Consider the following 115,343-nt stretch of genomic DNA (forward strand, 5'->3'; position numbering starts at 1 on the left):
CTGATGCAATTAGCCACCACCGCTGCTACCGCATCTTCCCAAGAAATTCCCCTATCAATTCCTTCAACGATTCCTTCAACTGTATCGATCGATCCAGTTCCACAACCTACCAATCTAGTCGTTGCCCTCGATCAAGCGTTGGAATGGGCACGTCCTACTCCCGTTTCTCCATCTGTACCATCGAAAGCACCCAAACGGGAAGCGATGGTGAACACAACTCATTCAGCGATCGATTCATTGACAAAAGGGTTATTGCAATAATGGCAATGGACTAGTTTAGGTGCAGAGGTTAGGGATAATTGGAGCGCCGAAACAATTGAAGGGGTTTCAAAGTCCCTCTTGGGGTGAGAGTCATCAAGTTTTGTCAGTCAACTAGCCTTTCATCCTCAAAATCTCAATTTTGTCGGAATCCTTTAGGTGAGGATTCCGATTTGGCTATACGGGCGCTAACCCATTACGCATCACCCATTGCCATTTACCTTACCGATCGACATAGCGCTTGTAAATCCGCATAATCTCACCCGGCTCGCGAATGGTGGCTTGCTGAATTTGTGCGTAGGGCAAGGCCCGTGACCAGTTTTCCACCCGACAATAGCCACAGTGATACAGGTGGGCAATTTCTGCCTCTATGTCTTCGGGTTGTCCAATCATCAAGATTTTGACGGCGCGGCGCTTGCTTCTGATCGATCGCGCGTCTCCCGATGGAATATCAATGAAGTCAGCCATGATGTAAAACTCCTAGTTTCAGATGAGGAAACTAGAAGCCAAATTCGATTCACCATTGCAGCAGGATCTGTCAGCTAGATGAGATAATCTCTTCTAGCCTTAGACCGGTGACGCTCCGGTTTAAGGTTAGCTGGTTAGGGTCGGTGCCAACTTCCCTAATCAGCGCTCCTAGAATTTAGCTTCTAGGGTCGATGTTAGTGAGTGACTATCCTTTCGGAACAAAAAGATAGCCTTGGTAAACGAGGCTATCACTTTGCTGTGCAATAATCAAGTGACAAGACGCAACGCTAGGCTTCTACCACCACCCGATCAACTGGATAGCCCACGCACGCTAAGGCATAACCTGCCTGTTGATCTTTGTCAGAAAGAGCAGCCGGGGGCGCATCATATCGCACTTGACCTTGGCGCGTCACTACTTTGCAGGCTCCACAAGCCCCCACGCGGCAGGCGTTGGGAATAGCGATGCCTTCTTGCTCGGCTAACTCTAAAATTGATGAGCAATCATCGGCCACAACCTCTTTGTTGGACTTGGCAAAGCTAACCATTGGTGCAGATTTTGAGGTGACGCTGTTAGCCACGCGATGCCCATTGCCGTTGTTGAGGTTGCCGTTGCTGAGAATAACCGTGGCTTGGTCGGGGCGGGTTTCCACAGGTACAGTTGTCTTTGTGTTTGATACCGTTGGCTTTTTGCCACCAAAACTCTCTTGTTGATAATTTTGCATCGGAAAGCTCATGGCTTCGAGCATGGATTTAACACCTTGCATGAATCCATCTGGCCCACAGACAAAGACCGATCGTTCTAAAAGATCGGGAGCAACTAAGTGCAACAGTGATTTAGAAATGCGTCCTGTATAGCCCATCCAAGCGTGACCAGACAGTTGGCGCGTCACTGTGATGGCGAGGTGAAAGTTGGGCATTTGGGCTGCCATTGTTTCTAACTCGGTGCGAAAGACTAAATCGTTGGCGCTGCGGGCACTGTGCAGAAAAACAATATCGCAATCAGCCAAACTGTCTTGTACCCAACGAGACATAGACATCATGGGGGTGATGCCGCTTCCGGCAGAAATCAACAGTAGCTTGGAGGGTAAATTGGGTAAACAGGTGAAGTGACCAATCGGGCCACCAATGAAGTTAATGCGATCGCCTACCTGAAGATGATCATGTAACCAATTGGAAACTAATCCCGGTGGCGCATCAGGTTGATCCGGAGGGGAAGACACTCGCTTAACGGTAATGCTGAGATGATAGGGACGAGTGGGCGAAGAGGAAATGGAATAAGGGCGAATGACAGGTTTACCATCAATTTCCACTTGCACATTCACAAACTGCCCTGGTTGATAGGTGAATAAAACGGGTGGTTCAGCGACAAAGCAAAACGTCTTAACGTCGGCTGTTTCGTCAATGATGCGACAACAACGGCACTGCAAGTCTCCTTCTGTCCACAGTTGATCGGGTAACGGCAAGGTGGCGACAGGAGCAGGCACAAATGAAACAGGCGTTGGCGGGGAGAGTTCTTCGACATACAAAAACGTTTCGCCAATTTGTAGTAAATCGCCCGGACGGAGGGGACGGCGATCGTGCACAAGCACCGCTTCACCATTCAGCAGCGTTCCAGAGGTGCTGCCGACATCAACAAAATGATAGGTATCGTCGTTGTAAATAATTTGTCCGTGCACTCGACTCACTTCTGGACTGGGCAATACTAAGTCAGAGGTGGTATTACGACCAATCACCCATTCTGTTTGACCGGGATAGGACTGATCGAGGTGATGATTTTGAAATTGACGCTGCTCAAAATTTACTGATTTCAGTTTCAGCATGATCGGTTCTTGTGTAGGGAGTGGGGCAGAAGGAATAGAAGAGAAGGCAGGAGGGCGATCGCGGAATCGCCCTTACCTAAGGCTCGTATCCAGAGGCTCTAATTTCGATCGCGGTTGTGACCGAGTGAGGGATCAGAACCAGTCCTGGAACGATGACGCAGTTGTTTGGCGATGGTTTTTGCTAGGGTGACAGCATCGTGCATTTCGGGCGATTGCTGTGTTTCGCGTGGGGTTGTCAAGATGTCTGGGTTCATCGCCGCGATCGTTTCAATGGCAGCAAAGTGGTCGGCATCGCTTACCTGTAAATCTTGGCGTAATTTTCGACAGAAATCAAAGCTGCTGGTGGCATCGACTATGTTTTGTTCTAACAAGTCTTGAACAACGCCTGTATAACTCTGGAGCCGCAATTGCTGAGAGAATTCTGACAGCACTTTAACGAGTGTGTATACTTCATCCGAGGAAAGATCTTCAAGCTCGCGTCCCTCTAATAGGCTGGCATCGAGGTTGAGTTTGTGCAGTTGCTTTCGTAAGCTGGCAGCCATGCTTTCTCGTTCGTATTGAGACCGATCGCGACCGAAGGTGCGATAAAGCCACATAGAGCCAACTAAGACAATCAGCGCATTGAACGCTAATAACGGCATTGGTGGCATTCGGTTGAGAGATGGTCGTGCTCCGTAGGAGAAGAAGGTCCAAAATGATGCAGCGGTGAAAATAGTGAAGATGGCATGTTGAGCTTGGATGGCTGTTACAGCACGACCACGCCATCCGGTGTAGAGACGATAAAGCCGTTCAAGAAGTTGACCAAGCGTAAAGGTAATGGCAATGAGCACAAAAAAGGTAATGAATACAGCTATCAGTTTGGGAATGGGCAGGGAATGGCCGTAGATATAAAATCCCGTATCCAATACTTTGGAGACTTGATCTTCTTCATGTGTCCATGCACCTGTGAAGTAATAATCCCAGTTACCGGCATAGAGGAAATAATACAAATAAAATGCAATTACCATGCCCAAATAGCCATATTGCACTAGCCGCCGTCCCGGTTTGCTCAGTTCGGTCCAATAGTTCTTTTCAGCATCGATGTCAAAGCAAGGCATTTTACAACTGACACAGGCACTTCGTTCTTGCTTAGTGACGGGATCAACTATACGACACATTGATTGAGAAATGATTGGCTTTTGAGATAAGTGCGCTTGACTTCCCAATAACGATCGTGGCCCAGTATACACAAGCTGCACAGGAGCCATCGGACAGAAGTAATGACACCAGCTTTTTCCGGCATAGAGATATCCCACTAGAATGGCGCAGAGAATGCTGCCAATCAAGAAAAAGCCAAGCATATGACGATCGGAATTGGTAAACAAAATGCGCCCTCCCAACCCCAGCACAAACAAACCAAACTGAACATAGAGATGGTTGCGACCAAGCCAGGAATTTTCGCCAATGGTGACAACTTCCGATCGAATTTCACCCGTGAGGGGATCAATGACTTTACGCCGTCGCTGAATGCCAAGCGCCCGTGGAATTTGCGACAGAAATGATAATGGACAAATACGCCGCCAGAATTCATGTCCTAGAACTAACAAGATAAAAATTCCAGCCGGGACAATCATCGCCCACCACATCAGTGCTCCCATCGCAAAGGGTTGTTCGGGCATGCATGTTTCGCGAATTTTGACACACTTAATTGGATCTAAATAAATTTCCGGTCTTAGGCGAAAAGGACTCGCCAAATTATCCGGATGCGTGAACATGGGCGTGATTGGATCATAGAAAAATGAGAAGATAAGCAAAAGCCAACCAAGCGTTAGCACCCAACGAACAGAGTGCATTGTTTTTTCGGAAACATTATTCAGCATAGTGATGTCAGAATAGTTGTAGTTAATGACTTGGAACCAAATAATCTCAAGGCAGTGCTGCACTCATTTGCCAAACTTGCAATCGATGATCGGGGTTCCAACTGACCAAAAAACGATGATCGGGGCTGAGGGCCACATTCAAACTTTGTCCCAAATCACCCGTCTTTTCCTCTACCAAGCGTCCAGCCCGCGCTCCCCAAACTCGAATACTGCCATTGTTATTGACGGTAATCATCTGTTGGTCATTCAGCGATGCTGTCACGGTTTTTGCTGACTTCTCGGAACACACTTGCATCAATTCTTCGCGCTCAAGATTCCACACCAAGGCGCGATCGTCACCAACACTCACGAGCAACTGATCAACCCGTTGTAAACCGAGGATAGTTCCGGTATGTCCGGCAAATTGGCGATGAATTCTATCAGCCACCAAATCCCAAACGAGTAAGCGATTGCCGCTGGCACTGATCAATTGCTCTGGCTGTGCTCCATAGACTAGCGCGGTAATTGCAGTCTCAGATGCATCAATGGTCTTTAGCAATGCGCCAGTCGTCACATCCCACAGCCGAATGGTTCCAGTTTGGTCGCCACTAGCCAACGTGTTCGCATCGGCACTTAGGGCAACGGCTGTCACGGGTGCTGGAAGCCCCTCAAGGGTCTGCAACACTTGTCCGGACACCGCATCCCACAACCGCAGGGTTCGGTCGTCACTGCCACTTACCAACAACCGACTATCTTGACTCATCCCGATCGCATTAATTCTGCCCGTATGCCCGCTGAGCGACTGTTGGGCAGTTTCATTGCTTAATGACCACAAATATAAGACGTGATCCGAACCAGCCGCGACAATCGTTTGATTGTTGGGGGCAACCAAGAGACGATCGATCTCCACATCAACCGACCAGTCGCGCAAGATGCTTAAATCTACCGTCGCAGATCGGGTGAGCAGGGCTAATCTAGACAGTGTCAGGTTGGGATCTTCTTGACTATAGAAATAACCAGCACCTAACAGACTAGACAGTAAAACAGCCGTGATAGCGGGTTTCCACACTCGTTGCACCGATCGCTGCCAGTTTGGCACCACCCATTGACGAGTCGATCGACGATGAGGACGATCGAGAGGCAGGGCTTGCAAATCAGACAGCACATCAGCAGCAGACTGATAGCGATTGTGAGGATGGCTCCGCACCATTCGTTCTAGAATGGCGATGAACTCAGCCGAAAGCGTGGAATGCCCTGACGATTCGTGCAGATGCCGCTGCCAATTGAGTTCTCCTGAGATTAAATCTTGCTGAAATTGACGGGGTTGTATCCCCGTAAGCAATTGAATGGTCAACATGCCTAGAGCGTACAGATCGCTATTCATCTGCGACATTCCCAATTGCTGCTCGTCTGGCATATAACCGGGCGTACCAATGACGATCGGGGTATCGTCGCTATCGGGTTGTGTTTGAGTGTCAGTTTCGGCAAGAAAACAGGCGGCTCCAAAGTCAATCAAAACGACTTGACCATCTCGACGACGACGAATTAAATTGCTGGGTTTGATATCGCGGTGAATCACGCGATGGGAATGAATATATTCCAAGACAGGTAGTACGCTCTGCAATAGATCGATCGCCGCTTCTCCAATCAAGCGCCGTCCTTGTTTGATCCAATCTCGCAGGTTTTCACCATCGATGTATTCCTGAACTTGATAAATTTGTTCCTGTTCATGGCAATAAGCATACAGGGTTGGAATTTGCGCATGTTGTCGTCCTAGTTGATCAAGAATGCGTGCTTCTGTTTCAAATAATCGCTGTGCTGTTTCTGGAGAAATAGCGCTATCTGGCGATACATTCAAGTATTTAACAACGCAAACTGGATGTCGCGGCAGATATTTGTCGCGAGCCAAGTAGGTTTCGCTGAATCCACCCGCACCTAACTTTTTCAAGATCAAATAGCGTCCGGCTAATAGTTGTCCTATCATTCCGTTAACCCTTCAGCGCAACTATCCCGTTAGTAATCCATTTCTATTCTTCAACAAATGGCCATGGATTGGTTGATGGCCTTGTATTGTCCTGTCTTAAGACAGCACGATCGTACCCAGAATGATCCAACTTCTGTCTGCGCATCTAAATACACCGCATTAGATACGCCCCAGTTCTTTAGGGATTAACGCGCTCATAAATTACTCATTTGACGACTTACACAATTGCCCATAGGATCACCTACGCAACTTTGGCACAGTCACTCCTTGCTTCCACACCAACTTTCAGGCACACTATCAGGACTACAACTCTATGCCAGCAGACGAGGGATGTTTCGATCGGATTAACACTAAGTAATGCAATATCTGCACGGGTGTATTGGTAAATGGCAGAAGCGTATTAATTGACCCTAAATTCGAAAAACGGCGTGATATGCGATGCAGCCAAATTGTGCTTAATCTTAGCCAGCAATACCAGTCATGGGTGTGACTTGTCGCACAATCCAAAAACAATATTAAGCCACTGATCCATTCAGTACCGATTAATTAGAACTATGCTCGTAGAAGCGTTCCAATTAACTAAAGCAATCATATCTTAACAAGTTTGGCTGCTCAAGCAACAACTGTTTGGTAAAAATATGAATCGCCAGAATTGGTAAATGGCTCAAGCGCAGACATTGACTGCATTTAACCCGCCAGACAGATTGCACCTTAGAAATCACAAATCCCATACACCATCAAACCACTGACGCAATTGATTGTAAAGATATGTAAAAACGTTCAACATTTTGGTGGATAAGAAAGTAGATAGAAACAGCATTCACTGGCGAGAATACGGCAAGAACATCAGAAAACTGCCAATATCATCGTCAATTCCTAAAAAGATGCAGAATGCACCGATTTATAACTCACTAGTATCTTAGACATCAGCCAGGAGAGGATAGCAATGCGCGCACTCTTAGTTGCACACGAACGCGGTACAGCCCGATTTATTCAGCAAGGACTCGCTCGTGCTGGCTATGCAGTGGATGTTGCGGTGGATGGTCAGGCTGGCTTGAATGACGTGCTCGGTACTGATTACGATGTCATCATCTTAGATATTGTGTCACCGCTAATAGATGGGCTTCGCTGGTTGCGGGAATTTCGCACAAAACGCTTAAAGCCGCCTGTACTGTTTCTATTTTCCCGTGAAGGGATGGAGGAACGGCTCGAATTCAATCTAAGCACCTTGAATCTGGAAGCGAATGATTACTTAGTGAAGCCGTTTGTTTTTTCAGAATTATTGGTGCGTCTACGATCGTTATTACGGCGCCCCTCGGCTTTGACCGATACCCTATTGCAGGTTGGCGATCTAGAAATGGATACGGTTGCTCACCAAGTACGATGGCATAATCAGGAAATTCACTTGAGCGTTCGTGAATTCGCACTATTAGAATACTTGATGCGACATTCGGGGCAAGTGTTAACCCGTGCTCAAATTGCACAACAGGTGTGGAATTTTAAGTACACTAGCGACACGAAAGTGATTGACGTTTATATTGGGTATTTGAGACGAAAGTTGAATCAAGGTGCAGCGAAGGTTCCGATTCAGACCGTCCGTGGGGTGGGATACCGCTTGAGCTTGTAGAGAAAGTATGTAAAAACTAGTGTGTTGGGCCACATAGCTCGCAGCGATCGGCTAGAGTGGGTGATTTTGTATCACACCTTCAATTTGTGATCTGAGGTCAATCTCATGGTGATCTTGCACAATGACAAACGTCATGATCAAATCAATTACAAAATTCTTCCAGCGAATAGCTGATTTTTAGCCGATTATCATTCATCGATTAGGGATCATTGTATCCTTGCCGGTCAGTCTAACTGCGCTGAAATAGGTGGGAAAAGCAAGAAAAGTAAGGTTGTGAAAAATTCCTAGTCACTTCTTACTGAATTCTTACAAAATTCTCGTAATCTATTTTGTTGAGCTTCTCTGATAAAGTGATGAACGAGAAATAACGATTGTGGTGTAGCTACTTGCTGTTAATCCCACACACAGTGCTAGAGAAGGTACAAAATTAGTTTAGTGTAGCTTCATCGAATCTAGGCTACAGAGGTGCAAGGATAGCGTGGAAAAAATTGCGACTTTTTGGGATATCCCTGGGATGCAATCAAAGATCTCCCTGGAGTTTCTAGCCAAACTGCTAGATCCTATTTGTATATACGACGAACAGGGTCAAACGGTTTACGCCAGCCCCAAATTTCTAGAAGCTTTTGAGTCTAACGCAGAAGAGGTCAATTTTTTTCAGTACTTTCCATCTGACATCACCCCCATGTCAGCGTTAATTGACGGCTGGCAACGTGCCCTCCAGGGTGAAACCGTTTTGTTTGTACTCCGCTCTAAAACACAGGTCGAACTTGAATGTTCGCTGCAATTCAATCCGGATGCAAAGTTGATGTTTTTAAGTGCTAGAAGGTCTACCTTGGGGGCTTATGTAGATCAGCTAATCAGTGAATATGAACAGCTATTGTTGACCTTATTCAATCATCCCAACGTGGCAGCGATCGTCGTTGATTTTAATGGGCGGATTGTTCGTGCCAGTGCCAAACTGCATGAAATGTTGGGGACACAACCCGATGAAGAGATCTATCTTGAAACATTTGTACATCCGGAAGATAAATTCATTGATCTGAATTTACGACAGCGCTTACTTGATGGAGAGATTAAAACCTATACGATCGAAAAACGCTTGATCTCACGACGAGGAGATGTGACTTGGATCAATGCCAGCGTGTCACTGATTACTTTATCCAGCAGCATCAACTGTGCGCAGCGATATTTGGTGGCACTATTAGAAGACATCACAGAAAATAAAAAAATTTATGCTGCGTTGATTCACACTGAAGCAAAATGGAAGGCGTTTGTTCTCAATAGTTTGAGCTTATTTCTTCAAACTAGCCGTACTGGACAAATTATTTACGCTAGCCCAGCAGTAGAGCACATTTTAGGCTATACCGAGGAAGCCCTGTTGGGAGTTCATGTAACCAGCTTAATTCACCCAGAAGACATCGCAATTTTTGAAGAAGCTTTGCCAGTTTGGACAAGCAGTATATATTCCCAGCGGGCAGGCATTGAATGTCGTTGGAAAACTCAATCCTCAAACTCGGTATACCTTTATACACAAGGACGGCGATTTCCGTTGGCGTTGGGTATGGATGGTCTTATCATCAGCGGTCATGACATTACGGTGCGAAAGCAAGCTGAAGCCGAATTACGCCGGAGTGACGCTATCAACCGCATTATGATACAACTACTACCAAATTTAATGCGTTGTCTCAGTCAACTTGATGGACTACAGGAGCTAGCCTATGCTCGCAACCTTCAATTTCCTTAGTCCAATTACTTTGGTGAAAATAAAGACGATCGATTGATTGCCATCTAAACGGGTAGCAAGAGCGCAACCTGTCTAATTGATCAGGTTATTCCAAAAGATTTGTTTCAAAGGACATGACCATCACTGTAGGCTTCATTCTAGAACTCACGCGGGCTATCTAGATGGTCTTTGGTTCTAAGCGCCAACATCATGCCACAAACTGTGCTAACTCAAGCAACAGAGGGCAGGCGATCGACTGATGATTCGAGAGATATCTTGTTGAAAACAATTGAAATTGCTCATCTTGTTTAATTCTTGACCAAGAACTCATCTTCCTTCGCACAATCTTGCCCTGGCCGTTTAGTCAAGCCGGGAGCATTAGTATACAATATCCGTATTCTATGTGGCTTCGATTGAACCCAGCGGGGTCGCTCAATTTTTGTGAGTTTTATACCCATGTGCGCATGGAATCGTCAAAGTCGGAGCGCCATGTTCCTATCCCTGTTGTTGATGCGAGGCTTGTCACGCTATGCCAAGGCACGATGCTAAAGCAGGCACCCCGTTACTCCATCAAACCGAGCGTTTTCCTGCTGTTGCCAATAATGCAAGTTCAGATAGCGAATTGATGCAGTATACGGACATGCTTGCTCAAGTTAACCAACTCAAGTCCAATGCCAAGCTTGCATTGATATACGAACTAATTAGTGAGCTTGAGACTGAACAAATTCAGTCGTTATTGGAGTTTGCCCAGCGAGAAATCACTGAACGTCAACGTCTGCTGTCTCCGTCGTTACCGCCTTCCGATCGCAAAACACGGTTACTGCTGAAAAAAGACTACAGCTATCAAAATCGCGGTTTAAGTGAACCTAATCAATACTACGTTTATTTGCGACGCCGTAAACCTAAACTCGATCGCTATATTGGCACGCTGTTCTATATCCCGCAAGGTTGTACGCTCTCCTATTTTCCAGATGCGGAAGGACGAGTTCTGTTCAATCCTCCTCACAACACCTTTCAATTGAAGGATGCTAATAATCCTGACTTGATACGGTTGGTTCGGTTAATTGGTTTGGAACCCCCACCCTCAGACTATACCTTTACGAAACAGCAAAATGATGTCCCAGAAATTTATCTACGTCTAGAATATCTTGACCCGCATACTTACCAGTCGATCGGCGAAAAGATTTATCCATTTCCATTCTGTATGTATGAAGGTGGAGAACTCGATCGCTATCGTTGGGATGTTACAACAGTTGTCTTGCCGTCGGAAACAAAGGTTGAAACGAATACAAAAATAAACACAAACATATATTCAGAACTACACCAAGAACTACAAGCAATCGATTCACCATCTCATGCGAGATCGAGTTCATGCGTTCCATTCTCTTCTGAACCTTGTTCAACCGATTCAACTCAGGCGATCGAACATCCGTCTTCATCAGAGTTGTTGACAAACAATAGCTCAACAAAAGACAAATTATCTCATGAATCTTCTCGACGAGTAATTCAACTACCCCCGACTAAAGCAATCACCTTCTATTTAACCGATCGTCGCGATGCATCAACGGTCTTGGAGCGAATGCGCTTATGGGTGTCATGGAGTGATAGGGCCATGCCTCAATCTCGGTGGGAACTTGTGCAGAATAATAGTAGCTATACATTAATGAATGCCAACTTCAAGCGAACGATTTTGAGTTTCTCGATCGATGCAGCCTCTATGAGGCTTGAGAACTCGCTGCCTGTTCTTATGCAATGGTTTCATGATTTAGCATTGGCTGTGTCTCAGTCGCAAAGTCAACGCTGCTACAGCGCAGCACAACTCAAACTAGCACATAACTTGTTTGTTGAGATGAGCCTCCCGCAAGATAATCCGCTGGTGGTGCTTAAAACGTTGTTTGGAGTAGATTTTTCTGAACAGGAATGTCTTTGAGCAGTCCCGCATGAAACTATAGAACTTTCAGATGAGAATTTGCCTCAGACCTTGCTGTTGCTATCGAGGTTTTCAACCCATGGGCAGAAAAGTCATCGACCTGACAAAACAGGGATTCCAAACTGCCCATAGGACGGTTAGATGGGTTGAGCGTTGGGTGCTTTCTGGGCATGAAGGGCGATAAAGCAATCTGACTCCCTTTCTCCTTGCTTGGAAGCAGGGGATGGGGAATGAGGGTTCGACCAACCGTGACATGCCCTTATGCAATTGCACGGAACTAGGTACGTTAACGAGTCGAAACTGCCAACACAGGTGATGTAACCCGATCGTCCTGCTGAGATAATTGACTGAGAATGGCGTCTAGATTTTTCTTGGCATCGCCAAACAACATGCGCGTATTGTCTTTATAAAACAGTGGGTTTTCTACTCCGGCATAGCCACTGGCCATGCTGCGTTTCATCACAATCACGGTGTTAGCTTTCCACACTTCCAAAACAGGCATTCCGGCGATCGGGCTACTGGGGTCTTCTAGGGCGCTGGGGTTGACCGTGTCATTGGCTCCAATGACCAACACCACATCAGTTTTCGGAAAGTCATCGTTAATCTCGTCCATTTCTAAAACAATGTCATAGGGCACATTTGCCTCTGCTAGTAGCACATTCATATGCCCCGGCAAGCGACCTGCGACTGGATGAATGCCAAACCGCACCTCAACGCCTCGCTGACGCAACACTTTTGTAATTTCTGAGACTGAATGCTGGGCTTGTGCCACTGCCATGCCATAGCCCGGCGTAATAATCACGCTTTGCGCATTTAGCAGTAGATCGATCGTGTCTTCGACGGTCGTTGACGTTGCTTCACCCGTGGGACGACTACCCTGGTTTCCGGTTCCACTCCCCGCACCAAATCCACCTAAAATCACGCTGAGAAAATGACGATTCATGGCTCGACACATGATGTAGCTAAGAATGGCGCCACTGCTGCCTACTAGGGCACCCGTAATAATCAAGAGATCATTAGACAACATGAACCCGGCAGCGGCGGCGGACCACCCGGAATAGCTGTTGAGCATTGAGATTACAACAGGCATATCAGCCCCACCGATCGCCAAAATCAGATGAACACCCAATAGGGCCGCCAATCCCGTCATGATCAGGAGTGGCAACAGTCCATCTGAGTTTTCTGCCCCCATAAACAACACACCCAACCATACCGACACCGCCAATAGCCCTAAATTCAGCGCATGGCGAGCCGGTAGCAATAGTGGTTTACTGGGCAGAATCGTCCGCAGTTTTCCGAAGGCAATGAGCGACCCAGTAAAGGTCACTGCCCCAATGAAGACACCAATGAAAATTTCTAGTTTGTGGATGGTTTCTTCTGCCCCAACCAGAGGTTGCCCCGATTGGAGATGGTTCGCAATGCCCACCAGCACTGCTGCGGCTCCAACAAAACTATGCAAAACTGCCACTAGTTCCGGCATCGAGGTCATTGCCACGCGAGACGCGACAATCGCCCCAATCACGACACCCGGAATGACCGCCGCACCCAGGATGGCATAGCCTCCGCCCATAACGCTAGTCAAGGCCGTAGCCCCAACCGCAATTACCATGCCGAGAATGCCATATAGATTGCCTTTACGGGCTGTTTCTTGATCTGACAATCCGCCCAAGCTAAGGATGAACAAGGCGCTCGCCGCAATATAAGCGACGGTTAAAAGGTTGCTGGACATGTTTTCTGTTTAGGTTTAGAGGGTAATGGGTAATGGGTAATAGGTAATGGGTAGTGGGGGTGGGAAATAATAGGGGAATGGATTGGGTCGGTGTTGTCTACCATTCGAAGTTTTACTGAATCTCCAATCCCTAACCTCCAATCCGCTTATTTCTGAAACATTTTCAACATGCGCTGTGTCACCAGAAAACCGCCTGCAATGTTGATCGTGCCAATCAGAATGGCGATCGCACCCAAAATCGTTGTAGCAGAGGTAAGCGAGCCAGAAATTTGCAACATGCCACCAATAATAATGATGCCGCTGATGGCGTTGGTGACGCTCATTAGGGGGGTGTGCAGCGCTGGCTTCACGTTCCAAATCACCTGCCAACCAACGAAGCAAGCCAAGACAAACACGGTGAAATGGGACAAGAAGGACGGAGGAGCCGTGAGACCAATTCCCAACAACGCAGCCCCAATTAAAGCTGGCATTAATAGGGTGGTTACTGAATTCCTAGAAGGAGGTGTTTCGGGCGTGGGTGGTGCAGCGGTGGCAGGTTGGGAAGCGGATTTAGCTGGAGCAGCCGCAGGTTTGGGAGGGGGATAGGTAATTGCGCCATTATGGGAGACGAGCGCACCCCGCACAACTTCATCGGTGAGATCAACCTTGAAGTTTTCCGAGCCGCCCATATCTTTAAGCAAATGGCATAAGTTTGTGCCGTACAGTTGACTCGACTGGGTCGCCATCCGACTAGGCAAATCGGTGAATCCAATTACAGTGACGCCATGATAGCGATACACGTCGCCAGGACGGGTGACTTCACAGTTGCCACCTTGTTCAGCAGCCATGTCCACAATCACCGAACCTTCCTTCATAGTTTCCACCATCTGACGGGTGATGAGAATCGGGGCTTTTTTACCAGGAATCAGCGCTGTGGTAATGATGATGTCTACTTCTTTAGCTTGATCGGCAAACAATGCCATTTCTGCCTGAATAAATTCATCGCTCATGGTTTTGGCATAGCCGCCTTCCCCAGAACCATCTTCGGCGAACTGAAGCTCCAGGAATTCTGCTCCTAAACTCTGTACCTGCTCTTTGACGACTAGGCGAGTGTCAAATGCCCGCACGATCGCCCCCAGCCCTCTGGCCGCTCCAATCGCCGCCAAACCTGCCACTCCTGCACCAATCACCAGAACTTTAGCAGGTGGCACTTTCCCAGCCGCCGTAATTTGCCCGGTGAAGAATCGCCCAAACTGGTTGGCCGCCTCAATGACTGCACGATATCCCGCAATATTAGCCATCGAACTCAGCGCATCCATTTTCTGAGCGCGACTGATGCGGGGTACAGCATCCATTGCCAGCACCGTGACTTTGCGGGCCGCAAGCGTTTCCAACAGCTGCGGATTTTGCGCTGGATAGATAAAACTTATGAGGGTTTGCCCTTCATGCACCAGATCGACTTCAGACTTGTTGAGGTGAGGATGGAATTCGGGCGATCGTACCTTTAGCACAATATCGGCAGTGTGCCATAGTGCTTCCACATCATCCACGACTTCACACCCCGCTTGTTGATAAGCTTCATTGGGAAAATTGGCAGCGATTCCGGCATCTCGTTCAATGAGCACATGAAACCCCATCTTCTGCAACAGTTTAGCCGTGTCGGGCGTTGCTGCCACTCGACATTCACCTGGAATAATTTCCTTGGGAATTCCAACACTAAGGACTGTCTTAGATCCTGCTTCGGCAGACAGGTTACTGGTCTGTGGTTCAACCGTTGCTGTCATGAAAACTCCTATCGAAATTCACTAGAAACCTATCGTTTTGAAGAATCGTTCCTGAACCAATCTTCGTTCCAAAATACTGCAAGCTTCTATCGTTAAATCATGTCAATACACATGACAACTACTGTTATGTTACGCACGTCACCCTTGGCACATCCAGTTTCATCCAACTACTCAATGCAACATAATAATTGCTTGAATTGCTTGAATTGAAGCTTAACCAGTGATAATAGAACGCCCTGATTGATCGACAATCGTAACGTTCCACCGCTAAGGTTGCAAGTTCCTGCATCGTAAATGGCTTCAGCGTTGTCAAGACATATCTTTAGCTTGTTTTATGGATTGCTAATCCTCATTAACCTCATGAGCGAATGTATTTCGATCGTAGTAATTGCCGATTCATTTTGTTTCATTTCGTAGTGTTAATTCATAACAATTTATTCAAAAACGTTCATATAGTTTTATTGAATTATTCGATTCATTTACTTTGTGCAAACTGTTGGTTTTCACCACAAAGTGCAACGAAGTAAAACATAATAAAAAACCAGTCCTACTCAAGAACTGGCTTTTATAATCAATTTGAGCTATTCATTTAGTGAGCTAAACGGTCATTTATCAATGCGCTTTAATCCTTTAAATCTAGTTGCTCACTTCAACAACTTTCACTTCAACAACTGCAAGCACTCTTCTACCAACAAGGCCGCCACGGTTGCAAACGCTGTAATGCCAAGCGCCAACAGAGGATGTTGACCTTGGCTAACGGCAAAATAGGTTACGGCTCCTGCACCCAAAGCAGCAGTGATAACTGCACTGAGCCAGTCTCTTTTAGGACGTTTATCGTACATGGGTTACTGTATCGGCGCTTTTCGACAATCAGTGATTTCTATCGTTCCTCACCCTACCACCTGTTGCCTAGGCGATCGATACCCTCACCACTATCTTGTAATCAAGTTTTAGATTTGGTTATTCTTCTTAATTAAGAAAATTTAATCTAGAATATTAAATTAAGGTGAAGAAATCCTTACGTAGAGACCCACGGAGGTAATGAAACTTAAATGCTATAGGTGGCGGTATAAAGACTGAATTGCTTATTAGCACACTACTAGTTGAGTCTCCCATTGTATATTGGGGCAAACTAGTCATTACCCATTGATCAAGTTCCATCGATCGAGTTCCATTGATCGAGCCATCGCTGGTAAAGCTCAGGTTCATACCATCAATTTTTCTACGATCGGTGGGAATTTCAACTTGGGAAATCTCCCAAGGATTACTGTTTTAACAAGTTCTGCTGAATAAACTTTGTGCGTTTCGTAAATCTGTCCCCATGCCTAAGCCTTTGTTCCATTTTGTGTAGTATTTTTGAAAGTGCTCAGTTCTGAGCTTATGCTTCACCGACTGTCATTCCCATTCAGGCACAATCATTATCGCTGTACATGTTTGGTTTAATCGGTCATCTTACAAGTCTTGAACACGCCCAGTCCGTTGCTAGGGAGTTAGGTTATCCAGAATATGCTGATCAAGGACTAGATTTTTGGTGCAGTGCTCCACCACAAATCGTTGACACCATTAAAGTCACTAGCACCACTGGTCAACAGATTGAAGGTCGCTATGTTGAGTCGTGTTTTCTGCCTGAAATGCTGGCAAGTCGGCGCATTAAAGCGGCTACCCGCAAGATTGTCAATGCTATGGCCCATGCACAAAAGCACGGAATCAATATCACAGCATTGGGTGGTTTCTCGTCGATTATTTTTGAGAACTTTAACCTTCAGCAAATTCAACAAGTTCGCAACATTAAGCTAGAGTTTGAACGGTTTACCACTGGCAATACGCACACGGCTTATATTATCTGTCGGCAAGTGGAGCAGGTTTCTAAACAGCTTGGAATGAACCTCTCGGATGCAACGGTTGCTATCTGTGGAGCCACAGGCGATATTGGCAGCGCTATTTGTCGTTGGCTAAATGCTCGGACTGATGTGCAAGAACTGCTGTTGATTGCCCGTAACCAAGAGCGGCTCCAGTCCCTACAACAGGAGTTGGGGCGGGGGAAGGTGATGGCCCTGGAAGAGGCATTACCCCAGGCTGACATTATTGTTTGGGTAGCTAGTATGCCCAAGGGCGTCGAAATTGATCCAACTCGTTTGAAGCAGCCCTGTTTATTGATCGATGGTGGCTATCCCAAGAATTTGGCCAAGACGGTGAAGTATCCAGGTGTTTATGTGCTAAATGGTGGCATTGTTGAGCACTCGCTTGATATTGATTGGCGCATCATGAAGATTGTTAACATGGATGTGCCGGCTCGTCAGCTTTTCGCCTGTTTTGCTGAGTCGATGCTATTGGAGTTTGAAAAGCTATACACTAATTTTTCCTGGGGACGCAATCAAATTACCCTAGAAAAGATGGATTTGATTGGGCAGGTCTCACAAAAGCATGGTTTCAAGCCGTTGCAGCTTGAAGCATAGGAAGGGGAGTCCCCTGGGTCGGCTGAGTGAAAAGCTCATGATCGATCGCTTGTCGCATTGAGGTGAGCTTCGATCGCTTGCTGTAGCTCTTGACGGTAGGTGAGCCAGTTGTTAAGGACCTCTGGATTTGAGGGGGTTTTATCTTGTAACAATAAAACTCCATCGTTTAAGGCAATCAACCCATACTGCCGGTCCAGGATGCGATCGACCTGCTCAATCGCCACTACAAGGCTCTGCCGATAATCGGCAAAGGCAGGTTCATACTGCTGGAGATACCACAAGTCGGCGATCGCGTACTGCATTCGCACGGTCTTGTTTTGGTCATTGCGCAGCCGTAACCGAGGAAAGCGCAACACTTCCCGACGGTTAGACACATGCGCCACGATGTGATCGGTCGCGGTGACGCTGGCACCTGGGGGAATTTGAGCCAGGAGCGATCGAATTGCTTGGCTGTGCTGCCATTGACGCGGTGGCGACACGTACACCCAGGGTCGAAACGAATCGGGAATCAACCACGATAGGGTGCGGTTAGGGTTCGCTGTAATCGTAAAAAATAGCGACAGAATGATGCAAATAGCCCAAACCCGTCGAACGCGACGATCGAACCACTGAGTATGAGTTGACCACCAGAGAATTGCACCATAAAACAGACCAGGGACTAGGGTCATGGCGTAGCGTAGGTGCAGCGATAACGCTGTAATATCTTGCTGCTGAATCAAAATTTTCAGAGTAGGAAAGCCAGCTAGGGCCCAAGCGCTAGGGGAAATGACTGTGACAAATGCCAGCGGCACCCACTGTCCCAACAAGTAGCGCAGGGTGCGATCGAACGGCGTGACCACTTCTATGATTAATCGCCTCGGATTGGTGAGAATTCCGATTAGTACATCGAGTGTCGAGGCTTCGTCTCCGTCTACAAATTGGCCAAATTCTTCGATCATGAACCGCTGCGAAACATCGGTGGAAAACAACGGCATAATCAGGTTGGTAACAGCGAGCATGTATCCCAAGCTGAGGGCACATAGCCCCACCCCCAGCCAGGGGAAGCGCCGACTGACCAGGAGGTAGAATCCCACGCCAAATAGCACCACGCCACTGTCTTCGCGCACCAACAGTGTCAGTACCGCCAACACTCCTACTAGCCACCACTGCCGTTTCTCCAGCGCCAACAGTAACCCAAAAATATAGAGCGGAATTTGGCAAATGTCGTGAAAGTTAGCCAGGGTAGGACTGATGACAGCAATCGCGGCATAGTAACTGACGGCAATCCAGGCAGAAAGCTGAGGGGGGTGATAGTGCCGTGCCAAAGCATACAACACCAAGCCAGCGATCGCTACCAGCGTCACTTGCAACACAGACAACCCAGACGGGGATGGAAACAGTGCATACCAAGGCAACCACAGCAGCAGCGCAGGGGTGAAATGTTGACCCAGTCGATGATAAGCGACATCGGGAACGTCGCCCTGTATCACCGCCACCGATTCGGTAGAAGAGAGCGACCCTTCAAACCAGCGCCCGTGCAGATTGTTCCAAAACACTTGATTAAAAATGCCTTGATCAAACGAAACGTAGGTGGGGTAAAAGTTATAGTACCGTTGCAGCACCAGCACACAGCCAATCGCCCAAAACAGAATCGCAGCGACTAGCACCCGTCGTAGATAAGGCAGATCGAGGAGTTTTTGCCAGGAGGCTACTTTTTGCCCAAAAGTCATGCTGTCTGAGGCCCAAAACCAAGAGCAGGCTACCAGATCTTATGAAGCGATCGGCCAGAATGCAATGGGGTGTTTAGATGATCGCCAGATCATTGCCAGAGTCGATCGATTGGTAGCCCCCATCCCAGCCAGTAGCGCCCTCCCACCAACAGCACCACCAATCCCAGCAGCAGCAAGGTGGCCAGCAAATCTTGTCGGGTTGTGGTTAGCTGCTCGCGCCAAGCGCCATAGCCGATCGCGGCATAGAAAGGTAGGTCATTGAATGCAATAGTGAGAATTGCTCCAAACACACCCAATTGTGAAAAGGCAAGCGGAACTGCCAGGAGCATATAGATGAATTTCAAGCAGTAGCCAATGGCCCCATAAATGGGTTTACCAATCGCTAGCAGGGATGAGTTAATCGTCAGCGAAATGGCAGAGGGCCAATTCCCCAAGGCCAGAATTGCCAGCATCCAGGCAGCCGCATGGTAGCGCTCGTCATATAGATTCACGATTACCAGATCCCCAAAGCTCCCAAGTAGGGCAATGCCTACTGCCAGCGCTACCAACAGCAACCATCGCTTTTGCAGAATTTTTGCTCGCAGTTCTGGTCGGGGCAAATCGGCCCGTTTCGAAACCACCGGAAAAATCACTTTACTGTTGATGGCAACAATGACAGAGTTTGGAATGAACGAAAACGTAAATGCGATCGTGTAGACGCCAAGCATTTCCAACGAAAGCAACCGGCCCAAAATTAGGCGATCGGATTGTTGGGCCAGAAACGTCATTGCGGTCGATAAAAAGATCCAACGCCCAAAGGTTGTGAGATCATGAACGGCATCTTTGTCCCACGTGAACCGATGCGGCATCCTGGGTTCTAGACGGTGACTCCAAATTAATTTGCAAAAGCTTGAGATTAAATTGCCGCCCACCAATGCCCAAATGGTTTGTCGAAAGAAAGCCCACAAAGTCATCACGCCCAATGCCAGGCTTTGAATAGTAATCTCAAAAACCGTGAGCTTGGCAATCGCCACCTTACGACTGAGCAACGCCAGCGACGTAGAGTTAAAGCCATCGATGGCAACGGTTGTTCCTACGATCGGCACCAACCACAGCAGCCGCGAGTCGCCATAAAAGTTTGACACGGGCAGTGCAATCAAAAAGCAACCAACCCAAAGCAGCAAACCCCGCATCACCTGCATCGTCCAGGCAGTATTCAAAAATACGGGATCATCTCCTCGCTTGTTTTGAATGATGCTGGGACGAATACCAATATCGGAAAACAAATTCAATCCGGTGATGAATGTTTGCACCAGCGCCATCAAACCGAACATCTCTGGAACCAAGAGGCGAGTCAGGATCAAGTTTCCAATCAGTCGCAAAACCTGACCAGAGCCATATCCTACAAACGTCCAGAGTGCGCCTCGAACAGCAAGTTTTTGTAATGAAGACATTGTTCCCCCTCCACAGCAGCGATCGAATCGAATGAGTCACCAGAAGCTAGCTATTCAACGAAACTGGCCCAAAACGCAGAAGGGTCAAGGGGGAGAATGAATTGTAATCAGGCAATGGACAACAAGGGAGTAGCACAGTGGGTGATGCACGGAGGTCACATGGAATTACGCTGGACTGTCTTTAAGATTTTTAAATGGTTCCAGGGTGGTTGGGTAGCTGTAACCGGATGGTTTACTGAATCCTCATACGGAAATTCAAATTTGCAGGATGATTTGAAGGAAGCAACAACATCGAAATAGACTCGCGAACAAGCACTCATGAATGCATCGTCTAGACCAGCTACCTGGCAAATTTGGCTGATTTTAACTGCTGGAATTCTATCAGTTTCAACGGCGGCAATTTTTATTCGGCTAGCGTTTGCAGCAGTGGACAGTGCTGACGTTGGCTTTAGCTTGGTGTTAGCGGCCTCTCGCCTAACCTTGGCAGCCTTATTTTTGTTGCCAACTTGGCGAACCTTGCACGTTACGCCCTCGTCACGATCGGCCTTGATTTATTCAGCCATTGCCGGCGTATTTTTAGCCGTACACTTTGCCGCCTGGATTACGTCATTAGCTTACACCTCGATCGTGGCCTCAGCGACCCTTGTCACCACTAATCCAGTTTGGGTGGCGCTAATCTCTTGGATATGGTTTCGCGAAAAGCCAAGCTGGACAACCAGTAGTGGCATTGCTCTAGCGCTAGTGGGTAGTTTGCTGGTGGCGATCGGCGGTGGTAGTGATGACGTGGGCAGTAATCCCCTATTGGGAAACGGGCTAGCCCTGCTTGGTTCAATCGCCGTCAGTTTCTATTTCCTGATTGGACGAGAAGCCCAACAACGCGGATTGGGAATTGGCAACCATGTTGCCGTTGCCTATGCCACAGCGGCGATTGTGTTGTTACCGCTGCCATTCTTATTTAGCACTGGCTACACCGGATATTCCGTTCAGGTTTACCTAGCTATTTTACTGATGGCCCTGTTTCCGCAGCTAGTTGGTCACACCAGCTTCAATTGGGCCGTGCGTTGGATTTCACCCACCCTTGTTACCCTTACTATCCTGGCAGAACCGATCGGCGCCAGCATCTTGGGCATGATCATCTTTCGGGAAACTCCAGGCTGGACTGTCGTCCTTGGTGCACTGGTCATTCTCAGCGGTGTAGCCGTTGCTGCTGTCGGAACTCGATCGGAGGGAAAGGGAGAGTGATACCAATTCCTAGAATTAGCCTGACAGATTTCGTAGGGGTGTTTTGCGAAACGTCCTTTTCATCCTTAATCCTTTCCTTACCCGTGTCGTTGTTGATGCCAGTTCCAAGCGTGGGTAATGATTTGCCGCAGGTCGGCATATTGCGATTGCCAACCTAGCATGTCTTTGGCTTTGTCGCTGCTGCCCACCAGTGCAGGCGGATCTCCAGGACGCCGATCGCACTCGACAACTTTAATATCTCGTCCGGTGACTTCTTTGGCCATTTCAATCACTTCTCTGACCGAGAAGCCATTACCGTTGCCCAAATTAAAGACTTGACTATCGCCACCGCTGAATAGGTAGTTGAGTCCTAAAACATGGGCAGTAGCCAAGTCGTTGACGTGAATATAATCGCGGATGCAGGTCCCATCAGGCGTGGGATAGTCTGTACCAAACACCGAAATCGAATCACGCTTACCCAGTGCCGCTTGCAGCACTAACGGAATCAGGTGGGTTTCGGGGTTGTGATCTTCGCCCAAGCGCCCATCTGGATCGGCCCCAGCCGCATTGAAGTAGCGGAAACAAACCGACTTAAAATCGTAAGCGGTGTGAAAGTCTGCCAAAATCTGCTCCACCATTAGCTTAGACATACCGTAGGGGTTGATGGGTGCTTGGGGATGTTCTTCGGGAATGGGAACCGTTTTGGGAACACCGTAAGTGGCACAGGTAGAGGAGAACACAAATTTTTTAATATTAGCTGCCAGCATGGCTTCCAACAAAGTCAGTGTGCCTGTGACATTATTGCGGTAGTATTTGGCAGGATTGCCCACCGACTCGCCCACATAGGCATAGGCGGCAAAGTGCATGACGGCCGCAATTTCGTGCGTGGCAAAGAGATTGTCCAGCAAGGGTCGATCGTTCGTGTCACCCACAATTAGCTTAGTTTGCAGAACCTCTTCAACGAGTTCACGGTGACCATAAACCAAATTATCTAGCACCACAACGTCATAGCCTGCTTGTTGAAGGGACAGCACCGCATGAGAACCGATATATCCTGCACCGCCTGTGACTAGAATGGTTGATTGAGTTTGTGACACGAATAACTCCTTGTACCCTTAGCTGTTTTTTTAGAGAACCTAAAATAAATAGGGTTTTTGTGTAAAAGACTTTAAAAGGATCTCGACTGAGTTATAGCAACTCTTGTCACTCGCAGCCATCTCTGAAGGCAGCAATCGTGTTTAAACTTTATCTATTTCTCAAGTATTGATGAACGAATTGTGCTTTTACCTGTATTGTCTTTTCCATTTGTCGTGTTATGGCTGTAGTGATTGCAGGAGAACGGAGTGGCGCTGGCAAAACCACCGTTACGCTGTCGTTACTCGCCGCATTACAACGGCAGCAATTCACTGTTCAATCATTTAAGGTTGGGCCGGATTACATCGACCCCATGTTTCATCACTACATCACCCGTCGTGCCTGCCGCAATCTCGATCCGGTGCTGACCTCCGAAGCCTATGTATGTCAATGTTTTTACACCCATCAGCACAACGTAGACTATGCCCTGGTAGAAGGTGTAATGGGATTATTCGATGGTGCAGGAACCGACGATCGCGCCAGTACTGCTCACATAGCTCGGTTATTAAACTTACCGATTTTGCTCGTCCTCGATTGCAGCCGCCTATCTCGATCGATTGCCGCCCTAGTTCACGGATATTGCACCTTCGATCCGCGCCTTCAATTTGCCGGGCTAGTGCTCAATCGGGTGGGCAGCGATCGACACCTTGCCGTTCTTAAATCCGCCTTGGAACCACTTGGATTGCCTATTTTAGGTGTCTTGCGACGGCACGACGAAATCACCATTCCCGATCGCCACCTGGGTTTAGTTCCCACCGCCGAATTGCCTGACCTCGATGCCCTCATCGATCGCTTCGCCGACCTAGGAAAACAGTGCTTCAACTGGAACATCCTCCTGCCCCTCCTCAGACCCTCATTCAACCAAGCTCCCTACTTCTCACTCCCCATTCCCCACTCCCCACTCCCCACCCCTCAGTCCCCCAGAGTCGCCATTGCCTACGATCGCGCCTTTAACTTCTACTACGCCGACAATCTGGAACTTCTGCAACAATTCGGCGCAGCGCTTGTATGGTGGAGTCCACTGACAGAGCCATTTCCCCAACCCATTCATGGATTATATTTGGGCGGTGGATTTCCAGAAGTATTTGCACAACCATTGAGCGCTAATCGAGCCGCCCGGCTAGCCGTCAAAGCCGCCATTGAAGCTGGGATGCCCACCTACGCTGAATGTGGTGGCTTGATGTACTTGTCTAAGCAACTAGTGGATTTTGACAATCGCCCGTGGGACATGGTGGGGGTGCTGCCCACCATTGCTCGCATGGAAAAGCGCCTCACCTTGGGCTATCGCCGGGCTGTATCACTACCAAACAACCTCTTTGTTGCTCCAGAAACCGTGACATGGGGGCACGAATTTCACCGTTCTGTCGTACTTGGTCAATCAGATGCGCCGCTTTATCAAATTCAGGGTTATGATCCCCAGAGTTCATTCTCTCTAGAAGGATGGCGAATTCATCAAGTTCATGCCTCCTATGTTCATTTACACTGGGGAGCTAATCCAGAGATTCCAGATCGGTTTGTGCGATCGTGCCTTGAGTATGCCCAACTGAAGCAAGCCTAGCCCCCAAACCCCTCAAAACCCGACTCCCGACTCCCCCTATTTTCCCTACCAAACTCCGCCCTTTCCTTCTGTCACCATGTCCATTTGTGCTGCTTTCATCGGGTTCATCGCCGAGTTCGCCATCAGTTCAGACGGCGTACCGTTGGCTGCTGACAGCAGTATTGCGGACTTCGTACCCACTTGGATCATTTTGCTGTTGGTGGCAACGGCAGTGGCGTTACTATCCCGGCAGTTTCACATTCCCTACGTCACCGGATTAGTGCTGGCTGGGCTGGCGATCGCCAATTTTCTGCCCAATCGGATTGGCTTAAATTCAGCGCTGATTTTGAATTTATTTCTACCGATTTTGCTATTTGAAGCCGCCATCAATACGGATATCAGTCGATTGCGCAGTACAGTCAAGCCGATTTCGCTATTGGCTGGGCCAGGGGTGATCGTCGCCTCAGGGGTTTGTGCCGTGGGGTTAAAGTTTTTGATTGGACTAGATTGGACAACGGCGCTGGTGTTGGGCGCTATTTTGGCCATTACAGACACGGTTTCGGTGATTGCCGTGTTTAAAGACGTGATGCTTCCCTCCCGCCTGACGACGATCGTAGAAGGTGAAAGCTTGTTCAACGATGGGGTGGCGCTGGTGTTATTGTCGCTGATCCTGAATTTCCACACTACAGGGTCTTTTTCATTGCTGACAGCCACTCAACAACTGATCATTGTGATTGCAGGCGGCAGCTTTGTCGGGCTGGTATTGGGCTATTTGGGGGCTGGGTTATTTGCGCGACTAGACGATAACTTGAGCGGCATTCTGCTAACGGTGGCATTGGCATTAGGCGCTTATCAAGTCGGGGATTTTTTGGGCGTGTCAGGGGTAGTAGCGGTCGTGGTGGCAGGTCTCATGGTGGGAAATGTGGGACTGTCGCGGCAAGTTTCAGCGTCTAATCAGGTGACGCTCTACAGCTTTTGGGACTATGCCGGATTTGGCGTCAACACATTCATTTTTCTGCTGATTGGAGTGGAAGTAAACCCGACAATTTTGTGGCAAACCTTGCCGGCGGTGCTGTTGGCGATCGTCTGCTATCAAGTTGGGCGAATTTTGGCTGTGTATCCTTTGCTGGCAATCTTGCGTTGGTTCGATCGTCCCATTCCCCTCCGCTGGCAGCATGTGTTGTTTTTGGGCAATATCAAAGGCTCGTTGTCAATGGCCTTGGCACTGAGTCTACCGCTCACCTTGGTTAGCCGCAGCTACATCATTGCCGTTGTGTTTGGAGCCGTGTTGCTCTCGTTGGTGGTGCAGGGCTTAAGCTTGCCGTGGCTAGTCAAACGGCTTAACCTCACTACGCTATCGCCGGCCCGTCGGCAAACGGAAGTACTGCGGGCTCAATTGATTAGCGCCAAAGCCGCCCAAGAAGAACTTCATACTCTCTTAAGAACGGGCGTATTGCCAGAGTCAGTCTACGAAGAAATGCGATCGGCTTACCAAATTCAAATCACTCGCGCCGAAAAAGCCCTACGCGACATCTACGATCGCTGGGTGATTGAAGCTACCAGCGGTCAAGGCGACCCTTCTCGCATGAATGCCCTGCGCCGACAGTTGCTACTGGCCGAAAAAGGGGCTCTCAGCGATGCCCTACGCAAACGAATTTTATCCGAAACGGTGATTAGCGATCGGTTGAAGCAAATTGATGAAAAGCTGCTGCGTTTAGAGGATGATTGAGGACAGCGGAGATTGGGAGAACGACGAATCAATAAACATCAGAAGAGGGGTCTGAACCTTTTGCCTTGATACTTTTACCTTGAGTAAGGTCTAAATTTGTGAATATTGAGCCATTACAACTTTTTCTTGATATTGCCACCGAAGCGGCGCTGGCAGGTGGAGCCGTGTTGCAGTCTTATTGGGGCAAGCTAGAGTCAATTCAGGAGAAGGGACGACCGGGAGATTTATTGACCGAGGCCGATCGAGCATCGGAAGCCCAGGTGTTGGCGGTGATTCAGCGGCATTTTCCTAACCACGCCATTTTGGCCGAAGAATCGGGACAACTCGGAGACCAAGCCGCCGAGTATCTGTGGGCGATCGATCCGCTAGATGGCACCACGAACTACGCGCATCAATACCCTTTCTATGGTGTGTCGATCGGGCTATTGATTCGCGGTGTGCCGTCGGTGGGAGTGGTGTTTGCTCCGTTCCATCAAGAGCTATTTCGAGCCGCCAAAGGACTGGGAGCTACACGCAATCGTCAACCCATGCACGTTTCTCAAACAGCCGCGCTCGCCCAAAGTTTGTTGGTGACAGGATTTGCCTACGATCGGCGTGAAACCGCAGATAATAATTACGCCGAGTTTTGCCATCTCACCCATCTCACGCAAGGGGTACGACGGGGCGGATCAGCAGCGATCGATCTGGCCTATGTGGCCTGTGGGCGGCTAGATGGCTTTTGGGAACGCGGGTTATCACCGTGGGATATGGCAGCGGGCGTGGTGTTGGTGGAAGAAGCAGGGGGACAGGTGACGGCCTATGATGGCGGCCCATTTCAAATTCAGACTGGGCGAATTTTGGCCACCAACGGACGCATTCATGCCGCACTCAGCCAAGAATTGCTGCAAGTTAAACCATTGCCAGAATTTCAGCCCCAGTAATACTAACCCCTAGATAGCCTTACAGATGCGATGATGGGTAGCCCAAGTTTAGAGGATTAGTATAACGCAACACCCCATAGCATTCTAGAGGAGTTGGCAAGCGGGTGGTTAACCGTACATCTGTGGCGATTCTGAGACAGAAGTAAACAATTTAGAATTAGTGTGTAGCTTTAAGGTGTGCAGGTAAAGAAGCATAGCGAACATTTCGCTGTGGGGTGCGGTGCATCTGCTGGTGAACAGACGTCGTCTGAATTGGGCCTTTAGAGATGGGCATAACGGCAGATTTCTTTTCCTGGAACCTTGGGCACAACCAGATCTTTGAAAAAGGAACGCTGAACGAATGGCGATCAAAAAACAACCTCAGCCCCGTCGCACTCGCCAGCTTGGGAATATTCTATTGTTGGTATCGGGTGTGTTTCTGCTGATTAACCTCTTCTTGCCCAACTTATTTGCGGCTCCAATTCCAAGAGTTCCCTACAGCTTATTCATTCATCAGGTTCAAGATCAAGAAGTGGCACGGGTTTCGATCGGTCAAGACGAAATTCGTTATCAAGTTAAAACCGAAACTGGGGAACCTGGAGAAATTTTCTCAACCACCCCCATTTTTGACCTAGAGTTGCCCAAACGCCTAGAAGACAATGGCATTGAGTTTGCCGCGATTCCCCCTGCAAAAAATAATTGGTTTGGGAGCCTCTTAAGCTGGGTGATTCCTCCCTTAATCTTTGTCGCGGTTTGGCAGTTTTTCCTGAACCGAGGCAGTGGAGGACAGCAAGGCGTGTTGTCGATCGGCAAGAGCCGTGCCAAGGTCTATGTTGAGGGAGATTCTGACAAGATTACGTTCGCGGATGTGGCAGGGGTTGAAGAAGCCAAAGCCGAGCTAGTTGAAATCGTTGATTTTCTTAAAACGCCGCAGCGATTTTTGCAAATTGGGGCGCGCATTCCCAAAGGCGTTTTACTAGTTGGCCCTCCCGGAACCGGAAAGACGCTATTGGCGCGAGCAGTGGCCGGAGAAGCGGGGGTTCCTTTCTTCAGTATTTCGGGGTCTGAGTTTGTAGAGTTATTTGTGGGGGTGGGGTCTTCCCGCGTCCGTGATTTATTTGAACAAGCTAAGAAACAAGCACCCTGCATTATCTTTATCGACGAACTGGATGCGATCGGCAAATCGCGAGCATCGAGCGGCTTCTACGGCGGCAACGACGAACGAGAACAAACCCTCAATCAGTTGTTGACCGAGATGGATGGCTTTAGCGCTGGAGAGCAGACAGTGATTGTACTGGCTGCTACCAACCGCCCCGAAACCCTTGACCCGGCCTTGTTGCGTCCTGGTCGTTTCGATCGCCAAGTGTTGGTCGATCGTCCCGATTTACAAGGGCGCTTGGCAATTTTGAACATCCACGCCAAAGAAGTGAAATTGGGTGACGACGTAGATCTAAAAGCGATTGCGACTCGGACACCGGGATTTGCTGGAGCCGATTTGGCAAACTTGGTCAACGAAGCAGCCCTGCTCGCTGCTCGCAATAACCGTACGGCTGTAGCCCAAGAAGACTTTGCTGAAGCGATCGAGCGAGTTGTGGCCGGACTCGAGAAAAAGAGCCGCGTCTTAAACGACAAAGAGAAGAAAATCGTCGCCTATCACGAAGTTGGGCACGCCATGGTTGGGGCTGTGATGCCGGGAACCAATCGAGTTGAAAAAATTTCGATCGTGCCTCGCGGTATGGCCGCCTTGGGGTACACCTTACAATTACCCACCGAAGATCGCTTCTTGATGAGTGAAGCTGAACTGCATGGGCAAATTGCAACCCTACTGGGCGGTCGAGCGGCAGAGGAAATTGTATTTGGCAGTATTACAACGGGGGCATCCAATGATTTGCAACGAGCAACTGATTTAGCCGAGCGCATGGTGACAACCTACGGCATGAGCAAAGTGCTGGGACCACTCGCCTATCAACAAGGCCAGCCAAACAACTTTCTGGGCAACGAGGGGCAAAATCCTCGTCGATTGGTGAGTCCACAAACGGCAGAAGCGATCGATCAGGAAGTGAAAGGCATTGTGGAAAAAGCTCATCAGCAAGCGCTAGGCATTTTGCAGCAAAATCGAGAATTGCTGGAGACGATTGCCACCAAATTGCTGGACACCGAAGTGATTGAAGGTGAAGAACTGCAAACCTATCTAGAGCAAGTGAAGCCTTCAGAAGTCCCTGCTCCAGCAGTTGTTTAATTCTCCAACTGCAACTAGGTCATAGCAAACAATTTGTGGTAGATTCATGATTCTGGCGAGGACTGATTGACTGACAACCCTCGCACTGCCCTCCCCCACCCCCTCTCGCCTGCTTTGCGAGAGGGGCTTTTGATCCAGGGTTTTGGGTTGAAGTTCCTTGTGTGGGAAAAACGATTGAGGAATCAGAGTACAGCTTCGATCTATCACTAGTGTCTATCACGATTATCATGAAGGGCATTCAAAGACAAGAGAGCGCACCGCTATGGCTGCAATCGCTGATTTAGAACAAACAAATTTTCGTAGCGCATTCATTGTGGGTGCAAATCGAGGCATTGGTTTGGCGTTTGTCAAACACTTGCTACAAACCGATCGATCGCTTCAGCTTTACGCAACCTATCGTCAAGCAGATACTGCCATCGAGCTATTGGCTCTTAGTAACGATGCAGACGATCGCTTGATTTGCTTGCCTATGGACGTCACTGATGAAGCGCAAATTCAGCAAGGCATTGAGCAGATTTTCACCATTTGCCCCCAGTTACATCTAGTGATTAATTGTGTGGGAATCCTGCATGAGGGAACCTTGCAACCTGAAAAAAGCTTGCGACAGATTACCGCAGACCATCTTTTACGCTATTTTCAAGTCAATAGTATTGCTACGGCACTGTTAGCCAAACATTTACTGCCGCTGCTTCAGCACGGCGATCGCAGCGTATTTGCCAGTATTTCAGCCAAGCTAGGCAGTATTGAAGATAATCAACTGGGCGGATGGTATGGCTATCGTGCGTCCAAAGCCGCCCTCAATATGCTGATTCGAACGATCGCCATTGAATATCAGCGGCGCAGTCCGAATACGATCGTAGTAGCGCTGCATCCGGGTACTACGGACACTCGCCTATCTAAACCATTTCAAAAGAACGTGCCGCCCGAAAAGCTGTTTTCCACCGATCGAACTGTGACCCAACTGCTCAATGTGATTGCTAATTTAAATTCGTCTGACAGTGGAGGGTTCTTCTCTTGGAATGGGAGCCGCTTGCCTTGGTAAGTATGACAAAAAGATGAGGAATAAGGAATACAGTGAAATGGTAAACTAAATTTGCAACACGCAGCCGATTGTTTTTTGTTGTAGTCGCTTACAGGTATCTAACCGCGATTGAAGATGTCCGGCTAAGAAAATTAAGCCAATTGCTGCAATCACAATGAGTATTTGATCTGTCTTCATCAGAAACCAAAAAAATATTAATAAGAAAACAAAGTCGCTCAACCTGCTTACCTAAAGGGCTGATGCCGCTGATAGGAGAACCAGATAAGGTAAGAACCAGATAAATAAAGTGTCTATTTACCATAGCACTCTCCGAATCAGAGCCAAGAGAAGCGGCTTGAAAGCTTGATGAAGAACTCAACGAATTGCTGTGAAAGTAATGTTTTTGTAAACTTACCAAATTGTTGTGAACAGAATACACTTGCCATCGTCATTGGCAGAACGGCATAGATTCAGAGCGATCGACCCGGCAACGTGCGGCGGCTGCCAAACATTTTGGTATAGACATAGGTGAATGCACCTCCCCAAAAGAAAATTTGGCTAGTCAAGTAGATCCACACCATCAATACCATCACGCCGCCTACAACCCCATAGGAATTAAACTGGCTGCCAAAGCTAATCACACTGCGGCTGACTAGATTCTGCAACATCATAAATAATGTGGCTGTGATGATGGAGCCTAGCAATACATCTCCCCAAGTCACGCGCACTGAAGGTAATGCTTTAAACAGCACCATTAATACTAGCGTTAAGATTAGGAACGAAGAAATGAGTTGCAGCAATTGCAACGTGGTAAAAATATCAATTTCAACAATATTTAGTTGATCGCTAAATTCTTTAATTAATCGTAGAATAATGCGAATAATAATATTAGATAGAAGAGAGATTACCAATAATCCACCTGCGCCAAGTACTAGCACAAACGAAAAGATCTTGCGCTTAATAAACGCTATCGCAATTTCATTAATACCCGAATCAGTGGCTGAACGTTTTGCGGTCTCCCAAATAATATCAAAGGTTCGATCGAGCGCGGCAAAAAAGCTACTAGCTGCAATCAACAATAAGATAAATCCCACCACGCCTACCCCTACTCTATCTTGGCTCAATTGAACCAGGACTTCCATCACAATGTGGCTCGCTTCTGGTGGTAAAATCTCCCGTGAAATAATAAAGATTTGATTGTAGATATAGGTGTTGGGCCCAACCAAAAACCCAAAAATGCTGAGAATTACCAAGATGGTTGGAACCAGAGAAAACAAGGCATAGTAGGCTAAGGCCGCCCCCATATCCATACAGTTGTCTCGTTGCCATTTCAAGGAAGTCTGAAGCAGCAGACGAGAGATGGGCGATCGAATGATTTTGATCACATATCGTTTGAGAAAATTTGTGACGGATTGCTCGGCCATTGTCCTTGAATTAGCCCAGTATCATTACGCTACTTAGGATAGAGCATCTTTCTCGTTTCAGTTAGGATCTAGGGCAGTTTCTCGCCGAAACTTGACCTATTTATGGGTCAACAGTCGTTCCTCTCTATTTATGACAAGATAAAAAAGTGCTTATTGAAATTGGTTGACCGATGTCTTCAGAAAATTCTCTGGATGCTACTCTGCAACGTTTGCGTGAATTACGCCTAGTCTTACTGCGTTTGCACAAAGCGTTGCTGAACTCTGAACGGATTGTCTATGAGCAGTTTCATGGACGCATTCAATCAACAGGTGAGTTTTTTCAGCTTGTAATCAGTCACGAGTGGTTTAGTTGGTTGCGCCCCATCTCACAGTTCATCATTCAAATTGACGAGGTGGTCAGTCCCAAAAATTCAACGACCCTGACCGAGGCTAATGGATTGTTGGAAGATGCCCGCAAATTACTCCAGCCTGCGGCAGAGGGAACAACCCTGCAAAAACGGTACTATCGAGCCATTCAACGCGATCCAGACATTGCCTTGATGCACGCTGAAGCAGTTCAGTTGTTGAACTCAACCGATCGCCTCACTCAAGACGGTTTCCATTAACGGTTGCCGCTAAGTCGGATGGTGGAAGCACAGGGTCTTGGTAGTTGGCTAACTCAGACTGTTGACGAGCCAACGATCGATAGGTTTCCTCTAACTGCTTCACGGTCTTCAACAATCCCGTGGCAGCGCGGTAAGCTTCTTCGGCTAATTCATCTTGTTCTTCCAACGTATTGGCATTGTAATCAATCAGCAGGCTCAGCGAACCCAGCATGGAATTGAGATGTGAACGCAGTTCATAGGAGGTCTGAGCCAGGATTTGGCTGGAATCGAGATGGTATGCGCGTGGCTTGGGGGTCTCTGAGAACTGCATTGCATGAAGCTGACTGTAATGCCCCTGCCGTTGCAACAGTTGTTCATGGGTTCCCAATTCCACCACCTTGCCACGATCGAGCACAGCAATTTGATGGGCTTTCTGCACCGTTGACAAGCGATGGGCAATTACAATTGTGGTGCGGTCTTGGCTCAGCGTATCGAGGGCTTGCTGTACTAATCGTTCCGAAACCGTATCCAGCGCACTAGTCGCCTCATCCAGAATCAGGATTTCCGGATTGCGTAACAAAGCCCGAGCGATGGCAATGCGTTGACGCTGTCCACCTGATAAAATCGTACCTCGATCGCCAATCATCGTGTCTAATCCTTCCGGCAACCGCTGAATGAATTCGTGAGCATTGGCTCGTTTCACAGCCTCTACGATCGCCGCTTCCGTGACATTCCCGCAGCCATAGGCGATGTTGTTGCGAATGGAATCGTTAAACAAAAACGTATCTTGACTCACAATTCCCATCGCTTGTCGCAGCGATCGGAGATCGAACTGCCGTAGATCAGTACCATCGATAGCAATCCGCCCTTCGGTTGGATCATAGAAGCGAGGCAGCAAATCGACTAGCGTCGTTTTTCCCGCTCCCGACGAACCTACTAGTGCTAAGGTGGTTCCTTTTGGAATCGACAAGCAGATATTTTGTAGAACCCGATGCGTGCTTTCGGGATAGGCAAACGAAACATTTTCAAAGGTAATGCCAGTGCGAATAGACGGGTAGATGATCGAGCCGTTGGGCATGAACGCCTTGTTATCCGCTCGCAATAGATCGTGAACCACATCTACAGAAGCGGCCGATCGAGCTAAGTTTTCACGTAGACCATTCAGTTGAGCCACGAATGGCAACAGTCGAAACAACACAACAATATACGTCAGTAACGCAGCCGAAAGCGCATCGAGTTGATTGGCAAACAGAATTCTTCCTAGAAGAACTAAGATAAATAAGGCAAGCAAACTACTGATTTCGCTGATGGGTGGAATGGCCAACGAAGCCATACGAGATTGAAATTCAACGTGCTCACGCTTGCGAATCAGGTTTCTCAGATAGTGAAACTCCTGCTGTTCTGTACCAGTGGCTTTGACTAACCGAATTCCGGCAAAGATTTCGATTAGATGCCCAGAATATTCTTGGTTAATCGTGGTGATTAATTTGCCGAAGCGCTTGGCTCGACTAATGATAAGTTGACTGATTAGCGGAGAGATTGGCAAAAGTAACGTAGTTGCAATTGTCAATTGCCATGAAATTGAAATCAGTAGCCCGACGAATACAAAGATGGTGATGATAGTAATGATTAGATGAATAGCCGTGCCGATCGTCGTACTAGCACGATTCATTTCACCTCCCAAGCGATTCATTAAATCCCCGGCTTTGGCCCTGGCGAAATAATCAAGATCTACATCCAACAGTAATTTCAGTCCCTCTTCCTGTAAATCAGAGGTCAGCTTACGGCTGAGGGCGTTCGACGCCAAATTACTGGCATATACCGCCAAACTTTTCAGAAGAATGAAGCCAAAAATAACGCTGGACATTGCCAACAGCTTTTGGTGGTCATCCATGCCGGCAAACGGAGCTAGCAACTTCCGAATCACAGGCGGCCCTGTTTCAAAGACGATCTCTTGCCCTAATAAACTCAGAAAAACAGGCACAATTAAGGCTGTACTGACGCCATTGAATAATGCGCCCGAAAACCCCAACAAGATATTAGTGACAATCCATCTAGGATATCGTAGCGCCAGATTGTAAAGTAGCTGGTTGGAGGACATGCGTTACAGGAAGATGGGACAATCAGTAAGTTCACCTGTAGAATTCCCTGCTGCTGGAAAAAAGCGACAGGCTCATCTTCATCCCGACCAGCAGCGACCTACCCCAGGCACTTGCTAAATCGATCGCCCAACTTGTGTAATCACATCCGCTAGTTTCAGAGCCATTACGTCAAGGCTGTAATAATCGATGCAGCGCTGTCTGGCGTACTGAGCGCGATCGATCGCCTCCTCAAAATGAGCAAAGATCCACCGAATTTGTGCGGCTAGCTGTTCCGGTGCGTCTGGATCAACCAAATAGCCCGTCTCGCTCAAAATGCCAGGAATATCGCCCACACGAGTTGCCAAAATTGGCTTGGCCATTGCCATTCCGTCAGTTAATTTCAAGGGAAATTGCGCTTGGGCGGCGGGCGTATTTCGCTGCGGCACCACAATCACATCGGCTGCGGCAATTACCTCTGGCATGAGCGTATGGGGAACTTTGGGGAGCTTGATGATCCAATCTCCCCATTTCGCCAGCAGGTGGCTGTCGTAATCGTCGTATGGACTCCCCCCCACAATGACCAAGCGCAGGGTTGGATCACGAAGTTGTTCGATCGCCGTCAATACATCCTCAACACCTTTATAGGGACGTGGTGCACCAGGAAACATCAGCACGCGGTAATGGCTTAAACCATATTTTTGCTTGAGCGCCTGAACGTCATAGCGAGCAGGGTTGAACAGTACCACATCCTTGCCATTGGGAACATAAGTGCCCCCAAATCGGCGTTGCAAAAATTGCGTATGTACAGTGACGGCATCGGCTTGACTAATCAACCGTTCCGTCCATTTCAGATAGAGTGGATGATCAGGCAGTCGCAGGGCACCATTAGGTTTGAGCAGATCCCTAGCAAGCTGTTTTACACAAGGACGATAGTGCCACTTGTCACCGCCATGCCAACTCAGTTCCCAATCATCGATGTCCAAAATTAGGGGACGATGAGTACGCAGCTTTTGCAGCAAGGCCACACCAAAACTCGTGGGTTTGGGTTTATAGGCATAAATGATGTCGCCATCGATTTGCCGCAACGCCGATCGTACCGATCGCCCAAAGCCGGGATAGGGTTGCCCAGGAATCGCATCGATTGGCAGGTCAGGGGTGGATTCGATCGCCCCAGCGTCGCCAAAGCAAAACCCCACAAGTTTGACGCGACACCCCAGTTTTTGTAGCGCTTGGGATAACAAGAAGGGTCGCACTGCGCCCCCCCAGCGCCCAGCTCCACTATTGGACAAATCACTAACAATGATCGAAATACTGAGATCTGCAAAGGAGGGTATCGGTGTTGGCTGCGGCAATTGGCTGAAGGTCGGAGCATTCGAGGTCATAGTGGCTAATAGGAAAAGGGGGACACGCAGCAGGTGCGATCGAACAGTGCGCCTTCTTTGAAGATCTACCAGATGAGATCTACCTCAGCCCACCGTTTCTGCTAGAGTGCCCATCCTCAATAGCCAATGCTCAATTCTCATCCAGTCTCATACTAGAAGCGTTTGTCACCTAGGAGACCAAAGTCCTATGCAAAGCGCTCTAGGTAGGACGAGCCGTGCCCACCACCTAGCAAAAAGGTTTTCCGGGCGAGCTTGCAGTATGAGCTAGTCCATCACAACTCATGAAAATCGTAGAGCACCACGCCTGTGTTGGGATCATTTTGAATTCCGGCATAGCCTTTTTTAGCCATGGCGGTCAATTCAGCTTCAACTTCTGCAAAATCGGCCCCTGTGTCCACCACCCCTTGAGTTACAGAAAGTTTACCACCGCGAGCTTGGGCTGCTTTTAGTAGCTGAATTCTCAACGGTGCTTGCGGAGTTGCCAACTGCGGAGGCTCCAGCGTGCGAGTCACAACGGGTTGAGACGGATCATACAGCAGTCCATACTTCATTCGCCGACGTAATTCATGCTCGTCTACCATGTCGGGAATTAACAGCAGATCGACCATTTGACCGACGCCAAACAAGCCCCAGGTGAAAAACCAGAGCACGCCCGTCGCAATTTTGCCATTGTAAAGACGATGTAGCCCTCCAAAGCCCAAAAAAATGGTCAACCAAAGTAAGTAGGATGTTTGCTTCCTCTCCATTGCGATGTCCTCAGCGAATGCAGTGCAGTAAATTTAGATCTAAGGGGCATAGACGTTGCTGACTACAGCAGAGAATCTGTTGTTTCGGCAACCGAGTTGCACCGAACAACCGATCAACTTCAGGTGAATTGCCGAACCGATGCACACGATCGCTTGCTTAAGGGTCCTGCGGTCTAGCTGCAAGCGCAGATGTCGGCCTAGATTGCATCTGATATTGCGATCTTAGATGAGATTTTTTCAGATTGGGTGAATAGGAAATTCTCTGGGTGCTTCTATCACCGTTATTTCATGCTAGTTAAAAATTGGGCAATCTAAGACTAGATGAGCCGTTGGGACTTCCGAACTCCTCATGTTGGTCGTGGTCGTGATTGGTCGTGATTGATCGTGAGCCTTGCTTGTGAAACTCGATCGAGGTCGCAGTCTTTCCAAAAGAACTGTGAATGTGATACTATCCCTCACTTTCATCACCATAACTGACCGTTGATCCTACTTATTCCACCTTGGTAACAAGGGGGGCTGTGGGCTGAAACACCATACTCAAACTGAAATTGCCTATGCTAGCCTCTGGCTATGGAGGAGGTACAACATTTTTACAAAGCAGGTTATCGAGTCGTACTCGTTGTTCTGTGGTTGACGGTATTAATTTTAGCCATCAAATTGTGGGCGGGCTGGGCAACCCGATCGCTCAGTTTATTGACCGATGCGTTGCATGTTCTGGTTGATAGCTTCAGTACCCTGTTGAGTGCGTTTGCGATCGCATCCCTACGTCACACCAAGGGACAGGAAATATGGGGACACCGAAAGCGAGATACCCTAGCGGTACTGCTATTGGTGGGGACGTTAGGTTTTTTGGGGTGTACCTTACTGGGGGTAGCAACCTACCAGTTTCAAGCGCTGATGCACCCTGCGTCTTTGTTACCTGCAATACAAGTCGATGCTCCGTTACTTTGGCTCCTGGCTATGGTGGAGTCTGTTCATATCTGTTTAGTATTGTTTGAACGATATGAGTCTAGAGTTTTGAAGATTGCGGCGCTGCGTCACAATGCCAATCACGTCTTGCAGGATATTTGGTTAACTATCTTAATGTTATTAGGATTAGCAGGGGTGGCGCTGGGCTATGTCTGGCTAGATTCGCTGATGGCAATCGTGCTGTTGCTGATGCTTGTTCCTAGCGTGTGGCGGATGTTGAATTGGCAAGTTCCATCAATGGTTTATCAAGTTGCCATTGCTCCAGAAGTTTTGGCAAAATTGGTGTTACAGGTTGAGGGCATTGCTGCGTGTCAACAAATTCGATCGAAGGGAGTGATTGGTCGCTATGTATTGATTCAAATGCACATCAGTTTGCATCCAGAATTTGTCAATATCGGTCATCTCATTACAGAACGATTGGAGAACCTTTTGCGTGAACGCTATGGCACAGTTCAGGTGCGAATTTATGTTAAACAACTGTCTAGTCGTTCATAACCAGTTGCTCTAGCGCAGCCTTTTGACTTTGCAGAGACGACGAAAGAAGGATATCGTTTAAGTACAATTAAGTACGATGTCGAATGTATGATGTTGAAATCGCTCTCAACGTCCAATTCCCATTGCCATTTGCAGCAGTCCTTTGAACAGGTGAATACCGTCTGTGTTGCCTAACATGGGGTCGGAGGCACGTTCTGGATGCGGCATCATCCCTAGGACATTACCGCGACGGTTACAAATGCCAGCAATGTTGTTCAGCGAACCATTGGGGTTGCTCTCAACGGTGCTCTCCCCCGTTAAGGTGCAGTAGCGAAATAACACTTGCCGATTGGCTTCCAGATCTTTCAAGGTTTGAGCATCGGCATAGTAGCAGCCTTCTCCGTGAGCGATCGGCAGCGTAATGATCTGCCCCGGTTGATATGCTTGTGTCCACGGCAAATCAGCACGCTCAACTTTTAACGGCACTCGATCGCAGACAAAATGCAAATCTCGATTGCGCATCAAGGCTCCCGGCAACAGTCCGGCTTCGGTTAACACCTGGAACCCATTGCAGATGCCTAGTACAAACTTACCCTGTTCTGCATGTTTAATGGTGGCCTGCATAGCTGGCGAGAACCGGGCAATGGCCCCGCAGCGCAAATAATCGCCGTAGCTGAAGCCACCGGGCACAATTACCACATCCAGATCAGACAGATCGCTGTCTTCATGCCAAACCATGCGAGTAGGCTGTTGCAGCAAATCGCGAGTCACCATCGCCACATCGCGATCGCAATTCGATCCGGGAAAAACAATGACGCCAAATTTCATCCTTCCTCTTTGTTACCCAACTGTACAGGACCTACGCCTTCAGAATACCGCACAGACCGAGCCGATGCGGATCAAACCACAGCAGCAATGGCTTAGCTGTACTAAGCTTAGCCATACCAAATCGACTCGATCGTCTCAGCTTGGTGTAAGGCGGCGGCTCGTCCTTGCCCTTCTGACAACAGCACCGTCACATGCCCTAGTTTACGGCCCGGTCGGGCGATCGATTTGCCATACCAATAAACATGCGCATTGGGCAATTGAGCTAGCTGCTGGCGTTTGTCAGCATAGTCGCTTTCAGCCGTTTCATAGCCCAGCAAATTGACCATCACGGCTCCGCTCCCCTGTAGAGACGGATCACCCAAGGGCAACTGACACACGGCCCGCAACTGTTGTTCAAACTGAGAAGTCACACAAGCATCGAGGCTATAATGTCCAGAGTTGTGGGTGCGGGGAGCCGTTTCGTTCACCAACACCTGTCCCGTGCGGCTGAGGAAGAATTCAATGCCCATGATGCCCACAAACTCTAGGCTGGCTAACAGTTTGTGGGCGATCGTTTGCACCTGTTCAACTACAGAAGCGTCTAAATCGCGTGTGACAATAACTCGCCGGCACACTTGGTTTTCCTGCTGCGTTTCTACCACAGGATATACAGCCATCTCTCCAGACTGCGATCGGGCTGCCATAACGGCTAACTCGCGATCGAACGGCACAAACTCTTCCAGCAGCCAGCGATTCGGCTCGAGACTGCTTTCCCCAATGCAACCTACATGGCATTGTGCTAGCACCTGTTGCAGATGAGGTTGGTCTTTTATGATAAAAGTGCCCTGTCCGTCATAACCTAACCGCCGTGATTTCAGCACCACCGGAAACCCTAGTTGGGTCAGATCCGAGTGGGCTTCCAAGGCAACAAATTGAGGGGTGGGCAATCCCCGATCGCGCAAGTACGATCGCTGATGAAATTTATCTAGCAGTGGTGCAATAGAGTGGAGACGTGGATAGAAACAAACGCCTTGCTGTTCCAATTGTTGTAACGCTTCGAGGTCAATAAATTCGTTTTCAAAGGTGATGACTTCGCACAATCGGGCTAATTTGGCTGTAGCACTAGCATCGGCAATTGGCGCAAAGATAGTATGGGTGGCGATCGACACCGCTGGATCAGTCGGACTTGGCGTTTGCACCACTAACTCCACATCCAGTTTTGAAGCGGCAGCCGCCATCATCCAAGCCAGTTGCCCCCCCCCAATAATCCCGACTGTTCTCACCATGATTATTCCAGCACTTTGACTAAAACTAGACAAAACCTGTGGTTGCCATCCACACGAATATACAGACGCGCTTTACCGACAGCCCAAGGACTCGCGTGTGGCAATCCCAGTTTTAGAATTGACGCCACTGGCTCGCTGACACAATTCTTTTACTTGTGCTCCATCCAGAATGGCATCGGTGAAGTCGGCCCCAGTGATATCCGTATTGTCAAACGTGGATTGCAGCAGAATTGTCTCGACCAACACGGCATCACTCAAATCAGCCCCAGTTAGATCAGACTGATCAATCATGGCGTAGGTGAGATCGGCCCCGTGTAGATTCGCTTGCGTCATCGTTGAAGCGCTGAATACCGCTCCTCGCACATCTGAGTTAGAAAAATTTGTTAATTCCAGATTGGCGTTGGAGAACTCAGAGCCTTGCAATTCCTGGTTGGAAAAGTCTCGTCCTTTCAACTGAGCGTTGCTGTAAGACAAAGGCATCGTCCAATCTGCCCACGCCGGACCCCCCCAACTCAACCAACATAACAGAGTTAGCAAAAGTGCCGAGAATCGTCGCCAAGTCATAGCGGGAACCAGTAGCTTCAGACTTGATCTTATCGCGAGGAATGCGAGAGGAGCAGATTAGGAAGGACAAGGAACGAGGACAAAGGATAGTGGATAGTGGGAAACTATTGAACACCGATCGCCACAAGCAGTACAGTGAAAGGACTAGAGTCAATTACCAACATCACTGGTATTTCAACTAATTTGCATAGTTCGATCACCGATTTTTCCACTAGCTGCCTGACTCGACTTAAGCTGCAACTGAGCTATGGCTGTAAGCAATGTTTGCAACCAATAGCCCTGATTCTGCTGCTGTTAGTGGCAATTGGAATGCTGACTCCTGCGGCTGAGGCGGCTGTGCCAGTCGATCGCACTCCCCTAACGCTAGAACAATTGCAGCAACGGTTGAAGTCGCCTACAGCCAGTGAAGGAGTACAAACGTTAGATTTTCGCCGCTTCATTATTGATTTGCGTCCAGAGAATGCCGCCTTTCGCGATCAGTTTTATCGACAAGTTCGATCGCAGCTTCAACGATCCTCTACCCCCCTAGGGTTGGATTTCAGTTATTCCCTCATTCAAGGGGACTTAGACCTCAGCGAATTGGGAATTCGCGTGCCGCTGTATGGACAAACCACATTACCCATGTTCACGGAAACGGAACAGGCTCAACTGCAACGCGATCGACGGCGACTGTCCCAACTCAGCCAACTGTCACGATCGTTGCTGGCCCAAACTCCGGTAACACCGTTGCAAATTACGGTTCTGCGCGGAAACTTGGCACTATTGCAAACTCGCTTCGAGGGGCTTGCTCAGTTCACCAATACGTTTTTCCTTGGACGGGTGGAAGCCGATGGAGCCGTATTTACCCAAGATACCGATTGGTCAGAAGCTCGCTTTGGACAAGCAGCTAGCTTCACCGGAGCCGTGTTTCAGCGAGAGGCTCGTTTTCGTAGCACCATTTTTTTCAATCGAGGGCGCTTTAATCAAAGTCAATTTCGGGGTAGTACCAATTTCCAAAGCAGTGAATTTGCTGGAGCAGCCAGTTTTCATCAAGCTGTGTTCCAGTTTGCTAACTTCAGCCGGATTCAGTGGCACGAGATTGCGGATTTGGCCCAAACCCGCTGGCAAGACACGGTGCTGTTCGATCGCAGCAAATTCGCTAAGTCTCTCTTTTTGACTGAAACGGTGTTTGAAAAACTCGCCAGTTTTCGCCAAGCACAGTTCAACGAGTCGGTGAATTTGCGCGGTGCCAGTATCTTAGCCCAAGCCGATTTTGCAGATGCGGCCTTTGCTGCGAATGCATACCTCAACATTCCTAATTTGCAATTTGATCCGAAACAAGCCACCCTTTTAGGTGATCCGGGACAACTGGGACGGGTGCTGTCAGTACCCACCCTACAAGGCAACGAAACCCTATTGCGCAAGCTGGTACAAAATTTTCGCCAACTACAACAAATTCCCGATGCGAATCAAATTGAGTACACCAAAGAAAAGTTACGACTACGGGCCCTGCGGCAACGCTTGGTGGGAACGGATTTGAATACGGCCACCCCTAGCCAACTGCAAGCGATCGGGTTTTCGACCGAACAAATCACCGCTATTGTGCAAGCCCGGAATCAGCAACCCTTCCGCAGCTTGAATGATCTACTGAAACTGGACACGATCGATTTAGCCACCTATGTCAAAGTGCGCGATCGAGCAGTGGCAGGAACGGCCCTTTCGCCTGTGAATTGGCTATTGGTGGGGCTGCGTTGGTTAGGATTGGACTTGCTGCTATTGCTCACGCGCTATGGCACAAGCTTCTGGCTGGTTTTTGGCGTTGGCATGGTGGCGTTGGCTTTTTTCAGTGTTGTCTTCTGGCTGGCCGATCGCCTGCGTCGTCTGCACCCAAAACCAATTGTTCCCACCTTGGAGGAAACCATTTGGATGCTGAGTGGCTCTAGTCTGCTGAGCTTGACCGGATTGTCGGCTATCTTCCGCACCGCTGAGCAGCCCTGGTTGACGATCGCCAGCCTCAGCCTTTTGATTGTACCCATGCCTGTGACGTTATTGGGGCTAATGTATTGGCGTGGCCGTTATCACGATCTGCTGACTACTAGCTATTTTGTTGAAGACGGCACCTTACGCCAGTTACGCTTCTTGATTGGTCGATTACCGATTATTCCCAGCTATCCCCTATTTCGAGAGCGTTATTCCTACATTCTCTGGAATCGGCGCTGGAGTTGGCTCAATTACTTTGACTTTAGCCTCAACAACCTGTTGAGATTTGGCTTTAATGATATTCGGCTGCGTGACGAACATATGCCCGGACTAATGACAACCCTGGCTTGGTATCAGTGGAGCCTCGGCATCATGTACTTTGCCCTTTTGCTATGGACGCTCTCCCGTACTATTCCAGGGTTGAACCTACTAATTTATTTTAAGTAAGACTTATTTTAAGTAAGGCCAATTCTCTATGAGGTTGCACAGTGTACTAACCCCTCCCAACCTCCCCTTAACAAGGGGAGGAGAAGGCAGTAAGGTGGATTCTATGCAGCATCCGCTTGTCGTATGTAAGGAATACGCGGCAAGTATCATTTCAAGCTACTGCGCCAAATCGCGGCAAGCTGAGGTTCAAGCTGATGTTGCCAAGGCTTGATGTTGAACTTGCGACTAATATATTCCCCAATAAACAGCCAAAATCCTAACTGGTGTAATCGGTGATTTAAGCAGCCTACCTTATCTTCTATCTTCAACCACAGTTGTTCAGGGAGTGAAGGATAGGAGATTGGCTGTCCGCTGAGTTCATATCCGCGCTGAGGTAAGAGTGCTCCTACCCTCGCTTCGACTAATTCTATTTCACGCGGCTGTAACTTTCTGCGCCACTGGTGAATCAGGTTTGGATTGGGTTTGGAGTAGGTCGTCGTTGTCGGATAATCCAACATCCGAGAGTCATAGTCTACTCCAGCAAATTGACAAACTCGCTTCAATACGGATTCTGATGAGCTAATTAAGTCTTCGTATTTGACTTCAATGATGCGATCGCTTGAAATTTTGGACTGCATGTGGTTCCACATCTCTTCAGCTTCAATCCAGAAGCGGACTCCATGCCAGACATTTCCAGCCCAGCCCATACCAATCACCGATTTAGCCACATCTCTGGGATCACGAACAATATGAATATAACGAGCATTGGGCCAAATGCGCTGAAGCTGATCAAAATTGCGATGCACCACCGCCACCACCTGACAAACATTTTTGCGCTGACGAACTTGTTCTAAAAAGGAGTTGGCAAGTTCTGGATAGGAAAGCAAGGGATCAATTTCAAACCCATGCTCTTGGAAGATCCAGTTTGAGCGCAATCGGTGATGAAAGGCAGCTAGATCAGGCCAGCCATCACAACCAACCAGCGAATCAACAATATACTCAAACTCCGAACAGACTGAAATATCGGGATGCTGATCGAGCATCAGACGGAACACGGTAGTGCCAGAACGTTCGGCACCCACTAAAAAAATTGGGCTGAACTCCATGGGAACCCTGGTAATTTACTAGTGAATATACAGACACAGGTAATTTTTTACCTACGTCTAGGGGCATGACTATAGATAACTGCAACACAGTCTACTTTACTTTTTTGAAAGGGTAAAGAACTACTTGCCATTGTTAAAGAGTTCATGAATTTCATAGGTGCGTAGTGACTTTTTTAACCAATTTGCGTGATCAGACGATCGGAAATTGCCCTGTTTCGATAGAATATGAAGGCGTAGAATTCGTTTACTGCTTCATCGCCTCCAATAGCGCAGAAAGGGCTTTGTCTTCTAAAGGGTTGACTTGGCGATCGAGTAGCGCAATTCCCACCGCTTTTGATAACGCCAAAGCCGCTACATCCGCATCCAAATTCTCGGTGAGTTGATCGAGAGCCTGCGGCACTTTCAAAGCAGACTTAATGCCCAGCAACATCTCCTCACTAAACCCTAATGATGCAAGCTGCGGTTGCAAAGCGTCCCACTCCACAGGTCGATTGGGATCACCTACTTGAATGACATAGGCTAACAAACGCTGCAACTTCAGTTCTTGTTTCGCCGTCAGCGCAGAGATGGCTTGGGCCGTTTCGGCATTGGTTTTCGGTTGATCCAGGTTTTTTAAAATCTGTTCCCAATCTCGATCGTCACAGGCTTCGGGCTTGCCCACTGTCAAGGAGACGCAAATCTGATTTGATTGAGTATTAAGCTCTGTCACTTCAGCTTTGACGCCTAAAAAGCTTAACCATTGGGCAATTGTAGCAACCAAGGTCGATCGTGTGGCTTGGGTGTTGGCCAATAATCGAAGTTGGGTGCGAACCATGGGACGCACAATTTGTGAAAGCATAGCAGTGTTCCAGCCAAGACATTACCTTACACCATAGAATATCAAGCCAATTCCAAACGGTAATCCCTTAACTTTAGGGGAAATCGTGGGCACACTCTATCTGTACGAGAATCTGTGCAAACCCCGTCTGCATCAACTATGGCTAACTCCTCGTCGCCACGGCGTGCCCTGGTCGTTCAACAAAATTTTTCCCCTTTCAGCAATAAGCTCGTTAAATCCGGTTTTGTTAGCGGTGAACAGATGCAGCAAGCGCTGATTGAAAGCCGCAAAACAGGACGCCCGCTGACTGATATTCTGGCAATGATGACTGGGCAGCAGCTTCCGCTAGATCTATTGCGCCAGTACAAGAAGCAGCAACTGTTTGAGCTAAAGATTCTCTACGGCGTCGAATCGCTCGATCCCGAAATTAGTCAAGTTAATTCAGCACAGATGCATTTGCTGATTGAAACGCTGTTTCCGATCGACCTGTGCCGTCGCTATCGTCTCATTCCCCTGTCTCGCAGCGAAACTGAACCGCCATTTGTGTTAGTGGCAATGGTTGATCCAGATGATCTATCCGCCCAGGACGATCTCAACCGCATTCTCCGACCGCAGGGGTTAGGGCTGCAACGACTGGTGATTACGGCTGAGGACTATCAGCGCATTATTTCTCAGTACCTTGACGAACAGGTTGAAAAACAGAAGCAGCTTGAGTTCCAAGCCAAAGTTGATGTTAAAAGCGATATTGAAAACCTAGACTATCTCGATCTAGAAGATACAGTCGATGACGCCGATGCTAATCTGGATGCCGCGCTCCAAGATCCGGAAGCCGCTCCGATCGTCGCCCTAGCCAACAAAATTCTGGCCAAAGCCCTTCAAGAAGGGATTTCAGATATTCACATTGAGCCGCAAGAAGAACATTTACGCATTCGCTTTCGTAAAGACGGCGTGCTGCGGTTGGGGTTTGAACTGCTGCCTAAAAAAATCATTCCAGCTTTAACTGCACGCTTCAAAATCATGGCAAATCTGGACATTGCCGAGCGACGGATGCCCCAAGATGGGCGAATTCGGCGGCTGTTTGATAATCGTAAGGTAGACTTTCGGGTGAACACTTTACCCAGCCGTTATGGTGAGAAGGTGGTTCTACGCATTCTAGACAACTCTGCGACGCAACTGGGACTCAACAAGCTAATCACCGATCCTGAAACCTTACAGATTGTGCAAGACATGGTGGCACGTCCCTTTGGACTGATCCTAGTAACAGGGCCCACTGGGTCAGGGAAAACCACCACGCTGTATTCCGCCCTAGCCGAGCGTAACGACCCTGGCGTCAATATCAGTACCGCCGAAGATCCGATCGAATACACGCTCCCCGGCTTAACGCAGGTGCAGGTTATTCGGGAAAAAGGCATGGACTTTGCTTCAATTCTGCGAGCTTTCTTACGGCAAGACCCGGATGTGATTCTGGTGGGTGAAACACGAGACAAAGAAACCGCCAAAACGGCGATCGAAGCGGCTTTGACGGGACACTTAGTTTTAACCACACTGCACACCAATGATGCGGCTAGTGCGATCGCCCGACTCGATGAAATGGGCATTGAAACCTTCATGGTCTCCAGTTCACTGTTGGGAGTTCTGGCTCAGCGACTCGTGCGACGGGTCTGCCCCGATTGCCGCATTCCGTTTACTCCCACCTCGGATGAACTGGCCCGCTTTGGTTTGTCAAGTTCTAAAGAAATTGATGTCGTGTTTTACAAAGCCAATAGCCTCAGCCCCGATGAAGTGGCTCAGGCAGGAGGAAATGTCTGTCCAACCTGCAAAGGCGTTGGATACAAAGGACGTTGCGGTGTATACGAAGTTATGCGCATCACTGAACGGCTGCAAACCCTGATTACTGAAGGTGCACCCACTGAACGCATTAAAGAAGTCGCTGTGGAAGAAGGCATGAAAACCTTGCTGGCCTATAGCCTCAATTTAGTTCGGCAAGGTTCCACCACCCTAGAAGAAGTTGAGCGCGTCACTCTGACCGATTCCGGTGTCGAGTCCGAGCTAAAGGCCAAGCGTAAAACCTCACTGACCTGCCGCTGCTGTGGAGCCGGACTCAAACAAGAGTGGCTAGATTGTCCTTACTGCACCACACCTCGATTTCAGGACTAACGATCTAACAAATTGCTGAGTCAGGTTTCCATTCATCTTTCATTCTTTCGCCTTTCACCCCAACCCCTAACCCCGACTTCCCTAATTTCACCTAGAGGAAATGCACTATGGAATTAATGATTGAAGATTTAATGGAACAACTGATTGAAATGGGAGGTTCCGATCTTCATCTATCAGCTGGATTGCCGCCTTACTTTCGCATTAGTGGTAAATTAACACCGATTGGTGATGAACCCATGACCGCAGAGCAATGTCAGCGGCTAATTTTCAGTATGTTGAACAACACGCAGCGCAAAACCCTAGAGCAAAATTGGGAATTGGACTGCTCCTATGGCGTCAAGGGCTTAGCCCGGTTTCGCGTCAATGTCTATAAAGATCGAGGGACATATGCTGCATGTTTACGAGCATTAAGTTCTAAAATTCCTAATTTTGAAAAGCTAGGGCTGCCAGATATTGTCCGCGAAATGTCTGAAAAACCTAGAGGTTTGATTTTGGTAACGGGTCCAACGGGATCGGGCAAAACCACAACGTTAGCTGCCATGATTGACTTAATCAACCGCACCCGTGCCGAACACATTTTAACGGTGGAAGATCCGATCGAATTTGTTTATGAACCGATCAAAAGCTTGGTGCACCAGCGACAATTAGGCGAAGACACAAAAAGCTTTGCCAACGCCCTCAAAGCGGCACTGCGAGAAGACCCAGATATCATTCTGGTGGGTGAAATGCGCGACCTGGAAACAATCTCTCTGGCAATCTCAGCGGCCGAAACGGGGCACTTGGTATTTGGCACACTCCACACTAGTTCTGCTGCACAAACGGTCGATCGCATGATCGATGTATTTCCATCCGAGCGTCAAACCCAAGTCAGGGTGCAGCTATCTAACTCCCTAGTGGCAGTATTCAGCCAAACGCTCGTACCCAAAAAGAATCCTAAACCGGGTGAATATGGACGAGTCATGGCGCAAGAAATTATGGTCGTGACACCTGCTATCTCTAACCTAATTCGCGAAGGCAAAACGGCACAAATCTACTCCTCCATCCAAACGGGCGGCAAGCATGGAATGCAAACCCTAGAGAAAGTCCTGGCCGATCTCTACAAAGCAGGCACCATCTCTTTTGAAGCCGCAATGTCTAAAACCTCAAAACCCGATGAAGTACAGCGCCTAATTGGAAGCACACCGCCGCCTGCTGCCCAACCCGCTAAAGCGGCTGTTCGACACTAAATTTGTTTCAGATTCCAAAGCTCAATCCCCCTATTGAATTTCAAGGGAATCGAACTGATGCCCCTCACCTCTCTTCATTGATACAAAATTCCATCGATACAGAATCGAGCTATGCCTACCTACATTGTTCGTGCCAGAGATAATAAGGGCAATCTTCGCAAAACAAAAATTTCAGCGAATTCTCCGAGTGAAGCTCGGACTGTGCTGCGAGGACAAGGATTGTATGTTCAGAAATTGACCGAAGCACGGGGGGTGATAGAAACGCTCAATTCTTTGAAGTTGGAAGATTTGCAGAACTCGATGGCCAGCGTCACGGTCAAAGATAAGGCTGTTTTCTCGCGTCAATTCGCCGTAATGGTGAATGCTGGGGTAGCGATGGTGCGCAGTTTAGGAATTCTAGCCGATCAATGCCCTAATCCCAAATTAAAAAAAGCCCTGCAAGAGATCAGCGCTGATGTGCAACAGGGAACCAACTTATCAGATTCTATGCGCAAGCATCCTAAGTGCTTTGATGGGCTGTATGTCAGCATGGTGCAGGCGGGTGAAGTAGGCGGTGTGCTGGATGAGGTGATGAACCGGTTGGCCAAATTGCTGGAAGATGTCTCTCGCCTTCAGAACCAAATAAAATCAGCCATGACCTATCCAGTAGCCGTCGGGTTTATTGCCGTTACTGTGTTTCTGGGCATGACCCTATTTCTACTGCCCATCTTTGCCAAAATTTTTGAAGATCTGGACGCAAAACTGCCGCCTTTCACCGCCTTTATGATGGGCATTAGCAAATTCCTGAGAACGCCGCTCTATATGGGCATTTTAATTGTGACGATCGTTGCCCTTGTTATTGCCTACAAACAGTTTTATAAAACTAAGACAGGTCGGCAAACAATGGATCGGTTTTTCCTGAAAATGCCTCTGTTTGGTGACTTGGTGCAAAAAACCGCTACGGCTCGCTTCTGCCGTACCTTTGGTGCACTATCTCGATCGGGCGTTCCCATTTTGACAGCGCTGGAGATTGTTCGAGATACAGCAGGCAACCAAGTGATTGCTAATGCGATCGATGCGGCGCGTACTGAAGTGCAAACTGGCGGCATGATTAGTCTAGCCTTGCAACGAGAACAAGTTTTTCCAGTCATGGCAATTCAGATGATCAGTATTGGAGAAGAAACGGGCGAAATTGATACCATGCTGATGAAAGTAGCTGACTTTTATGAAGATGAAGTGGAACAAGCCGTCAAAGCCCTAACGAGCGTGATGGAACCGATCATGATTGTGGTGCTGGGAGGTATGGTAGGTTCAATTCTCGTTGCCATGTATCTGCCCATCTTCAGCATCATGGATGCCATCAAGTAAGGGCAGGTTCTCTAATTTATGTCTCATCAAGCGCATTACGAAACTGTGCTAGCCACCTGTAGCAACCAGTCTGGGGCGATCGCTCTACTCAAACAATATCGACCGTATCTGGAAATGATTCCCAGTATGCGCCGTCCCCATGACAGCCTAATTTCGATTCCGCTGCCCCTGATTCGGGTGCGATCTGTTGCATCTATAGGGAAAACAGGTGCAGTATCCGGCGAATTAGTACGACTACCTTGCGAGGTTGTCATGCTGATGTGCGATCCAGAGTGGAAAATTAAAACCGGGGTGGAATTGTTTCTCTTCATTCATCGCCCCAACGAAGATTTCTCGCAGTTGCTCGGCCGGTGGCGACAAACTCAGATTTACCTGGACAACGGCTACGAGTGGATCATGCCCAGTCGCTATCAGCACATCCTCAGCGAAGGAGCCGAACAAATTCGCCCGCTGTTTGTGGTGTTTCCAAAGACACCCGATCGCATTTGCCGGGGCTTGAAAGGTGCTGGTTTACCATTCGTCCTGCAAACGCCTGACCTACTAGACGCTGAACCAGCTAATTTCCTCAATCCGTTTTCTACAGAGATGCTAGAAGCAGACGAATAGCCAGTTATGGCAAAACCCAAGTAGTTAAAACGACTGAAGCAATCCAGCTGCCGCATACAGCCCGAATGCAAGAACCTACGTTCACGTTGACCACCGTTGCTATGCCAACGTAATACCACTCTAAACAACCTTGATGTTATCCTCTTCCCACTTGTAGCTGCCTCGATCGCCCGCAGAACGACCTAAAACCACCATGGTATCTTTTCTGGGAGAAGGGACTGGGGGATGAGGGTGGTTTGGGAGGCAAGATTCAGAAGCAAGATCAACGGGTACCAGGCTAATATATCAAGAACAGTAGCTTTCAAAATAACGTTATTTTTGTTCCTCAAACGGACTATGCGATTCTAGTAACCACAGTTTTTCTAAAAGCAGAATGCGTTGACGCAGCAGCGTTGCTCGCCGTTTCTTGTGAACAATCATCGCAAATAAACTGAGAATTAACAGCGCAATTATTGAATTAACTACGATCGGCGTAGTAGATTGAACTGGCATCATCGCGGCTGGCTGAGGGGGTTGGGTAGACGAAGTTGCCAAAACCGCTTGAGCATCACTTGGGTGGATCGGTAGAGTAGGAGGGTGCATGAGTGGCGTTCTAGATTGTAAATGGATTCACACTTACATCTACAACGGGCACTCATGGTTTTACGCTCATTTCAGGTGGATTATCTTCTGCAATTAAGGTGGCAGAAACTGGCAACGTCTAGAGAAATAACTCTAATGTGCAAGCAACAAGGATGGCGAGAGTGGTGGATATGGGCGATCGGGCTACTTGGGCTGGGCGTAATTGGGCTAAGCCTGATCGGAAGCTTGATGGTGATATCTCCGGCTCAGGCGGCTCTTTATTGCCGTTCAACGGGGGAACACACGATTTGCATCTTGAGTATCAAACGCAGCGCCAAAAATTATTGGGAGTATCGCGCTTCCGTGCGCGTAGATGGGGTTGAACGTCCGATCGAACTCTACAATTGCCGTGATCGGTTGCGCACGCAACGAGATGGTACAACTTTACCCTTTGAGCCAGCAGGGGCAGGAACGGTTATTTGTCACCTATTCGATCGGTAAATCGATAAATTGATTTAGTGAAGAAACAACCTGTAAACAGCACTCGAACGAAAAATTTGAAAAGGGTAGGCACCGCCTACCCTTCTGTATGTTTATCACCCACTAGGACATGGCACTACCAAAGTGCACGTACTCCGCCTGTCGCATCATCAGTTGTGCCACCGCCAACGCCGTTTCTGTTGGGAGCGGGGGCCGGCACAGAGGGGCTAGGTGCGGCTGGACGAGTCGGACGTTCGATTGGGGCTTGGGTCGAGGGAGGAGGAAGGAGGGGTTCGCGAGGACGGCTAACCGGGGGAATGCTGGGTTCGGTATCGTCTTCGTCATCTCTCACATTGCTGACATCGTCCACAGTTGTATCTTGTCCAGCGTCTTGTTCGGCAAAACCGGGGCGGGAAATGCCCTCAAACGCATCACCCGTTTCGCCAATTCCGGAATCGCCTCGATTGTCCCGATCGTCGGTCGTATCCTCGGCTTCATCACCTTCGGTATCATTTTGATCGGTATCTTGATCGGAATCCTCGCCACGATCAGCCTCCTCGCCGCGATCGCCCCCTTGCTCACTGTCTTGATCGCTACCCCGATCGTCGCCTTGGTTGTCATTTTGATTACCAGTATCTCGCTCACCATCTTGCCCACGATCGCCACCTTGATTGCCGCTATCATGACCGCTATCTTGCCCACGATCGTCCCCTTGATCGGTATCTTGATTGCCGCTATCATGACCGCCATTCTGGCTACTGTCTTGTCCACGACCATCACCTTGGCTATCACCCCGATCATTTCCCCGATTGGAATCATTGTTGCCTTGTTCATTCCCCCGATCGCCCCCTTGATCAGTGTCTTGATTGCCGCTATCATGATCACCTTGATCACCGCGACCTTCGTTACCACCGCGATCGTTGCCTTGACTATCACTCTCATGTCCACCGCGATCGTTGCCGCCTTGATTGCCGCGACCTTGCCCGCCTTGGCTACTGCCATCATGACCCTCACCACCTTGACCACCGCTATCCTGACCACCATTACCGCCTTGGTCATTGTCACCGTTATTGTCACCGTTGCCGCTTTGATCGCCACCATCCTGACTGCCATCTTGGTCGCCCTGACCACCATTGTCACCACTCTGACCGCCATTACCACCATCACCAGATTCGCCAGTACTAATTAAAAAACTGTCTTGCTCTGTAGCATTCAGTTGACTGAAGCGAGTTGATTCGGAATCGATCGATGATAAGGCTGGCAATCCAAATAGAAAGGTCCCAACACTAGAAATCCCAATAATAACTGCGAGTTGTGTAATTGATTTCTTTCTGCGATCTGAATTCATTGTCATTTCCTTGCACACTCAAACAAATAGCTAGACGACTTGACCTCACACCAGTGAGGCGTAAAATTCACTGAAGCGCTTTTCTGTGGAAAGCCTGATTATGCTAGCCAGCCAGTGAATCATGATTTAGCGCTGGACTAGCAATAAATAGATTGAAGATGTAGGATAGATGCACACTTACAGTATTAGAAGGCACATTAGCTCAGCCATCAATGGGGCTATTGAGCAGGTTTGTAGATGCAAACATATCTGGCAATGGCTACTTCAACCAAACAGTTGAAACAGTTGTGATTATCTGCTTCCAAGCTTTTGGGTTATTTCCTAGATAAACTCTAGCCTTGCTATCGCTCAGTCTCTATCCACCTGAAGACGGATTTGAACGAGTATTATTTGTTACTCAAAATTGCCGTTTGCCTAAAGAATGTAGATTTAGAAAAATCCTTCTGTTAAGTGCTCGTATAGTCGATTTATTCGCTTCATTATTAGAGTAATCAGTATTAGTATCAAGGAGTCTCTGATGCGGCGTTTAATTAGTTCTGGGTCAACTTTTGAGCAGAATGTCGGCTATTCTAGAGCCGTTGTAGATGGCGACTGGGTATTTGTTTCAGGAACAACTGGGTTTGATTACAGCACCATGTCTATTTCAGAGGATGTAGTGGAACAAGCAGAACAGTGCTTTAAGAACATTAATGCGGCCCTATCAGAAGCTGGATGTACCCTGAATGATGTTGTTCGAGTCCACTACATTTTGCCAAACCGAGATGACTTTGAGCCGTGTTGGCCAGTACTGCGGCGGTATTTCGGAGATATTCGACCCGCTTCTACGATGATTGTAGCTGGCTTGGCAGATGAGCGGATGCGTATTGAGATTGAAGTGACGGCGCGACGATCGACCACGTAGGGGCACTGCCATCAGTACCCCTATAGATGCTAAATGAAGGCTTGAACGATCGAGGTTGTTATCTACTTCTCGACTGTCTACTGTTTATCAGCAAAAAACTGACTGAACAGGTGCTTTTGCGCAGTTGCATCCAATCGATCGATCGCCCGATTCACGCTGCTTAAAACAGCCAACAACGAAGCCGTCACAATATTGGAGTGAATGCCTACCCCATAAAGTGATCCTGGAATGCAATCGCCGCTTAACTCGATGTAGGCAACTGCGGTAGCGTCGCTGCCTTGGGTCATTGATCGTTCTTCGTAGGAGTGAACCCACAGGTTTAAATTGAGTGCCTGAAGAAAAGCATCGATTGGACCGTTACCGTTGCCGATTCGTGTGATTGCTTGATGACGGAATTGTAGATCAACAGTGATTATCTGATTACCCAGAAATTCCTCGTCTTCCGATAAGTGATGAGAAATATACTTAAACGGTTCGTATACTTGCAAATATTCGCGACTAAACAACTGCCAGAGATGCTCGGCTGTCATTTCCTTGCCACTGGCATCCATTGTTTGTTGCACCACTTGACTGAACTCAATTTGTAAACGTCGTGGCATTACCAAGTTATAGTCGCGTTCCAGCAAGAAGGCCATGCCGCCTTTGCCAGATTGACTGTTGACGCGAATAATTGATTCGTAGGTGCGGCCCAAATCAGCGGGATCGATCGGCAGATAGGGAACTTCCCAAAGAGCATTGGCTGCTTGGGCAGCGAATCCTTTTTTGATGGCATCTTGATGTGAACCAGAAAATGCCGTAAAGACCAGATCGCCTACATAGGGATGACGAGGATGAATCGGTAGCTGGTTACAATACTCAACGGTTCTCGCGACTTCATTGATATTGGAGAAATTCAGCCCTGGATGAATGCCTTGGGTATATAAGTTCAGCGCCAATGTTACCAAATCGACATTGCCCGTGCGCTCGCCGTTGCCAAATAAGCATCCTTCCACGCGATCGGCTCCGGCCATTTGCGCCAGTTCGGCGGCTGCCGTGCCACAGCCTCGATCGTTGTGAGGATGAACGCTCAACACCACATTCTTTCGCCATTTCAAATGACGGTGCATCCACTCCACCTGATCGGCAAATACATTTGGGGTTGCTACTTCCACTGTAGCAGGCAAGTTAATAATGGCTTTGCGATCGGGGGATGGTTGCCAAATGTCTAGCACTGCATCACAGATTTCCTTGGCAAAATTAAGCTCGGTTGCGGTAAAGGTTTCAGGAGAATATTCAAAACGCCACTCGGTTTCTGGCTGTTCGGCTGCTAACTGGTTACAGAGGGCGGCGGCTGTTGTTGCCAATTGAATCGTTCCGGCTCGATCGAGTCCAAACACGGTACGGCGAAAAACAGGTGAAGTAGCATTGTACACATGCACGATCGCTCGTTTAGCACCGCGCAATGACTCGAATGTGCGACGAATGAGATCTTCTCGAGCTTGAGTTAAAACTTGAATGGTTACATCATCGGGAATGAGATGATGATTGATGAGATGACGAACAAAATCAAAGTCGGTTTGTGAAGCGGAAGGAAACGCAACCTCAATTTCTTTAAAGCCAATCTGCACTAACAAGTGAAACAAACGCAGCTTGCGGTCAACGTTCATGGGTTCAATCAACGCCTGATTGCCATCACGCAAATCAGTGCTGAGCCAGATAGGAGGTTGGGTGATGGTTTTGCTGGGCCAAGTGCGATCGGACAACTGGACAGGGACAAAGGGGCGATATTTGGCAGCGGGATGATTCAACACGATCGTTTTCTCCTAAATTTTTGGTGAGTATAGATACGACAAGAAGATGGTGTAGTGGCAAAAGATGTCGCGAATGCAGGGCTGCCAGGTTGCCACGAATGCCAAACCTGACAACCCACCAACAGTCGCAGTGATACTAGATTCAAGACAAGCGCCATGAGAACCTCCAAACATAAAACAGGTATGGTAAGTGGTAGCAAACTTACTCCCAACTGGTGGGATGAATCGATCGCATGTAGAAAAACTTGGGGAGTGTCAGGGGAAATTATTTGCGCGCAAGGCGCAGTAGTCGCAGACCCAATAGGTCTAAAGCAAGCTGTAGAGATGGCGACTGTATGCAACCCATGTGACGCGAGAGAATCTTTTAGGTAAAGTAATACAAATGCTGTACCTCATAGTAAAAGCAAATTAGCGCTGCGGTCAAGTCACTCATTCAGGTGAAGAACAAGTGTATTGAAAACCTAAGTGATAGGCTCCTAAGGTAGAGCATCAGTGACATGCAGTATCATACTGCTGAACAGAAACATGAGAATTATCTTAATCTTGCAACTTCAACAGCCACCGTAGCGTCGATTGCTTTAGTAAAAATATGTGATCGTTCACTATTTGCTCGTGGGTGATTGAAATGCCAACTCATTCTCCTAGGCGTGCAGCTTCATTGCAACCTGTAATGGCAGAAACAATAACTGAAAAGCCTGTATTTATTGCAGGTTTGCATCGCAGTGGTACATCACTTGTTCGGGCGATCGTTGGTTCTCATCCAACGCTAGCTATGTATCCGTCCGATCTACCGTTGTGGCAAGAATTTTATGAACCCTATAAAAATCAAGATTTAAATGATGCCACAATTCGCACTCAGCTTGTAGATGCTATTTTGTCCCACAAAAAGGTGCAATCCCTAGCAACACCAATCGATCGATCGCGTCTATTGTCGGACTTAGATCAAATCAGCATAGAGGGACAAGCACTGATCGATTGTGGCGTGATTTTTGCTCATTTTTTACAGCAGTATGCTCGGTTACAAGGACGATCGCGATGGGGGCTAAAATCTCCCTTTCAAGAGCATTATGCCGAAGCAATGTTGCAAGCCTATCCTACAGCTAAAATTTTGCACATCATTCGTGATCCGCGTGATGTGCTGGTGTCAATCAAAAGTCGCGGCTGGTATTGGGATTTAAAAAAACGCTGTAAGGAATGGCGCAATTCAACCAGGCTAGCACATCACTGGCAACAAACCTATCCACTGTCGTATCAGGTGATTCGCTATGAAGATTTAGTGGCGCAACCTGCGCCGATCGTGCGCTTAATCTGTGCGTTTCTAGATCTAGAATATCTACCAGATTTGCTGCTAATGCAGGGACAAGCTGGTTGGAGCGGTAGTAATTCCAGATTTGCCGATGTTGGCTGGCACAGCAAAACGATTTCCCCGATCGCGGTTGGACGCTATGAGGGCTTGTTGTCGAAGGCGGAAATTGAATTTTGTCAAAGCTATTTGGACAAAGAGATGCACCAGTGGGGCTATAAAAAAGAGTGAAGAATGAAGAAGCAGGGATGAGGATAAGAATGAAAGACACACAGTTTGAGCAGACCAACGTATCTGCCCAATAATCGCAAGAATGCATGGAGCCATCCCATTAACTTAGCGTCGCGTTGCTCTTGCACTACGTAGGCATTAATTCCCGCATCAATTAGCCCAATTCCCAGTTCCAAAAGGGTTCCAGCCGCCACCATCAGCCCCCAACTTGTTGCTAGAGCATAAACTAACAGCGCCATCATCAGCATCAAGTCCGCTTATTCGGCTGACAAACAAAAGGGTAACGGTTGCAGGCGTGAGATTGTAAGCAGTAAGGATGGAGGCAGTAAGACTCCCAACCCACTCTCGGCCCTGCCGATCGCAATGAAGGCATAGAAGGCAATGGCAATTCCAATCCAGGTGGAGGAATGCAGCAGTAAGGTCGATCGGCATTGAGACCGAGGTGGGAAATGAGGCACGTTGGCAAGATGGCGCGTACTAGACCATGGAAGATGCGATTGTCATTGTAAACGAATTCAACGAAATCTGAATCGATTCAGATTAAAACAAGTGAGGCGATGAATGGTGACGTTCCTCTAGCCAGCTTAGCAACTCAGACTGAGAGTTGAAGTCTAGAACACAATCGCTATTTGGATCGTAGACGTGCCATTGTACGTTGCCCTGCGTGTCTACCCGTTCCTGAATCTCTGGTTCTGATTGGAAAAAGGAAAAGGTTGGCAGCGAATGCTGAATCCGACTGAGGACTGCTGCTATTTTTTGCCCGATCGAGGACTGTTGGGTAGGTGATTGCTGTTGAAACTCTAAGGCTAAGTAAGAGCGCCACTGTTGGCGGGTGCGGGCTGGTTTTGTTTTTAGTGGCATAAACATCTCCTCAAACCAAGAACTGGATTGTCTAATGATTCTGAATCGATTAAGATTCATGTCTCCATCATAGAAGATAGATCTGAATCGATCAAGATTGTCTATTCTATCCAAAGTTAGATTGCTCTATCCCCCGATTGCATGAAACACCGCTCCGCCCCCAAATCTGTCACCTTGCGAGATATTGCCGCTGCCCTTGGTATCTCGCGTACAACGGTTTCCAATGCTTTTAATCGCCCCGATCAACTTTCTCCTGAGTTGCGGGACAGGGTGATGGCGATGGCCAAAGCCATGAATTATCCGGGTCCGAATCCAATGGGGCGAATGTTGCGCACAGGTGAAACCGGGACGATCGGGCTGGTATTTAGTGAATCGCTCTCTTATGCCTTCAGCGACCCCGTAGCGATCGCGTTTTTGCAAGGCGTTGCCAGTGTGTGTGAACGCGCTCAAGCCAGTCTGTTGATTGTACCCACCTTTATGCCGGGAGTGGTGCAAGCTAGTGTGGGAGAAGCCGCCCAAGCCACAATTCGTCAAGCTGCTGTGGATGGCTTCATTTTGTACTCGCAGCCGTTTAATAATGAATCGATCGATCAGGTGATGGAGCGCAAGTTACCGATTGTGGCAGTTGATTGCCCGTATTTGAAGGGAGTGTCATCGGTGAAGATTGATGATCGCCAAGCCGCCTACGAAGCCGCTGCTCATTTGATTCGGTTTCAGCACCAATACATTGCCATCCTCTGTACAGAATTAGGTACCGATCAGTATGAAGGACCGGTCGATCGCCAGCGGATGGAACAGGCTGACTACGCCAATGCGCTAGAACGATTACGGGGATATCATGATGCGTTACAGGAGGCTGGCTTTGATCTTAATCAAATTCCGATCGAAGAACGCTTGAACCGTGAAGATCACGGATTTTTAGCCACCCTGCACTTGTTGCAACAACATCCACGCCCCACCGGAATCTTAGCTATGACCGATCGTTTAGCAGTGGGGGCAATTCGAGCGGCCGAAACTTTGGGACTGCACGTACCAAGTGATGTGTCGATTGTTGGCTTTGACGATATTCCCCTCGCATCGCAAGTGAACCCGCGCCTCACCACAATACGACAACCTGCCGTAGAAAAAGGGCGACTGGCGGCAGAATTACTGTTACATTACACAGGAAAAACAATCTGCCATGTGCTTCCCACCGAATTAGTCGTGCGAGAATCTACCGGCCCGGCTCCAATAATAAATTCTGAAACAGAATGATGCTATGACGAATTTGTTCACTTTTATTCACTGGTCTATTCACCGATCGTCTGATTCTTAGAGAAGGAATTAGTACAGATTGGCAAATGATACAGGAAGGGCCTTTTCGCGAAATATGGATGCCAGATCAAGATGCAAGATCAATAGGTGGCGGTGTAACTTTATGCCATGCTGCACCGAGAATAGCTCCACAACCAGTGGCTTAAGCAATCATCTAAGCGATCATCGTTAGCCCACTGAGATAATCCTGCATTTGCCGATCGTGATCATGGGAGAGTTGCCCGATCGGAATGTCGGAGGGTGAAAAAGCTTGAGCATCCATCACTTCCAGAGAATCTTGAACCCGAATCTCGCCCTCGACTAGCGCTTCCACCACTACACAAATTGAATGAAAGCGCGGATCACGGTGAGGGTCAGAATAAACACCCACCAGCCGATTAATTTTGACTAGCTTTAACCCGGTTTCCTCGGCCAGTTCTCGCCGCACAGAGTTGGGAATATCTTCGCCCCAATCAATAATGCCGCCCGGCAAACTCCAGCGCCCATTATCTCGTCGTTGCACTAACACAATCCGACCATCCGCCAGCACCGGAATGATGCTAGTTCCTGTAATCGGGTGACGAATCACTAACCCGATCGCTGCCTGTAAGTACCGTCGCAGTTGGTTCATAGTGAATGTATGTAAAACTTCAATGCGCTCGTCTGTCACGAAGCTAAATTTTCGAGATCTGCCAACAGTTCGATCGCATGATTTTCTGGCTTCACCTTCTGATAAATTCTGGCGATCTTGCCGTCTGGATCAATCACAAACGTGTTGCGATAGATGCCCATAAACTCTTTGCCCATAAACTTTTTCAGCCCGTAGCTCTCATACTTCGTTGCTACGCGCCCCTCGACATCGGACAGCAACGGAAAGGGCAAACCAAACTTGGTAGAAAACTTTGTATGGGATTTCGCGTCATCGGTACTTACACCTAATACCACAACATTTTTTGATTGATAGTCTAGATGGGTATCCCGGAAGCCACAAGCCTCTTTTGTACAGCCAGGCGTATTGTCACGCGGGTAAAAATACAGCACGACCCACTGACCGCGAAAATCAGATAGGGTCACGGTGTTTCCATTGGCGTCGGGCAAGCTGAAGTTGGGGGCAGAATCACCAGGTTTGAGAGCCATTAATACGCTAGAGCTAGGTTATTGATTGCTAAAACTATGCACCATCTCGATTGTAGGACTGAGAACACCACTTGCCCAGGTTGGTGTATCCCCGAATCGTTGTGCTCAATCTCGACCCCATCCACAATGCGCAGGTTTTGTTAGCCTAGCAACCGTTGATCTTGCCTGATCTTGCCTGATCTTGCCTCCCGAACCGCTCTCATTTTCCACCCCTGCTCTATACACAGGAGAAGAGGAACTAATCGAGTTTCTACCAATTCAGCAGTTTCGCGCTCTCGGATCTTATCGAGCGGTCGCCTAAAGTTGATGGGGGCTTATCATCAAGTAGCGGTCTATCGTGATGATTGGCTGTTACGATGGCAAGCCTTGCTTTGTGTGAATTTCATGAAGCAACTGTGAGTGTCCGTGAAGATACTGTTTACTCCAGCTGATTTAGTTATACCTCGCGAACATTTGATTAAAGTAACGGTATCAGTTTTGGCGATTCTACCTCTGTGCGATCGAATTTCTAGAGGTGCCTCCATCTACCCAGGAGAAACAGGGATGAATATTGGTGATCTCACCCAAGCGGCGGTTGCGCACATCACGGGTAATTTCTCTGAACGACTTTATCTTAGCGCAGGTTGGGACGTTACAAAACCACGAGTTGTTCGCGCCATCATTAACGAACACTGCAATTATCGCTGCAAATATTGTCACTTTTGGCGGCAAGATCGCTATCGTGATGAAATGTCGATCGAACAATGGCAAGCGGCTCTGTACAGTCTGAAAGAATTTATTGGACGCTATACAATTCAATTTTCTGGTGGTGAACCGTTTATCAAGAAAGGGGTTTTGAGATTACTAGATTTTTGCCATCGCGAAGGAATTAACTGGGGCGCAATTACAAATGGCTCGACACTAAGTCGAGGAACCATTGAGCGCATTGTGGCAGCCCATCCCATGAATCTGGATATTTCGGTAGATGGAACTACGGCTGAAATTCACGACACGGTGCGCGGAATGTCTGGCTCACTTCAGCAAATTACTCGTGGCATTGAATTATTGCGAACTGGTCGCGATCGCCATCATCTCAATTTTCCAATTCGCATCAAGCCGACGGTACATCGCCTTAATTTTCGCAATTTGCCGGCTCTTGTAGAATGGGCTGAAACAATCGGCGCAACGACGATTGATTTTAGTCCGGTTCGCACATCACCGATGGAATTTGAGGCAGACTTGTGGATTCGCGATCACGATGAATTAAACGAATTGAGACAGATTTGCGAAACGTTGGTTGATTTAAAACGAACGGGAGCCGCGATTGAAACCAGCGAAGAAAAATTGTTGTCGTTTCCCGATCATTTTGAAGAGAAGGTCGTCAGAACAGGTGTCTCTCCCTGTCGGGTGGGGCTGCGAGAATATCAAATTTTGGCAGATGGCCATGTGAGAATGTGTTGGTTTTTTCCACCGATCGGCAATGTCAAAACTCATAGCGCCCGCGAGATTTGGTATGGTGAAACGGCTCAACGTCTGCGCTCTCAAATGACAGGTTGTACTAAATTCGGCACGGTTGATTGCGCAAATTCTTGCCTGGCCCACCGATCGCTAAGACAAGAAATTAAACGTGGGCTGTTGCTGTTACGGCGATCGGGTGCAGAGGCGACTCGATGAAATCTGATAGTCCGATCGAGCAAATTAAGCGCCAGATGCAACGACAGTGGCGACAACAGCGGATGACAGCGTTGCTTCAGCGGATGCCACTGCATGCTGGAGTCCGCATTATTGATGTGGGTGGTACACCCGAAATGTGGGAACTGGATCTCGATCCAACCATTACCAATTTGGATATCACCTTACTGAATTTACCCGGTATGTGGAACGACTGGTCGCCTCCCTTTCGGCATCGCTATCGCTTTGTGGAAGCAGACGCTTGCGCAGATCTGCCTTTTGCCGATCGTGCGTTTGATCTCGCTTTCAGTAATAGTGTCATCGAGCATGTGGGAAATGAGCAGCAGCAGGCGTTTGCCAACACGATTCGCCGCCTTGCCCCTAGCTATTGGGTGCAAACGCCTTCTCGATGGTTTCCAATCGAATCTCACTGCAACTTGCCCTGTTGGTGGTTTTATCCAACCTCGCTTCAGCAAGCTTGGATTCGGCGTTGGCAGCGGCAAAAACGAGAATTTAAGTGGCAACAGATGAGCACAACTCGTGTATTGAGCCTGCGACAGTTGCAAAGTTTGTTTCCAGAAGCCCAGGTTTACACCGAATATGTGGCGGGTTTCCCGAAGTCCTACTCCTTATTCACCGTTCCCCTAGATATAGAGAAGCAAATCGAACCGAAATAGAGCAGTTGCTGAAGCGTTGGAGGTGACAGCGGTGACAACCTTTCTGTTTGTCAATTCAGAAGATTTGGGCTACAGCTTTCCAGACAGTGACGGCAAACTGATAGCAAATACTGCGGAGCAATATCCTGAATTGTTCTGATTAAAGAAAATCTGGAAATTTTGGTTGCGCCAGATCTGTAGGGTTTTATCGCTGGAGAGCTACTATCTCTCCTCTTTGGCTTAAACTGGTGCTGGTGCTGGTGCTGTTTTCTCCAATATTAGTTTCGATCGCTTCACCAATTCGGGTACAGGAACAGGATAATCGCCCGTAAAACAAGCGGAGCAGAAGCTTTCCGGATCTTCCCCGGTTGCCTTCAACATGCCTTCCCAACTTAAGTATGCCAGTGAATCAACGCCGATTTGAGCCGCAATTTCTTCGATCGATTTAGTCGCTGCAATTAGTTGATCTTGGCTGTCGGTGTCAATGCCATAAAAGCAGGGATGGGTAACAGGTGGCGACGAGATGCGCATATGCACCTCCGTAGCTCCTGCGTCGCGCAAAGCTTTGACAATTTTTCGACTAGTGGTTCCCCGCACAATCGAATCATCCACAATTAAAATGCGTTTACCGTTCAATACATCCTTCAGTGGATTCAGCTTCATGCGAATGCCTGATTCCCGCATAGTTTGCGTTGGTTGAATGAAGGTGCGACCGACATAACGGTTTTTGATCAGTCCTTCTGCGTAAGAAATTCCTGACTCTTGAGAAAACCCGATCGCGGCTGGAACTCCTGAATCTGGCACGCCCATGATCAAATCTACATCTGCCGGAGACTCGATCGCCAACTGTCGGCCTAGGCGCAGGCGATAGCTATATAAACTTTCTTCACTCATAACGCTGTCTGGACGAGCAAAATAAATCATCTCGAAGATACACAGTTTGCGCGTAGCAGGTGCAGCCCAACGAAACGAGGATAGCCCTGCGTCGGTAATCCAAACCAATTCCCCTGGCTCTACATCTCGCAAATAGTCTGCGCCAATGATGTCGAGACCACAGGTCTCAGAAGACAGCACATAGCGAGGCGGCTCGTCTGCACTGGGACCGGGCAATGTGCCAATCACTAAAGGACGAATACCGTTCGGGTCACGCGCACCGATGAGTCCTTCCGGTGTACCAATCACCAAACTGAAAGCTCCTTGGCAGCGATGAAAGGCCTCGATCGCTCCTTCTACCCAACCACTGCCCGCGTTAACGGCTTCCGCGATCGCATGGGCAATCATCTCGGAATCGGTGGTAGTTAGCAACTGGGTCTCTGTTTGCAGCAATTGCTCACGCAGTTCCGTTGTATTCACCAAATTACCATTGTGCGCCAATGCCAAAGCACCCAAGCGCGTATCGACAACGGCAGGTTGGGCATTGACGACGCGGCTGGAACCCGTAGTGGAATAGCGGGTATGTCCAACAGCGATCGTTCCTGGCATGTTCTGCAAGATTGATTCATTAAACACCTGAGAAACTAAGCCCATCTCTTTGTGTAGATGTACTTGTTCTCCCTCAAACGTGGCAATGCCAGCCGATTCCTGTCCCCGATGCTGAAGGGCATATAACCCAAAATAGGTGAGTTTTGCCACATCTTCACCCGGAGCATACAGACCAAATACACCGCACGCTTCTTCTGGTTTATCGGAGTATGATGGCGCGATCGCCTGTTCCAAACCGTCAGCCGTGCAATTGATAGGTAGATGAGGATCAGAGTTGGGCATCATGAGAGCGGTTGTTGTGATTAGCTAAAGGGAAACAGAGTAACCAGAGAGACAGCATGAGCAAGAAACCAATCAGGCCAAATCTCGATTTTAGACAGAAACGACTAGTCAAGGTCAAATCAATGTAATTGACAGGGGCTAGAAGATTTGCTCAAGCAATGCGCTGACTGCAAACAGCAGATTTCAATTTGATGAACCAATTCGGTGAACCTTCAAGGCTTAACATTAAGACGGACAGTCAACTGCATTAACTTTTTCTTAATATTTTCACATCCTAAGAGTAACGCAAAGCGAAGAATTCCGACTAGAAGCATTGATTTTAGCATTTGCACTCAGGGGATTGAATCGCCCAAGGTTGGTGATTCGATCGGTAGGCTTTGCCCTACATCAAGGCATTTAACAGAATGAGCTAGAATGATGCCCGATCGTTCAAAGACGGCGTTCAATGGCATTCAACCAGCAATCGGCCATACGTTCGATCGTCACATCGATTAAGAATTGATGATCATCTGTTGAAATTTGCAACCTTCCCTTTTGATCACCCACTCGCCCCAACCGCTGCCAAGCTTCTCCTAACTGGGTCTGCAACTGCGATTCCCACACCTGCTGGTTTTCCGGCGACACAGAAACCAGAATGCGAGCCCCACCTTCCGCAAACAGCAACCAGTCCCAGCGTGGGGATTGGAGGTTGGGAGCTAGCTCTTCCCGACTCCCAATCCCCGACTCCCGACTCCCTAGCACCACCTCTGCGCCTTTATTACCAGACATGCAGCATTCTGCCAAGGCAACCGCCAAGCCGCCTTCTGCACAATCATGAGCCGATCGCACCCAACCCTGCCGAATGCCATCTCGACAAACAGACTGCACCTGTCGCTCTAGCTCAAAATCCACGATCGGGGGCATTCCCGCGACAGTGTGGTGTAGGGTAGCCAGGTATTCTGAGCCGCCAAGTGTGAGGTGGGGGGTGGAGGGTGAAGGTTTGGAAGTGGCGGGGATGCCCAAGAGGTAAATCAGATCGCCAATGGATTGCCAGCCTTGCCCACAGACTTTGGTGATATCTTCGACAAGCCCCACCATGCCGACAACAGGAGTAGGATAAATCGCCTGCGGATTGCCCTCAGCGTCCAGCGTTTCGTTGTAAAGAGAAACGTTGCCGCCTGTGACAGGGGTGTTGAAGACTTGACAGGCTTCCGCTAGTCCCCGACAGGCTTCCGCTAGTTGCCAATATCCGATCGGCTTTTCGGGGCTACCAAAGTTGAGGTTGTCGGTGACAGCCAGTGGTTCGGCTCCCACACAGCTTAGATTCCGCGCCGCTTCAGCCACCGCCATTTTGGCTCCTTCGTAGGGATGCAGATAAACGTAGCGGGCGTTGCAATCCACGGTGGCAGCCACACCTTTTTTAAGGGCTAACGGAGATTCTTTGTCCTGGATGCGCTCGCCTTGATTCATTTCTTGCGGACGCAGGCGGACGATCGCGGCGTCGGCTCCACCAGGTAGGTTGACGGTGTTATTCATCACCTGGTGATCATATTGGCGATAGACCCAGCGTTTAGAGGCGATCGTCGGGGTGTCGAGCAGGTGCAATAAAATTTCATTCCAGGTATGGGGCTGTCTCTCAAGGGTGATGCCGTCGATTGTACAGGGCGGCAGATCTGCTTCAGTCCACTCCCAGGCGTGACGGGCATATTCAGGCGGTTCGGGCAAGAGATCGCGCTGGTAGATCGGTGTGTTGTCTGCCAGGGCGGTAGCAGGAATTTCAGCCGCGACATCTCCTTGAAACAAAATGCGGACGATCGGGTCGGCAATGACGGTTCCGGCGACGACGGCATGTAGTCCCCAACGCTGGAAGATGTCGATTAATTCCTGCTCTCGCCCTTTGTGGGCCACAAACAGCATTCGCTCTTGCGATTCTGACAGTAGGTATTCGTAGGGAACCATGCCGGTTTCGCGCACAGGAATCTTATCGAGGTCTAGCTCAATGCCAACCCCCCCTTTGGCGGCCATCTCGGAGGTGGAACAGGTAATGCCAGCCGCTCCCATATCTTGAGCTGCGATCACAGCCCCGGCTTTAAAGGCTTCTAAACAGGCTTCAATCAGCGATTTTTCCAGGAACGGATCGCCTACTTGCACGGCCGGACGATCGTCGATCGATGCGTCGCTGAGTTCCGCGCTGGCAAAACTGGCTCCCCCCATGCCGTCGCGTCCGGTAGTAGACCCGACATACAGCACCGGATTGCCAACGCCCGCCGCTCCGGATTTGACAATTTCCGGGGTCTCCATTAGCCCCAGGGCCATGGCGTTTACCAGGGGATTACCGGAATAAGCCGGATCAAAGTATACCTCGCCGCCCACCGTTGGCACTCCCACGCAATTGCCATAATGACTAATACCAGCCACAACACCGCTGAATATTCTGCGCGTGCGGGCATCGTCGAGCGTGCCAAACCGCAGCGAATTGAGAATAGCGATCGGGCGGGCCCCCATGGTGAAAATATCGCGCAGAATGCCGCCCACCCCGGTTGCGGCTCCCTGAAACGGTTCCACTGCCGAAGGATGATTGTGCGACTCAATCTTAAACGCTAGCCGCAATCCATCGCCCATATTGACTACGCCCGCGTTCTCACCGGGACCGACAAGGATGCGATCGCCTGTTGTTGGAAATTGTTTTAATAGCGGTCGCGAATTTTTATAGCAACAATGTTCCGACCACATGACGCCAAACATCCCCAACTCGGCTCGATTGGGATGCCGCCCCAACCGCCGCACAATTTCCTCGTATTCGTCCGGCTTTAGCCCTTCAGCGGCAATTTCTTGCGGTGAAAAGGGCGGGGAAGAGGTGGCAGATACAGGAGCCTCTGACATGGGGGGCACAAACGCGACAAGCTCCATTCTAAGGGAGGACGGAAGCAAGGAAGATGCCAGACAAGCCAGCTAGTTTTCTTGGTGCTAACCGTTTCTTGGTTCAATTTATCCCTCCCATAAAGGTTTCGTATGTTCGTTGGCAGTTTTGGAAATTCCTAATAATGTAAAAAATAGGTAACATTAAGGGTGAGTTACCCATCGCGAAGGCAGTAGATTTAACCGTGTTTGTCCTCACTGGCTACGAATACCTGTTAGGTTTTGTGATTGTCTGCGCCCTCGTCTGTGCCGCAGCGATCGTCCTGTCTACGTTGCTGGCTCCTCGTCGGAAAGGCGCTGAGCGACGCACGACCTATGAATCTGGGATGGAACCGATCGGCGGGGCGTGGATTCAGTTCAACATCCGCTATTACATGTTTGCGCTGATCTTTGTCATCTTTGACGTGGAAACCGTCTTTTTATATCCCTGGGCAGTGGCCTTCAACCAGTTGGGTCTGCTGGCCTTTGTAGAAGCCCTAATTTTCATTGCAATCCTGGTTGTTGCGCTAGTTTATGCTTGGCGTAAAGGAGCCTTAGAATGGTCATGACCCCAAAGACTTCAGACAATGCAGCCGAGATGCTGCTTAACCCCATTGGGCGTCCCCAAGTCACACAGGATTTATCCGAAAACGTGATCCTGACAACGGTGGACGATCTTTACAACTGGGCACGGCTGTCTAGCCTGTGGCCGCTGCTGTATGGTACGGCTTGTTGCTTTATTGAATTTGCGGCGTTGATTGGGTCGCGATTTGATTTTGATCGCTTTGGCTTGTTGCCCCGATCGACCCCTCGCCAAGCGGATTTAATTATCACTGCTGGAACCATCACCATGAAAATGGCTCCAGCGCTGGTACGGCTGTATGAGCAAATGCCCGACCCCAAATATGTAATCGCAATGGGCGCGTGCACTATCACAGGCGGCATGTTCAGTATGGATTCCCCGACGGCTGTTCGCGGCGTTGATAAGCTGATTCCGGTAGATGTGTATATTCCCGGTTGCCCGCCTCGCCCTGAAGCCATCATTGACGCCATCATCAAGCTGCGTAAGAAAATTTCGAGTGAATCGTTGGCAGAGCGTGGTCAAGTGGCTCCCACTCATCGCTACTACACCGTTCAGCACAACTTGCAACCCACCGACGAAATTCTCACTGGCCGATATCTGCAAGCGGAAACTCGTCAAGCGCCGCCCAGAGAGTTGATGGAAGCAATGGGAATGCCGGTTCCCCCAGTGTTAGAGCAGCAGAAGGAGGAAATCGATCGTGGCTGAAGAAGAAACGCAAGCTCCGGCTGCTGAAGCCGAATCCTCCACTCAACTGGTGGAAGCAGGTAAAACCTCGAAGTGGTTGACCGAAAACGGGTTTGAGCATGAGGTATTGGAGCCAGATCATCTTGGTGTGGAAGTATTGAAGGTCGATCGCGATTTGCTCTTGCCCTTCTGCACGGCTCTGTATGCTTACGGTTTCAACACGCTGTCTTGCCAAGCGGGGTATGATACTGGTCCCGGCGGCGATCTGGTCAGTATGTATCACCTGATCAAAGTGGGCGATAATGTCACTAATCCTGAAGAGGTGCGGATCAAGGTGTTTTTACCCAGAAACGATCCGCGTGTGCCGTCGGTGTATTGGATTTGGAAAGGAGCCGACTGGCAGGAACGGGAAAGCTATGACATGTACGGCATCATCTATGAAGGGCATCCCAACTTAAAGCGAATCTTGATGCCGGAAGATTGGGTTGGCTATCCCTTGCGCAAGGATTATATCTCTCCTGATTTTTACGAACTTCAAGACGCTTACTAACGCTAGATTCTAGTTACCTTTGATTTGGGAGTGCAGACGGCTGTGCTCCTTGTTTTTTATGGGTTAAGTCTAAAGCTCCAGCAAGCTTAGCTGCACAAAATCGCTGGTGGGCTGCCGTTTCGATCGACGCCGCTTTCGAGGCGTGACAGTGCGGGGCTTGATGTTTACATGGGCAACAAACCAGGTTCGTAAAGCTTGGGCTTGTTTTAGATCGAGCGCATCGAGATCAAGCGGTGAGGGAAATAGGTTTGGTTGAGATGCCATTGCCCACGCAACGTCACTTGCAAATCGATCGCTGCCAAAGGGAATCAGGCAAGTGGGCAGTTGGGCTAGGTATGGAATCAGGTTTTCTTGGTGTAAAAACGCTTGGCGTTGGCGATCGAGTTGTTTGATGCGCCGTTGACGCGCCGCTCGGTAATTGAGAATGGGTGATGGATAGTCTTTGAGTTTGGGTGGTAATCCCAACTGCTCTGGCGGTAAGTGTGCCACCTCCGGAACCCAGCGTTTGATGAATCTGCCATCGGGGTCGCAGCGATCGACGGCTACCTGTTCCGGATTGTAAATGCGCGTCCAGGTTTTATCGACACAGTGCGTCACACCCGCCTGCATAGCCCACTGATAGTGATCGATCGGGCAATCGCCGTCGAGCAAGTGCCGCATAAAGTGCAGTGCTCCATAGCGCCAATCCATACCTAGCAAATTACTGAGAAAACTGGAGTACAGCGCTCGAATCCGAAAATTAAGCTGTTGCCAGCCGCCTGTGGCCTGCAAGCACCGCGCCGCTGCATCCACAATTGGAAATCCGGTTTGCCCGTCTTGCCACGCCTGATAGAGATCCTCGTCAAACTCCCAGCCGTCTTCGTCAAAGACCGAGTAGAGCGATCGCAATTCCAGTTGCGGCAAGTAGCGAAACCGCTGAGCAAACCCACTGCCCCAGCGCAAACGAGCAATCAATTGTTGACGGCTGCGCTCAGCCTTGTGGGACAATCCTTGCCATTGTTGCACCGTTTGCACGCACTCGCGAGGCGAAATCACCCCAAACTTGAGGTAAGGGCTTAATCCGGTGGTGGCTTCTGCGCCCGGATAGGACAGTTGCCAGTAGTAGCGATCGATCTTGTCGTCGAGAAATTGATCGAGCAACTGCCGGGCGGCGACCGCACTGCCATCAGGAATCGGCACCTGGTTGGCAATCAGGACTAAGTCAGCCACAGCCGGTAATGGTTCGCTAACAATCTCTGCGGGAACATCAACCCGACTGGGGGCAGGAATCCGATCGGCTAGCATTTCAGCAAACCAAAAGTTGCGATAGTCTGGGTAGCGCAGCAAATCTGGCGTGCTGGCGGCTGGTTCAAACCAGCGAATCCGCAAATTTTCAGCGGCTAAGACTTGATTCAGTTTGGCATCGCGCACCCGCCCGTAAATCCGCTCGTAATCAATATGGGCATAAATGCCGTCAGCTTGGGTTTCGCGAATTAAGTGGGGTAAAACCTCGCTCGGATCGCCATAGCGTAAAATTAACCGTCCGCCGCGATCGCGCAAATCCTGATCCAGCCCCGCCAAACAGTTCAGCATAAAGGCAACCCGTGCTGGAGCCGTTTCAGGATGGTGCAGTAATGCCCGATCGAATATAAACACCGGAATCACGCTGCCGCGCAACGCCGCCCGATACAACGGGGCATGATCAGCGATGCGTAAATCTCGTCGAAACCAGACGATCGTGCGGGTCATATAGTCTCAGTAAGCTATACCCCTTGATCTTAGAGGATTTGAATGATTGCGGTAGGCCGGAGACGATCGAGTTTCATTCTGTCAACAGGTGAAAACTTGCCGTAAATCTTAACGTCACCAGGAATTTATCTCGTCACCTCCAAAATTTATAATGAGAGGCTAGCTGATGCGTTTTGCAGCGGTACCGTTACGCCAGGTTGAGGCAAGCCGTTGTTGAGGACTCTCCATGACTCTTAAGCCTGTCCCGTATACGCCCACCCCCGCTCGGGTGAGTCGCAAGAAACTGTGGATGGCAGCGATTAAACCACCGATGTACAGTGTTGCCGTGATGCCGATCGCACTGGGGACGGCTGTTGCCTATGCCGAGACAGGCAGAATCGATTGGGGAATTTTCACCACTTTCGTAATGGCAGCCATTCTGATTTTGGCGTGGGAAAACCTCAGCAACGATGTGTTTGACTCAGAAACGGGCATCGATCGCAACAAGCCCCACTCGCTTGTCAACCTCACAGGGAATAAATCGCTGATTTTTTGGATCGGCAATAGTTGCTTAGTTACAGGCATTGCTGGAATTTTGGCGATTGCTTGGTGGCAGCAAGATGTCACGATTTTGGCAATCATTTTGCTCTGCTGCGGGTTGGGCTATGCCTATCAAGGGCCGCCATTTCGCCTAGGCTATCAGGGGCTAGGCGAAATCCTTTGCTTCTTCAGCTTTGGGCCGCTAGCCGTGTTTGCTGCCTACTATAGCCAGACACAAACAGGTTCAATAGCCAGTTTCATGGCGTCGATTATTCTCGGCATTACCACCAGTTTGATTCTATTTTGTTCTCACTTTCATCAAGTTGAGGATGATCTGGCGGCTGGCAAGCGATCACCCATTGTGCGGTTGGGGACACGACGCGGAGCACAATTATTGCCTTGGCTGTGTGGTAGCGTGTTTGCCTTGACGGGGGCATTTGTGGCGCTGGGCTTGTTTCCCGTCTGGACGCTATTGATCTTCGGTAGCCTGCCACCCGCGATCAAACTTTGTCGGCATGTGCGCGCCAACCACAATCAGCCTGCTCGAGTCAGCAATTGCAAATTTATTGCGGTCTCGTTTCACTTTTGGAGCGGGGTTTTACTCTGTCTAGGGTTCGTGCTCTAGCTCCCCATGACGCTTTCAAGACTTTCAACGATCGCCATCGTTTCTCCTCAGAAATCCGATTGCAGCGGTCTATAGGTTAAGCGTCGGGTTCTAATAATCGTCGTCATTTCTTCAACTACGGCTTCAAGACCAAGCGATCGCAGGTATTCTTGGAGACCCCGATCACCATTAATGGCTCCTGCAAGAATGAGTCCTTCTAGTTCATCAGCCAAATCCTGTAGCTCGCGAGGGCTAAGCTTTCCTGGATTTCGATCGTTGTTTCTGGAAGTCATAGCAACTCCTAAATTTTGAAGACTAGCAAAAGAAGCAGTCAACCCGTCCATCTGCCTTGTTGACTTTACCTTTATTGATTTTTTATTGAATAACGTTGGTGAATAACGTTGGATACTTCTCCGTTGCCTTCAGTTTCGATCGCGCTGAGGCTTCATCCCGGTAAACTCGATCGAGTCGGCTTAGTAAGCTCTGCTTTTGGAACTGGGTTAACTTTAATACCACCTAACCTTAATTATAAAAAGTTCAGTCAGATGCTTACAAGCGAAGCCCCAAAAATCATCGATTCATTTGATAAAAGGTATTCTTGTCCATCAACCACCGGGTTAGTGCTGTGATCGCCAAGTGAATCGCTCAATTTACAACAACTTCAACGGAGTCAGTTGTGCCGTCTTGCTAAGATTGTCATGATCCTGTTCTTAGCGAAAACTAACCGTGACAGTTAAACCAGAATGGCTCCGGGTGAAGGCTCCGCAGTGGGAGCGTGTGGGCAGCGTCAAGGAAATTTTGCGCGATCTTGCGCTCAATACCGTTTGCGAAGAAGCATCTTGTCCCAATATTGGTGAGTGTTTTAATGCGGGCACTGCCACATTTCTAATCATGGGCCCTGCCTGCACTCGGGCTTGCCCCTATTGCGATATTGACTTTGATAAGAAACCCAAGGCACTTGACCCCACTGAACCCGATCGCCTTGCCGAAGCGGTGCGTCGAATGCGGCTAAATCATGTGGTGATTACGTCCGTCAATCGAGATGACTTGCCTGATGGAGGAGCATCTCAGTTTGTTCGGTGCATGGCTGCCATTCGAGCGCTGTCGCCTAGTACAACGATCGAAGTGCTGATTCCAGACCTGTGCGGCAACTGGGACGCCCTCGCTCTGATCTTGCAAGCCCGACCGGAAGTCCTCAACCACAATACTGAAACCGTGCCCCGCCTCTATCGTCGGGTACGTCCCCAAGGGGACTATACTCGATCGCTCGAACTGTTACAGCGTTGCCGTCAGCTTGACCCCGCGGTTTACACCAAATCGGGCATAATGGTGGGGCTAGGCGAAACCGACGACGAAGTGCGCCAGGTCATGCAGGATTTGCGATCGATCGATTGCGATATTCTGACAATTGGGCAATACCTACAGCCTAGTCAGAAGCACCTAGGCGTTCAAGCATTCATTACCCCTGAGCAATTTGATGCCTGGCGTGAATTTGGCGAAGCGATTGGCTTTTTGCAGGTAGTATCGTCGCCGCTGACCCGCAGTTCCTATCATGCTGAACAAGTACGCGAGTTGATGCAACATCATCCGCGATCGGGGGAAGTAGGGGGACAAGGTAGGGGAGAGACGGGAGCCTGAAACCTTCAGACTTGTATTGCCATAGCTGCGGCTACATTTGCTGCCTTCAGCATGTGGTAGGTAATTAAAAGCTGGGTGATTGCCAGAGGATAACTTTGCAGCGTTTCGCCCGTTGTGCCTACCACCTTGCCAATGTCTTGATTGCCCTCCAGACTACAGAATTGTCCCAAGTGTGGCACTTCGCTGCATAAAACGCGCTCGATTTGACGGACTTGCTCGTCGGTGGCGTGCCCGTCTACTTCAAGCACATCGACTGGCTTACCCATATCGCGATCGAGTTCCAGCCGCACGGCCGATCCCTGATGATTGCCGTTGGAATCGAGAATCTTGGTGAAATCGGGATGAGGGATTGTTGGCCGCAGCACCAGCCGCACATTCAGCAGTAGATCATCGTATTCTGTGCCGCCATTCGAGGGATAGAACGTCACAACCGCATCTGCCCACTGCCGCTGGGGGCGAATGAACGCCTCCGAATCCGACTCTCGCTTGCGCAACTGTTCAATGACTTGCTCTTCGGTATAGCCGCGCTTGCGAGTGTCGCGCTTAATTTTCCAGGTTGACCGCAATGCTTCTGGAGGCGCTAAAAACACTTTGACATCATAAGTATCTCTCATGCCACGGGTGGAATAGCCCAACAGCCCCTCTACAATCACAAACTTGTTGGGTTTGATGTATTCCGGCGGATCAAACGCCCCCGTACTGTGGTTATAGATAGGTTTTAGGATCGGCTGTCCGCTGCGCAGCAGGCTCAAGTGCTGTTGAATAATATCGAGATAGTTGCAGTCAGGATGCAGTGCAGAGATACCAATCTCTGCCCGCTGTTTGCGATCGTACCGATGATAATCGTCTGTGCAAATCACTGTGACATTGTCCTCGCCCAAGATTTGAGCAATTCCTCGGGTCAAAGTCGTTTTGCCAGCAGCACTATCGCCAACAATGCCGAGAATGATCGGGCGATGGGACATGCGACCTCCTAACCAAATCTGGAAAATTTGGGATTAAAAATGAGAGCATAAGTTTCATTATTTTAAGGGCATTCGGGATCGTTACAGCAGCAGTATAAAAGTCAAGATTTTTATCAAGGTTAATCATCGGTTATGCCTCCAAACCGTAGACTTTATTCAGTTCCAGCCGGAGTTTCAGCCCAAACTCACCTTGACAACACCCTTCTTGTGCTTAAAAAGACTTCACATTGCCTCACAAAAGGTGCCTAGGAGAGGAAGCTCTAGGGAGAATAGTGAAGCAGGGGCAAATGAAATCGCTAGTCAAGCAACAAACGCGGAGGGGTTAACCAAAATAATTGGCTATGCCCCACTGGAGCGTCATCGGGCAGCAACAAGCCAATCACGCCGGCCTTTTTAACAACTAAGTTCTGTCGCGCTTCACCCCAAACCAGTTGCTCTGTCCAGGTTCCTAAGTCAGGTTCATGTCCTACGATCGCCAGGGAATTCCTGCCTGGTTGCCGCCACGATTGCAACCAACCTAACCAATGTTCCAAAGCGCCGTCTGGTTTAAGATTGTCCGATGGCTCTAGCTGTTTGCTTAGCCCCACAGACAGCAGAATCTCGGCGGTTTGCCGGGCCCGCACCAGTGGACTGGTTTGAATTAAATCAACCTTGATCCCTAGCTCATGCAGTCGTTTGGCTACTCGTTTTGTGCGCCGAATGCCGTCATCAGTGAGAGGGCGATCGTCATCATTGGCATACTCGCCGCGTTCACCTGCCAATCCATGTCGAATCATATAGAGTTCCATTTTTACCTTTATGAGAGGGTGTTTTATCGTTACGCTAATGATTAGAGTCAGTCGGTTGATCAGCAGATAGATTGAGCCAAATAGTATGACCACAACCCCAAAGAAGCTGCTTAGCAATCGATGACATTCTATTCAAGCTTGATTTTGTTTTTGATTGCAATTTTTTTACGTTGTTTTTTAATTTGATGCAACCTAACCTCGTTAATTTATTGTTAACTGAATGTTTCAACATTGTTCTACCTGTAAAACACGCAAAGATATGCAACCAGTTCGATCGATTGTTGTTTTGGTTTGGCTCATGGGTAGCTTCATGCTAGGAGCTTGTAGCTCTGAAATCACTCGTCTAAGTGTTCCGGTTGCTGATGCTGCCATTTATCAAGAACATCGCTTTCATGATCCTGACGGTATTGGTAAATTTTACATGGGGCGGGAAATTGCGCGGGTAATGGGACACGAAGGAGCCGCTTGGTTAGAACGACCGAGCCGAGAACTGGAGGAGCGCCCGAGTGCGGCGATCGTGGCGATCGCGGTGCAGCCTACAGATGTAATAGCAGATATTGGGGCCGGAACTGGCTATTTCAGCTTTCGCCTTAGCTCCAAAGTACCAAAGGGTAGGGTTTTAGCCGTAGATATTCAACCCGAAATGCTAGACATTATCGAGTTCCTTAAGCAGGAAAATCAGGTGAATAATGTTGAGACTATTTTGGGGACTGAGACTGATCCAAAGTTGCCGCCGAATAGTGTAGATTTGGCAATCCTAGTCGATGCTTACCATGAATTTGCCTATCCCTATGAAATGATGACTGGTATCGTGCAGGGATTAAAACCAGGCGGTCGCGTTGTGCTGTTAGAATATCGCGGCGAAAATCCTTTCGTTCTAATTAAACGACTGCACAAAATGACCCAGCGCCAGGTAAAGCGAGAAATGCAAGCGGTAGGGCTAGAGTGGCAAGAGACAAAAGAGATTTTACCAGAACAACATTTAATGATTTTTAGGAAACCAGTAGTGTGACGATAGTTTCTATGAGCGGGGAAATGGAAGATGGTACGACTGAAGCTGTGGCAGTGGATAGTGTTAGCGCTGCCGATCGTTCTTATCGTTGGGTTTTTGATGGTGGCTGCTGGATGGAAAATCCGGGAATGGGGCATTAACTGGATTTGGGCCCTGTTTATCCTTATCTTTGTGCTGTGGCGCTGGCTCTTAGTGCGCTGGACTCAGCCTGTTCTGAGGCAGGTAGAGGCGGTAGTTGAAGAAGTGCGGGAAGAACTGGAAACCACCAGCGAAACCGCGATTGAGATGCCAACTGATGGTAGCGCCAGTCGCAAAGCAGAAGCCGTGCTGGAAGATATCTTAAAAGCCACCCAAACTGATCCACCCATTTGGGAGGATTGGGGAACCTTCTGGAAACGCTGTCAGGAGTTGATTGCGTCGATCGCTCAAATCTACTATCCGGAAGTAAAATACCCATTGCTCAATATCTATATTCCGCAAGCTTATAGCCTATTGCGCGGAACGGTGAATGACATGGATCAGTGGATGGAAAAGTTATCGCCTGCACTCAATCAATTAACCATTGGACAAGCTGTACAAGCCTATGAAGTGTACCAACAGTTGGAACCGTCGGCGCGTAAATTGTGGCAAGTGTGGAACTGGGCCCAATGGGTGTTAAATCCAGCTGCCGCTTTAGCTCGGCAAGCCAGCCAGCGATCGAGCGATCGAGCGACCCAACAGCTACTCATCAACGTCAACCAATTGCTGCGTGAGGCAGCGTTACGCAACCTCTGTCGGCAAGCTGTGACACTCTACAGTGGATTGACCCTACCGACTACTCCGTCTCCGACTCAACCGACGCTGCCGTCCGCTAAAACTCAAACCCTGCGAGATATTTTAGCTCAAGCACAGCCCGTTGAAGCCGTAGCGCAACAGCCCGTTGCCATTCTGCTGGCAGGACGCACCGGAGCCGGAAAAAGTAGCCTGATTAATACTCTATTTCAAGCGGATCAAGCCGAAGTAGACGTGTTACCCAGCACCGATCGCCTGCGTCACTATCAGTGGACAAATCCGCTGGGTGAAATCTTAACTTTGTGGGATACACCAGGCTATGAACAAATCGATCGATCGGAGTTTCGTGACCAGGTATTAGACGCGGCTAACGCGGCAGATCTGTTGCTGCTGGTGACGCCTGCCCTTGATCCAGCGTTGCAAATGGACGTGGATTTTCTGCACGATGTGAAGCAGGACATAGATGATCTCCCGACTATCGCCATCGTCACTCAGGTCGATCGCCTGCGCCCGATTCGTGAATGGGAACCGCCCTATGATTGGCAATGGGGCGATCGTCCCAAGGAGAAACATATTCGCGAAGCGGTGGAATATCGAGGCACGTTGCTGGGAGAGTTTTGCGATCGCATCCTGCCGATCGTTACGAGTGATGCCACAACCCAACGCGCTGCTTGGAATGCTGATGCCCTATCAGTAGCGATCGTAGATGCCATCGATCCGGCCAAACAACTGCGACTGGCTCGATTTTTGCGCAACTTGGATGCTCGCAGTGTTGCCGCCGCGAATATTATCGATCGCTACACGTTTCAAATGACCACTACACAAGGTCTCGCGGCGTTTCTAAAAAGTCCCGTGCTGCAATTTATTTCCACCCTCACCACTGGTTCTCCCAGTCTAGCCTACATTTTGGCTGAGCAGATTCCTGTCGAGCAGCTACCCGTGGTAATTGGCAAATTACAAATGGCTTATGATTTGTTTTCTCTATTCAATGAATCACCGGGAGTTGGAACTGAAATATCTTTACAACCTTCCCGTGAATTTGATTTACACTTGCTTTGGCCCCTATTACTAGATAATCCATCCACACCCGATCGCAATGCGTGGGCCTTTGGTCATGCTCTTGTCGAATACTGGTCACAGAACCTATCGGCAGAACAATTACGACAACGCTTTAAGCATTATTTGCAACTAAATTAATATAGAGACTATTACGTTTGATATTGCTTGAACATTTTAGCTAAACGCAAATCATACACACCTACTCCTGCTGGGCCATTGTAAACCCGAGCGAATGTTTTCCAATCCTGATGTTGTAATGCCTTGACTAAATCTTGGTGAATAATAAAATTCATCATAGCGTCAAGCTGTTTACCTTCGCTGTCATGCATCGCTTGCACAAAGGCTTCAATGTCCTTGTACCCTGCCAACTCATGGTTAACCCCCAAAATTTGCCCCAATCCCCAAGATGCTGCCTTTAAAGCTGCCGGACGATCGAACTGAATCGCTGCATTCAATCGCTCCCACTCATGTACCCCACCCAAATATCCTCCTGGTTCAGGGTTACTTAAATCAGGACGGGTTTGGCTAACGGGCAAGGGCGTTAGCGACCAGAACCAGTGGCGTTCAAACAAAATCTTGGGGCGGCCATCAGGCAAAAATCCCGATCCCTCCGTTTCCACTGCTACGATCGCTCGAATTGCTGCTACCTCTACAGCCAGTCGATCAGCAGCGCGGTGATAATCGGCATCGGTGAGCACTTTCACGTTCGATGGTTTCTGACCAGAATCCTTGGGGGAGGTAGCATGGAGCAAATGCTTGGCAAAGGCCTTGCCAAAGCGCTGATGCCGCATACTATCCAGCTTAAAGGCGTCACAAAATTTTGCCAGTGCCGCTTTCGTCAACGGCCCATACAACCCGTCAATATCTGTAGGCGGATAGAACCGCAGTGACGCTAACCGAGCTTGAATTTCTTCCAACAACTCTGTGTCAGTTTGAAGTGTACGAAAATCGATCGTGGTATCGTGATGAATTAAATCTGCAAGCTTCATACGCGGCCGTGTCTGCTATTGCCTGTTCGCTCCTTATTATGCGTTGGAAACGAAGCAATGGCGCATTCAAAGTGCGCATTTCAAATCTCAAGTTCTTCAAGATGGCTCACGATCGATCGCAGTTAATCGCAGTTCATTGTCCTATCCGACCGTTGGATTCAGCGGTCCCAATCAGAGACACAATGACTATCTAGGCGCATTCAATCGACATTCTCGACTTAACACCATACGTCCATCTTCCAGTCGGTAGACGCCTTGTGGTTCTACGATCGCATCCCCTGGTTGCCACGATTGATCGCTGGGTTCGTCAGGAATCGATCGAACAGGGGCAGTTGAGTGTGGCAATAACGGTCGATCGCCCGGACGAACTGGTAGCCCACCTGTTCCAATGATACTAAAGGTGTTGCCGCCAGTTTCGCTGCGCACTACACAACTATTTGCTAGTAGGGTATCAGTATCGATTGCAGTATCAGGTAATTCGGCAAGGCTATTTTGAATGATGCTGGTATCGGGTGTGGTGATGGTTCCCGATTCAATATCACCAGCAGCGTTGATATCGACGCGATCGTTGCCGTCGAACGGCTCCTCAGAATTCAGCGCGTTATTTTGACTAAAGAAAGCATCTAGTGTGATGTTGCCGCCCCGTGCATCTTGCGATCGGGCCAGGATATCGCTGTCGTCAAAGGCGATGATACCCGAACCCCGCAGCGTAATGTTGCCACCATTGCCGCGACTGTTGGTGGTAATATCACTGTCACCACGCAGGATAATCAGACCTGTATCACCTGCCGCGTTTACCTGAATATCTCCACCCGATGATTGATCAGCGATCGTTAAGATATCACTGTTGGTTAACTGCAATTGATCTGAAACATTCAATCGAATATTGCCAGCCATTCCCGTTCCTTGACTTTGGGCAGAAATTCGAGCTCCATTTTGTAGGGTTAGATTTGTGCCGTTGACGGTAATTCTGCCGCCAGTACCTGTGGAACCTCTGCGAGTGCTGGCAAATAACCCACTTCTCCCATTGTCTTCCAATAGCCTTCCCTCATATTGTTGAACAACTTCGGTGGAACGCCCAGCTAACCGAATCCTATCTGCATCTAATCTAATATTTCCTGCTCGCCCTTGACTTGCTGTGGTTGTGATAATTTGGCCCCCATTGAGTATTTCGATCTGGTCCGCTTCAATAGTGATATTGCCACCTGGCCATAGACTATTTGTTTCCCCGTTGATAATTGCGGCGTTTGCCACTCGTACCAGAGGAGCTGTGATTTCAACGATTCCACCTCGTCCTCTCGCGTTTCCTTGCGTAATCGTAAAAATAGCGCTGGAAAATCTATCTTGGCTAAAGCCGTCTACAATCACGCGATCGGTTGCTCGAATGATGACCCTGCCAGCATCTCCACTTCCGTTGGTATTGACATTGAGTCGGCCACCATTGAGTACTTCTAGAATCGGTGCATGAATTCTGATTCTGCCACCTTGTCCAATGCCGCTCTGCTCATCGTTAACCCTATCAACCCGGCTAAAGGCTCCACTGGGAAACCGTCCTACCCGTCCCATAAAACGCACCTGTTCTCTTGCCCAAATGTTAATCCTGCCCGCATCTCCCTGTCCACGTGTATTGGTTTGAAGTTGAGCGCCATCCAAAACTTCTAAAACTGAGGTGTGAATGCGCAGGTCGCCACCCTGCCCAATACCATCTGCTTCAACGCGACTTAATGCACCCCCAAACTCGCCGTTGGGAATTACGCCCTGAAACCGCACCCGATCGCTGGCTCGAATGATAATATCCCCGGCATTCCCTTGCCCATCGGTATTAGCAGTTAGACGCGCCCCATCCAGTACCTCCAGAATCGATGTTCTAATGCGAATCGTACCACCTTGCCCCACGCCGCGCCGATCGACCCGACTCAACGCGCCGCTAAATGCGCGATTAGGACTAAATCCTTGAAATCGCACCCTTTCCCTGGCTTGAATGGTGATATTCCCAGCATCGCCTTGTCCTTGCGTGCTGGCATTGAGACGCGCCCCTCCAAGCACTTCCAGAACAGGAGTTTCAACATAAATTGTGCCGCCTTGCCCAACCCCGTTTCCTTCAACAAGGCTCCGGGCGCCACTGAGAAACGGTCCGCTGCGCCCCTCAAAAAGTACGCGATCGGTTGCAATAATGATCAAGTCTCCTGCATTGCCATGTCCATCAGTACTAGTCTGCAATTGTGCCCCGTTGAATACCTCCAGAACTGACGTAGTAATCTCCACATTGCCGCCCTGTCTAACGAAGTTGTTCGGTTGTTCTTCCGCTCTATCAGGTTTTCCTTCTGGGGTTTCAATGGTGCTAAATGCGCCGCCTCTGGTTTCCCTGAAGTTAGCACTTGTGCCCTCAAACCGTACTCGATCGCTGGCGGTGATGTACACGTTGCCGGCATTGCCGCGTCCGATCGTGTTTGCGCTTAAACGAGCACCATTGAGTACCTCTAAAATAGGCGTTTCAACGCGAATGTTGCCGCCCTGTCCTCTGCCTCCAATAGCAACCCGACTAAAAACCCCACCTCGAAGAATTGCTTGTCTCTCTCTGCCTACAACCGTACCTTGCAGAGTGACTCGCTCGCTGGCAGTGATGAAGACATTGCCCGCATTGCCTTGTCCTTGCGTACTAGCATTGAGATCTGCCCCCTCCAGCACCTCCAGAATAGGTGCAGTCACGCTGATGTTGCCACCATTGCCATTGCCATTGCGGTTGACGCGGCTAGATACCCCTCCCGATTCTTGGCGGGAGACGGTTCCTTGCAAACGCACCCGATCGCTGGCAGTGATGAAGATATTGCCCGCATTACCCTGCCCGTCAGTACTGGTTCGCAACTGTGAGCCATCCAGCACCTCTAGAACAGGCGTTGTGATGTAGAGATTGCCGCCCTGCTCCGTGTTACCAACGGCATTCATTCCCAATTCGTTTGCTACTCGACTCAAGTTTTGTACTTGAATCGTGCTGGTAGCATCGAGGGTAATGTCTCCGGCTTGGCTGGTGGGTGTGCCCCGATTGCGCAGAACGCCTGCCAATAGTTCGCTTTCGCCAGTGACGCGAATGTTGCCCGCCCGCATGGTGATCGCCCCTCCGTCCGTCGATCGAACGTTGACAATCGCTTGATTCTGTAACGTGACATTGCCCCGTGCTAGCCCATCTGGAAGCGTGAGGCTGCCGTCTGGATTCAGCCCGACTCGGCCCACGCCCGCCACCGCACCAATCTCCACTCGTCCACCCGGCGCATGGAGTCCTGCCCCTTGTCCTGTTCCACCAAGGCTGACATTGCCACCCACCAACAGCAGAGATTCGCCATCAGGAACTCGCAGTCCCAACAGAGAATTCTCGGATTGATCGGAGGTGGTAGAATGACTGGCAATATCACCCGTCGAAAGCTGATTGAAGAACAATGCAGAGGGATTCACTGTAAGCAATGGCGAAGGAGTTTCGGGATTGCTGGCACTGAAGAACCCGCGATCGCCAAACTCGATCGCATCGGCCGTCGTGGCGGCAAACGAGCCGCCCACATCTAGGCGAGAATTTGGGCCGAATAAAATACCATTTGGATTGATCAAAAACAAATTTGCCGTACCGCGAACGCCTAACGTTCCCAGAATATTGGACGGATTACTACCCGTGACGCGACTGAGAATATTGTCGATACCATTTGGATTAAGGAAATAGACGCTCCCCCCTTCTGTAATGTTGAATTCTTGGAAACTGTGAAACAGATTAGCTGCACGTCGTGCGCCGCCATCGATATCAAAATTTGCACCACCCCGATCGATGACTTGCGATCGTTCATTTCCTAGAGTGTCATCTGGGACAGGCTGCGCCGTCGCCTCCAGCCCAATTCCACCTATCAGCAAACTGCTAACCAAAACCCAATCCCACCTAAACCCTGATATACCCATCGTTTCATCACCTAGATCGTCGATGATGGCTTTACCTTATCGCGATGACGGATGCAGTGATAGATGGAAAGGATACGAATTAGCAATTGTTCATTTTCTCGATTCAAACAATTCAGGTGTCAAATCTCAGGAACTCGATCGCGAGATGATACAGATACACCTCGTTACCCAGTTTCCAACATTTGACACCTGAAGGTCGATGCAAGTTGGCTCTACAAATCGATCAGAAGATCACACAACGAATCCCCAGCAAAATCATCCGACACCTCTACTCAGCGGTGGCTGCCAAGCCGGTATCTGTGCTGCCACGAACGCGACGACGAGTGAGACTGTTAAACAGCATTTGCCCGATCGCCTTGACCAAGTTGCCTTCTAGCTCTTGGAACATTTTCATGTTCAACCCAAACGCATCATTGGCTTCCTCAACAATCCGATCGGCGGTGGCGTCATCGATCGGCATTTCGTCTAAATTTTGCCGATATTTTGCCTTAAATTGCTTTTCATCAGGAATGCTATCGAACTCATAGAAGGCAGTTCCCTCACCCTCCGATAAATTCATCGCCCGTTGAGCAATGTTCTTGAGGATTTGCCCGCCCGAAAGATCGCCAATATAGCGCGTATAGGAGTGTGCCACTAACAGTTCTGGAGCCGTTTCAGACACCTCATGGATGCGCGCCACATATTCTTGACAAGCCGGGGAAGCAGAAATCTGCTCGCGCCAATTGCCGCCATAGTAATAATGCAAGTCTTGCTCTAAAGTTGCCTTGCGGTTGAGTTCTGGAAAGTAGATTTTTGAAATGACAGGATGCTGACGATGCCGCTCAATTTCCTCTTCCATCGCTGAGTAGACGAAATAGAAGTTGGCTGCCAGCTTTCGGTAAGAGGATTTTTCAACCACTCCTTTAAGGAAACATTTGATGAAACCCATATTCTCTGCGGCTGTATGAGCTTTTTTTGTGCCCTCTCGCAGCTTTGTTGCTAAATTGCTACTCATGCTAAAGTTCCTACTTAACGTCCCAATGCGTGTTTCTTTATCTCGAGCCAGTCTTTGGTTATCGTGAAATGTAACAATCCTGAGGAAAATCCCTCGCTTTGTTCAATTCGATCGACCATTCAAGGCTGATAAACGCTGATAAACGGCGTCACAATGCACCTAATAAAAATGCACCTAAATTGTTACAGTAGACTGATTTGATGAGCGTTTGTGTTAAAAATTCTTACAGAGCTTGGCGTTTATAACGTTGATATAGCGGGCTTTCTGGTTTGAACCTAGCTAGATTAATGGAACTAGAGGACGTAAAGGATTGTGAAGCAACGAGCGTTGTTCTTAATTAATCCCCATTCTCGTCGAGGGCAATCCACTCGGCACGCCGCCAAGCAAGCATTGGAACAGTTGGGGCTGGAACTTGTTGAAACAGACTTTGATACCCCAGAACAGTTTCCTGAAATCATCTGTCAGCATCGTCATCAGGTGGATTTGGTGATTGTGGGAGGGGGAGACGGGTCAGTCAACGGCGCGATCGAAGGCTTGTTGGAAACGCAACTTCCAATGGGTGTGATTCCCTTGGGCACCGCCAACAACCTAGCGCGGTGTTTAAAGCTGCCGATGACCATTTCAGAAGCCTGTCAGGTGATTGCAGCAGGTCAGTATAAAGCGATCGATCTGGGCTGGGTAAATGGCGAATATTTTCTGAATGTGGCAGGAATTGGCTTGAGTACCCAAATTAACCAAGCAGTAGCCGCCGAGTTTAAGCGGCGCTGGGGGGTGTTGGCCTATGCGGTAACGGCCTTTAAGCTGATGACCAAACAGCGTCGGTTTTCAGCAGAAATTCGCTGCAACGAGGAATCAATTTCGGTGCGAACCTATCAAATTACCGTTTGCAATGGTCGTCACTATGGCAGTGGATTAACGGTTGCAGCCGATGCAACCATTGACGATCGGCGTTTGGACTTGTGTAGCCTAGAAATTCAAAATTGGTGGCAAGCTCTGTTTCTGGTTCCAGCTTTAAGTCAGGGAAATTATGCGACCGGCCAAGGCATTCGGATTCTTCAAGGAGAAACGATCGAAATTATCACCCCTGTGCCCCATCCAATTGATACAGATGGCGAAATTACGACTCAAACCCCCGCTACCTTTCGCGTCATTCCTCAAGCTATTTCGGTATTTGTACAATCGTGAGGGATGAGATATTCTTATCTCCTTGCTCCTCAGATTGTCCGGTGAGTAACCTATCCTGTCTAGTTTCCCTACTCCCCGCTCGGGAGCAGGGTTTGGGGGACGAGGGCGGTTCAGGAGGCAAGATCATCAATTGCCAGGCTGATAACTAGGCTCTAATACAGGTTTTCTGAAATCACTCGCAAAACTGTCGCAAAACTGATGGGACGTGATATAACGATCGCTCAGTCCTCTCACGCTAGGGAAGAAGTGATGCAAAACTCATCCTTAATCCGCAGATTTTGGCTCAACGCCGGATTGAGTCTTTCGGTTGCCAGTATGCCTTGGACTGCGACGATCGGGCTATTGGGCAACACGACGATTGCCATCCTCACTTCTCCCGCTTCTGCACAGGCAGCCATGCTCAGCCGTTGGGAGTTTGATCCGTCTACCCAAGCTCTGTCCGTTACGGTTCCCGGAGGCACAACGCCCCGCTATTTTTTAGCGGCTGAACCTGCCCGAATAGTGCTGGATCTTCCCAACACCGACCTAGGCACAGTACCGCTAGAGCAAACCTATGGAGGGCCAGTTCGCACGATTCGGGTAGCTCAGTTTGCACCGGGTGTGACGCGCATTGTGCTGGAATTGGCTCCTGGAACTGTGCTGGCTCCAGGACATGTAGATTTGCAGCAAGTAGATACTGGAACAGGGCAGGGCGATCGCTGGGTACTGCGTCCGCTATTAGCAGGCGAGATGCCAGTGGCTCAATCTACCTCTACCGCTCCTGCAAGTCAGCCGATTGCGCCAGAAATAGCCACTGCTCCAAATCCAGATGAGGTAGAAACAAACGTAGATCCCTCCATAGCCACACCTGATCCGGATTCTATCTCCCACAACTTGCCGCCGTTAGAACCGGGCGCGCTGGAAATTCCGATCGATCCGCCTGCGGTGGTTACGGTTCCAGCCCCCGATGCAAGCGCACAACCTGAGTCGAATGAGCCAGAAACCGAAGCGGCAGTCACTCCGATCGATCCACCGATCAATTCACAAATCAATTCACAATCAGTTGAGCCAGCCGCAATCGCTGATGCTCCAATCCCATCGCCTGAAGTGCCAGTCTTCCCTGACACCGATGAGGACTCTGACACTGATGACTTTGAAACGAATGATCACTCTGAAGCGAACCATGAAATAGACGGACAAGTCACAGAACCGAATGGCTCTAGCAATCGATCTGATGGCGATCGTTCTAATCTAGTCCGCTTGCCTGGACCCGATCCGGCGGCGGTTTCTGCAACCAATGCGCCCACTGCCGACTTTCCCTATCCTGCTGCTCCTGCTACCGAAGTGTCCACCCCAGCTTCACCTAATTTAGCCGCCCTACCCGATGCCGTGCCAACCAATCAGCAACCCGCCACTACTCCCACAGTCAGCGTTCCGCCGCTTGATGCTTCACCTGTCACGGAGTCGGACAGCACAGAGTTGCCTGACACAGAGTCACCTAACACAGAGTCACCTAGCGATGATGTGCCCAATGAGCCGGCTCCAAGCCAGGCGATCGATGCTGCTCCGGCAACGGCTGACATCCCCGAAACGCAACCAACTCTAGCCACTCCCTCCACTTTTCCATCTCCTGCTACCGTGAATTCTGCTGTTCCACCTATTGCTCCATCAGCGGGTAGCACTATTGACTTTGGGCAGCCACTGCCAAAATCCGCCTACCCTTCGCCGGATAATACTGTGCCGCAAATCACCCAACCCCCGACTCCCCACTCGATCGGCCATGCCAGCAGCAATTCAGTCTTGTTGCCATCGGGAACAGTATTAACGGTGCGCTATCCCGGTGCAGAGCCTTTAGACCTAGCAGACGGGACGGTGCGGCAAGAAGTACTGGTATTGACCGAGGCAGTTCATGATCAGAACGGCAATGTCGTGTTTCCAGAAGGAAGTTATGTCATCGGGCGCTTTGAAAGAATAGAGAACCAGAGCCAATTTATTGCTCAGGCTATTTCCCTGCAAGGACACCCAGTTCTAGTCAATGCTGAATCGGATGGACTGTCTAGCGGTGATGCGGCTACAAATCATCTGTTGCGCAATTCAGCCATTGGGATAGCAACGGGTGTGGTACTGGGAATTACCGGCGTTGGGTTAATTCCAGCAATCGCCGCTGGAGCAGCAACAACGGCAGGCATTACTTTTCTACCGGGTTCTCAACCGTCTAGAGTGATTCAACCGGATCAAGTCTTAGAAATACGATTAACTCAAGACTTAATTTCTAGCAACTAGCCGAGGCCTGGACGAGAAACTTCCCAGGGAACTTCCTAACGGCGGTCAAGGTCGTTTGAGGTAGGGTCTTGACTGCGCTAATAATGTGCTCAATCGAGTTCTGACCTACCTGGATAGACTCGCCAGATGGGTTTGGCTGGATAGACTTGGCTGGATACATTGGACTAGCCAGCGAAGTTGTACCGCTAACTTTTGCCAAATTTACCTAACGCAACCGCCTGATCTTCCAAAATGGCTTTCACCGCTTCTGATGTGGCTAACGCCTTGACCCCAGCGGCAGTAATTTCAACAGGAATAGCGCCCAAGGCGTCTGGTCGTGTGGCTAATAGACATCCACCAAACCGTTGCAAAATGCGGCTGATGCTGTCTAACGATCGACCCGACGACTGTCGTATAGCTTGAATTCGGGCGCGACGTTCACGATGGGATTGGCGACCGTGAGGCATAGAACTGGAATGGGACGCCGGATTGGAACGAGTGACACTCTTGAGTGAAGCGGAATCTGTAGATTGAGACGTATCGAGTTGCGACGTATCTGATTGAAGCAGTACCATGACCCGCACCCGTTGCTGTGGCTCTAGGCGGTTCAATCGAGTGGCAAACTCAGGGCTGATTTTGGGTTGATTCAATCCATTTAGCTTATGCATGATCTCATCTCAATCTCATCCCAAGTGAATCGTCTCAGTACCAAAGTCAACGGGTTTAAAACCCGATCGCCATTAGCTTAAGGCATCAAGCGCCGCCGTCGGTTGAATGACCCCGTGTCCCCAGCGATTGCAAGGACGAAGATCAACGCCATCTGGGTGACTGGCTGTTTCCTTCAGTACCTTTATGATATCGGTTGCGGAGGCAGTTGGATAGGCCGACATTAACAAAGCAGCTACTCCTGCCACATGGGGTGTCGCCATCGACGTGCCATCCATGAAGTTATAGTCAAAGGTTCCATTGGAAAGCTGTACTGGGGGAATGCAAGAGCAGATCTGAACGCCAGGAGCCACCACATCGGGCTTTGTCACCAGTGCACTGCCTTCTTTGCCAGGAAATACGAGGCTTGCTCCGCTGCTGAAGAAAGTTACATCCACATCCCCAGATTCTAGCTTTTCGACGGCTCCTACTGAAAAGGCATTGTAGGCGTTGCCAGGCGAACTGCTGTTACCGTGATTTTCGTTGCCGATCGCCACAACGGGCAAGACGCTGTACTGGTGCAGCAAAATGTCTAGTACCTCGGCAAACAATGGTTCATAGTAATTAAATCCTAGTGACATGTTAATGATGTCTGCCCCTTGTTCTACCGCCCAAGAAATACCCTCCATCAACGATCGCAGCGTTGCATCGCCCATTAACACCCCTGCCACCAACAGATTGGCTTGAGGAGCAACCCCAATGGAAATGCCGTTAGCCGTTTGTCCGCCTGCGATCGTGCCACAGACATGCGTGCCATGCTGTCCACAATCAAATGGCAAATCGGTCGTAATTCGTCGTCCCAATGGGTCAATCACTACAAATTCTTTGACGCGATCATTGAGGGCGGGATGTGCCGCATACACCCCTGTATCTAGCACCGCTACATTAATGTCATGCCCTTGGGTGGTTTCCCACAATCGAGGGATCTCTAGATAATTCAGGCCCCAGGTCAGCCCGTTTTGCTGCTCTTGATCCATGAGCGTTGAGTATTCCACCCGATGGGGACGGATGAGATGAATTTTTTGGTTGGGCAACACCGCCACCACATTCGGCTGGTCTGCCAAAACTTCTAAGGTTTTGCGCGTTACTTCCACCGAGGCGATCGGCAGCGTTCCCGTTCCAATGGGGTCTGCTTTCAGGGGTTGGTCAACATAGCCCAAGTCACGGCTAGCTTCTCGATAGCCCCGAACAACGATTTGGGCAACATTTTTTTGTAAAATAGCAATCTCACGGACTTCATCCAAGCGCTGTTCCAACTCTTGCAATCGATCGCGAGACACCATGCCTTCAATTAAAGGCGCTTGATAGATCACAATGGCGTCGCGTTTGCTGTCGTCGCCACTATCAGCAAGAAACGGTTCAAATGCGGGAGAAATTTTTGCTTCGTTACGCAATGTCACTTACCTCATATTCCGAGATCATTTTGGCATTCCAACAAAGGGATTGGCAGCCTCTAGCTCAATACTGACGCTCGATCGAACCCGACAGCGGTATTCTTAGGGTACGTCTCCTCTCCTAGGGGAGTTCTCGGCTATTGACTTGTTTGTGTTGACTTGCTTGTAAATCCAATGGCAACTGGTTCCTGGCTGTCTTCTGTGCAATCGCAACGTGCAATCGCTGTCATTCGTGCCCCTAACGTGGAATTGGGCTTGCAGATGGCCAGGGCTGTAGTGCAGGGCGGCATGAAGCTGATTGAAATTGCCTGGAATAGTCACCAGCCCGCCGCACTGGTTCACCAACTGCGCCAAGAACAGCCCTCTTGTTTAATTGGGGCTGGTACAATCCTCAATTTAGACCAGTGTTGGGAAGCGATCGCCGCTGGCTCCCAGTTTTTCTTCACACCCTACGTCAATTTGGAAATGATTCAAACCGCCGTTGAGCAGCAAGTTCCCGTGATTCCAGGCGCATTGTCACCCACTGAAATTGTCACTGCCTGGCAAGCCGGAGCCGTAGCAGTGAAAGTGTTTCCCATTCAAGCCGTTGGCGGAGTCGCCTACATTCGCCATCTGCAAGGGCCCTTGGGACACATTCCCCTGATTCCCACAGGAGGAGTGACGATCGAAAATGCTCCAGAGTTTCTCGCTGCCGGAGCGCTTGCCGTGGGTTTGTCTAGTCAATTGTTTCCTGCCGAAGCACTGAAGCGCAGTGATTGGGAGGAAGTGACGCAACGGGCCCGCCAGTTGCTGCGATCGGTTGGAAGGTAGAAGATCGGGGAAGAACTGAAAGCTGATTCAATGGCTTCCGATCTCATCATCCATCCTTCATCTTTTCTCCTACCGACCCGGTGTGCCAAAGTTCTGTGTCCAGTAATAGCGGTAGGTAGTGGTTCCTGGATCAATGTCCATAAAATAAAAGCCTATGCCAATTTCCCGCAATCCTGGGTAAAGAATATTGGCGCGATGTCCAGGGCTGTTCATCCAAGCTTTGACAACAGCATGTGGGGTGGCATATCCAGCAGCAATGTTTTCGGCGGCTAAAGCATAGTTATAGCCAGCACTAGTGACGCGATCGAACACCGACGAGCCGTTTGAACCCGTATGAGAAAAAAAGTCATTGCGGGCCATGTCGGTACTATGGAATTGCGCCGCCACAGCTAGCTTGTCATTTAATCTTAAGGGTTGCAAGCCTGCCTGCCGACGCTGCAAGTTGGTCAGATCGAGTACAGCTTGAATGAATGAGTTACTGGTTTGAGTAGCAGGAGCAGCGGGGGGGTTAACGACGAGGCTGAGGCGATAGCGAGTACTGCCGCGATGCTGTGACACGCGCACATAGTAAAGTCCTTGCTTGACCGATGTCCGAATCGTTTCAGCCGCTCGACCTTCTTGAGCCGATCGATCGATCACCTTGCCCTTGCGATTGAGCAACTCAAGGTTCGCGTCGGCTTTCAAACGATGCAGAGAAAGACTGAGATCGCTGGCTCGGCCAAGACGCAATTTATAGTATCGAGTCGTGTTTTCTGCATTGACCCGCCCAGTATAGATTTGGCTTCCTTCAGGAGAAGGAATGAGCGTTTTGGCAGTTTTCAATTGTTGGGTTAACGGTTTATCTGACGGCATCGGCTCTCCGCTGTCTAGTATGGCTATCTATTAGGCACGGCTGCTTGTAGGACGCATCGTTAGAATGGTCTAGATTTGCGTCAGAATGATCCGTAGACTTGTCTAATTTTTTACACATTTTCAATACATTACGTAGATGCCCCCTAGAAGCAGGGAGATGAAAACTATGAATAAAATACGGAATCATACCCACGATGACTGTGGCTAGTATCACAAACCTGGTGTTAATAACCTGATTGCCGGATTGAAAGCAATCTCTAAACGGTGCTGGAATCAGAAAGTTTTGTGCCTAGTGTTAAATGCTTGACCGCTGCTTGAAGCTAAGCAAGATAGGATTTGGATGGTCTGTTTAGCCTTGGGTGCAACCCTATTGAGCAATGGAAATTGAACGTTCAGATACTCGACCGTTAACGTTAGAAGAACAACAAAAATTTCAGCAGCTTAAAGCGATCGTTGAAAAAGCGATCTCAGACGGAATCATTACTCATGACGAACTGCAATCGATCGACGAAAAGATATTTTCAGTTGCAAGAGATGAAGAATTAACGTTCCAAGAATTAGATTTAGTTGAGCAACTAGTTTGGTCGAAAGTGCGGGAAGGAACGTTAGTCATTGATTATTCATTTAATACAAAATAAATCTTTAGCATTTATGTCTTTGATTCAATTTTTTGATTAGAGGCAGGTTTTGCTCATTTTCGATAATTCACCATGCAGTCTATCTATGTAGAAAGCTTTGTAGGTAGAAAGCTGTGTCAAAACAGGTGAAATTACTATATTTAGTCTCCGGTGAACCGCAAGCAATGAGCCATGTGGACCTAACCCTGAAGAGACTACAATGCCTAGAAACTTCCTGCTATGTGTAATATTTAATATGCCTGTATCGTAGTTTTACTGACACTCGTTTAGTTGCATGTCCTACACGGATCATTGCCAATTATTGCCCATTGTTACTGTAAGGAAGTTTCAATCATGGAATGGTTCTTATCTTTGTTGGGAAATCAACCAATTCTGAGCCTATTTCTAGTGATCTGTTTGGGCTATGCCGTAGGTGAGTTGCCGATCGCAGGGCTACGGTTGGGAGTTGGGGCCGTTTTGTTTGTTGGGTTATTCATTGGTGCAATCGTTCCAGACGCAGTCCCCCCTGCCCTATTAAGTACCGTCGGCTTGATCTTGTTTTTTTATGGCATTGGTATTCAATACGGCAAAGCCTTTGTGCAGGGATGGCTGAGTTCCACCGGACGCCGGCAAAATTTAATTGCGTTGCTGAGCACGATCGCCACTGGTATTGTCACCGTTGCTATTCTCTCAGCGTTAAGAATTCCAGCGGATGTGGGGGCAGGCCTATTTGCTGGCGCACTGGTCAATACAGCGGCGTTACAGTCAGTGGTGGATAAATTGGGCAGTGAAACCCCGATCGTTGGCTATGGTGTTGCCTATCCGTTTGGTGTTTTTGGTCCGATTCTATGCATGTACCTGGCTACGAGATTGCTACACCCCAACCTTTCGGTGTCTCGCCGTCGGGGAGTGCAAGGAACCGAACTAGTGGTTCATAATCCCAAATTGGAAGGGGCGCTGCTATCAGAAGTGTTGGCTCAGTTTCCTGAGGATGTGCAGGTGATTACGGTGCGCAAAGCCGGACACAACTATTTGCCACGTGGTAGTTTGCGTTTAGAAATCGGAGATGAATTGCTGATTGAAGCGGCGGAGGATTCGCTGCGGCAGGTGAAACGACTGATTGGGGATGAGATGGGCAGAATTCCGATCGTTGATATAGATGATTTAGATGATCTGACTATTTACGTGTCTAGACCAGCCGTAGTGGGTCGCAAAATTGCAGAGTTGAACCTAATCGAGCATCCAGGATGTGCGATTGTCTCGGTACTACGGGGTGATACTGAGCTTTACCCCAAACCAGCATTGGTACTAGAGGCGGGCGATCAACTGCGGGTTGTGGCTGAACCGGGTTGCTATGAAACGGTGCAAGAATTTTTTGGCAACTCGGCCCGAAGCACGGCCGAAGTTAGCTATTTGGCTCTGGGGCTGGGCATGGTGTTGGGAGTGTTGTTTGGCTTGATTCCGTTTCCACTACCCGGATTAGGGTCCTTTGCGTTTGGGGCTGCCGGGGGGGCTATGATTGTTTCTTTATTTCTGGGCTGGAAAGGGCGAATTGGACAGATGTCATGGGTAATGCCACCCTCGGCGAATTTGACGTTGCGCAATTTTGGTCTCACGCTATTTCTGGCAGTAGCGGGGTTGCGATCGGCGGAACAGTTTGTGGCAACGGTGCAAGAGACGGGCGTTGTGTTGCTGGGCGCGGGAATGGTCATTACCCTAACAATCGTGCTGGTAGCAATGGCAATTGGACTGGGGCTGTGGCGGACTCCCTTTGATGACTTATTGGGAGTGGTCGCGGGTGTGACGGGTAATCCAGCCATCCTAGCTTATGCGTCTCGATCGGTGTCCAACAACCAACCTGAACTCGGCTATGCCGTTGTTTTTCCCACCAGCACAATTGTCAAGATCATTGTGGCCCAGATGGTAGCGGCTTGGTTTATCAACAATTGATGCTCAGTGACTGATGGGGTGGTAAATGCGCAGTGGCTGATGATCGATACTCAGTTCAATCACCAAATCGGTGCGAGGATCACGGAGTAATGGCGGAATAAACAACTCCGGGTGTAACGATCGCCAAAAATACTCGACAAATTCATCAATCTCTGCGTCTGTCATGCCGGTTCGCCCTGCTGCTATCATCTGGTGTTCTGCTTGGCGTCGCCACTGTTGGCTGAAGCGGTAATCCGTAGGACACAGCACCACGAGGCGATCGAGTTGTTGCCAGAGGGGAAGATAGTCCCTTAGTCGATCGTTGATGTCACGGGCAAAGGCGCGATCGGTTTCGGTGACGATCGGGGGTGGGGCAGAATCAAAAGCAGCGGGATCGATCGGACGCACTCCCACAAACCAGCCTTCAAACAAGACGATATCGGCTTTAGTTACAATCTCCGGATCGGTGCGATCGCCTGCTCCACTCCACAGGGATTTGTCAAACCGGGGAATGGCGACAGGTTGGTGTGGAGAGACCGATCGAAGCTGTTGTAGTACCGATAGCCCCAGTTCCACATCATGGGTTCCGGGTGGTCCGCGCCAGCGCAAACGCGGGTCAGCCTGCTGCAATTGTTGTCGTTCAGCGTAGGTCTTGTAGAGATCGTCAATCGACAGCCGCCCCACACACAAGCCCATCACAGCTAGAATCTCGGTCAAAATCCGAGACAGCGTGGTTTTGCCAGTCCCCTGTCCCCCCAAAATCCCAACAATTAGACACGGTTCTTGCAATTGCCGCCAGTGGGAAAGCCGCATCGCGATCGGCAACCCCACATTCCACAGCCACTCGATTGAACAACCCGTCCACCCTAGCGTTGTCCGACAAAATCGATCGATTGCTGCATAGCTTGAGCGCAGCCAGTGCAACTGTTGCTCAAGATGGCTGACCACATTAGCAGAAGTAATACCAAACGCAGCGGCTCGATCGGCATCATGAAGCAACTGGGCTGCCAAGAACGCGCGATCGGCGATGGACTGACCCGCGATCCAATCCAGCAACACTTGGTGCAGAGGGAATTGGGAGGATGATCCGCTAACCATAGCGCTTCACCAAGCAAACGAACGGAGAGTGCAGCCCAGCCTCAGCTACCCAGTTTGAACGCCTCGACCAGAAAGCCATAGATCGCCCCTAACTTGACACCATTAAAAAATTCTAAAATTAATGGACGAGCCGCGATCGCGTCATTTTCTCGCTGGGCAATCAGGCGTTGACGGCGGGCAGCCCGTGACGCATCTCCCCGGTAATAAGCCCAACTTACCACCTCGGTAAGCGCTACCAAAAAGATTGATACCACCACGTCTAATTCAGCCCGCTGTCCAGCCACAGTGGACAAAACCGTGGCTAAAAAGTTGCCCGATAGTACACTAATCAACATCAAGGACAGGCGTCGCCAAGGGTTGCGTAACCAGCGGCTAAACTGTCCTAATAAACCATCAACCAGGGTGCTGAGGCGGGTGTTTTGCATAATTTGGCTGACCGAATGGCGAGAATGAACTAGATGTTAGGCAAATCTCATGCGCAAAACTTACACAGAATTATGTCCCGGTTTCAAGAGTTACAGGTAAACTCTTCTTGCATAGGAGACAATACGCTGATGGGGCAATTATAGAAACATCGTGGCACAGGTCGTTCTTGAAAACGTCTATAAAAGCTTTCCTCGTCGTCCGGGAAGTCGAAGTGTTCGGCCCGCAACAACCGATTTGACCGAATTGGAGGCAACGGCGGCGGGCGTCAATGTGCTGCGGCGCATTAATCTCACTATCCAAGATGGAGAGTTCATGGTTTTGGTGGGACCGTCTGGCTGCGGCAAAAGTACGCTACTGCGGCTGATTGCAGGACTGGAAACGCTGACGGGCGGTAATATTTGGGTGGGCGATCGCCTCATTAATGATTTACCACCCAAGCAACGCGACATTGCTATGGTGTTTCAAAGCTATGCCCTCTATCCCCACATGACGGTGTATGACAACTTGGCCTTTGGACTGCGGCGATCAGCAGAACTGGCGGAAGATGGAGAGGGGGAGAGATGGACAGAGAGAAACCGCACTCAATCCAAGCTGCAAACTCGTTCAACTGAGCGAAGCCGTAGTTCAAATTCTAAAATTACTGCATTACCTCACGCCTCCTTGCTGACCCGCACATTGTTATGGTTCGATCGCCCCAACGCGCCTAAATGGCTGCACAACCGACTAGCCCAGGAACGATCAATTGCTCGGCGGGTGCAAACGGTTGCCGAAATGTTGCAAATTGAAAGCCTGCTCGATCGCCTACCCAAACAACTATCCGGCGGACAAAAGCAGCGAGTGGCGCTGGGACGCGCTATGGCCCGCGATCCGCAGGTGTTTTTGATGGATGAGCCGCTATCCAACTTAGATGCCAAACTGCGCACCGAAACTCGCACTCAAATTGTTAATTTACAGCGTAAACTCGGTATTACCACGATTTACGTCACCCATGATCAGATTGAGGCGATGACCATGGGCGATCGGATTGCGGTGATGAATGCCGGGCAAATTCAACAAGTAGCGCGACCACTGGAGCTATACAACCATCCCGCCAATCGCTTTGTAGCAGAGTTCATTGGGTCGCCGCCGATGAATTTTATTCCGGTGCAGGTCAAGGCCCCGCTGCTGATTCAACATGCCCAGTTTCGCTTAACCTTACCCGAAAGCTGGGAAGCTGCCCTGCGTCCTTATGACGGGCGATCGGTAACGTTGGGAATTCGCCCAGAGCATCTATCTGTCAGTTTGCCCGCTCCTAAAAATATTCCCGTGCGCGTTGAGCGAGTGGAGGCATTGGGCAGCGAAACCTATCTCAGTGTGCAGATAGCAGAGACTCTATCCGGCAGTCCTCCGCTACAAGTGCGAATTGAATCCGAGCGCCCCACCAGTATTGGCGAATCGCTGTGGCTGTCGATCGCCCCCGACAAAATTCACTTGTTTGAGCCAGATACCGGAGAAGCCATTTCACAAAATTCTATGCGCCTGCTCTAGCTGACGACGAAGGCTGAAGGATATTTAAGATGAAATCTAACCCCCAACCTCCCGAGATTAGAAGGGGTCTCATCTGACGCATTCGTCATTGAAATTGGTATGAGCGAAATTGGTATGAGCTTCGTTTGCTGAACAACCTACCGTTTTTGCAGGAATGCGATAGACTGGCAATTCAAGAATCGATGGAGATGAGCCTAGGCAACGATGGGGAAACAATCAGCATCTGCCAAAGTTAACACGCAGACTGAGCAGGCGTTGGTACAGATGACTGAGCCAACAAACCAGTCAGAAAAACAGTCGCAATCTTTGACCCGTTCTGTGTCTCAAGCCGAATTGCAGAATGGACCTCAAGCCACCTGGACGATCGAAGACAGCGAAGAACTGTATCGCATCAACGGTTGGGGAGAACCCTATTTCTCAATCAACGCAGCGGGGCATGTTACTGTATCGCCGATGGGCGATCGCGGCGGATCGCTAGATCTGTATGAGTTGACCAATGCTCTCAAGCAGCGCAACTTGGGGCTGCCGTTGCTGATCCGCTTCTCGGATATCTTAGAGGATCGGATCGAACGCCTCAATGCCTGTTTTTCACGAGCGATCGCCCGCTACAGCTATGCTGGAGACTATCGCGGTGTGTTTCCAGTAAAATGCAATCAACAGCGCCACTTAATCGAAGATTTGGTGCGCTTTGGCAAGCCCCATCAGTTTGGACTGGAAGCTGGATCGAAACCGGAACTGATGATTGCGTTGGCCCTGCTAGATACTCCCGGGTCGTTGCTGATTTGCAATGGCTACAAAGATCAGGAATATATTGAAACGGCCATGCTAGCTCGGCGGTTGGGTCATACGCCCATCATCGTCTTGGAGCAGATTGAAGAAGTTGAGTTGGTGATTGAAGCCAGCCGGAAGCTGAACATTGAGCCAATTTTAGGAGTGCGGGCTAAATTAAGCGCCAAAGGCATTGGTCGCTGGGGAACGTCGGCGGGCGATCGGGCTAAGTTTGGTCTGACTATTCCCGAAATCATTCGCGCGGTGGAGCAATTGCGATCGACAGACATGCTGAACTCGCTGCAACTGCTGCACTTCCACATTGGCTCACAGATTTCCTCGATCAGCGTTATCAAGGATGCTATTCGCGAAGCAGGGCAAATTTACGGCGAATTGGTGAAGTTGGGCGCAAATATGAACTATCTCGACGTGGGCGGCGGTCTGGGCGTGGACTATGACGGCTCTAAAACCAATTTCTACGCTTCCAAAAACTACAGTATGCAGAACTACGCCAACGACGTAGTGGCTGCGATGAAAGATGCCTGTCAGCAGCGCGGCATTGCTGTCCCGACGTTGGTCAGTGAAAGTGGCCGAGCGATCGCCTCCCATCAATCGGTGCTGGTCTTTGATGTGCTGGGTACCAGTGATGTGATTTCGGAAATCCCAGAACTTCCGGCTGATGACGATCCGCTGGTGTTGCGGAACCTATACGAAACCTATCAATCCATTAGCGTTGATAACTATCAAGAGGCCTATCACGACGCCACACAGTTCAAAGAAGAAGCCGTCAGTATGTTTGGGTTTGGTTACATTAGCCTAACCGATCGGGCCCGGGTTGAACGGCTGTATTGGGCTTGTTGCCGCAAAATTCTAGAGATTGCTCGGCAGCAGGACTATGTACCCGACGATTTGGAAGATCTCGAAAAAATTATGGCGTCGATCTACTACGTCAATTTTTCGGTGTTTCAATCGGCTCCGGATGCTTGGGCGATTGATCAACTGTTTCCCATCATGCCGATTCATCGTTTGAATGAAGAACCCACCTGTCGGGGGACGTTGGCAGATCTCACCTGCGACAGCGATGGCAAAATCGATCAGTTTATCGATCTACGAGATGTCAAGTACGTGTTAGAACTACACCCCCTGAAAAAGAACCTGCCTGCCGAGGACGGGCAATTTGCTACTGGGGCAGACAGTGCCTCTCACTCTCAATCTACCCATGAGCCTTACTACTTGGGAATGTTCCTCAGCGGAGCCTATCAGGAAATTATGGGCAACTTGCACAATTTGTTTGGCGACACCAACACGGTGCATATCAAACTGACTCCTAAAGGCTATCAGATAGAGCATGTTGTCAAGGGCGATACGATGCGGGAAGTGTTGGGCTATGTGCAATATGACGCTGAAGATTTGATCGAAAACATTCGGCGGCGATCGGAACAGGCCTTGCAAGAACACCAGATTACCTTGGAGGAATCGCAATTGCTGTTGCAAAACTATGAGCGCAGCCTCAGCCGCTATACGTATTTATCGTCATAGTCTTTATCGTCAGCGTCATCGTTTCCCGTGATCGTCGAGTGTTCTCCTAACTTCGCTCCAGTTCACTTTCCTGATGTTTCTGTCCAATTTTCGGTTCGGTTCCAGCGACAAGACGCTGAATGTTGGCTTTGTGTCGCCAAATCACATACAGCCCACCCGCCAGCACAATTAGTTGATAGGACAGTGGTTGGCGAAAGGCCCACATCAAGCCAATCGCCCCAATTGCGGCTGCAATTGAACTGAGGGAAACAATCCGGAAAATTGCCAACACCAGTCCAAAAATCACAGCAACGCCTAACCCCACCTGCCATGCCATGGCAAACAAAACGCCCAATCCAGTTGCCGCCGATTTGCCGCCCGTGAAGTTGATCCAGATCGATCGACTATGCCCGACCATGGCCATCAAAGCCGCTAAGGTGACAACCCAATTGGTCCAAGCGAAACGATCGATCGCGTCTGGGACAACCGCTATAATTGCAGGCAAGCTATAGATCCAACGGGCTAATAAAACCGCCGTCACGCCTTTAAAGACATCAATGAGCAACACAGTGAGGGCTGGACCTTTGCCCAGCGTTCGTAGCACATTGGTGGCACCCGTTGACTTAGAGCCATGCTCACGAATATCAATACCTTGAAGCAGTTTTCCTGCCCAATACCCTGTAGGAATAGCCCCCAACAAATAGGCGACTAACACCACTCCTAACCCAGACGCTAACCACAGCACCATTGCCTTTATCCCTTCCTGAATTGCACTACCAGTTTACAATTGCAGTTTACAATTGCAGTCTACAATTGAATTCATGCTGACACTCACGCATCGATCGCCCGTTGATCCCAAGGGTGCTGTTTCACTGACCCTCTCGCTGACGGCCGAAGAACGGACGCGATCGCGCCACTATTTTCAAACCGATGATGGGCAGGGGGTCTACTTACGGCTACCCCGTGGCACGGTGCTGCGGCATGGAGATGTTTTGCAATCAGAAGATCGGCAAACCTTAGTGCAAATTGTGGCTAAACCCGAACCTGTGATGACTGTGACCGCTGCAACAACGATCGATCTGCTACGAGCCGCCTATCATTTGGGCAATCGCCATGTGCCCCTAGAAGTTACCGAAACTTATTTGCGCCTATCGCCCGATCCGGTGCTGAAGTCCATGCTGGAACAGATGAGGCTGCATGTGACGGAAGCTCAGTTACCCTTTGAACCAGAAGCCGGAGCTTATGGACACACCGCTTCTCACGGACATGCTCATGCCCCCTCTGCTACTCACGTTCATGATCACGTTGACCATGATCACATTGACTGAGGCGCTATGAATTCAATCGATGCTGCGGCCTTCTTACGCTTGTTGCAACTGGTGAGTCCGGCGTTGCCTGTAGGTGCTTATAGCTATTCGGAAGGACTGGAGACCTTGGTGCAAAGCAACCGCCTCCCTGATGCTGTCACCCTAGAACACTGGCTGACGCAAGAACTACACTACGGCGCTATTCGCCTAGAAACAGCCGTGCTCACTCGAATTTACGAGTGTGCTAGCACTGGCGATCTAACGCGATTAAGCTATTGGAACCAATGGCTTTCTGCCTTTCGCGAAACCGAAGAACTACGCCAACAAAGCTGGCAGATGGGGCGATCGTTGTTGCGATTGTTGCAGGGATTGGGGAGTCGGGAGTCGGGAGTGGGAAATGAGGAGCAGAGGAACGGGCTGGGTGAGTGGGTTGAGACGTGTGGGGAAACATGTCATTTTGTCACGGCATTTGGCTTGGCGACGGTTTATTGGCAGATTGATTTACCTGCGGCAACATTGGGCTATTTGCACAGTTGGGCCAGTAACTTGGTGAATGCGGGGGTGCGCTTGATTCCGCTGGGGCAAACGCAAGGACAGCAGGTATTGCTCAATCTCTACCCATCGTTAGCACAGACTGCAACCAGTGCTTTAAACTTGAAGGATGATGAGTGGTGGAGTTGCAACTGGGGCTGGACGATCTCTAGCATGAATCATGAAACGCTCTACTCGCGCTTGTTTCGCAGCTAATCCCTTCTCTCATGCTTTCTCCTTTCCCTTCAGCCACCGATCGATTGGCTCAGTGGACTTCACCACCTGCATTCCAGCATCGGCAAAGCGTTGGTAAGCGGCATCAGCTTGGTCGGTAAAATCCACGACTCCGGGCACAACTACAGGCGAGGAGCAATCCTCTAGCAAGTAGACTTTTTGAACCAGGCTCGGATCAGTAGCTTGAATTTCGCTGAGCAAATTTTCGACAGTCCAGGCAACACAGTGGCTTTTTGCTTGCCCTGCAATCACAATCGCGTCAAACTGAAGCAGCTTTTGCAAAAATGCCGTGTTTTTGTGAGCGATTGTTTGTTTCTGGGCGTCTTCCAATACTTCTGGACTCAGAACGGAGTAATTTTCGGTTAACGGATTGCTGCCCTTCAGTTCAAAGTGGGTTTGGCGATCGCGAGCAATGGCATGGAAAAAACAAGCTTCTTCTACAGCTGAGACGATCGCATGACCAACGCCGCCCAGCATAGAATGGTAGGGCCAGATGGTGAGCGGATACTTGCCGTCTTGATGTAAGGTGCGGACATAATGCAAGGCATAGGACTGGAGCCGATCAATCTCGTAGCCAAGCCCTTCTGCAATGGCAGCGTTGACGTTCCACCGGCCTTGCTCAACGTCATCCAGGGAAATCATGGTCATGGCGGGGGGGTGATCCCCGTTGGCATCAACCCAAAAAATGGGATGGAAAATTTGAGTGGCGGTGTGGGTGTCCATCGTCAAGGCAATTTCGGTGATGCGATCGAGATGGCGATAGATAAACTCACACAAGCGGATATTGTCTTCCACTGCTCCCATGCCCGATCGCCCGCCTACAAAAAGCTCAAAATCGGGAATGCAGAATGTATTCTGAACATCGATCGCCAACAGACACAGACGAAAGGTATCACTAGCAGCGGGAAGTAGGTGATGCTGCTTGGCCCAAGCTTTGGCATCGATCGATCGCTGTTGATAGGGAACTCGCCAAACCTCGCCCACAGAATGTGGAACAAAATGGGCGGGCAGCGGCAATTGCGTGGTTGTGCTCATCAGTGCTGCCTCCAAAGCAGTGGAGAGGGTAGAGCATCAGCGACTAGCATCTTATGCAAACTTTAACAATTGCGATAGAACAGTCAACGAAATCAATCAAAGCTTGATGAAATCGTGAGATATCTTAGTGTAACTTAAACACTAAGAGGATGAAATGCTGTCTACTCACTAGAATGCCTCGATACAAATGCCTCATACCTATAAATATCCTAGACCGGCTCTTACTGTTGATTGTGTCGTATTTGGACTCGATCGCCAACATACGCTGAAAGTCATGCTCATTCAACGCAAGCTATCACCCTTCCAAGGCGATTGGGCCTTGCCAGGTGGCTTTGTACGCATGGATGAATCTCTAGAGGCGGCAGCATTGCGGGAGCTATGCGAAGAAACCGGGATTGAACGGTTGTTTTTAGAGCAACTCTACACGTTTGGGGCAGTCAATCGCGATCCCCGAGAACGGGTGGTCACGGTGGCGTATTATGCCCTGATTAACCTAGAAGAACACCCCGTTAAAGCGGCGTCGGATGCTAGTGATGCTGCCTGGTTTGCTATCGATGCCCTGCCATCACTGGCGTTTGATCATGACCAGATTCTCAAGATTGCCCTCGATCGTTTGAAAGCTAAAGTGCGCTACGAACCGATTGGTTTTGAATTGTTGCCGCGCAAGTTCACGTTATTTCAGCTTCAGCGCCTTTATGAAACGGTGCTGGGACAAGAACTGGACAAGCGCAATTTTCGCAAAAAAATTTTGAATATGGGGTTACTGCGCGAACTAGACGAACGCCAGCAGGATGTCCCCCATCGTGCTGCCAAACTCTATCAATTTGACGAAGCGACCTATCGCCAACTTCGAGAGAAAGGTTTTAACTTTGAAATTTGACAACCTCAGTTACATCTGATAGATACGCTACAGCTAGGGGCTTTCTTGAGTTCCCAACCATAATGGATTGAAATAACGCGATTCGCCTAACCCTGAATACGTCGATCGGCTTGCTTCAACTCTTCTAGCTAATTTGTAGAAAAGTTACGAAATGTAAAACACATTGAAAATATTTATGAACTCTTGTCGTTGCCTGATCCCGTTGCTAGAGTGTGCTGGAAGCTTCAAGCTGGTTCCGTTATCGGCGTTCATTCTGATTAATCGCCTGCTGAACTGTTCCATGTTTCTTAGTTCACGCATTCATTCAATTCAACTGTTCCTCAGTTGCAGAAGCACAGTGTCTTACTGATATTCGAGCGATTCACAACCTAGGTAAAAGCGCAGTAAGGCTTGATTCAGGAGGTTTTCCAATATGGATATTTGTGGAAAGGTTGCTCTAGTAACTGGAGCATCGCGTGGAATTGGACGATCGATCGCGCTGGAATTAGCCAAACACGGTGCGAGGCGGCTGTTGCTAGTAGCTCGTAATGTCGCTTTGTTGTCAGACGTGGCAGCAGAAATCGAAGCCTTGGGCGCAGAAGCGATTGTGTTACCGCTTGATTTAACGCAAACGGTAGCGGTTAATGTGGCAATTGCTCAGGCTTGGCGATCGCATGGCCCGATCGATTTACTCATCAACTGCGCAGGCGTCGCCCATCAAACTCCATTTTTGCAAACTAAATTGCCGCAGGTGCAAGAGGAAATTGCGGTTAATTTACTCGGCATGTATACCATCACTCGTGTGGTGGCTCGACGCATGGCAGCCCGCAAGCAAGGCAAAATAGTCAATGTTTCTAGCCTCATGGGCAAGTTAGCTGCTCCTACAATGGCGACTTATTCCGCCACAAAATTTGCCATTCAGGGCTTTACTCAAGCACTGCGGGCCGAACTGCTTCCTCACAATGTGCAAGTTATCAGCCTACTGCCCACTCTGACTAGTACTGATATGATCCGTAACTTGCAGCTATTTCGTTGGGTAATTCCCATGACACCAGAGCAGGTGGCTCGATCGTTGATTCGGGGCTTACATCGAGAGTCCCCGGAAATTCTAGTGGGTTGGCAAAGTCACTTAGCCGTGCTCGGCAGTCGCATCATGCCCTGGTTGACGCAGAAACTGTTACGAATGGCCTCGCCGTTATCCAGCCCTCGATCGTCCCACTATCGTCCTCGGCATCTTGAGCATCCCACGGTTTAAGGGGCCACAAGACCAGTGGATGTCTTTGGCGAAGCCAGAGCGGGTTTATCTGGCAGAGTTATCTAAAAGGTGATTTCAATCCTGCTCTGGTCTTATCGTTCCGTAAGCGTGAAGTTGACTCAACTCTTGGGCTGAGTGAAACCGGACATACTGAGTCAACCAAATGAGTCAACCAAAGGCAGAAGAAACTTTGCCTCGATCGATCCGTCATCAGTTTGGAGTGAATTCTTGTAGTCAAAGGAATTTGTGCTAGACGATCGCGAAAATGATTTTGACAGACAAGCGAATTCCGTGGAGAGCATCGTCTAAGCAATCGATTCGGACTGGAAAAGCCGAGTTTGAATTGCAAGGTGATGCTTTTTCAGGCATTTGATGTTACATAGGATACGGATTGCCGTTTATTCACGGTTTCAACTTTCAATAACATTTTCCTGATGCACCAATTCATTCAGTGCTATTCGTGTTAGTGCTGCTTGTGGCGCAGCCTAAGTTTGATCGTTCTTCGCCTGTCAGTTACTTCTCGATTCCGTTATTTTCTGATTTGACTGGTTTCTTGCAGGTATTTCTTGCAGGTATCCCTTGTTCCTTGTCAATACTCGTCAATTGATGACCAATCTCTGTATGGCTAATTTTCTTGAAATGCGTCCCTTGTTTCGCTCCATTCACCCTCTGCGTCACCAAACCTGGAAGCAACTTGTGGCCGTGACGATGGGAGCGCTGACGCTGACGGCTAGTCTACTGTCTAACCCAGCTTGGGCAGGCGATCCGTTTCGAGTGACCAATCCACGTAATGTTGGTGATCAAACCGAGGCTGCTTTCAAAGCCATGTTTGAGCAAGGCAATTATGTGACCGCCTCCGAGTTACTCCAAACGGCTGAACCGGATGAACCTTTGTCCTATGCATTGAAAGCTTCGTTGGCATATATGAATGAAGAGTTTGATGCGATGGGAGAGAACGCCCGTTTAACGCGGGAAAAAGCCGAACAACTGAAAGAGCAAGATCCTCTACGAGGACACCTTTACATAGCCGCTGGATTATTTCTGGAGGGAGCACATTCGTTTCTAACAGAAGGGGCCGTGCGATCGACTCCGGCGGTTCTTGGTAAGTTACAGCAGGTGTTCAATAACCTCAGTGAAGCAGAAAAAATTGATCCCAACGATCCAGAATTGAATTTGCTCAAGGGCTACATGGATCTGATGCTGTCGGTGAATTTGCCGTTTGCCAATCCTCAAGAGGCCATTCAGCGGCTGGAAACTCGGGCGGCTCCAGTGTATTTGGCACAGCGAGGTATTGCAATCGGCTATCGCGACTTAGATCAACAGGAGCAGGCGCTAATCGCGGTCGATCGGGCCCTACAAGAAACCCCTAACAATCCAGAACTCTTGTATTTGAAGGCGCAAATTCTGCGGCGACAAAGCGACGAGGTTGAAGGAGAAGCGCAAACCCGGTTACAGCGGCAAAGCCTCAATTTCTTCCGTCAGGCTTGGGAACAGCGCACCCAACTTCCCGAAAACACCGTCGAGCAGATCGATCGCGAGGCCTGCCGTACCTTTCAGTATCTCCGCGATCGTAACCCTGATGTCTGTGTTGAGAACCATTCCGTCAACTGGCAGCGCACCGAACAAGCAGGAGGGTAGGGATTGGGTACTGGAGAGGGGGCTTAGGCTTTAGCCTGCTGCCTCTGTTCCTCTCAATCTCAACCTAATCCCTAGCTGCTCTCTGTTACTGCAATGGCGGTTCCGTAGCAGGTGGGGGGGCAAACAGCGGTTCTGGTTCATCTGGCACGTCAATACGACTCGGAGTCGCGGGAATGCCTTGATCGATCGGCACAAAGTTAGGTAGGACGCTACGAGGACGGCTGCTAGCCGCAATGCATCTGTCCATAATTTCAGCGGTTGACAGTGCTGTCTCACCGCGAACACCTGTAACGCACGACGAGAACCGCAGCGGCAACAAACTGCGACGGCAATAGTCCAGAACAGTAAGAGCCGTCGTTTCATCGGAAACTCCATCGCTAATACTGACCACGCAGGACGCTAAATCTACCGGGCGCCTAGCTCGCCTACAGCTTGATAGCGCATTAGTCGCGGCAATTGTCTCATTGTTGCTAATCCGAGTCACGCAAGCCGACAAATCGCGTGGGTAGAGTGCTCCACCACAGGCAGCAGCCGCCTCCGCTTCAGATACTCCCGCTCCCACTAACCCAGAAGCACAGACGGCATAATCTCTGGGTCGCGATCGATAGTTGGAAATAGAGGTGGCGGCAACAGCCGGATTGACAGGCAACAAAACTGAGAAAATGCTAGCCATCAATAAAGAGAGACTAGAAAAGCGCAAGGACGATCGACAAAGAGAATGTTGCATAGCAGGTGACTCGATTCAGAAGCGAATGCAGAGCGACAGATCTGGAGCTATTTTCCCACAACGACTAAAATTTGCCATCGGTTCATTAGACTTCTTGACCCAATCCCCAATTCCATCGTTCTATCCTGGATGGAATTTTTTAGAGGTGCAGTCTGGATCGATCCAAGCAATTTTCGGCGTTACAGTTTTGTTACGCTGTAGAATACTTTTAGAAAAACTGTAAAGCTGCTGAGTAACCGCCACTTTGGCTAAAGCCAACAGTTGTCTGACGCTTAATAGTTATTAAGGTTGCCTGTATGGGCTGCTTTAATAAAACGTTACTTTGTACTATCGATCTCTTCTGCTCAAGTCATGGCTCAACTTTCTGAAACTCCAGATGTCCCTGATCTAGGGCGTCGTCAATTTATGAATTTATTGACCTTTGGAGCAGTGACGGGAACTGTTCTAGGGGCCTTATATCCGGTTGTAAAATACTTCATTCCTCCATCTAGTGGTGGTTCTGGTGGCGGCACGGTGGCCAAAGACGCACTGGGAAATGATGTGCTTGCAGCCAACTTTTTGGCAGAACACAAGCCCGGTGATCGAGTGCTGGCACAGGGACTTAAAGGAGACCCAACTTACATTGTGGTAGAAGGACCCGATGCAATTGCTGATTATGGCATCAACGCGGTTTGCACCCACTTGGGCTGCGTGGTGCCTTGGAACGGTGGTGAAGGTAAGTTTATTTGCCCGTGTCACGGCTCGCAATACAACAGCGAAGGCAAAGTTGTTCGAGGTCCTGCTCCTCTCTCTTTGGCCCTAGTTCATGCCAATGTTGACGACAATGGCAAGGTCGTCTTTAGCCAGTGGACTGAAACCGACTTCCGCACAGGCGAAGATCCTTGGTGGGCATAACAAGCAGTCCAAACGATGAACGATCTGAATAGCGTGCCGTTACACCCGAACCCCTAACTTTAAGCTGAAAGCTGGAATTTGAATTTCTCGCATCCTTTGTCACTGAACACTTGTCACCCATGAAATCAACGTTTTGGATATCGCTGTCGCTAAGAGGAGCCAAGGCTGTCTTTAAAGGCGCTTTGGTGATGTTTGTGGCTATTGCTTTGTTGTTGGGAAGTGATGTGATTCGCCCACAGGCAGCCGCTGCCTACCCCTTCTGGGCCCAGCAGAACTATGAAACACCCCGTGAAGCCACTGGCCGGATTGTTTGTGCCAACTGCCACCTTGCTGCAAAGCCCGTCGAAATTGAAGTTCCTCAATCTGTTTTGCCAGATAAGGTGTTTAAAGCTGTTGTCAAAATTCCCTACGATACCAATGTTCAACAGGTGTTGAGCACGGGTGAAAAAGGCCCGCTGAATGTTGGCGCCGTGCTGATGTTGCCCGATGGTTTTAAAATTGCACCAGACGATCGCATTCCTGAAGACATGAAAGAAGAGGTTGGTCCTTCCTATCTGTTCCAACCCTACGCAGAAGGCAAAGAAAATATTGTATTGGTGGGACCTTTACCTGGCGATCAATATCAAGAGATTGTTTTCCCGGTGCTCTCTCCTGACCCCAACACGGATAAAGGTATTTACTTTGGAAAATACCAAATTCATTTGGGCGGTAATCGTGGACGTGGTCAAGTCTATCCTACGGGTGAAAAGAGCAACAATGCCGTTTATAACGCTTCAGCAGCGGGAACCATCACCCAGATTGCCAAAGCCGATGATGGCAGCTATGAAGTCACTATTCAATCCGAAAATGGAGATGTGGTGGTAGACAAGATCCCGGCAGGACCAGATCTGATTGTGTCAGAAGGAGAAGAAGTTGCTGCTGGAACTGCTCTGACCAACAACCCGAATGTAGGTGGCTTTGGTCAACGAGATACTGAGATTGTGTTGCAAAGCCCGAATCGAATCAAAGGGTTGATTGCCTTCTTGGCAGCCGTAACACTGTCACAAATCATGCTGATTCTGAAGAAGAAGCAGGTCGAAAAGGTACAAGCTGCTGAGATGAGCTTCTAGCTACCGTTAGATCAATCACCGTTAGATCAAATTAAATCGATTAATGAGGGGTTTTGCATAGCAAGCCCCTTTTTGGTTGCAATCACAACCTAAGACGGCTTGCAATTGCCGGCATACTTGAGGCAGCATAAGGACTCTAGACCTGGTTAGTAAATTGGAGCCACCGCAGCAGGAAAAGTTAAGGGCAGATTATATCGAATAAATGAGATTTATATTTATCAGAATTTGAATTGGCTCAATTTATCGCTAGGCTATTTTCATAAGAACACTCAGCAGAGCTTGATGTTCTGCCTTGAGCGTTTGAAGTCACTGCATCCCAGGCTTGAGGACGAAGCTGGCTTGCAATCCACTGTGAAGGGATTTATTGCGATCGCTGCCCCGTCGTCATTGAGGTTAAAGCCGTGAACAAATTACAAGAGCGTTTCGATGAAGGATGGTCAGTGCAAATCTATGACGGTAATCGTCATTTGCGTTGTTCTCTCTCTGCTTCTCACATGCGGGTGTTCCTAGCAGGTTTGGTGGTGGGGTTCATATTGGCTTTAGTTGGATTAAGCCATAGCCCCCGTGCACAGTCTTCACAGGTATCTCCGTCATTTTCACCCCCTATAGAGTCTCCACTGAGCCTAAATTAGCGTGTCATTTTTTGAGCGTGTGGATGGTTAAGTAGTTAAACACTTAGATAGCGTCTTAGATAGCTCTCAACCGTTTCCATCTGAAGCCCAAATGTTGTCTGAAGCCGATCGATCTCAGCGGGAGAGCAGAAAAACTCATTCGCTAGCAGAGTTCGCAGAGTTCCCAAGGATTTCTGCGCCTCTGGGTTCAGCAGTCCCAAAACTGTGCGAACACCATCTAACACCAGCAGCGGGGGATTGATGACGATCGGATCGCGATTAAAAATGCGTCCAAAGATTTGCGGGATTTGCGATCGTTCTAAAACTTCTGGGCCGCCCACTGCAAAAATTTGACGGCTAGCATCTGGATTGCTAGCAGATTCCGCCGCAATTTTGGCTAGGTCGTCTGTACTGACGATCGACGTGCGAATTTTGGGGTCGCCAATCTGTAGATAAATTCCGGTTTGGCGAAAGCGCTCTGCCAGTGGCAATAAGTTAGACGCAAATCCAGAGGGGCGTAAGATTGTATAGTTTAATCCACTCGCCTGCAAATACTGTTCAACGGCCCACTTCGCCTTAAACACAGGCGCATCTTCATAACCTCGATCGACCCCTAGCACTGAAACGAACGTGATATGCTGTACCCCAGCTATCTTTGCCGCATCAATCAAGTCAATGTTGGCGCGATAATCGATGGCTTGAGGGCTACCTGTAGAGGCATTAGAACCGTGCGTACTGATGATATAGTCAACCCCTTGACACGCTTTTTGAATATCGCGCTCTTGTCGTAAATCACCAATAAATATTTCGGCTCCGCGTTGCTCTAGCTCGCCGTACCGCGAGGTCAATTGCACAAACGCCCGCACAGGTAGCTCTTGTTCGCGTAGCCGCCGTACCACTCGACGACCTAAATCACCCGATGCGCCAGTTACTAAATACATGCAATCGTTCTCCTTAAGGGACTGTTTGTAAGTTGCTGGACACGCGAGGTGCCACTGTCTGACAGCAGTGGAGGAATCCTGCTTCGCCCTCATCCCCAAACCTGCTCCCACGTGTGAAAGCAGGGAGCCGAACCTGCTTCGCTAGCTTCCTCCTCTCCTAGGTTGAGGAGTGAAAGGTCGGGGAGGTGGGGTCCAGATAGTTGCCCATCGCGTTGTTACTTCTTTTTGTTATTTTTTCTGCGCTGTGTCCGTTGCTCCCAGCGAAATAAACTCACCATTAGCACAACAATTCCAACCTGAAGAGCCAAATTAGGCAACGCAGTTTCTGCACTCGCTCGTCCCGCCAAGAGTTGCGTAAGAAAGATAAATGCCCCAATGCAACCCGAAGCTCCGCAGGCGAGATAGACAAACTGGCGCAGCCCTCGGTAAGGTGATTTTAGCTCGGCAAGCAGTTGGGCGCGTGTTTCAGGATCAAGGGTTTGAGACGATCGGGGGGGTAGGTCAGTCATATCAACGCAGAATGGCTCTCCTTGATCCTAAAGCACAATCGTTCTTCTATGAGCCAAGCAGGGTTTATTCTTACAACGGCAGTATTTTTACCACAAACCACGTTTGCCATTGGGATGAATAGTTGCCCAGTTGGTGCGGGCTAGAGCCAGTTGTTCATCAGACACCTTTGCACCAGTTAAATCAGCTCCGCAGAGATTGGCCCCACGCAGATTGGTATTACTGAGATGGGCATAGCTTAAGTTTGCACCGCGTAAATCGGCTCCAGCTAAATCGGCATGGTTGAGGTAAGCCCGTGCTAAATTAGCATTTTTCAAAATCGCTTGGCTGAGGCTAGCGCGACCGAAGTCAGCATTAAACAAATTTGCGCCTTGCAGATTGACCCGATGTAATTTGGATTGATGAAAATTGCCATTCGATAAGTCAACTCGCTGTAAATTCAGTGTGCTCAGGTCTTGGCTGGTGAAATCTCGTCGCCCTTTAGCATAGGCAGCAATTACCTCATCGACCGCTAATTTCGTTGAAACAAATCCCGTCTGATTCACCAAATTTTTGGAACTTGTGGCTGTGGCAGTTGGTGCATTTCGCCGAGTGCTAATGGGTTGTTGATAGGTACGCGGGCGAAGCGATCCAGACTGGCAACGGGTCGTAGGAGCGGCAGGAGACAACGGAGAAGAAGCCCCCCCCGAAGCCCGATGAACTTTGCTGGCTCGAATTGCAGCGGCCAATCGAGCTGATGGAGACAAGGACGGCATGGTATCTATACTGCTGGGCATATCAGACGCGGTGGAAGAAACCGATCGAGAAGATCGGCTAGGCTGAGATACTAGGCTTTGGGACAAGCTATCCATGTAGGGTTCTAAATCCAGGGCCCGGAGCACATCTTCAGCAGACTGATAGCGATGTCGAACAGAGACTTCCAGCATTTTGCTGAGGACTGCTGCAAAGTGAGCGCTGATATGAACGTGCTCTTTCCATAGCACTTCACCTGTGGTTGAGTCATAGTCCATGTCTTTCGGCGATCGTCCCGTTAATAAGTACAAGCAGGTGATTCCCAAGGCATAAATATCACTGGCATACACGGGGCGCATGGCCATCTGCTCAGGCGGGGCATAACCAGGAGTGCCGATCGCATAGGCGGTGAGGGCCGTTTGTTCAGATGCCCCCGACCGAATGGGATTTACTTGATCTTTAACGGCTCCAAAGTCGATTAAGACCAGCTTTTTGTCTTGAGAGCGACGAATGAGGTTGGCTGGTTTAATGTCGCGATGGATCACCTGCTGACCATGAATATATTGCAGCATTGGCAACACTTCGCTGAGAAATTGCTTCGTGCCTGCTTCACTAAATGGCCCCGAGCGCTTCACCTCCTGTTGCAGCGTTGAGCCACTGATATATTCTTGAACCAAATAAAATTCCTGATTTGCTTCAAAATAGTCCAACAGACAAGGCACTTGAGGATGGTTGCCGACTTTCCCTAGGGTTTTAGCTTCCCGCTGAAATAGATCCCGCGCCATTTGCATCACATGGGGCGAGGTCGCCACAGGGCGCAATTGTTTAATTACCGAGTAGGGCGTTCCAGGTAGGGATTCATCTTTAGCAAGAAAAGTAGCGCCAAAACCGCCCTGCCCGAGGGCCTGAATCACTCGATAGCGATCGCGCAGCAATAACTTTGAGCCACAGGTCTGACATCGCTCTGTATTGACTAAATTTTCTGGATTGGCACAGGCTGGATTTAGGCAATAGCTCATGCAATATCACTCGCTTCATAGGTCTCTAAAACGTGCTAGCCGGGTCAGCATTAAAGTGGGTAAAGCCCTAGAACTTTGCTAACGTCACTACCGTTTCATCACCCTTATCTTTCCAACAAAATCTTGGCAAAGTGCCATGCTTTTGGGGAAACTCTTGAAGAGTTGCTAAAGATAGCAAGGTTTTGCTTGAAGCCTTTATGAAACTCCATCAGGTTGCGAGTTTGAAGTACCTAAAATCAATCTATTAGGGCAAATTTTGAACCACTAGTCAGGGCGATTCTAACCGTTGAAGAGACAGAAATTGCAATTCTCTTGCCCGAGCGCTTGGAAAGTGTACCGTTGCGAACTTATCATAGAAGAATAGAATCCAAATCCTGCTAAATGCGTAGCTTGCCCCCGCTTCTGGATCGAGCAGACTAGGGCACCGTCTTGTTTGTATGGTCAAAACTGTTGACATCCTAGGATTTCCTCACGTCTACGAACTGTCGGCTCCCACAGATTGTCCCACCGTTCTAGTTTTCGTTCATGGCTGGCTCCTCAGTCGGGCCTATTGGCAGCCTATGATCGATCGACTGTCTGGGGACTATCAATGCCTTTCCTACGATCTGCGTGGATTTGGTGCATCCCAACGAGTGGCTAATTTATCTGCTGCTACGACACCTGCCCTAGTTGAAGATCCCGTACTAGAAAAAGCGGTCGTGGGCAGCGGAGCGGCGATATCATCACTGCCGTCCAGTTTAGAAACTCTGAAGGTTTCGACGACGATTGACTACACCAATTACGCACCTGCTATCTATGCCCAAGAGCTTGCCATTCTACTACAGCAACTTGCCATCCAAAAGGCGTGGATAGTAGGACACTCCTTGGGAGGCAGTATTGCACTTTGGGCAGCCCATCAGTTTCCAGAATCGATAGCAGGGGTAATTTGTATTAACTCAGGGGGGGGGATTTATCTCAAGGAAGAGTTTGAGCGCTTCCGTACCGCCGGTCAACAACTCGTCAAGTATCGCCCCCGTTGGTTATCGTATGTCCCCTTACTTGATATTGCCCTAACCCGGATGAGTGTGGCTAAGCCGATCGAGCGTCGCTGGGGACGCCAACGTTTGTTTGATCTATTAAATGCCGATCCCGCTGTGGCGATTGGCACCTTGCTGGATTCAACCACAGAAGCAGAGGTGAATCGGCTACCCCAAATTGTTGCGCAATTGAAACAGCCTGTGCATTTTATCGCTGGTTCCAATGACACGGTAATGGAACCAAAATATGTTCACCACTTGGCTAGCTTTCATCCATCCTTTGAGTGCTGTAGCAATAACGTAACTGAAATTGCTAACTGTGGTCATTTGTCCATGATTGAACAACCCGATGCAGTGGCTACTGAAATTCGCCGAGTGCTTGATCAATATCTCACCTAGACCCCGCACTCAAAATACACTGTGAGAAAGACTAGTCGTGAGCGTCCCTCTAGGCAGCAAGGCCACTTTAGGTGATGCTTAATAGTGGTCAATTTAGATGAGGAGCGTTGCAGATGACAGCAGGACTAGATCCCGTGACGGTAATGAAGCAAGAAGTGGGACGCGCCGCTGCCAATCGAGTGAAGTCGGGTTCTATTGTGGGGTTGGGCACGGGGTCAACTACCGCGTTTGCGATTCAGTGTTTGGGCGAGCGGCTTAGATCAGGTGAACTGACGGACATCAGAGGCGTACCGACCTCCTTTCAAGCCTCCGTACTGGCCAAACAGCACGGCATTCCGCTGACCACCCTAGACGAAATTGATCGGATAGACATTGCCATTGATGGAGCCGATGAAGTTGATCCACAGAAAAACTTGATTAAAGGTGGCGGAGCGGCTCATACCCGTGAAAAAATTGTCGATTCGCTAGCAGAGCAATTTATAGTCGTCGTCGATCGTTCCAAATTAGTTGATCGCTTAGGTACGACCTTTCCGCTGCCAGTAGAAGTGTTGCCGATGGCGGTGACCCCAGTTATGCAGGCGATCGAAAAACTGGGCGGCAAACCTGAACTGCGTATGGGCGTCAAAAAAGACGGCCCCGTCATCACCGACCAAGGCAATATGGTGCTAGATGTAACGTTTGGAGCGATCGACAACCCAGCCGAACTAGAAAAAACCTTGAACAACATTCCTGGCGTGCTAGAAAACGGCTTATTTGTTGGCGTGGCTGATGTTGTGCTAGTTGGCGAAATCAAAGACAACCACCCCTCAGTGAGAGAAGCTTAAGCAAAGGCGAAAGGATGAGAGCGAAAGGATGAATCAAGACCAATCTTCGTTCATTCATTTCATCCTCATCCCAACTCCCAACTCCCAACTCTTGACGCTCAAGCTGGTTTAGAAAACTGATTCAAATGCCTAGCCAATTGCTTAGTTTTAAGTCCATATTCGATCGCCTCTAGCACGCGCACCACGCCTGTTGTGTTGACCATTTCCACCGATTTCCCTGATCGCTGAGCCGCTTGCACAGCTTTGTCAGTTAGTTTGTGACTTGTGTAACCAGTGACAACCAACACCAGATCAGCACTAGCAATATGGCTTTCGCTTTGTTCAGCAATTTGGGGCCCTGCTTGGGCTGTACACCAAATCAGATTGACATTGGAATCTCTTAAACGATTTCTAACCGCGCTTTCGAGTCGATCGTGCCCACCGAAGATGACCACCTTACCTTCCAAAATGGCATAGGGATTGGGGCGTTTTTCGCTGCTGC

The 115,343-nt window shown here is 49.2% G+C and carries 97 protein-coding genes (2 of these 97 only partly in view); 48 read left to right on the forward strand and 49 right to left on the reverse strand.

The window, feature by feature from the left end; all coding sequences use genetic code 11:
- Window positions 1–261, forward strand: partial view of a hypothetical protein gene (locus tag OXH18_RS21115; protein ID WP_268609439.1) — the 3' end only. It extends 702 nt beyond the left edge of the window; 261 of the gene's 963 nt are visible here — the last part of the coding sequence; its start codon lies beyond the left edge, outside the window; it ends in the stop codon at window positions 259–261.
- Between the two features lie 219 nt (window positions 262–480).
- Here the strand turns inward: OXH18_RS21115 and OXH18_RS21120 are convergent, their stop codons facing one another.
- The 4 genes from OXH18_RS21120 to OXH18_RS21135 form a co-directional block, all read right to left on the reverse strand.
- Entirely contained in the window at window positions 481–726 is a 246-nt protein-coding gene (locus OXH18_RS21120) for a hypothetical protein (RefSeq protein ID WP_268609440.1), read from the reverse strand.
- 287 nt (window positions 727–1,013) lie between these two features.
- Window positions 1,014–2,546, reverse strand: a complete 1,533-nt coding sequence (locus OXH18_RS21125; protein WP_268609441.1) for an FHA domain-containing protein — start codon at window positions 2,544–2,546, stop codon at window positions 1,014–1,016.
- A gap of 98 nt (window positions 2,547–2,644) precedes the next feature.
- Window positions 2,645–4,378, reverse strand: coding sequence for a hypothetical protein (locus OXH18_RS21130; protein WP_268609442.1), 1,734 nt, complete (start codon window positions 4,376–4,378; stop codon window positions 2,645–2,647).
- 73 nt (window positions 4,379–4,451) lie between these two features.
- A complete protein-coding gene (locus OXH18_RS21135; protein ID WP_268609443.1) occupies window positions 4,452–6,368 on the reverse strand; it encodes a serine/threonine-protein kinase in 1,917 nt (638 codons plus the stop codon).
- Window positions 6,369–7,314: 946 nt separating this feature from the next.
- On the opposite strand from OXH18_RS21135, the gene OXH18_RS21140 reads away from it, so the two are divergent.
- The 3 genes from OXH18_RS21140 to OXH18_RS21150 all read left to right on the forward strand — a co-directional run bounded on the left by OXH18_RS21140 (window position 7,315) and on the right by OXH18_RS21150 (window position 11,648).
- The gene (locus OXH18_RS21140; protein ID WP_268609444.1) at window positions 7,315–7,995 is read left to right on the forward strand and encodes a winged helix-turn-helix domain-containing protein; all 681 of its coding nucleotides are present in this window, start codon (window positions 7,315–7,317) and stop codon (window positions 7,993–7,995) included.
- A 514-nt stretch (window positions 7,996–8,509) separates the two neighbouring features.
- The gene (locus tag OXH18_RS21145) at window positions 8,510–9,739 is read left to right on the forward strand and encodes a PAS domain-containing protein (protein ID WP_268609445.1); all 1,230 of its coding nucleotides are present in this window, start codon (window positions 8,510–8,512) and stop codon (window positions 9,737–9,739) included.
- 508 nt (window positions 9,740–10,247) lie between these two features.
- Window positions 10,248–11,648 (forward strand): hypothetical protein, encoded by a 1,401-nt coding sequence (locus OXH18_RS21150; protein WP_268609446.1) that lies wholly within the window; start codon window positions 10,248–10,250, stop codon window positions 11,646–11,648.
- Between the two features lie 286 nt (window positions 11,649–11,934).
- Here the strand turns inward: OXH18_RS21150 and pntB are convergent, their stop codons facing one another.
- The 3 genes from pntB to OXH18_RS21165 all read right to left on the reverse strand — a co-directional run bounded on the left by pntB (window position 11,935) and on the right by OXH18_RS21165 (window position 15,982).
- The gene (gene pntB / locus OXH18_RS21155) at window positions 11,935–13,377 is read right to left on the reverse strand and encodes a Re/Si-specific NAD(P)(+) transhydrogenase subunit beta (protein WP_268609447.1); all 1,443 of its coding nucleotides are present in this window, start codon (window positions 13,375–13,377) and stop codon (window positions 11,935–11,937) included.
- A 146-nt stretch (window positions 13,378–13,523) separates the two neighbouring features.
- On the reverse strand, window positions 13,524–15,140 hold the full coding sequence (gene pntA, locus OXH18_RS21160; RefSeq protein ID WP_268609448.1) for a Re/Si-specific NAD(P)(+) transhydrogenase subunit alpha: 1,617 nt from the start codon (window positions 15,138–15,140) through the stop codon (window positions 13,524–13,526).
- A 659-nt stretch (window positions 15,141–15,799) separates the two neighbouring features.
- Window positions 15,800–15,982 (reverse strand): hypothetical protein, encoded by a 183-nt coding sequence (locus tag OXH18_RS21165; protein ID WP_268609449.1) that lies wholly within the window; start codon window positions 15,980–15,982, stop codon window positions 15,800–15,802.
- A gap of 588 nt (window positions 15,983–16,570) precedes the next feature.
- Here OXH18_RS21165 and OXH18_RS21170 point away from each other — a divergent pair.
- On the forward strand, window positions 16,571–17,596 hold the full coding sequence (locus OXH18_RS21170) for a long-chain acyl-[acyl-carrier-protein] reductase (RefSeq protein ID WP_268609450.1): 1,026 nt from the start codon (window positions 16,571–16,573) through the stop codon (window positions 17,594–17,596).
- A 35-nt stretch (window positions 17,597–17,631) separates the two neighbouring features.
- On the opposite strand, the gene OXH18_RS21175 is transcribed toward OXH18_RS21170, so the two are convergent.
- Both OXH18_RS21175 and OXH18_RS21180 read right to left on the reverse strand, forming a co-directional pair.
- A complete protein-coding gene (locus tag OXH18_RS21175; RefSeq protein WP_268609451.1) occupies window positions 17,632–19,305 on the reverse strand; it encodes a DUF2079 domain-containing protein in 1,674 nt (557 codons plus the stop codon).
- An 89-nt stretch (window positions 19,306–19,394) separates the two neighbouring features.
- Window positions 19,395–20,738, reverse strand: a complete 1,344-nt coding sequence (locus OXH18_RS21180) for an oligosaccharide flippase family protein (RefSeq protein WP_268609452.1) — start codon at window positions 20,736–20,738, stop codon at window positions 19,395–19,397.
- A gap of 318 nt (window positions 20,739–21,056) precedes the next feature.
- Here OXH18_RS21180 and OXH18_RS21185 point away from each other — a divergent pair, with 318 nt between their 5' ends.
- Window positions 21,057–21,980, forward strand: a complete 924-nt coding sequence (locus OXH18_RS21185) for a DMT family transporter (RefSeq protein WP_268609453.1) — start codon at window positions 21,057–21,059, stop codon at window positions 21,978–21,980.
- Between the two features lie 77 nt (window positions 21,981–22,057).
- Here the strand turns inward: OXH18_RS21185 and galE are convergent, their stop codons facing one another.
- Entirely contained in the window at window positions 22,058–23,056 is a 999-nt protein-coding gene (gene galE / locus OXH18_RS21190; RefSeq protein WP_268609454.1) for a UDP-glucose 4-epimerase GalE, read from the reverse strand.
- Window positions 23,057–23,274: 218 nt separating this feature from the next.
- Between galE and OXH18_RS21195 the strand changes: the two genes are divergently transcribed.
- From OXH18_RS21195 to OXH18_RS21215, 5 genes are all read left to right on the forward strand, one after another.
- Window positions 23,275–24,651 carry a cobyrinate a,c-diamide synthase gene (locus OXH18_RS21195; protein WP_268609455.1) on the forward strand — a complete coding sequence of 459 codons (1,377 nt, stop codon included), beginning with the start codon at window positions 23,275–23,277 and terminating at the stop codon, window positions 24,649–24,651.
- Window positions 24,652–24,727: 76 nt separating this feature from the next.
- Window positions 24,728–26,359: a cation:proton antiporter gene (locus OXH18_RS21200; protein WP_268609456.1), complete on the forward strand. Its 1,632-nt coding sequence runs from the start codon at window positions 24,728–24,730 to the stop codon at window positions 26,357–26,359.
- Window positions 26,360–26,457: 98 nt separating this feature from the next.
- On the forward strand, window positions 26,458–27,279 hold the full coding sequence (locus OXH18_RS21205) for an inositol monophosphatase family protein (RefSeq protein ID WP_268609457.1): 822 nt from the start codon (window positions 26,458–26,460) through the stop codon (window positions 27,277–27,279).
- A 340-nt stretch (window positions 27,280–27,619) separates the two neighbouring features.
- Window positions 27,620–29,497, forward strand: a complete 1,878-nt coding sequence (ftsH4, locus tag OXH18_RS21210; RefSeq protein WP_268609458.1) for an ATP-dependent zinc metalloprotease FtsH4 — start codon at window positions 27,620–27,622, stop codon at window positions 29,495–29,497.
- Between the two features lie 262 nt (window positions 29,498–29,759).
- Window positions 29,760–30,539 carry an SDR family NAD(P)-dependent oxidoreductase gene (locus OXH18_RS21215; protein ID WP_268609459.1) on the forward strand — a complete coding sequence of 260 codons (780 nt, stop codon included), beginning with the start codon at window positions 29,760–29,762 and terminating at the stop codon, window positions 30,537–30,539.
- A gap of 45 nt (window positions 30,540–30,584) precedes the next feature.
- Here OXH18_RS21215 and OXH18_RS21220 read toward each other — a convergent pair whose 3' ends face one another.
- Window positions 30,585–30,716: a hypothetical protein gene (locus OXH18_RS21220; protein ID WP_268609460.1), complete on the reverse strand. Its 132-nt coding sequence runs from the start codon at window positions 30,714–30,716 to the stop codon at window positions 30,585–30,587.
- Window positions 30,717–30,988: 272 nt separating this feature from the next.
- Complete coding sequence (locus OXH18_RS21225; protein WP_268609461.1) at window positions 30,989–31,942, reverse strand: YihY/virulence factor BrkB family protein; 954 nt, start codon at window positions 31,940–31,942, stop codon at window positions 30,989–30,991.
- A gap of 170 nt (window positions 31,943–32,112) precedes the next feature.
- On the opposite strand from OXH18_RS21225, the gene OXH18_RS21230 reads away from it, so the two are divergent.
- Entirely contained in the window at window positions 32,113–32,547 is a 435-nt protein-coding gene (locus tag OXH18_RS21230; RefSeq protein ID WP_268609462.1) for a hypothetical protein, read from the forward strand.
- Here the strand turns inward: OXH18_RS21230 and OXH18_RS21235 are convergent.
- The 3 genes from OXH18_RS21235 to OXH18_RS21245 form a co-directional block, all read right to left on the reverse strand.
- Entirely contained in the window at window positions 32,525–34,627 is a 2,103-nt protein-coding gene (locus OXH18_RS21235) for an ATP-binding cassette domain-containing protein (protein WP_268609463.1), read from the reverse strand. The genes OXH18_RS21230 and OXH18_RS21235 overlap by 23 nt on opposite strands.
- 114 nt (window positions 34,628–34,741) lie before the next feature.
- Window positions 34,742–35,989 (reverse strand): glycosyltransferase family 4 protein, encoded by a 1,248-nt coding sequence (locus OXH18_RS21240; protein WP_268609464.1) that lies wholly within the window; start codon window positions 35,987–35,989, stop codon window positions 34,742–34,744.
- Window positions 35,990–36,261: 272 nt separating this feature from the next.
- Window positions 36,262–36,735, reverse strand: a complete 474-nt coding sequence (locus OXH18_RS21245; RefSeq protein WP_268609465.1) for a TM2 domain-containing protein — start codon at window positions 36,733–36,735, stop codon at window positions 36,262–36,264.
- A 570-nt stretch (window positions 36,736–37,305) separates the two neighbouring features.
- On the opposite strand from OXH18_RS21245, the gene OXH18_RS21250 reads away from it, so the two are divergent.
- On the forward strand, window positions 37,306–38,199 hold the full coding sequence (locus OXH18_RS21250) for a cation diffusion facilitator family transporter (RefSeq protein WP_268609466.1): 894 nt from the start codon (window positions 37,306–37,308) through the stop codon (window positions 38,197–38,199).
- A 105-nt stretch (window positions 38,200–38,304) separates the two neighbouring features.
- Here the strand turns inward: OXH18_RS21250 and purQ are convergent, their stop codons facing one another.
- The 3 genes from purQ to OXH18_RS21265 form a co-directional block, all read right to left on the reverse strand.
- The gene (purQ, locus tag OXH18_RS21255) at window positions 38,305–39,006 is read right to left on the reverse strand and encodes a phosphoribosylformylglycinamidine synthase subunit PurQ (RefSeq protein WP_268609467.1); all 702 of its coding nucleotides are present in this window, start codon (window positions 39,004–39,006) and stop codon (window positions 38,305–38,307) included.
- Between the two features lie 107 nt (window positions 39,007–39,113).
- The gene (locus OXH18_RS21260; protein WP_315874774.1) at window positions 39,114–40,268 is read right to left on the reverse strand and encodes a 5-(carboxyamino)imidazole ribonucleotide synthase; all 1,155 of its coding nucleotides are present in this window, start codon (window positions 40,266–40,268) and stop codon (window positions 39,114–39,116) included.
- 75 nt (window positions 40,269–40,343) lie between these two features.
- Window positions 40,344–40,835: a pentapeptide repeat-containing protein gene (locus OXH18_RS21265; RefSeq protein ID WP_268609469.1), complete on the reverse strand. Its 492-nt coding sequence runs from the start codon at window positions 40,833–40,835 to the stop codon at window positions 40,344–40,346.
- A 309-nt stretch (window positions 40,836–41,144) separates the two neighbouring features.
- On the opposite strand from OXH18_RS21265, the gene OXH18_RS21270 reads away from it, so the two are divergent.
- A complete protein-coding gene (locus OXH18_RS21270; protein ID WP_449369406.1) occupies window positions 41,145–43,241 on the forward strand; it encodes a pentapeptide repeat-containing protein in 2,097 nt (698 codons plus the stop codon).
- Window positions 43,242–43,387: 146 nt separating this feature from the next.
- Here OXH18_RS21270 and OXH18_RS21275 read toward each other — a convergent pair whose 3' ends face one another.
- On the reverse strand, window positions 43,388–44,326 hold the full coding sequence (locus tag OXH18_RS21275; protein ID WP_268609471.1) for a sulfotransferase family protein: 939 nt from the start codon (window positions 44,324–44,326) through the stop codon (window positions 43,388–43,390).
- Between the two features lie 244 nt (window positions 44,327–44,570).
- Window positions 44,571–45,164 (reverse strand): hypothetical protein, encoded by a 594-nt coding sequence (locus OXH18_RS21280; RefSeq protein WP_268609472.1) that lies wholly within the window; start codon window positions 45,162–45,164, stop codon window positions 44,571–44,573.
- Between the two features lie 138 nt (window positions 45,165–45,302).
- Here OXH18_RS21280 and OXH18_RS21285 point away from each other — a divergent pair, with 138 nt between their 5' ends.
- The 4 genes from OXH18_RS21285 (at window position 45,303) to OXH18_RS21300 (ending at window position 50,479) form a co-directional block, all read left to right on the forward strand.
- Window positions 45,303–47,300 (forward strand): GspE/PulE family protein, encoded by a 1,998-nt coding sequence (locus OXH18_RS21285; protein WP_268609473.1) that lies wholly within the window; start codon window positions 45,303–45,305, stop codon window positions 47,298–47,300.
- Between the two features lie 107 nt (window positions 47,301–47,407).
- Window positions 47,408–48,526, forward strand: coding sequence for a type IV pilus twitching motility protein PilT (locus OXH18_RS21290; protein WP_268609474.1), 1,119 nt, complete (start codon window positions 47,408–47,410; stop codon window positions 48,524–48,526).
- 111 nt (window positions 48,527–48,637) lie between these two features.
- Window positions 48,638–49,873 carry a type II secretion system F family protein gene (locus OXH18_RS21295; protein ID WP_268609475.1) on the forward strand — a complete coding sequence of 412 codons (1,236 nt, stop codon included), beginning with the start codon at window positions 48,638–48,640 and terminating at the stop codon, window positions 49,871–49,873.
- A gap of 18 nt (window positions 49,874–49,891) precedes the next feature.
- Window positions 49,892–50,479, forward strand: a complete 588-nt coding sequence (locus OXH18_RS21300) for a hypothetical protein (RefSeq protein WP_268609476.1) — start codon at window positions 49,892–49,894, stop codon at window positions 50,477–50,479.
- A 312-nt stretch (window positions 50,480–50,791) separates the two neighbouring features.
- On the opposite strand, the gene OXH18_RS21305 is transcribed toward OXH18_RS21300, so the two are convergent.
- Window positions 50,792–51,061 carry a hypothetical protein gene (locus OXH18_RS21305; protein ID WP_268609477.1) on the reverse strand — a complete coding sequence of 90 codons (270 nt, stop codon included), beginning with the start codon at window positions 51,059–51,061 and terminating at the stop codon, window positions 50,792–50,794.
- Window positions 51,062–51,196: 135 nt separating this feature from the next.
- Between OXH18_RS21305 and OXH18_RS21310 the strand changes: the two genes are divergently transcribed.
- Window positions 51,197–51,541: a hypothetical protein gene (locus tag OXH18_RS21310; protein WP_268609478.1), complete on the forward strand. Its 345-nt coding sequence runs from the start codon at window positions 51,197–51,199 to the stop codon at window positions 51,539–51,541.
- Between the two features lie 115 nt (window positions 51,542–51,656).
- Here OXH18_RS21310 and OXH18_RS21315 read toward each other — a convergent pair whose 3' ends face one another.
- Window positions 51,657–52,868, reverse strand: a complete 1,212-nt coding sequence (locus tag OXH18_RS21315) for a hypothetical protein (RefSeq protein ID WP_268609479.1) — start codon at window positions 52,866–52,868, stop codon at window positions 51,657–51,659.
- Between the two features lie 517 nt (window positions 52,869–53,385).
- On the opposite strand from OXH18_RS21315, the gene OXH18_RS21320 reads away from it, so the two are divergent.
- On the forward strand, window positions 53,386–53,769 hold the full coding sequence (locus tag OXH18_RS21320; protein ID WP_268609480.1) for a RidA family protein: 384 nt from the start codon (window positions 53,386–53,388) through the stop codon (window positions 53,767–53,769).
- Window positions 53,770–53,846: 77 nt separating this feature from the next.
- On the opposite strand, the gene leuA is transcribed toward OXH18_RS21320, so the two are convergent.
- Window positions 53,847–55,559 (reverse strand): 2-isopropylmalate synthase, encoded by a 1,713-nt coding sequence (gene leuA, locus OXH18_RS21325; protein WP_268609481.1) that lies wholly within the window; start codon window positions 55,557–55,559, stop codon window positions 53,847–53,849.
- 670 nt (window positions 55,560–56,229) lie between these two features.
- On the opposite strand from leuA, the gene OXH18_RS21330 reads away from it, so the two are divergent.
- Complete coding sequence (locus tag OXH18_RS21330) at window positions 56,230–57,093, forward strand: sulfotransferase family protein (protein ID WP_268609482.1); 864 nt, start codon at window positions 56,230–56,232, stop codon at window positions 57,091–57,093.
- On the opposite strand, the gene OXH18_RS21335 is transcribed toward OXH18_RS21330, so the two are convergent.
- From OXH18_RS21335 to OXH18_RS21345, 3 genes are all read right to left on the reverse strand, one after another.
- Window positions 57,078–57,335 carry a hypothetical protein gene (locus tag OXH18_RS21335; RefSeq protein ID WP_268609483.1) on the reverse strand — a complete coding sequence of 86 codons (258 nt, stop codon included), beginning with the start codon at window positions 57,333–57,335 and terminating at the stop codon, window positions 57,078–57,080. The two genes, OXH18_RS21330 and OXH18_RS21335, sit on opposite strands and share 16 nt — an antisense overlap.
- Window positions 57,336–57,350: 15 nt before the next feature.
- Complete coding sequence (locus tag OXH18_RS21340) at window positions 57,351–57,551, reverse strand: hypothetical protein (protein ID WP_268609484.1); 201 nt, start codon at window positions 57,549–57,551, stop codon at window positions 57,351–57,353.
- Window positions 57,552–57,633: 82 nt separating this feature from the next.
- Complete coding sequence (locus OXH18_RS21345; protein WP_268609485.1) at window positions 57,634–57,954, reverse strand: hypothetical protein; 321 nt, start codon at window positions 57,952–57,954, stop codon at window positions 57,634–57,636.
- A gap of 141 nt (window positions 57,955–58,095) precedes the next feature.
- Between OXH18_RS21345 and OXH18_RS21350 the strand changes: the two genes are divergently transcribed.
- Complete coding sequence (locus tag OXH18_RS21350; RefSeq protein WP_268609486.1) at window positions 58,096–59,208, forward strand: LacI family DNA-binding transcriptional regulator; 1,113 nt, start codon at window positions 58,096–58,098, stop codon at window positions 59,206–59,208.
- Window positions 59,209–59,422: 214 nt separating this feature from the next.
- Here the strand turns inward: OXH18_RS21350 and OXH18_RS21355 are convergent, their stop codons facing one another.
- Window positions 59,423–59,878, reverse strand: a complete 456-nt coding sequence (locus OXH18_RS21355) for an NUDIX hydrolase (protein ID WP_268609487.1) — start codon at window positions 59,876–59,878, stop codon at window positions 59,423–59,425.
- A 35-nt stretch (window positions 59,879–59,913) separates the two neighbouring features.
- A complete protein-coding gene (gene bcp, locus OXH18_RS21360; protein ID WP_268609488.1) occupies window positions 59,914–60,384 on the reverse strand; it encodes a thioredoxin-dependent thiol peroxidase in 471 nt (156 codons plus the stop codon).
- A gap of 543 nt (window positions 60,385–60,927) precedes the next feature.
- Between bcp and OXH18_RS21365 the strand changes: the two genes are divergently transcribed.
- Window positions 60,928–62,037 (forward strand): radical SAM protein, encoded by a 1,110-nt coding sequence (locus OXH18_RS21365; RefSeq protein WP_268609489.1) that lies wholly within the window; start codon window positions 60,928–60,930, stop codon window positions 62,035–62,037.
- Window positions 62,034–62,711: a class I SAM-dependent methyltransferase gene (locus OXH18_RS21370; RefSeq protein WP_268609490.1), complete on the forward strand. Its 678-nt coding sequence runs from the start codon at window positions 62,034–62,036 to the stop codon at window positions 62,709–62,711. The genes OXH18_RS21365 and OXH18_RS21370 overlap by 4 nt, the downstream gene beginning before the upstream one ends.
- 219 nt (window positions 62,712–62,930) lie before the next feature.
- Here OXH18_RS21370 and purF read toward each other — a convergent pair whose 3' ends face one another.
- Together purF and purL are read right to left on the reverse strand one after the other, a co-directional pair.
- Window positions 62,931–64,457, reverse strand: coding sequence for an amidophosphoribosyltransferase (gene purF / locus OXH18_RS21375; protein ID WP_268609491.1), 1,527 nt, complete (start codon window positions 64,455–64,457; stop codon window positions 62,931–62,933).
- 426 nt (window positions 64,458–64,883) lie between these two features.
- Window positions 64,884–67,316, reverse strand: coding sequence for a phosphoribosylformylglycinamidine synthase subunit PurL (gene purL / locus OXH18_RS21380; protein WP_268609492.1), 2,433 nt, complete (start codon window positions 67,314–67,316; stop codon window positions 64,884–64,886).
- Between the two features lie 221 nt (window positions 67,317–67,537).
- Between purL and OXH18_RS21385 the strand changes: the two genes are divergently transcribed.
- The 3 genes from OXH18_RS21385 to OXH18_RS21395 are packed head-to-tail and all read left to right on the forward strand — an operon-like array spanning window position 67,538 to window position 69,148.
- Complete coding sequence (locus OXH18_RS21385; protein ID WP_268609493.1) at window positions 67,538–67,900, forward strand: NAD(P)H-quinone oxidoreductase subunit 3; 363 nt, start codon at window positions 67,538–67,540, stop codon at window positions 67,898–67,900.
- Window positions 67,891–68,619 carry an NADH dehydrogenase subunit K gene (locus tag OXH18_RS21390; protein WP_268609494.1) on the forward strand — a complete coding sequence of 243 codons (729 nt, stop codon included), beginning with the start codon at window positions 67,891–67,893 and terminating at the stop codon, window positions 68,617–68,619. Before OXH18_RS21385 ends, OXH18_RS21390 begins: the two co-directional genes overlap by 10 nt.
- Complete coding sequence (locus OXH18_RS21395) at window positions 68,612–69,148, forward strand: NAD(P)H-quinone oxidoreductase subunit J (RefSeq protein ID WP_268609495.1); 537 nt, start codon at window positions 68,612–68,614, stop codon at window positions 69,146–69,148. The genes OXH18_RS21390 and OXH18_RS21395 overlap by 8 nt, the downstream gene beginning before the upstream one ends.
- 69 nt (window positions 69,149–69,217) lie before the next feature.
- On the opposite strand, the gene OXH18_RS21400 is transcribed toward OXH18_RS21395, so the two are convergent.
- Window positions 69,218–70,876, reverse strand: coding sequence for an FAD-binding domain-containing protein (locus tag OXH18_RS21400; RefSeq protein WP_268609496.1), 1,659 nt, complete (start codon window positions 70,874–70,876; stop codon window positions 69,218–69,220).
- A 226-nt stretch (window positions 70,877–71,102) separates the two neighbouring features.
- Here OXH18_RS21400 and menA point away from each other — a divergent pair, with 226 nt between their 5' ends.
- Window positions 71,103–72,020: a 2-carboxy-1,4-naphthoquinone phytyltransferase gene (gene menA, locus OXH18_RS21405; protein WP_268609497.1), complete on the forward strand. Its 918-nt coding sequence runs from the start codon at window positions 71,103–71,105 to the stop codon at window positions 72,018–72,020.
- Window positions 72,021–72,067: 47 nt separating this feature from the next.
- On the opposite strand, the gene OXH18_RS21410 is transcribed toward menA, so the two are convergent.
- The gene (locus OXH18_RS21410) at window positions 72,068–72,292 is read right to left on the reverse strand and encodes a hypothetical protein (RefSeq protein WP_268609498.1); all 225 of its coding nucleotides are present in this window, start codon (window positions 72,290–72,292) and stop codon (window positions 72,068–72,070) included.
- A gap of 433 nt (window positions 72,293–72,725) precedes the next feature.
- Between OXH18_RS21410 and lipA the strand changes: the two genes are divergently transcribed.
- Entirely contained in the window at window positions 72,726–73,637 is a 912-nt protein-coding gene (lipA, locus tag OXH18_RS21415; RefSeq protein ID WP_268609499.1) for a lipoyl synthase, read from the forward strand.
- A gap of 5 nt (window positions 73,638–73,642) precedes the next feature.
- Here the strand turns inward: lipA and OXH18_RS21420 are convergent, their stop codons facing one another.
- Complete coding sequence (locus tag OXH18_RS21420; protein WP_268609500.1) at window positions 73,643–74,602, reverse strand: phosphoribulokinase; 960 nt, start codon at window positions 74,600–74,602, stop codon at window positions 73,643–73,645.
- 296 nt (window positions 74,603–74,898) lie between these two features.
- Window positions 74,899–75,378 (reverse strand): phosphohistidine phosphatase SixA, encoded by a 480-nt coding sequence (gene sixA / locus OXH18_RS21425; RefSeq protein WP_268609501.1) that lies wholly within the window; start codon window positions 75,376–75,378, stop codon window positions 74,899–74,901.
- A 232-nt stretch (window positions 75,379–75,610) separates the two neighbouring features.
- On the opposite strand from sixA, the gene OXH18_RS21430 reads away from it, so the two are divergent.
- Together OXH18_RS21430 and OXH18_RS21435 are read left to right on the forward strand one after the other, a co-directional pair.
- Complete coding sequence (locus OXH18_RS21430; RefSeq protein ID WP_268609502.1) at window positions 75,611–76,402, forward strand: class I SAM-dependent methyltransferase; 792 nt, start codon at window positions 75,611–75,613, stop codon at window positions 76,400–76,402.
- Between the two features lie 30 nt (window positions 76,403–76,432).
- Window positions 76,433–78,370: a GTPase family protein gene (locus tag OXH18_RS21435; protein ID WP_268609503.1), complete on the forward strand. Its 1,938-nt coding sequence runs from the start codon at window positions 76,433–76,435 to the stop codon at window positions 78,368–78,370.
- A gap of 11 nt (window positions 78,371–78,381) precedes the next feature.
- On the opposite strand, the gene OXH18_RS21440 is transcribed toward OXH18_RS21435, so the two are convergent.
- From OXH18_RS21440 to OXH18_RS21450, 3 genes are all read right to left on the reverse strand, one after another.
- Window positions 78,382–79,221 carry an N-acetylmuramidase domain-containing protein gene (locus OXH18_RS21440; protein ID WP_268609504.1) on the reverse strand — a complete coding sequence of 280 codons (840 nt, stop codon included), beginning with the start codon at window positions 79,219–79,221 and terminating at the stop codon, window positions 78,382–78,384.
- 186 nt (window positions 79,222–79,407) lie between these two features.
- Window positions 79,408–83,127 (reverse strand): two-partner secretion domain-containing protein, encoded by a 3,720-nt coding sequence (locus OXH18_RS21445; RefSeq protein WP_268609505.1) that lies wholly within the window; start codon window positions 83,125–83,127, stop codon window positions 79,408–79,410.
- A 301-nt stretch (window positions 83,128–83,428) separates the two neighbouring features.
- Window positions 83,429–84,154, reverse strand: a complete 726-nt coding sequence (locus OXH18_RS21450; RefSeq protein ID WP_268609506.1) for a biliverdin-producing heme oxygenase — start codon at window positions 84,152–84,154, stop codon at window positions 83,429–83,431.
- A gap of 312 nt (window positions 84,155–84,466) precedes the next feature.
- On the opposite strand from OXH18_RS21450, the gene OXH18_RS21455 reads away from it, so the two are divergent.
- Window positions 84,467–85,339, forward strand: coding sequence for a lipid kinase (locus OXH18_RS21455; RefSeq protein WP_268609507.1), 873 nt, complete (start codon window positions 84,467–84,469; stop codon window positions 85,337–85,339).
- 198 nt (window positions 85,340–85,537) lie between these two features.
- A complete protein-coding gene (locus OXH18_RS21460) occupies window positions 85,538–87,601 on the forward strand; it encodes an AMIN domain-containing protein (RefSeq protein ID WP_268609508.1) in 2,064 nt (687 codons plus the stop codon).
- Between the two features lie 185 nt (window positions 87,602–87,786).
- On the opposite strand, the gene OXH18_RS21465 is transcribed toward OXH18_RS21460, so the two are convergent.
- Both OXH18_RS21465 and OXH18_RS21470 read right to left on the reverse strand, forming a co-directional pair.
- Window positions 87,787–88,248 (reverse strand): hypothetical protein, encoded by a 462-nt coding sequence (locus tag OXH18_RS21465; RefSeq protein ID WP_268609509.1) that lies wholly within the window; start codon window positions 88,246–88,248, stop codon window positions 87,787–87,789.
- Window positions 88,249–88,320: 72 nt separating this feature from the next.
- Window positions 88,321–89,679, reverse strand: coding sequence for a S8 family serine peptidase (locus OXH18_RS21470; protein ID WP_268609510.1), 1,359 nt, complete (start codon window positions 89,677–89,679; stop codon window positions 88,321–88,323).
- 174 nt (window positions 89,680–89,853) lie between these two features.
- Here OXH18_RS21470 and OXH18_RS21475 point away from each other — a divergent pair, with 174 nt between their 5' ends.
- Window positions 89,854–90,489, forward strand: coding sequence for a bifunctional 4-hydroxy-2-oxoglutarate aldolase/2-dehydro-3-deoxy-phosphogluconate aldolase (locus OXH18_RS21475; RefSeq protein WP_268609511.1), 636 nt, complete (start codon window positions 89,854–89,856; stop codon window positions 90,487–90,489).
- Window positions 90,490–90,558: 69 nt separating this feature from the next.
- Here the strand turns inward: OXH18_RS21475 and OXH18_RS21480 are convergent, their stop codons facing one another.
- A complete protein-coding gene (locus OXH18_RS21480; protein ID WP_268609512.1) occupies window positions 90,559–91,341 on the reverse strand; it encodes a CAP domain-containing protein in 783 nt (260 codons plus the stop codon).
- Window positions 91,342–91,718: 377 nt separating this feature from the next.
- Between OXH18_RS21480 and OXH18_RS21485 the strand changes: the two genes are divergently transcribed.
- Window positions 91,719–91,979, forward strand: coding sequence for a hypothetical protein (locus OXH18_RS21485; protein ID WP_268609513.1), 261 nt, complete (start codon window positions 91,719–91,721; stop codon window positions 91,977–91,979).
- A gap of 333 nt (window positions 91,980–92,312) precedes the next feature.
- Window positions 92,313–93,908, forward strand: coding sequence for an aspartate:alanine exchanger family transporter (locus OXH18_RS21490; protein ID WP_268609514.1), 1,596 nt, complete (start codon window positions 92,313–92,315; stop codon window positions 93,906–93,908).
- A gap of 3 nt (window positions 93,909–93,911) precedes the next feature.
- On the opposite strand, the gene OXH18_RS21495 is transcribed toward OXH18_RS21490, so the two are convergent.
- Both OXH18_RS21495 and OXH18_RS21500 read right to left on the reverse strand, forming a co-directional pair.
- Window positions 93,912–94,985, reverse strand: coding sequence for a glycerate kinase (locus OXH18_RS21495; RefSeq protein ID WP_268609515.1), 1,074 nt, complete (start codon window positions 94,983–94,985; stop codon window positions 93,912–93,914).
- A 41-nt stretch (window positions 94,986–95,026) separates the two neighbouring features.
- A complete protein-coding gene (locus tag OXH18_RS21500; RefSeq protein WP_268609516.1) occupies window positions 95,027–95,410 on the reverse strand; it encodes a DUF565 domain-containing protein in 384 nt (127 codons plus the stop codon).
- Window positions 95,411–95,561: 151 nt separating this feature from the next.
- Between OXH18_RS21500 and OXH18_RS21505 the strand changes: the two genes are divergently transcribed.
- Window positions 95,562–96,938: an ABC transporter ATP-binding protein gene (locus OXH18_RS21505; RefSeq protein ID WP_315874614.1), complete on the forward strand. Its 1,377-nt coding sequence runs from the start codon at window positions 95,562–95,564 to the stop codon at window positions 96,936–96,938.
- Between the two features lie 264 nt (window positions 96,939–97,202).
- On the forward strand, window positions 97,203–99,245 hold the full coding sequence (gene speA, locus OXH18_RS21510) for a biosynthetic arginine decarboxylase (RefSeq protein WP_268609517.1): 2,043 nt from the start codon (window positions 97,203–97,205) through the stop codon (window positions 99,243–99,245).
- A 46-nt stretch (window positions 99,246–99,291) separates the two neighbouring features.
- Here the strand turns inward: speA and plsY are convergent, their stop codons facing one another.
- Window positions 99,292–99,972, reverse strand: a complete 681-nt coding sequence (plsY, locus tag OXH18_RS21515; RefSeq protein WP_268609518.1) for a glycerol-3-phosphate 1-O-acyltransferase PlsY — start codon at window positions 99,970–99,972, stop codon at window positions 99,292–99,294.
- 73 nt (window positions 99,973–100,045) lie between these two features.
- On the opposite strand from plsY, the gene ureE reads away from it, so the two are divergent.
- Together ureE and OXH18_RS21525 are read left to right on the forward strand one after the other, a co-directional pair.
- Entirely contained in the window at window positions 100,046–100,552 is a 507-nt protein-coding gene (gene ureE / locus OXH18_RS21520) for an urease accessory protein UreE (RefSeq protein WP_268609519.1), read from the forward strand.
- A 6-nt stretch (window positions 100,553–100,558) separates the two neighbouring features.
- A complete protein-coding gene (locus OXH18_RS21525) occupies window positions 100,559–101,278 on the forward strand; it encodes an urease accessory protein UreF (RefSeq protein WP_268609520.1) in 720 nt (239 codons plus the stop codon).
- Window positions 101,279–101,287: 9 nt separating this feature from the next.
- On the opposite strand, the gene OXH18_RS21530 is transcribed toward OXH18_RS21525, so the two are convergent.
- The gene (locus tag OXH18_RS21530) at window positions 101,288–102,331 is read right to left on the reverse strand and encodes a cysteine hydrolase family protein (protein WP_268609521.1); all 1,044 of its coding nucleotides are present in this window, start codon (window positions 102,329–102,331) and stop codon (window positions 101,288–101,290) included.
- A gap of 187 nt (window positions 102,332–102,518) precedes the next feature.
- Between OXH18_RS21530 and OXH18_RS21535 the strand changes: the two genes are divergently transcribed.
- From OXH18_RS21535 to OXH18_RS21545, 3 genes are all read left to right on the forward strand, one after another.
- Complete coding sequence (locus OXH18_RS21535) at window positions 102,519–103,211, forward strand: NUDIX hydrolase (protein ID WP_268609522.1); 693 nt, start codon at window positions 102,519–102,521, stop codon at window positions 103,209–103,211.
- Between the two features lie 412 nt (window positions 103,212–103,623).
- Window positions 103,624–104,445, forward strand: a complete 822-nt coding sequence (locus tag OXH18_RS21540; protein WP_268609523.1) for an SDR family NAD(P)-dependent oxidoreductase — start codon at window positions 103,624–103,626, stop codon at window positions 104,443–104,445.
- A gap of 621 nt (window positions 104,446–105,066) precedes the next feature.
- The gene (locus tag OXH18_RS21545) at window positions 105,067–106,083 is read left to right on the forward strand and encodes a Sll0314/Alr1548 family TPR repeat-containing protein (protein ID WP_268609524.1); all 1,017 of its coding nucleotides are present in this window, start codon (window positions 105,067–105,069) and stop codon (window positions 106,081–106,083) included.
- A gap of 85 nt (window positions 106,084–106,168) precedes the next feature.
- On the opposite strand, the gene OXH18_RS21550 is transcribed toward OXH18_RS21545, so the two are convergent.
- The gene (locus OXH18_RS21550) at window positions 106,169–106,810 is read right to left on the reverse strand and encodes a hypothetical protein (protein WP_268609525.1); all 642 of its coding nucleotides are present in this window, start codon (window positions 106,808–106,810) and stop codon (window positions 106,169–106,171) included.
- A 351-nt stretch (window positions 106,811–107,161) separates the two neighbouring features.
- Between OXH18_RS21550 and petC the strand changes: the two genes are divergently transcribed.
- From petC to OXH18_RS21565, 3 genes are all read left to right on the forward strand, one after another.
- Complete coding sequence (gene petC, locus OXH18_RS21555) at window positions 107,162–107,704, forward strand: cytochrome b6-f complex iron-sulfur subunit (RefSeq protein ID WP_268609526.1); 543 nt, start codon at window positions 107,162–107,164, stop codon at window positions 107,702–107,704.
- 119 nt (window positions 107,705–107,823) lie between these two features.
- On the forward strand, window positions 107,824–108,813 hold the full coding sequence (gene petA / locus OXH18_RS21560) for a cytochrome f (protein ID WP_315874615.1): 990 nt from the start codon (window positions 107,824–107,826) through the stop codon (window positions 108,811–108,813).
- Window positions 108,814–109,214: 401 nt separating this feature from the next.
- On the forward strand, window positions 109,215–109,445 hold the full coding sequence (locus tag OXH18_RS21565) for a hypothetical protein (RefSeq protein ID WP_268609527.1): 231 nt from the start codon (window positions 109,215–109,217) through the stop codon (window positions 109,443–109,445).
- Between the two features lie 35 nt (window positions 109,446–109,480).
- On the opposite strand, the gene OXH18_RS21570 is transcribed toward OXH18_RS21565, so the two are convergent.
- From OXH18_RS21570 to OXH18_RS21580, 3 genes are all read right to left on the reverse strand, one after another.
- Window positions 109,481–110,365 (reverse strand): SDR family oxidoreductase, encoded by an 885-nt coding sequence (locus OXH18_RS21570; RefSeq protein ID WP_268609528.1) that lies wholly within the window; start codon window positions 110,363–110,365, stop codon window positions 109,481–109,483.
- A gap of 215 nt (window positions 110,366–110,580) precedes the next feature.
- Window positions 110,581–110,874 carry a DUF3493 domain-containing protein gene (locus OXH18_RS21575; protein WP_268609529.1) on the reverse strand — a complete coding sequence of 98 codons (294 nt, stop codon included), beginning with the start codon at window positions 110,872–110,874 and terminating at the stop codon, window positions 110,581–110,583.
- A gap of 87 nt (window positions 110,875–110,961) precedes the next feature.
- Entirely contained in the window at window positions 110,962–112,623 is a 1,662-nt protein-coding gene (locus tag OXH18_RS21580) for a serine/threonine-protein kinase (RefSeq protein ID WP_268609530.1), read from the reverse strand.
- Between the two features lie 437 nt (window positions 112,624–113,060).
- On the opposite strand from OXH18_RS21580, the gene OXH18_RS21585 reads away from it, so the two are divergent.
- Window positions 113,061–114,038: an alpha/beta fold hydrolase gene (locus tag OXH18_RS21585; protein ID WP_268609531.1), complete on the forward strand. Its 978-nt coding sequence runs from the start codon at window positions 113,061–113,063 to the stop codon at window positions 114,036–114,038.
- Between the two features lie 113 nt (window positions 114,039–114,151).
- On the forward strand, window positions 114,152–114,862 hold the full coding sequence (rpiA, locus tag OXH18_RS21590) for a ribose-5-phosphate isomerase RpiA (RefSeq protein WP_268609532.1): 711 nt from the start codon (window positions 114,152–114,154) through the stop codon (window positions 114,860–114,862).
- Between the two features lie 98 nt (window positions 114,863–114,960).
- Here rpiA and OXH18_RS21595 read toward each other — a convergent pair whose 3' ends face one another.
- Window positions 114,961–115,343, reverse strand: the end of a protein-coding gene (locus OXH18_RS21595) for a DUF2325 domain-containing protein (RefSeq protein WP_268609533.1). It continues 658 nt past the right edge of the window; the window shows 383 of its 1,041 coding nt (coding positions 659–1,041); its start codon lies beyond the right edge, outside the window; its stop codon occupies window positions 114,961–114,963.

It is taken from the genome of Thermocoleostomius sinensis A174, from assembly GCF_026802175.1.
GTDB lineage: Bacteria > Cyanobacteriota > Cyanobacteriia > Elainellales > Elainellaceae > Thermocoleostomius > Thermocoleostomius sinensis.

Coding starts and splice junctions, on each gene's coding strand:
- OXH18_RS21120 (WP_268609440.1), bottom strand. CDS start 726: ATGGCTGACTTCATTGATATTCCATCGGGAGACGCGCGATCGATCAGA.
- OXH18_RS21125 (WP_268609441.1), bottom strand. CDS start 2,546: ATGCTGAAACTGAAATCAGTAAATTTTGAGCAGCGTCAATTTCAAAAT.
- OXH18_RS21130 (WP_268609442.1), bottom strand. CDS start 4,378: ATGCACTCTGTTCGTTGGGTGCTAACGCTTGGTTGGCTTTTGCTTATC.
- OXH18_RS21135 (WP_268609443.1), bottom strand. CDS start 6,368: ATGATAGGACAACTATTAGCCGGACGCTATTTGATCTTGAAAAAGTTA.
- OXH18_RS21140 (WP_268609444.1), top strand. CDS start 7,315: ATGCGCGCACTCTTAGTTGCACACGAACGCGGTACAGCCCGATTTATT.
- OXH18_RS21145 (WP_268609445.1), top strand. CDS start 8,510: ATGCAATCAAAGATCTCCCTGGAGTTTCTAGCCAAACTGCTAGATCCT.
- OXH18_RS21150 (WP_268609446.1), top strand. CDS start 10,248: ATGCCAAGGCACGATGCTAAAGCAGGCACCCCGTTACTCCATCAAACC.
- pntB (WP_268609447.1), bottom strand. CDS start 13,377: ATGTCCAGCAACCTTTTAACCGTCGCTTATATTGCGGCGAGCGCCTTG.
- pntA (WP_268609448.1), bottom strand. CDS start 15,140: ATGACAGCAACGGTTGAACCACAGACCAGTAACCTGTCTGCCGAAGCA.
- OXH18_RS21165 (WP_268609449.1), bottom strand. CDS start 15,982: ATGTACGATAAACGTCCTAAAAGAGACTGGCTCAGTGCAGTTATCACT.
- OXH18_RS21170 (WP_268609450.1), top strand. CDS start 16,571: ATGTTTGGTTTAATCGGTCATCTTACAAGTCTTGAACACGCCCAGTCC.
- OXH18_RS21175 (WP_268609451.1), bottom strand. CDS start 19,305: ATGACTTTTGGGCAAAAAGTAGCCTCCTGGCAAAAACTCCTCGATCTG.
- OXH18_RS21180 (WP_268609452.1), bottom strand. CDS start 20,738: ATGTCTTCATTACAAAAACTTGCTGTTCGAGGCGCACTCTGGACGTTT.
- OXH18_RS21185 (WP_268609453.1), top strand. CDS start 21,057: ATGAATGCATCGTCTAGACCAGCTACCTGGCAAATTTGGCTGATTTTA.
- OXH18_RS21195 (WP_268609455.1), top strand. CDS start 23,275: ATGGCTGTAGTGATTGCAGGAGAACGGAGTGGCGCTGGCAAAACCACC.
- OXH18_RS21200 (WP_268609456.1), top strand. CDS start 24,728: ATGTCCATTTGTGCTGCTTTCATCGGGTTCATCGCCGAGTTCGCCATC.
- ftsH4 (WP_268609458.1), top strand. CDS start 27,620: ATGGCGATCAAAAAACAACCTCAGCCCCGTCGCACTCGCCAGCTTGGG.
- OXH18_RS21215 (WP_268609459.1), top strand. CDS start 29,760: ATGGCTGCAATCGCTGATTTAGAACAAACAAATTTTCGTAGCGCATTC.
- OXH18_RS21220 (WP_268609460.1), bottom strand. CDS start 30,716: ATGAAGACAGATCAAATACTCATTGTGATTGCAGCAATTGGCTTAATT.
- OXH18_RS21225 (WP_268609461.1), bottom strand. CDS start 31,942: ATGGCCGAGCAATCCGTCACAAATTTTCTCAAACGATATGTGATCAAA.
- OXH18_RS21230 (WP_268609462.1), top strand. CDS start 32,113: ATGTCTTCAGAAAATTCTCTGGATGCTACTCTGCAACGTTTGCGTGAA.
- OXH18_RS21235 (WP_268609463.1), bottom strand. CDS start 34,627: ATGTCCTCCAACCAGCTACTTTACAATCTGGCGCTACGATATCCTAGA.
- OXH18_RS21240 (WP_268609464.1), bottom strand. CDS start 35,989: ATGACCTCGAATGCTCCGACCTTCAGCCAATTGCCGCAGCCAACACCG.
- OXH18_RS21245 (WP_268609465.1), bottom strand. CDS start 36,735: ATGGAGAGGAAGCAAACATCCTACTTACTTTGGTTGACCATTTTTTTG.
- OXH18_RS21250 (WP_268609466.1), top strand. CDS start 37,306: ATGGAGGAGGTACAACATTTTTACAAAGCAGGTTATCGAGTCGTACTC.
- purQ (WP_268609467.1), bottom strand. CDS start 39,006: ATGAAATTTGGCGTCATTGTTTTTCCCGGATCGAATTGCGATCGCGAT.
- OXH18_RS21265 (WP_268609469.1), bottom strand. CDS start 40,835: ATGACTTGGCGACGATTCTCGGCACTTTTGCTAACTCTGTTATGTTGG.
- OXH18_RS21270 (WP_449369406.1), top strand. CDS start 41,145: ATGCTGACTCCTGCGGCTGAGGCGGCTGTGCCAGTCGATCGCACTCCC.
- OXH18_RS21275 (WP_268609471.1), bottom strand. CDS start 44,326: ATGGAGTTCAGCCCAATTTTTTTAGTGGGTGCCGAACGTTCTGGCACT.
- OXH18_RS21280 (WP_268609472.1), bottom strand. CDS start 45,164: ATGCTTTCACAAATTGTGCGTCCCATGGTTCGCACCCAACTTCGATTA.
- OXH18_RS21285 (WP_268609473.1), top strand. CDS start 45,303: ATGGCTAACTCCTCGTCGCCACGGCGTGCCCTGGTCGTTCAACAAAAT.
- OXH18_RS21290 (WP_268609474.1), top strand. CDS start 47,408: ATGGAATTAATGATTGAAGATTTAATGGAACAACTGATTGAAATGGGA.
- OXH18_RS21295 (WP_268609475.1), top strand. CDS start 48,638: ATGCCTACCTACATTGTTCGTGCCAGAGATAATAAGGGCAATCTTCGC.
- OXH18_RS21300 (WP_268609476.1), top strand. CDS start 49,892: ATGTCTCATCAAGCGCATTACGAAACTGTGCTAGCCACCTGTAGCAAC.
- OXH18_RS21305 (WP_268609477.1), bottom strand. CDS start 51,061: ATGCACCCTCCTACTCTACCGATCCACCCAAGTGATGCTCAAGCGGTT.
- OXH18_RS21310 (WP_268609478.1), top strand. CDS start 51,197: ATGTGCAAGCAACAAGGATGGCGAGAGTGGTGGATATGGGCGATCGGG.
- OXH18_RS21315 (WP_268609479.1), bottom strand. CDS start 52,868: ATGAATTCAGATCGCAGAAAGAAATCAATTACACAACTCGCAGTTATT.
- OXH18_RS21320 (WP_268609480.1), top strand. CDS start 53,386: ATGCGGCGTTTAATTAGTTCTGGGTCAACTTTTGAGCAGAATGTCGGC.
- OXH18_RS21330 (WP_268609482.1), top strand. CDS start 56,230: ATGGCAGAAACAATAACTGAAAAGCCTGTATTTATTGCAGGTTTGCAT.
- OXH18_RS21335 (WP_268609483.1), bottom strand. CDS start 57,335: ATGATGGCGCTGTTAGTTTATGCTCTAGCAACAAGTTGGGGGCTGATG.
- OXH18_RS21345 (WP_268609485.1), bottom strand. CDS start 57,954: ATGCCACTAAAAACAAAACCAGCCCGCACCCGCCAACAGTGGCGCTCT.
- OXH18_RS21350 (WP_268609486.1), top strand. CDS start 58,096: ATGAAACACCGCTCCGCCCCCAAATCTGTCACCTTGCGAGATATTGCC.
- OXH18_RS21355 (WP_268609487.1), bottom strand. CDS start 59,878: ATGAACCAACTGCGACGGTACTTACAGGCAGCGATCGGGTTAGTGATT.
- bcp (WP_268609488.1), bottom strand. CDS start 60,384: ATGGCTCTCAAACCTGGTGATTCTGCCCCCAACTTCAGCTTGCCCGAC.
- OXH18_RS21365 (WP_268609489.1), top strand. CDS start 60,928: ATGAATATTGGTGATCTCACCCAAGCGGCGGTTGCGCACATCACGGGT.
- OXH18_RS21370 (WP_268609490.1), top strand. CDS start 62,034: ATGAAATCTGATAGTCCGATCGAGCAAATTAAGCGCCAGATGCAACGA.
- purF (WP_268609491.1), bottom strand. CDS start 64,457: ATGATGCCCAACTCTGATCCTCATCTACCTATCAATTGCACGGCTGAC.
- purL (WP_268609492.1), bottom strand. CDS start 67,316: ATGTCAGAGGCTCCTGTATCTGCCACCTCTTCCCCGCCCTTTTCACCG.
- OXH18_RS21390 (WP_268609494.1), top strand. CDS start 67,891: ATGGTCATGACCCCAAAGACTTCAGACAATGCAGCCGAGATGCTGCTT.
- OXH18_RS21400 (WP_268609496.1), bottom strand. CDS start 70,876: ATGACCCGCACGATCGTCTGGTTTCGACGAGATTTACGCATCGCTGAT.
- menA (WP_268609497.1), top strand. CDS start 71,103: ATGACTCTTAAGCCTGTCCCGTATACGCCCACCCCCGCTCGGGTGAGT.
- OXH18_RS21410 (WP_268609498.1), bottom strand. CDS start 72,292: ATGACTTCCAGAAACAACGATCGAAATCCAGGAAAGCTTAGCCCTCGC.
- OXH18_RS21420 (WP_268609500.1), bottom strand. CDS start 74,602: ATGTCCCATCGCCCGATCATTCTCGGCATTGTTGGCGATAGTGCTGCT.
- sixA (WP_268609501.1), bottom strand. CDS start 75,378: ATGATTCGACATGGATTGGCAGGTGAACGCGGCGAGTATGCCAATGAT.
- OXH18_RS21430 (WP_268609502.1), top strand. CDS start 75,611: ATGTTTCAACATTGTTCTACCTGTAAAACACGCAAAGATATGCAACCA.
- OXH18_RS21435 (WP_268609503.1), top strand. CDS start 76,433: ATGGTACGACTGAAGCTGTGGCAGTGGATAGTGTTAGCGCTGCCGATC.
- OXH18_RS21440 (WP_268609504.1), bottom strand. CDS start 79,221: ATGAAGCTTGCAGATTTAATTCATCACGATACCACGATCGATTTTCGT.
- OXH18_RS21450 (WP_268609506.1), bottom strand. CDS start 84,154: ATGAGTAGCAATTTAGCAACAAAGCTGCGAGAGGGCACAAAAAAAGCT.
- OXH18_RS21460 (WP_268609508.1), top strand. CDS start 85,538: ATGGGACGTGATATAACGATCGCTCAGTCCTCTCACGCTAGGGAAGAA.
- OXH18_RS21465 (WP_268609509.1), bottom strand. CDS start 88,248: ATGCATAAGCTAAATGGATTGAATCAACCCAAAATCAGCCCTGAGTTT.
- OXH18_RS21475 (WP_268609511.1), top strand. CDS start 89,854: ATGGCAACTGGTTCCTGGCTGTCTTCTGTGCAATCGCAACGTGCAATC.
- OXH18_RS21480 (WP_268609512.1), bottom strand. CDS start 91,341: ATGCCGTCAGATAAACCGTTAACCCAACAATTGAAAACTGCCAAAACG.
- OXH18_RS21485 (WP_268609513.1), top strand. CDS start 91,719: ATGGAAATTGAACGTTCAGATACTCGACCGTTAACGTTAGAAGAACAA.
- OXH18_RS21490 (WP_268609514.1), top strand. CDS start 92,313: ATGGAATGGTTCTTATCTTTGTTGGGAAATCAACCAATTCTGAGCCTA.
- OXH18_RS21495 (WP_268609515.1), bottom strand. CDS start 94,985: ATGGTTAGCGGATCATCCTCCCAATTCCCTCTGCACCAAGTGTTGCTG.
- OXH18_RS21500 (WP_268609516.1), bottom strand. CDS start 95,410: ATGCAAAACACCCGCCTCAGCACCCTGGTTGATGGTTTATTAGGACAG.
- speA (WP_268609517.1), top strand. CDS start 97,203: ATGACTGAGCCAACAAACCAGTCAGAAAAACAGTCGCAATCTTTGACC.
- plsY (WP_268609518.1), bottom strand. CDS start 99,972: ATGGTGCTGTGGTTAGCGTCTGGGTTAGGAGTGGTGTTAGTCGCCTAT.
- ureE (WP_268609519.1), top strand. CDS start 100,046: ATGCTGACACTCACGCATCGATCGCCCGTTGATCCCAAGGGTGCTGTT.
- OXH18_RS21525 (WP_268609520.1), top strand. CDS start 100,559: ATGAATTCAATCGATGCTGCGGCCTTCTTACGCTTGTTGCAACTGGTG.
- OXH18_RS21530 (WP_268609521.1), bottom strand. CDS start 102,331: ATGAGCACAACCACGCAATTGCCGCTGCCCGCCCATTTTGTTCCACAT.
- OXH18_RS21535 (WP_268609522.1), top strand. CDS start 102,519: ATGCCTCATACCTATAAATATCCTAGACCGGCTCTTACTGTTGATTGT.
- OXH18_RS21540 (WP_268609523.1), top strand. CDS start 103,624: ATGGATATTTGTGGAAAGGTTGCTCTAGTAACTGGAGCATCGCGTGGA.
- OXH18_RS21545 (WP_268609524.1), top strand. CDS start 105,067: ATGGCTAATTTTCTTGAAATGCGTCCCTTGTTTCGCTCCATTCACCCT.
- OXH18_RS21550 (WP_268609525.1), bottom strand. CDS start 106,810: ATGCAACATTCTCTTTGTCGATCGTCCTTGCGCTTTTCTAGTCTCTCT.
- petC (WP_268609526.1), top strand. CDS start 107,162: ATGGCTCAACTTTCTGAAACTCCAGATGTCCCTGATCTAGGGCGTCGT.
- petA (WP_315874615.1), top strand. CDS start 107,824: ATGAAATCAACGTTTTGGATATCGCTGTCGCTAAGAGGAGCCAAGGCT.
- OXH18_RS21570 (WP_268609528.1), bottom strand. CDS start 110,365: ATGTATTTAGTAACTGGCGCATCGGGTGATTTAGGTCGTCGAGTGGTA.
- OXH18_RS21575 (WP_268609529.1), bottom strand. CDS start 110,874: ATGACTGACCTACCCCCCCGATCGTCTCAAACCCTTGATCCTGAAACA.
- OXH18_RS21580 (WP_268609530.1), bottom strand. CDS start 112,623: ATGAGCTATTGCCTAAATCCAGCCTGTGCCAATCCAGAAAATTTAGTC.
- OXH18_RS21585 (WP_268609531.1), top strand. CDS start 113,061: ATGGTCAAAACTGTTGACATCCTAGGATTTCCTCACGTCTACGAACTG.
- rpiA (WP_268609532.1), top strand. CDS start 114,152: ATGACAGCAGGACTAGATCCCGTGACGGTAATGAAGCAAGAAGTGGGA.